This window comes from Leeuwenhoekiella nanhaiensis (assembly GCF_002744755.1).
Taxonomy (GTDB): domain Bacteria; phylum Bacteroidota; class Bacteroidia; order Flavobacteriales; family Flavobacteriaceae; genus Leeuwenhoekiella; species Leeuwenhoekiella nanhaiensis.
In genome coordinates this window covers 403,700-519,042 of record NZ_KZ319288.1, presented here as the reverse complement: position 1 = coordinate 519,042, position 115,343 = coordinate 403,700, and the positions used below count along the sequence as shown (strand labels likewise).

The following is a 115,343-nucleotide window of genomic DNA, read 5'->3' as shown; positions in this document are numbered from 1 at the left end:
CAATAAATTGATTGATAAGAATCTGGTAGCACTTGATCAGGAGATCTACGAAGCCTATAAACCGAAGCTTGTAAAATATGTGCGCCTGGCGGAAGCTTATAAAAGCGAAGAGAAAATGCACGAGGCTTTAGATGATTTAGACCGGGCCCCCAAACAGCGCGAAGTCCTGCTTACGTTTTTCTCATTACAGGCTGGCTCTAAAAAACCTGTAAAGACCAAAGAATTACAGGACCGGGCTCAGGCCTCAACTGCACAACTGAAGGCGCTTATTGATAAAGGTATTTTTGAGCTTTATGAAATCCGTCAGGATCGTATTTCTTATAAAGGAGCTGAAGACACGGAAGTTAAAAGTCTAAATGAAGCGCAGGCTGGTGCCCTAGAGGCTATTCAAGAGTCGTTTAATCATCACGATGTCTGTTTGCTTCACGGCGTTACAGCTTCGGGTAAGACAGAGGTTTATGTCAATCTCATAAAGCGGTATCTTGATCAGGGTAAACAGGTTTTATACTTACTTCCGGAAATTGCGCTTACAACCCAGCTTGTTTCGCGTTTGCAGGAATATTTTGGTAATAAATTATCTGTTTACCATTCAAAATACACAGTTCACGAGCGGGTAGAGGTCTGGAATAATGTCTTAAATCAGGCAGATAAAGCGCAACTGATTTTGGGGGCGCGTAGCGCTTTGTTTTTACCCTTCAGTAATCTTGGACTCGTCGTTGTAGATGAGGAGCACGAAAACAGCTACAAGCAATACGATCCGGCGCCACGCTATCAGGCCAGGGATGCCGCTATTGTTTTAGCCCACCAGCAAGGCGCAAAAGTGTTGCTGGGTTCGGCCACACCCTCACTGGAGACTTACTACAATGCCACAACCGGTAAATATGCGCTGGTTGAACTTAAAAAACGGTACGGCAATATTTTAATGCCCGAAAATACAATCGTAGATATTCAGGATCGTCATCGTAAGAAAAAGATGAACGGGCATTTTAGTGAAGATTTACTGGGTGCGATAAATGATGCTCTTGCAGAAGGCGAACAGGTAATTTTATTTCAAAACCGAAGGGGGTATTCTCCGGTTTTAGAATGTAAAACCTGCGGTCACGCTCCCCAATGTCCCAATTGCGACGTGAGTTTAACCTATCACAGACATCGTGAGCAGTTGCGCTGTCACTATTGTGGTTATCATATCGCAATGCTTCAAAAGTGTATGGCCTGCGGAAGCGCGGAGTTAGACACTAAAGGTTTTGGAACAGAACAGGTGGAAGCAGAATTAAAGGAGCTTTTTCCCGATCTCAATATCGGCAGGATGGACTCAGATACCACCCGTGGTAAATTTGGTTTTGAAAAAATCATAACGGCATTTGAGCAGGGAGAGATCGATATTCTAGTAGGAACACAGATGTTAACCAAAGGGCTTGATTTTAGAAATGTCACCCTTGTAGGAATTCTCAACGCAGATAATATGCTTAACATTCCTGATTTTAGGGCTCACGAGCGTAGTTTTCAATTGATTCAGCAGGTTTCCGGAAGGGCTGGCCGTACCCAAAAACGCGGTAAGGTTTTGATACAGAGTTATAATCCACATCACCAGATTTTGCAGCAGGTTTCAGTAAATGATTATGAAGGGATGTATCACGAGCAGCTCGAAGAACGGCATATTTACAAATACCCGCCGTTTTGCCGTCTTATTAAAATCACGCTTAAACATCGGGATTTTCAAAAAATAGAAGAGGCTTCAGCCTGGATGGGACAAGCCCTTAAAAATGTGTTTAACGACCAGATTCTGGGCCCTGAGCCGCCACCCATTTCGCGTATACGCAATGAGTACCACCGTAACATTTTGGTAAAGATTCCCCGAAAGCAAAGTCTTGAAAAAACGAAAAAAGCAATCCTGAAAGTGCGCACCACCTTTTCAAGCATAGCTCAATTCCGAAGTATAAAAATCGTACTAAACGTAGATAACTATTAGGTATAAAAAAATCCCGCGAGTAGCGGGATTTCTAATGTATTCGAGAAGTCTTTTAGTTAGAAAGAGCTTCCATGAGTTTGGTTTTCTTATGTCTGCTTAAAGGAATTTTATCTCCTTCAATCTCAATATTTCTACTGTTGTATTTTTCAACCTTGTCCAGATTGATGATGTACGATTTGTGGATGCGCATAAATCGCTCGGCAGGAAGCTGAGCTTCAAAAGCTTTCATCGTAGAAAGTACAATGATCGGTTCATTGTAGGTCACCAGCTTCACATAATCACCAAGAGCTTCAATAAACTTGAGGTCATTAAGAAAGACTTTTTTCTTTTTAAGATTGCTCTTTACAAAGATATAATCGTCATCCTCGACATTTCCTTCCGTCTTAAGACGGTGCAGATTGATAGCTTTATGCACAGCATTTAAAAAACGATCTTTAGTAAGAGGTTTTCTTAAATAGTCTATAGCATTGTAGTTAAATGCCTTATAGGCATATTTAGTCTTGCCGGTTACAAAAATAATTTGTGGTTTGTGAACCAAATCATCCAGGAGATCAAAGCCGGTAAGAATAGGCATTTCAATATCCAGAAAGATGAGGTCAACCTTGGTTTCCAGCAAACCGTTTTTGGTCTCTATGGCATTGTTGTATTGAGCAGCTAGTCTAAGGTTGGGATGATCTTTAATCATCTTAACAATAGCCAGACGTTGCAGGCTGGAATCATCAACAACAGCACAGTCAAGTATAAGTTCTTCCAAAATTATTTTTTAAAATAATGTTAATACAGACAAATCTAATTAGAATTACGATACAAACCAACTTTTTTGTGTAGTTCATCGATTATTTTATGGAATACGTTTTTTTATTATTGATCTAGCCTGTTTATTATCGAATTAAATGCGCTAACTTTTGTATTTTCTATAATTTAGACTACTTTTGCACTCCTTTTAAATAAACTATAAATATGAATCATTACGAAGCTGTTTTCATTTTGAATCCCGTTTTATCTGATGATCAGGTAAAGGAAACAGTAAAGAAGTTTGAAGATTTACTTGTTTCTAACGGTGCCAAGATGATTTCAAAAGAAGATTGGGGGCTAAAAAAGTTAGCCTACACGATCCAAAACAAGAAAAGTGGTTTCTACCATCTTTTCGAATTTCAGGTACCCGGTGAGGCTATCGCAACATTTGAATTAGAGCTAAGACGTGACGAGCGCATCATGCGTTTCTTAACCGTTAAGCTTGACAAGTATGCAGTAGAGTGGGCCGAAAAACGTAGAAAAAGAAACAAAGAAAAAGCATAGTTATGGCATCATCTATTGAGCAACAAGCAAAAGCTAAAAAAGATGGGGAAATCAGATATTTAACCCCATTAAATATTGAAACCTCTAAGGCAAAAAAATACTGTCGTTTTAAGCGTTCTGGTATTAAGTATGTTGATTATAAAGATGCAGACTGGTTGGCCTCATTTGTAAATGAGCAGGGTAAATTGTTACCTCGTCGTCTTACCGGGACTTCTTTAAAGTATCAGCGTAAAGTGAGTGTTGCTGTTAAACGCGCACGTCACCTGGCTCTTATGCCTTACGTAACTGACTTGTACAAATAAAAACTAGATAAGAGATGGAAGTTATACTTAAGAAAGACGTCGACAATCTAGGATTTGTTGATGATTTAGTAACTGTGAAAAACGGTTACGGACGTAATTACCTGATTCCTCAAGGTTTTGCTATTTTGGCAACTCCTTCAGCTAAGAAGGTTTTAGAAGAAAACTTAAAGCAACGTGCTTATAAAGAGAAGAAGTCTGTTGACGCTGCTAAAGCTCAGGCTGAAAAACTAAACGGTCTTGAAATTAAACTTACTGCTAAGGCAGGTGAGGCTGATAAACTTTTCGGTTCTGTAACTGATGCAGACCTTGCTGAAGCTTTGGCTAAAGAAGGTGTTCAGATTGACAGAAAATTCATCACTATCGCTGGTGGTAACATTAAGCGTTTAGGTCAATACGAGGCTAGCCTTCGTTTTCATCGTGATGTAATTGCAAATCTTACTTTTGACGTTGTAGCAGAAGCTTAAGACTTTTGAATTCTATAGAAAAGCTTCCGTAAACGCGGGAGCTTTTTTTTTGGCGCTGCCGAAAGGTTTTTAAACAGTTCTTATATTAAAGTTTGAATACCTTTCTTAATTTTTTGGACAGCTTAATCCTGTTTTGGTTTTTCGAATAAAATTTTAGTAATGAAATACATAAGACTTACAAAAGAACAACTTGATGAGATGCATCAGGAGTTTATTAATTTTTTAGCAACACAATCCATTACCGCTGAAGAATGGGAGTCTATTAAGCGTGATAAGCCTGATGTTGCAGAGCAGGAACTGGATGTCTTTAGCGATCTTATTTGGGAGGGTGTCTTAAGTAAGGTTGAGTATCTGGAGCATTTTTCGCCTCAACATATGTTCTTATTCAAGGTTGATTCGCTTAAAATCAGTATGATTTCAGTAGAGGTTGAAAATGAAAGTATTGATATCACTACTGCGCAAGGTTATAAATGGCTACAGGAGAACTTTATGAAAGACGAGGTCAATCTGTACAGCTCCAGTAAACTGCTGTCTGATGATCGTAATAATGATATTTTCGTTTTGATCAGACAAGGGGCAAACATTACCCAGGGCGATTTGTACAAATGGTTTGAGAAGTTTGTTGAAGTAGATTAACTACACGACTATTCTCTGTCTATTCATAGCGTAAGGATTCTACAGGGTCAAGTTTTGCTGCTTTTATAGCGGGTAACAGTCCGGCTACGATTGCAACCAGAAGCGTAACAGCTGTAGCAGAAAACATAGCCAGCCAGGGCGTGGTAAAATTAAAATTGGCGACTGTCGAAATCAAAATTCCAATAGAGATCCCTAAGATAATTCCCAGAATTCCTCCAAACTGGCCAATCATTATGGTTTCCATTAAAAACTGACCGGCAATGGTCGTTTTTTTGGCGCCCAGAGCCTTGCGTACCCCAATCTCACGCGTTCGCTCAGTAACAGATACCAGCATAATGTTCATAAGCGCAATAGAAGAGCCTAAGATGGTTATCAGGCTGATTACCCAGGCGGCGATAGAAAGATAGGTGCTTATTTCGCTTATTTGATTGATCAGGTCATCACTACGACCTATGCCGAAGTTATTCTCTTCAACAGGTGCGAGTTTTCTTATATTTCTGAAAGTAATAATAGCTTCATCCAGAGCACCTTCAAAGGCATCTTTATTATCTACCTTGACACTCACTGAATAATTGATATTGGGCTGTGTAAAGAGCGACCGGGCGACCTGAACGGGTATAATTACACGTAAATCCTGATTGTTTCCAAAGGTGGAGCCTTTTTCTTCAAGCACTCCTATGACTTTAAACCGGGAGCCGCGAATACTGATGGTTTTATTTAGCGGATTTACATTTTTGAGTAGTCCGTTTTTAAAATCGCTTCCCAAAATACAGACGCGACTATTATTCTGTACATCAAATTGGGTAAAATCACGTCCCATTGCGAGTTCAAGGCCTGAGTTTTCCAGGAAATTTTCATTAGCACCCACAACTGTTACTTCGGGATCGGTTTCTTCATTTTCAAACTTAACTTCTGCTGTGGTTGTGCCGGTAAAGGATACAGAAACCTGACTCGACGGAAAGAGATAATTCTCTTCAAAGTCTTTTACCTGCGTATAACGAATCACCGGATTGATTTTCTGCTCTTCACCACTTCCGCGTCTGCGTGTAGAAAACTCATACTGCTGAATGTTGAAGGTATTGGCACCCATTGAAGAGAAGTCGCTGCTAATCGTATTCTCCAAGGCTTTTACAAGACTTAATATGGCCACAAGTGCCGTAATGCCTATGGCAATGATTAATACGGTAAGTATGGTGCGCAGCAGTTGTGTACGTATAGAATCAAAGGCAATGCGCACATTTTCACGAAAGAGAGAAAACATAAGTACTAGTTTGTAGCCATAGGTCTGCTAAAGTGCTAAAAAGTTACCGTTTTATAAAATAAAGAAGCGCAAACCCTCAATTTTTAAGATATTTGCAGCCCCCTAAAGGGCGTTAAACAGAAAAATAAATCATTCGCATTTTCAAGATTACTAAAAATGGCTCAAAAACCCAGTATACCAAAAGGAACCCGTGATTTTTCACCGGAAGAAGTATTACGCCGCAATTACATCATCAACACCTTGCGTCATAACTTTGAGTTGTTTGGTTTTCAGCCTATTGAAACTCCGTCTTTTGAAAATAGCAGCACGCTGATGGGTAAATACGGCGATGAAGGCGACCGGTTGATCTTTAAGATTTTGAACAGTGGAGATTACCTGAGTAAAGTTTCGGAGGAAAACTATTCCGCAAAAGATAGCAATGCGCTGACTTCTGAGATCTCCGAAAAAGCCCTGCGTTACGACCTTACGGTGCCGTTTGCACGTTATGTAGTGCAGCATCAAAATGAGATTGAGTTTCCGTTTAAGCGTTATCAGATACAGCCGGTATGGCGTGCAGACCGTCCGCAGAAAGGTCGTTTCCGTGAGTTTTTCCAATGCGATGCAGATGCGGTAGGTTCACAATCCCTGCTTCAGGAAGTGACTTTTGTACAATTATATGATGCGGTTTTTACAGATTTAGGTTTGAAAGGCACCACGGTAAAAATGAATAACCGTAAAATTCTTTCCGGCCTTGCCGAAACCATCGGAGCTTCAGATAAACTGATCGATTTTACGGTAGCTCTTGATAAACTCGATAAAATAGGAGAGGAAGGCGTGATCAACGAAATGCTTTCAAAAGGCATTACTGCTGAAGCGATTGAACGCGTAAAACCCATTTTTAAGGTAAGCGGAAGCTTCTCCGATAAACTTTCCGTTTTAAATGAGTTGCTAGCTGATTCCGAAATAGGAAAACAGGGAATTGAAGAACTGCAATACATCAATGAGAAGATTGAAGCTTTGGGACTTAAGACCGTCACCCTTGACCTGGATGTCACATTAGCCCGCGGACTCAATTACTACACAGGAGCGATTTTTGAAGTCAGTGCACCTAAAGGCGTTCAAATGGGAAGTATAGGCGGTGGTGGTCGCTATGATGATCTTACCGGGATATTCGGTTTGAAAGATGTAAGTGGCGTAGGGATTTCCTTTGGTTTAGACCGCATTTACCTGGTGCTCGAAGAGTTGAATCTGTTTCCTGAGCAGGCGATTAAAGGCACGCGACTGTTGTTCCTGAATTTTGGTGAAAACGAAGCCTTGTATTGTTTAAAAGCCGTGCAAAGTTTACGCGAAGCAGGCATCACAGCAGAACTTTATCCTGATAGTGCCAAAATGAAAAAACAGATGTCTCACGCAGATAAGCGTAACATTAAATTTGTCGTTCTGGCCGGGACTCAGGAAATGGCAGAAGGTGTTTATACCTTAAAAGATATGAAAACAGGCGATCAAAAGCGTCTGGATTTACAGGGGCTTATTGAAGCATTAGCATAAAACAAAACCGGGTCATTGACCCGGTTTTGTTTTTAAGCTTCTTCTTGCTCTACCGCCGGCGGCGTGTAGTCAAACAATCGCTGATCTTTTATTTGCTGTGCGATACCGTTAGGGAGCATAGCTTCCCAACCCGGTTCGCCGTTTGAAATCATTTTGAGTACCTGTCTGGAGAATACATTCAAAATATCGGGGTTATAATCTTCAATATCCACCACACGACCGTTGTATTTAAAGAATTTGTACAGCTCTTTCATACGTGGATGCACCTTCAGGTTTTCGCTGGTAAAGAACTCTCCGGTTTCCGGATCGCGCATAGGATACAGATATACACGTAAATCTTTAAAGAAGAGTTTACCAAATGCTTCCAGGATTCCACCACTGAGGTGACGGTAGTACGACTCGTCAAAAATATCGATCAGGTTATTAACACCCATCGCAAGTCCCATACGTTCTTTGGTATAGCGCGAAAAGTATTCAACCAGTTTGTAATATTCCTGAAAGTTTGAAATCATTACCGTATGGCCCAGATTACAGAGCAGACGGGCACGATCCATAAAATCTTCTTCGTCAATTTCTCCTTCGGCACGTAGATTTGAAAGGGTGATTTCAAAAATAACTTCAGTATTGTCTTCGCTTACCCGATTTTCATTCAGGAAAATCTGAAGCGATTTGCGATACATATCGGTATTTACCTTGGTCACAGGTCTAAAACTTCCGCGCAGCGCAAGAATGTTTTTCTTGTACAGAATTTTAGCGGCCAGCACGTTGTTTCCATCCGGGCCAAACATTACCGCATCGGTAAATCCGTTTTTTACCAGCTGTAAACTCATGAGACGGTTATCAACCTTGGCAAACTCAGGACCGGCAAAATTGATCATATCAATCTCGATCTGATCTTTATCGATATGATCGTATAGGTAGCGCAATAATTTTTTAGGAGAGTCATATTTGTAATAAGCCCCGTAGATCAGGTTTACACCCAGCGTTCCCAGTGTAAGCTGTTGCAAACGTGCGTCCGTTTCGTGAAAACGCACGTGCAGGATAATTTCATTAAAATCACCGCCCGGCTTGGTTTGGTATTTTATACCTACCCAACCGTGGCCTTTGTATTTTTTTGCAAAATCTATAGTCGCAACGGTGTTGGCGTAGGTGAAATAGATTTTGTTAGGATGTTTTTCACGGGAAATTCGGTTTTCAAGCAGATTAGTCTCGTGAGCGAGCATCTTTTTGAGGCGGGATTCCGTTACATAGCGCTGGTCTTCTTCAACTCCATATACTGCATCACTAAAGTCTTTGTCGTAAGCAGACATCGCTTTGGCGATGGTACCGCTGGCCCCTCCCGCTCTAAAAAAATGCCTTACGGTTTCCTGACCTGCACCTATTTCGGCAAAAGTACCGTAGATGTTTTCGTTAAGATTAATTCGTAGGGCTTTATTGTTGATCGAAGGGATGTTTTCAAACTCTTTGTCACCTTGAATCGTGATAGGCATAGCGCTTAGTTTTTGGGTGAGTACTGGTCGTTTTATTGATGGGTTAAAGATACCAAAATGGTAGGGCTTAGAAAAAATAAAGTGTAGTTTTGTGTTAAATTTCACAGGTTTGAAAATCACGTTTCTCGGTACCGGAACATCTCAAGGAATCCCCATTATAGGCAGCACGCATCCCGTTTGTAAAAGTGATGATCCTCGTGATAGGCGTTTGCGTGTATCGGCACTTATTGAACACGATGGATTTAATTATGTAATTGATTGCGGGCCAGATTTTAGACAGCAAATGCTTCGCGAAGAGGTAACGCATCTGGATGCTTTACTTTTTACACACGAGCACGCAGATCATACTGCAGGTCTTGATGACATTCGGCCTTTTTTCTTCAGACAGGGCGATATTCCTATATATGCGCATCATCGGGTTGTAGGCGAACTCAAAAAACGCTTTGATTATATTTTTAAGACCGAAGACCGCTATCCCGGAGCTCCTGCTGTAGCGATTACTGAAGTGGTAAATAATGAATCATTTGACCTGAACGGTCTTAAAGTACAACCGGTAAATGTAATGCATGCTGATCTTCAGGTTTTTGGTTACCGTTTTGAAAATCTGGCTTATCTCACAGACGTCAAAACGATTGCTGAAGAAGAAAAAGCAAAGCTCAAGAACCTCGATGTTTTGGTAGTTAATGCACTCCGGGAAGAACCGCATTATTCGCATTTTAATCTTGAAGAAGCATTAGATTTTGTTGCCGAAATCAAACCGAAAAAAACCTATTTCACCCATATTAGTCACCTGCTTGGTTTTCACGCAGAAGTAGAACAGAAGCTTCCTGAAAATGTGCATTTGGCTTATGACGGGTTAACCTTAGAATTATAAGTAGTATGCGCCGTAGCATTTTTATGTACCTCTTTCTTTTCGCTGCTTTATGGATTGTCTTTCAGTATGTAAATGCCAGTAAATCGTATGATAATCAGCAAGATAAAATAGAACGTCTGGAGGCTAAGTTGGCAGAAGCAAACGATTCTCTTGCCTCAATTGATGTGAATGCCAGTCGTTATTTTAAACTAACCGGTAACGAGAATGCGTACGATTATTTTGATCGCTTTGGGGTAGATATTATTGATTTGGAAAGCCGAATCGAAACCGCGCTGGTTTCAAAAAATTCAACTTCAGGGAATGATTTAATTCCTTACGAAAATGCCACCGGGGTTTTTCAAATCAATAAGGTGGAAGTGCTCAATCACAAATGGGTAATTGCCGATTTTAGCGATGGTGCCCGTTGGGGTGAGCTGATCTTGCTTTATGATGTGGAAAAAGACGGAAGCATCCGTTTTGAAACCCTGCAGAGTGTGATTTATCCTTAATGCTTCAGTAACCAGTCGCGCAGATCGTAAAAATTTTGTGGAGCCACACCATGTCCTACGGGATATTCACGCAATTTGCCTTCAATTCCCAGTTTTTCAAGATACGCGGGTACTTTCCGCGCAGCGCTAACCGGAATAACCTGATCTACGCTCCCGTGTGAACTAAAAATTGAAAGATGTTTGTAAGCACTCAAATCCGATTTTGGCTCTGTAATAGCCTCATTGACATAGCCGCTAAGACCAATTAAATTCTTTACCTTTTTAGGATAGGTGAGTGCCACCGCATAGCTCAAAATACAACCCTGACTAAAGCCGAGCAGGGTCACGTTTTTAGCATCCAGCTCGTAAGCTTCTACCGCTTCATCTATAAATTTCACGAGCAGGTCACGTGCTGCCAAAGCCTCTTCGTCGTCAGACCATTTGCCGTCTGTCGCATCCCAATGAATGGTGTACCAGGCATTGCCATAGGGTTGCATAGCCAGTGGTGCTTTCGCAGAAATGATGAAATACTTTTCCGGCAACTCGGGAGCAAAAGAAAACAAGTCCTCTTCATTGCTTCCATACCCGTGTAGTAACAGAAGCAGAGGTGGTTTAGAATCGGTTTGTACTTTAGGTTTTTGTATAAGGTGTTCTAGAGATAAATTGCTCATATTATTCTATAAAGGTGAACCATTTTTGAAAATACGTTCCAAGAAGTGGTATCGGTATGATGTTGCCTTGAAATGCATTAGCGATTCCATAGCCCCAAAGTGTAATGATAAAAATGTAGAAAGCGATTGAAACTCCCCAACTGTCAAAAAACGGAACGATAAACGTAAGCGCAAAGAAGGTTACGAATATTCCAAAAGCCTGCCTGATGTGAAATCGTGCAAAGGGATTTTTTGTTTCGAGATTCATAAAAATCGCTATGATAGCACCAACAACGGTGATGTAGGCGATTATAGCTTTGGTTTTTCCGGATTTTACGTCTTCTGCTGTCATATTTTACGACGCTATAAATTGATTTTTGGCTATAATACCATAGACTTTTCCTTTCAGTTCTGAACCTAAAAACGCAGCATTCTTAGATTTGGAACGGATGTGTTCTTTGGTAAAGATCTGAGAACCCTCAGTCGTAAAGAGCGTTAAATTGACCGGCTCACCGGTTTTAATCTGAGCTTTATTACCGGTAAATCGTTCTCTTCCATTGGTAAGTGTTTTTACAGCTACTTCAGGGGAAACAAGTTGGAGCAGGGCTCCAAGCGTTGCTTCCTGAGCAATCGTGCCAAATCTGGCGTGATCAAATTCGAGCTTTTTCAACTCAATATCCAGCGGATTGTGGTCACTGGTCACCATATCAATGGTACCGTCTTCAAGACCGGCGATCAGCGCTTTTCGGTCCTCATTGGTACGAAGCGGAGGCAGTACTTTAAAGCGGGTGTCAAAATCGTTTAGGGCATCATCTGTAAAAAATAAATTGCTTATCGCAACGCTGCAGCTTACATCAAGCCCTTTTTCTTTTGCCGCTTTTATCAACGCTACGCTCTGCGCCGTTGAGATCGTAGGGATATGAAGTTTTCCGCCTGCGTATTCCAGTAAATACAAATCCCTTGCAATTTGCAAATGCTCTGCAAGAGCAGGTATACCTTTTAGACCCAGTTTAATCGCAGTTTCACCTTCATTAGCCATACCCTTGATGACCAAATCATCTTCCTGCGGAAAGGATAAAACAAGACCATCAAAACCCTGAGTGTACTGAAGCGCCAGCTTTAATAAATTGGGATTCTTTACGGCGTGCTGATAATCTCCAAAGGCCACCGCACCGGCCTGCTGCATGTCATACAATTCAGCCAGATCTATCCCGTCTCCATTTTGGGTAAGGGCGCCAATAGGGTAGAGGTCTACCGCGTGACCAGCCGATTTATTTTTTAGATAACTTATTACCGAACTATCGTCAGCTACCGGTTTGGTGTTGGGATTTACGGCAACTGCAGTAAATCCGCTTTTTGCAGCGACTTCAAGTCCGTTTTTGAGGGTCTCGCGTTCTTCATACCCGGGTTCACCCATACTCACACTAGAGTCAAACCAACCCGCAGAAACCATGAGGTTTTCAAACTCAAGAGTTTCTTCGCCACTTTTAGCAGAAAGCGTTGTTCCTATTTCAGTAAGCGTCCCGTTTTCTATGCGTAGATCCACTTTTTTACCGTGGAGCTCGTGATGTTCGTCAAGAAGTGTGGCCTGGACTATGCGTGCGTTCATTTAAAGAATTTTAAGATGAGCATTTCAGCGAGAAATGCAAACAGTGCAAAAATAACAAACCATTTGGAAAGAAGATTAAGATTTGAAGCTTCCTGAAGCTCATTTATAAGACCTGCAACTTCTTCTGAGGTTTGATCATTTGCGAAAGTTTGTTCGCTAAGTTTACTTTCTAAGCGGTTGTAATTATAGGCGACGAGCGCCAAAGTATCCTGCTTGTATTTTAATGCGTACACACCAGCTTTGTTAAGTCCGGGGGTTTCTGAAATTGTAATTTTTGAACCGCGTTTTTCCTGAAGCGGAATGATTTGAGCATCTTCACGCTCAAGAACTACTACCGCGTCCTCAGGTAGATCGGCTTCAATTTCGAAAGCAGAATCGGCACCAAAAGTATAATACAATCTTGGGGCCTTTAAAGCTTCGGAAGCAATCTTATCAAAAGTGGGTACGATAAGCTGACCGTTAATAAAATTGCTGTTTGCTGTGCTTAGCGCGCCTGTAAAAACGTAAAGTCCATTTCGCGCAGCGAGAAAAGCGGCTCCATTCTCCAGACCCAGAATGCTTTCGCTGCTGTTGAGCGGAAAATAAGACTGCAATACGTGAGACTGCAGGTTTGAGGTTCTTCCGCTAAAGACATCCTGATAAAGTGGGTGATCGTAATTTATAGTTGTAATGCGTTGTGCAGCTGTGTTTTTTTCGCCAAATGGCGCAAACCCATACGCGCCAAGTAAGGGGGTGTAGACTTCCTCTCGGGCATCAGCCGAAGGAATCAAAATCAAAGTTCCGCCCTGAGCGGTATGCGTCTGAAGCAGGTTGACCAGTGCCGAAGGAACGCTATTCAATTCATTTAAGATAATCAGGTTTTGATCTGCTAACATACTATAATCCAACTCTGTTGACTGAACCACGCTAAGATCATAGTCAGGAGCACGAAACAGACGGTTAATGAAATCAGAATCGGCATTGGCAATGGCTAAAACCTTTAATGGTTTTTGCGCGCCGGTGGCAAAATAAAACTGATTGTCATAGGTAAGATTTGGGTCTTCGATACTTAGTTTTCCTGCTATTGGACTCTGATTTTCAAGACTGAAGGAAACCGAAGCCGTATCTCTGTTTTTAAAGTTAGCTGTAGCCTTGGTAAGCAGTTGATTTCCATTGTAAACGGATACCGGAACCTGAGTCTCAAGTGGCACTGAAGAAGATAAGGCAACACTAAACTTTAGAGTCGTTGACTGCATTTCAGAACTCAGACTGTCAATAGCAATATTAGTGTATTCTACCGGCTTAAGTTGTACGTTATGAATCGTTAATCCCGTTGAGTCTTGATCTTTAAGAGGTTTTAAGCTCTGAAAGTCACTCAATACTATTAACTGCTTAGTGGTTGTGAGATCGTCTGAAAACAGGGACTGCAACTGCAGCATCAGATTCTCCTGAGATTTTGTTGCAGCAGCATATTCTAAATCCAATAATTCTGAACGGTCTTCGGCAGGATCAAAGTCTGTATATACTTCATCCCAGGTCGCAAGCGTAAGTGTTTTTCCCTTAGGTAAAGCAGCGATTAAATCCTGCTTAATTTCATTCAGAAGGCTTCCCTTTTGGCCTTTAGCCTGCATACTGAAGGAATTATCAATAAATAAGACCGTTTCCTGTTTTTTTAGGGCGGTCTCGGTCTCCGGAATAAAAGGTCGGGCAAAAGCAAAAACGACACCTGCAATAGCTAAAAGTCTGGTAAATAGAATGAGCCATTTTTTTAGCGTGTTACTCTTTCGGGTATTTTGTACCACATTTTCTAAAAAAACAACATTGGTAAAAGCTGTTTTTTTAAAGCGTCGCAGCTGAAATAAATGAATAAGAATAGGAATTAGCAGTAAAAAAAGGAAGTAGAGAATTTCGGGATTTTTAAACTGCATAGAGCGGGCAATTGACAGGCCTAAATTAGGAGTTTTTAATTTAGGAAGATACTTTTTTGATCGTAAAATCAAAGGTTGCGCCTTTTCCCTCTTCGCTGCTAACACTAATAATTCCGCCAAGGCTTTGAACCAGGTTTCTAACGGTTGAAAGCCCTATACCATTACCTTTTTTTCCTTTATTATCTGCTTCGGTAGCTGTACTGAATAAATCAAAAATGCTTTCCTGCTTATCTTTTGGTATTCCCTTCCCATTATCAGATACCTGAATGTAGTAATAGGCGTGATCCTGAGTACATTTTATGTTTATAATACCGGTTTCCTTGTCGTTATATTTGAGACTGTTGGTAATTAAATTCAGCAAAATCTGGTTGACGGCAGATTTGTTAGTTACCAGCTCGAAAGGGTTTTCGGGCAGGTTGATGATGTAATCTTCGTTTATATTTAGAAGGTCTATGAGCTCTTCTAAAAGATCCTGCAGTTCAAAAGCCTCAGCTTTTTCAATAGACTGCTCCTCACTCTCGTAATAAGAGAGCAGGTTGTCAATATAATCACTCAATGAAAATGAGGATTGTTTGAGGTACGATAAATAGTTATTACCCTGCGTATCGAATAGCGGAGCGTATTTGGCTCTTAAGATATCTGTAGTAACGATCATATTGGCCAGAGGCATTTTCATATCGTGAGAAACAGTGCCTGCAAACTTTCGCAATTGCTCATTCTTCTTCTGTAGTAAAAGCTCAATTTCAAGTAATTTGAGATTGTTTCTACGCAACTCAAAAAGGTTTTCTACCTGGCTTGCCAGGTCACGAAGTGACGCTATCTGCGAATCTGTAAGTGTTCTTGGTTTACTGTCTATTACGCAAAGCGTACCCAGAGGATTTCCTTTTTTGGTAAGCAAAGGTACCCCTACGTAAAAAATCACGGGAGTTTCCTCTTTCGTGAGCGGGTTGTTCATAAACCGCGGATCTTTACGCGCATCATTGACAATCGTAATTTCTCTTGGATTTAAAATTGCATGGGAGCAGAAGGAAATATCGCGGTCTGTATCGCAAATATCTGTACCTATTTTTGATTTAAAATACTGCTTTTCAGAATCTATAATTGTGATTAGCGCAATAGGTGCATTACATATGGAGGAAGCCAGACGGGTAATAACATCATAGTTAGCATCAGGCTCGTGAGAGAGCTGAAGTTCTTCCAGTTCAATAAGGCGTTCAGATTCAAAAGTAGGTAAAGCCGGTATTTGCATGGTATTGGTTGGTTTAAAAGCAGGTCACCTCTTTCTAAAATTATGCCACAGAATTTAATTAGAGCCATACTGACACATTTTTCTTTGAAATTTGTGTTTTAGGCCTAAAATAATTCCTTTTCAAAGGCACTTAGGCCGAATAGGGCAAAATCATATTTTACAGGGTCTTTTGGATCAAATTTTCTGAGATTCCTGTCAAGTTCAGCTAAAGCTGAGGCATCGTTTTGTTTCCGCTTTAATAATCCCAATTGTCGAGCTACTCTGCCTGAATGCACATCAAGCGGGCAGGAAAGCAGGGCAGGAGAGATGCTTTTCCAAATCCCGAAATCTACTCCGGCATCAGCAGGGCGTACCATCCATCTTAGAAACATATTGATGCGTTTTGCTGCTGATTTCTTTAAAGGATCGCTTACGTGTTTGCGCGTACGCGGAAGATGGTCAACTTCAAAAAACCGGTTTTTAAAATGATGTATGCTGGTCTGCAAATTTTTGTTTTCAATAGTGTTACTAAAAACGGATTCTAAGCCATCATATTTTAAATAAATATGTCTAAGAGCTGTTATAAAGGTCGAAAGATCTTCCCCATTAAAGGTTCGGTGTACAAAAGTTTGCAGCGGTTTTAGATCATCCTGAGAATGATTAATCACAAAATCGTGAGGATTGTTTTCGAGAAACTCAACCAGCTTATTGCTGTTTGTGATAATACTTTTACGATTACCCCAGGCGATTGTGGCTACCAGAAAACCAATGATTTCGATGTCCTCTTTCTTGCTGAACCGATGTGGAATCTGAATGGGATCTGTTCCTATAAATTTTGGATTCTCGTAATAGTTGGCCTTTTCGTCCAGAAATTCTTTAAGCTCACTTCTTTTGAGTTTAAGAGATGATTTTGCCATCTACCATAGTAAGTTTGCGATCTGCCATTGCAGCAAGATCTTCGTTATGCGTTACGATTACAAAGGTCTGATTGTACGTGTCGCGAAGTTTGAAAAATAATTGATGCAGATTTTCTGCAGACTCGCTGTCCAGGTTTCCGGAAGGTTCATCAGCCAGTATCAGTGCGGGTTCATTGATTAAAGACCGGGCTACAGCTACTCGTTGCTGTTCGCCGCCAGAGAGTTGTCCGGGTTTGTGGTTTATACGATGTGATAAGCCTAAGAAGCCTAGAAGCTCTTTGGCACGTTTTTCAGTCTCTGCTTTGCTCTTTCGGGCGATAAATGCCGGAATGCAGACATTTTCAAGTGCAGTAAACTCAGGTAAAAGCTGATGGAACTGAAAAATAAATCCAATATTCAGATTGCGGAATTTACTCAGTTCCTTCTGGCTTAGTGCCGGTATGTTTACATCATTAATGCGCAAATGGGTATCCTGATGACGGTCTGCGATATCAAGAGTACCGAGTATTTGCAATAGGGTTGTCTTACCCGCGCCGCTGGCACCTACTATAGACACAATCTCTCCTTCAGAAATTTGTAAATCTACTCCTTTGAGTATTTGTACATCTCCGTAGGATTTATATATATGTTCTGCTACAATCATCAGCTAGATGTTTATTAGGAAATCTGTCGTGCGATATCAGCTTAGTAAGTTCAGAAGATGCTAAACGACTTAACTTCGGCTATTCAAACCGCTTTTTATTTTGGTGCCAAAGATACTATTCGGCATAATAATTAAAGATGTATATGCGGTTTTTATACTATTTTGTTTAATCTTTTGAAGAAATGTATTAACAAAAGGTTAAACTCGTTTTAACCTGTTAATGAGATTTTATCTTTGTTTAGCTATGAAAAGAAATTTAGTTAAGGCTACGTTCGCCAGCGGTTGCTTCTGGTGTACGGAAGCTGTATTTCAACGATTTACCGGAGTCTATAATGTGCGTAGCGGTTATACCGGTGGTCAGATTAAAAACCCACCCTATCGCGAGGTTTGCCAGGGACGTACCGGTCACGCAGAAGGCATTGAGCTTGAGTATGACCCCAGCCTTATTTCCTATAAAGAATTGCTCCAGATATTTTTTACCACACACGATCCTACAACTTTAAACAGACAGGGTAATGATGTGGGTACGCAATACCGAAGCGCTATTTTTTATCATGATGAGAGTCAAAGAAAAGAGGCTGAAGGTTTTATAAAATATCTTGAAGAGGAGCAGATCTTTGATTCTAAAATAGTAACCGAGGTGACGGAAGCTAAACCTTTTTACTATGCGGAAGAAGAGCACCAGGAGTTTTATAATAATCACCCCTTACAGGGCTATTGCCAGTTTATAATAGATCCTAAAATCAATAAGATTAAAAAGCTGTATCAGCATAAATTATTGCCCGAATACCGTTAGGATCTCGCCTCAATAAAATTTAAAACCAAAAATTATGTCACCCTATCAAAAATTTGAAGAGTATAACATCGAAGTTCAGGAAGATGTTAAGGCCCGTTATAAATCTATAATCGCTGATTTGGGCGAAGACGTAGATCGGGAAGGAATAGTTAAAACTCCTGAGCGCGCTGCAAAGGCCATGATGTATCTAACCAGTGGTTACGATGTAGATGCTTCCGAAATTTTGAGAGGCGCCATGTTTAAGGAAGATTATAACGAAATGGTAATCGTTAAGAATATTGAGTTGTATTCGCTTTGCGAGCACCATTTATTACCTTTCTTTGGAAAGGCGCACATTGCCTATATTCCAAATGGTCATATAGTTGGTCTAAGTAAAATACCCCGTATTGTCGATGTATTTGCAAGGCGTCTTCAGGTTCAGGAGCGTCTTACACATAATATCTTAGAGTGCATTAATCAAACTTTAAAACCTCAGGGTGTTGCAGTGGTGATTGAAGCTTCACATATGTGCATGATGATGCGCGGTGTTCAAAAACAAAATTCAACAACTACCACTTCAGGATTTAGAGGGCAATTTGAAAATAATGAAACGCGTAATGAGTTTCTTAAATTAATATCAAACGATCTGTCTTAAACTTTGGCAGGTTTTTTGGTACTCATATTGTAAAAACTAAGACTATGAGAGTACTTAATTATAACTTACTATTTAAAGGAATTTTATTTGATCTAATAGGTGTGGCCACGATGTCAATACCTGTTGTAGGTCCTTTTTTAGATCTGGCCTGGGCTCCTTACGCTGCTAAAAAAATGGGCGAAATGTATCCCGGCAGAAACGGAAAAATAGCTTCGGTATTGGTTTTTATTGAGGAAATATTACCATTTACAGATATTATTCCATCATTTACATTGATGTGGGTGTATACCTTTCTCATCAAAACCGAAAAAGATGTACGAACAATACCCATTCGGGTGAAAAATTAACAGAGTAAAAAAGATGCTAATTAGCATCTTTTTTTTGGTTCGGCCAGAGGGTTATACTATGTTCAGGCTTCTTTTGAAATAAAGTCTTTGTGTTCGTTGAAAGCAAAGTGACTTTCTATCAAGATAGTTTAATTAGTCAGGCTTTATCTGTTGTGTCATCCACTTCATAGCTTCAGATTGTGTTTCAAAAATACCAAAAAGCTTTTTGTAGAATTGCCCCTCCAGTTCTGCATTTCCCTTGCCCACTTTAGAATAATACACAACGGCAAAAGCCTTCAGAGATTCAACTTTATTCAGTTCCAAATAAATCAACGGATCAATACTGTAGGAGAAGGTTCTAACAGAAATATAACCGAAGGGCTTTTCTTTAAAGTGTTCTAAACAGGCTTTTAAAAATAGTAAACGTTCCTTTTGACCAAAATTTACATCAGGGTTAACCAAACCAATTACAAAATGATCATAGAATTCTAAAATTCCAATTTCTAAATCCAAACGTGTAGTCATTCTACCTCATTGTTTTCTTATGATTTGGCTTTATGAAATTACATAAAAAAACCGCCTAAATGGCGGTTTTTAAATTTTTAAAAAAACGTCTGTTTACGATTGAGCTGAATTTTCAGTTTTCTCAATCCGAATACTGAGTTCTTCTTTTCCTTCTTCAATGTCCATATAAATGGTATCACCTTCCTGAAGGTTAGCAGTTATAATCTCTTCGGCTAGAGCATCTTCAATATATTTTTGAATAGCTCGCTTAAGAGGTCTCGCGCCATAATCCTTATCAAATCCTTTATCGCCTATAAAATCTTTAGCTTGATCTGAAAGCTGAAGATTGTATCCTAAAGCTTCAATACGCTTGTAAAGCTTTTTAAGCTCGATGTCGATGATTTTGTGAATCTCTTCACGCTCTAAGGCATTAAATACGATAACGTCATCTACTCGGTTAAGGAATTCTGGAGCAAATGCTTTTTTAAGTGCCTGCTGAATAATTCCTTTGGCATTTTCATCGGCCTGTTCTTTACGCGCCGCGGTGCCAAAACCAACTCCCTGACCAAAATCTTTGATCTTACGAGCTCCGATGTTTGAAGTCATAATGATTACCGTATTCCTGAAGTCGATTTTTCGACCTAAAGAGTCGGTGATATAGCCATCGTCTAAAACCTGAAGTAGCATATTAAATACGTCAGGGTGTGCTTTTTCTATCTCATCAAGCAATACTACAGAATAGGGTTTTCTGCGTACTTTTTCAGTAAGCTGACCACCTTCTTCGTAACCTACATATCCCGGAGGCGCACCAATAAGTCTGGAGATTGCAAATTTCTCCATATATTCACTCATATCGATACGAATCAATGAATCTTCATTGTCAAACAATTCGGTCGCCAAAATTTTAGCCAATTGAGTTTTACCCACACCAGTCTGACCTAAAAAGATGAAAGAACCAATAGGTTTTTGAGGATCTTTAAGTCCTGCACGGTTACGCTGTATAGCTTTCGCTACTTTGGCAACAGCTTCATCCTGACCTATTACTTTTGATTTTATAGACTGTGGCAATTCTGCAAGTTTATTGCTTTCAGTTTGAGCAATTCGGTTTACAGGAATACCGCTCATCATAGATACTACATCAGCAACATTGTCTTCAGTAACGGTCTCACGATGCTGTTTTGAGTCTTCTTCCCAGCTTTGCTGAGCTGATGCAAGTTCTTTTTCAAGATTCTTCTCATCGTCTCGCAGTTTAGCAGCTTCTTCATATTTCTGTTTTTTGACAACAGAATTCTTACGCTCACGCACTTCTTCTAACTGACGCTCCAGATCAAGAATTTTCTTTGGTACATCAATATTAATAATGTGTACTCGTGAACCGGCTTCATCCAGTGCATCAATAGCTTTATCCGGTAAAAACCGATCGGTCATATAACGACTGGTCAGCGTCACACAAGCCTTAATCGCTTCGGGCGTGTAAATTACATTGTGGTGATCTTCATACTTATCTTTAATGTTGTTAAGTATTTCAATCGTTTCTTCTTCATTAGTAGGTTCAACAATAACTTTTTGAAAACGACGCTCTAGAGCACCATCCTTTTCGATGTACTGTCTGTATTCATCTAATGTGGTTGCACCGATGCATTGAATTTCGCCACGCGCAAGAGCCGGCTTAAACATATTACTGGCATCTAAAGAGCCTGTAGCGCCTCCGGCACCTACTATAGTATGAATCTCGTCAATAAACAGAATGATGTCAGAGTTTTTCTCTAGTTCATTCATCACTGCTTTCATACGCTCTTCAAACTGACCTCGATACTTGGTACCTGCTACAAGACTGGCCAAATCAAGCGTTACAACACGCTTGTCAAAAAGAATACGGGAAACTTTTCGTTTTACAATGCGTAAAGCAAGACCTTCGGCAATGGCAGATTTACCAACACCGGGTTCACCTATTAGTAGCGGGTTATTCTTTTTACGTCTGCTCAAAATCTGAGAAACGCGCTCTATTTCTTTTTCACGGCCTACCACCGGATCTAATTTGTCCTCTTCGGCCAGCGCAGTTAGGTCCCTACCGAAGTTATCTAAAACCGGAGTTTTAGATTTTTTATTGGCTTTATTTCCCGGCGTATTAAAAGGATTCTCTTTTTGCGAGTCTGCGGTATTGTCATCGTCGCTAAAAGATTCTGCTTTTATAGGCTCTATATAGTCGTCATCACTAGTCATCATAAGCTTAAATTGATCTTTTACGTTATCATAATCTACTTTGAGCTTGTTTAGTAATTTAGTCGTAGGATCGTTTTCATTACGTAACACGCAAAGCAGAAGATGCGCCGTGTTTATAGAAGAACTTTGAAAAAGTTTAGCTTCTAAAAATGTTGTTTTTAGAGCACGCTCGGCCTGTCTGGTGAGGTGCAAATTTTTCTTTTCATTGCTGGCCATTCCGGTTCCCGGATTTGCGGGGCTCAGTATTTCTACCTTGCGACGCAAATGATTAAGGTCAACGTCAAGTGCCTGAAGTATTTCGATAGCCTTACCACTGCCATCACGCAAAAGCCCAAGCATTAAATGCTCGGTGCCTATAAAATCGTGACCCAGTCGCAAAGCTTCTTCTTTGCTGTAGGCGATTACATCTTTAACTCGGGGTGAAAAATTATCATCCATATTCGCTCCTGTCTTTTCTTAGGTTTTCAATAATTAAGTCAAAAACCGTTCCGTTTGCAATGCTGTTAGTAAATTGACAAAATTACTTTGAAAGCTACAATGGAAGTTAAGCATACTTATCAAAAACGAAAACTAATTTTTGTTAATAAAAACTGAGGTTGGCTGTTAGCATATAGCCCGAAAACACTGTCAAAATGCGTATATTGCCCCTTAGTGTTTAAACCAATATTTAAATAGAAATACATATGGCTGAAGGAGAGAAGTTAATTCCTATCAACATTGAAGATGAAATGAAATCAGCCTACATTGACTATTCAATGTCGGTCATCGTGTCACGTGCCTTACCAGACGTACGCGACGGTTTAAAGCCTGTACACAGGCGTGTTTTGTTTGGTATGCACGAGCTGGGAGTTCGCTCCAATTCGGCTCACAAGAAATCTGCGAGAATTGTAGGAGAGGTTTTGGGTAAATATCACCCTCACGGTGATACTTCGGTTTACGATACCATGGTACGTATGGCTCAGGAGTGGAGTTTGCGCTATATGCTAGTTGATGGTCAGGGGAACTTTGGTTCTGTTGACGGTGACAGCCCTGCTGCAATGCGATATACGGAGGCTCGGATGCGTAAAATCTCTGAGGAGATGCTTGCAGATATCGATAAAGATACAGTAGATCATACCCTCAATTTTGACGATACGTTAAAGGAACCCACCGTTCTTCCAACCCGTATTCCCGGGTTATTGGTTAATGGTGCTTCCGGTATTGCTGTAGGTATGGCGACCAATATGCCACCACACAACCTTACGGAAGTGGTTAATGGTATTGTCGCGTATATCGAAAACCACGATATCGAAATAGACGAGCTTATGCAGCACGTTACAGCTCCAGATTTCCCTACAGGTGGAACCATCTACGGGTACGAGGGTGTTCGTGAGGCATTTAAAACAGGTCGTGGTCGCGTTGTTTTGCGGGCTAAAGCCACTATCGAGGAAGTTAAAGGTCGCGAGTGTATTATTGTAAGCGAAATTCCATATCAGGTGAATAAGGCTGATATGATCAAGAAAACTGCAGACCTTGTTAACGAGAAAAAGATTGATGGTATCGCGTCTATACGCGATGAGTCTGACAGAAAAGGAATGCGCATCGTTTACGTTTTAAAACGGGATGCTATTCCAAACATCGTTCTCAATACCTTATATAAGTATACTGCGCTTCAATCTTCATTTAGCGTAAACAATATTGCGCTTGTTAATGGCAGACCCGAAATGCTGAATCTAAAAGATATGATTCATCATTTTGTGGAGCATCGCCATGAGGTTGTTGTACGTCGTACGGAGTTTGAGCTCAAAAAAGCGGAAGAGCGCGCACACATCTTAGAAGGTCTTATTATCGCTTCAGACAATATTGACGAAGTGATTGCACTCATACGTGCCAGTAGCAACGCTGATGAAGCCCGAAGTAAGTTGATAGAACGCTTTGAACTTTCTGAAATTCAAGCAAGAGCAATCGTAGAGATGCGTTTACGTCAGCTTACCGGTCTGGAGCAGGATAAATTGCGCGAAGAATACGAGGAGCTGTTAAAAACAATTGAAGATTTAAAAGATATTCTGGCTAAGAAAGAACGCAGAATGGAAATCATCAAAGAAGAGCTTATTGAAGTGCGTGATAAATACGGTGATGAGCGTCGTACCGATATAGACTATGCCGGAGGAGATGTTACCATTACCGATTTAATTCCTGATGAGAAAGTAGTTCTTACGATTTCTCACGCGGGGTATATCAAGCGTACTTCCTTACAGGAATACAAAACCCAAAATAGGGGAGGTGTTGGTCAAAAAGGGTCTACAACCCGTAATGAAGATTTCCTGGAGCACTTGTTTGTGGGAACCAACCACCAGTATTTGATCTTCTTCACCCAAAAAGGAAAATGTTTCTGGATGCGGGTTTTTGAAATTCCGGAAGGAAGTAAAACCTCAAAAGGTAGAGCAATTCAGAATCTGATAGCTATTGAACCAGACGATAAAGTCAAAGCCTTTATTTGCACCAATGACCTTAAAGATGAGGAATACATAAATTCCCGATATGTCATAATGGCAACTAAAAAAGGTCAGGTCAAGAAAACCTCACTCGAGCAGTATTCCCGTCCACGAACTAATGGTATCAACGCGATAACCATTAAAGATGGCGACGAATTATTGGCTGCAAAGCTTACCACAGGCGACAGTCAGGTAATGCTGGCTGTTAAATCAGGTAAGGCTATTCGCTTTGAGGAAGAGAAGACCAGACCAATGGGAAGAAACGCTTCCGGGGTTCGTGGCATAACTCTTGCAGATGATAATGATGAAGTTATAGGAATGGTAGCTGTTAATGATCCGGAGTCTAATGTACTGGTGGTTTCAGAGAACGGTTACGGTAAGCGTTCACTGGTTGAAGATTACCGGGTTACAAACCGGGGTGGTAAGGGTGTTAAAACCATTTCCATTACAGAAAAGACCGGGAGCTTGGTTTCTATTAACAATGTTACCGATGAGGATGATTTAATGATCATTAATAAATCGGGTATCGCTATCCGAATGGAAGTTTCTGAACTTCGGGTAATGGGTCGGGCCACACAGGGTGTCAGACTTATTAATCTGAAAAATGGAGATACCATTGCAGCAGTGACCAAAGTGAAGAAAGATGAAGACGATATTGAAGATGAAGATGGAATTGTTGCTGAAGGAGATGAAAAAGTAGAAAATCAAAATATTGAAAAGCCTTCTTCTGATGAAGAGGAATAAATAAAGTTGAATATAAATTAAATAGATAATGAAGACTAAATCAATAGTTTTTGCGGCGCTTTCCCTTACAGCCGTAACCTTTGCGCAGAAAAAGGAAATTAAGTCTGCAGAAAAAGCCGTTGAATCTGGAAGTTATGCCCAGGCACAAACCGAAATTGAAGCGGTTTCCGGGATGATGAGTCAGATGGACGAAAAAGAAAAGGAATATTATTACTTCGTTAAAGGTAGAGCATACCTTGGTGGAGAGGATAATAAAAATGCCGATCAGCTTTTAAAGGCTATGGAAGCATTTACAACCGTTTATGAATTCAATGACGGTGATAAATACGGAGAAGAAGCAAAGCAGTTTAAGCAACAAGCTATGAATGCTGTTATTTCTTCTGCTGTAGATGACCAAAATGCTGAAAAGTATGGCGAGGCTGCAAATAAGCTTTATACGTTATATACGCTTACACCTAAAGATACCTCTTATCTTTATTTTGCGGCATCTAACGCCGTAAACGGTCAGGATTATGCAACTGCACTTAACTATTACACGCAGTTAAAAGACATGGGGTATACGGGTATTGAAACACAATACACGGCAGTGAATAAGGAAGATGGTAAAGTTGAAACTTTCCCATCTAAGCAACAAAGAGATTTATTTGTAAAAGCAGGTTCTCACGAAGATCCTAAAGTTGTTGTTACCGAATCTCGTGCAGGTGAAATTGCAAAAAACATCGCTTTGATCTACGTACAGGAAGGTGAAAATGACAAAGCAGTAACTGCAATTCAAGATGCTCTTGCTGAAAATCCTGATGACGATGCACTATTGCGTTCTGCAGCTGATGTTTATCTAAAAATGGATATGACAGAAGAATATGAGGCTGCTATGGATAAAGTAATTGCTAAAGACCCTAATAATCCTGGATTGTATTTCAATCTTGGTGTAGGTGCGGCAAAAGCAGGAAATACTGAAAAAGCAATGGGTTATTATAACAAAGCTTTGGAAATTGATCCAAATTATGCTGCTGCGAACTTAAATATTGCTGCTTTGATGCTAGGAAAAGATAAAGAAATCATTGAGAAGATGAATTCTTTAGGGAATACCAAATCAGACAATGCTAAATATGAAGAGTTGAAGAAAGAGCGTCTTAAACTTTATGAGGATGCAGTTCCTTATTTAGAAAAAGCAATTGCAGGTGATGAGCCTAATATCGAAGCTGTGCGTACTTTGTACAACATCCACATTCAATTAGGTAATACTGCTGATGCTGATAAATACAAAGCTCAGTTAGATGCTATGGAAGGCAAATAATCAAAAGCCTTATAAAAAGTAAAAGTCCGGTTCATCACCGGACTTTTTTTATGCTTAAAACTAAAAGATTTAGAATTATTCGGTACGCTCGTATTTTTCCATATAACGCTTCCAGAGTTCGGTTTGATGACTTTCAAGACTTATTTCACGTCCTGAGATCATTGCTTTAGTAAGGTTGTTTCCTTTCATCTCTAAAGCATTTCCGGTACTAACAAATAATGTAGCGTCTTTTCCGGCTTCTAAAGTACCCAACTGATCTTCAACTCCTAAAATGACAGCAGCATTTTGGGTAATTAATTGAAGGGCCTGTTCAAAGCTTAAACCGTGAGCAGTAGTTTGACCTGCATAAAAGGGAACATTACGAGACTGCCAGTATTCACCGCTATTACCTAGAGCAACTGTTACTCCCGCATCCATAAGATCTTTCACCATTTTAAAGCTGATGTCGTAATCATCATCTTCAGAACCCGGAAGGCTGTGTACACGGGTTAAGATCACCGGAATTTGTGCTTTCGCAATTTCGTCGGCTACTTTATAGCCGCGATACGCACCTACCAGTACAACGTTCTCTACATTCATCTCTTTCTTAAACTTGATTACATCCAGAATTTCCTTTTCAGAATCTACGTGTACGTAAAGATTTTGACTACCATTTAAAACATCCTGCATTGCAGCATAGGGTAAATTCATCACGGCTTCCGAATCCCCTTCAAAAGCTCCAGCCTGCTTCATAAAATCTTTGACTTCAAGAATATCAGAAGCATAGTCTTTATTTGGGCTATAACCCGGGTCTTCACCCAGCCACCAGCGACCACGTCTAAAACTGTTGGGCCAGTTTAAATGAATACCGTCACCGCGTTTAACCACCGCATCTTCCCAGTTCCAGGCATCTAATTGAACCACTGATGACTCACCTGAAATGGTACCACCCTGAGGTACGGTTTGAGCCAGTAAAACCCCATTGGGACGCATACTTTCTACCACCTTAGACTCGGCATTGTAGGCAATAATAGCTTCGATATGTGGATTGTATTCGCCTATTTCATCCTGATCTTCTGTGGCGCGAACCGCCGCGATTTCAACAAGTCCAAGCGTAGTGTCAAGGGCTATAAATCCCGGATAAACGTGCTGCCCGTCAATTTTTATAATTTCTCCACGTAAAGGTCTTTTGGTGGTTAAGGCGTCGTAAACCCCGGTTATTTTTCCGTCTTTGATAAAAATAAGGCTGTTTTCGATAACCTCGCCATTGCCAATATGCGCAATACCGCCGGTAAGCGTTATTTCACCGCTAGCCGCAGGAGCGGGTGTTTGCTGTGCCTGCAGACTCACTGTTAGCAATAAAAACAGTATATAAAAGCTTTTAAGTGTTCTCATAATTAATTAAGTGTTTCTAAGGTGTCACAATCCAGACGCTGTTTCTCTTCTTTTTTAGCCGGCTGCGTCTTCAGACCTTTATTCTTATCTCTCAGCATCATCGTACTGAGTTTATTTTTCTTTTCCTGTATACTCTTGCGAAGCGCTTTATCTTTTTCAAGGTCAAAATAGACCGCACCTTCAATCAGTGTTTTTTCTGCAATTGCGCTTACAGACATGGGGTATGTAGACCAGAGTACCAGATCAGCGTCCTTGCCTTCTTTAATACTACCGGTACGATCATCTAAATGAAGCATCTTCGCTGGATTTAGCGTTACAAACTTCCAGGCTTCTTCTTCAGGAACTCCCCCATATTTCATGGTTTTAGCAGCCTCTTGATTCAATCTGCGGCTCATTTCAGCATCATCACTGTTAATTCCTGTAAGTACACCCTCGCTCCACATTATCGCGGCATTATAGGGTATTGCGTCATTTACTTCATATTTATACGCCCACCAGTCGCTAAAGGTTGAACCGGCCACGCCGTGCTCTGCCATTTTATCAGCTACTTTATACCCTTCAAGAATGTGTGTGAAGGTATTGATTCTGAAATCAAAATCTTCTGCCACTTTCATCAGCATATTGATCTCACTCTGTACATAAGAGTGTGACGAGATAAAACGATCTGCGTTTAGAATTTCAACTAGTGTTTCCATCTCGTAATCTTTGCGATAGGGTTCACCGCTATTCTTTGCTTTTTCGTATTCACGTGCCCGCTGAAAATAATCGGTATACATTTGTTGTACACCCATACGTGTTTGCGGGAAGCGGCTGTAGCTGCCCCAGTTGGACTGCTTTACGTTTTCGCCCAAAGCAAACTTGATGAATTTTGTATCATCTAAAACCATCTCATCAATACTTGATCCCCACTTGAGTTTCATCACAGCAGATTGCCCGCCAATTGGGTTAGCTGAACCGTGAAGTAACTGTATTGTGGTCACACCGCCTGCAAGATCGCGGTAGATGTCAATATCGTCAGGATTCACAACATCTTTCATACGTACTTCGGCAGAAGAGTTCTGGCCTCCTTCATTGATTGAGAAAGCTGCAATATGTGAATGTTCATCAATTATACCACTGGTAAGGTGTTTTCCGGTCGCGTCAATTACTTTGGCACCACCAGAACTCAAATTTTTGCCAATAGCTGCGATTTTACCGTTTTTGACCAATACATCGGTTTCTTCCAGGATTCCAACGTCTTCATTGGTCCATACTGTCGCATTTTTAAACAGAATAGTCTCCTGTTTAGGTTTTTCATCATAACCATAAGCGATATTCGGGTAGGTAAGGGGCATTACGAAAGGCTCATCTGCTTCTTTCTCATCGTCTTCCTTATCTTCTTCGTCTTCAGCTGTATCCGCTTCTTTTTTGGTCATAGTAAAAGAAGTTTCACTTCCGTTAGGCTGAATAGCTTTACCGCTCCACATTTGCGCATCTGAAACCTGAGTTACTACCCGGGTAAAGTCTTTGCTTTCTGCATCTTTGGCAGTAAACATCAGGTTTAACCAGCCGTTATCGTAATTAATTTTAGAACCTAATTTAGTATCACCACTCTTAACGGTTACTGAAGGTTTCTCCGTTGACTTGGAAATACTGACATCATAAGTAGAACCGCCCAGACTCAATGCGTAGGAACCATCAATATCCAAAACATTGGAATCTTTGATAACCTGCTGATTGCCCTGCACCCAATTCTCATAGAGTATGGTGTCCTCTTCAAACAATTCACCTGAAGTGACCAGAAAATTGGCCCAGGCATTTTCTTTAAGGGAGCCCAGCTCGTCACTTTTACCTAAAAGTTGAGCAGGAACTGTTGTCAATGCTTCGAGCGCTGTTTCTTTACTTAAACCATACTTAAATGCTTTTTTAAGCATGTCCATCATCTTTTCTGGAGATTTTAAGGAATGGGTTGTAAGAGCGAAGGTAAGTCCGGCCTCCTGCATTTTGGCAGGATTGGTGGGTTCCTGATTCCACTCAAGCATTTGACTTAAGCTTACATAATCTGCCTGGTAGGGATCTTCAACATCATAAGCGTCCTGAAAATTCACCGGAAGTATATATTGAGCACCGGTTGCCTTCACTTCGTCTATGCGCTTGTATTCATCCCCCCCTCCAACAATGATAAAGGGTACGCCGGTTTCTTTGGAAAGACTGGCGATGCGTAAATCGTCATAAAGACCTTCCCCGTAAAAAATCTGAGGTAGACTCATATTGGCATTAAGAGCTTCTAAAGCAAGATCGCGGGTTTCTACATTACCCTTTGCATACCAGTCTGCATCTTCAAAAAGTTGACGGATTAAGGCAGTAGCACCCATTTTAGAAGAGGGGTAAGCCTGCCCCGATAAGTTACTTTTGTCAAAAGAGAAAAATTGTGCTGATTTAGTATCTATAAGACGATCTGCTGTGTTGCCACCTGTATTAAGGGCTACAAGAATACCGTTTCCTCGCGCGATAGCATCGACCTTATGCGTGTTTACCGCACCAAAACCTGCCTCTACGAGTTCTTTAGCGGCCTTGCTATCGTAATCAAAATCAGCAAGCGCATCGGTTTCTGCACGTACGTGGTCGTTCCAATAATAACCGGAACGTGAAGCTTCATACTCACCACTTCGGCCACCACTTGAGCGTTCGGGCTTTTTAACCCCAAATGAAGAATACATTTCTATAAAAGAAGGATAAACATGCTTACCCTTTAAATCAATGACCACAGCATTTGCAGGTTCTTTTACTGATTTACCTACTGATACGATTTTACCATCTTTAATAAGCATACTGCCATTATTGATGGTTTTTCCGGGAGCCGGATGCAGCGTAGCATTCTTGAAAAGCGTGTAGTTAGAATTGACCGTTTTTACACCGTCATTTACCGGGAAGTATTCCTGTGCGGCGAGTGTAAAACACATCAGGAACAACCATCCGGCTAGGAATAGTTTTTTGTTCATAGTTAGCTAAATTTAGACTTTGCCTAAAAATAACTGTTATGACGTTTCTTTAAGAAAATTTAAGATTGTTTAAGAAATGTTTAACGAAAATCCTTATTTCCCATTATTCTGAGGAAGATTTTCATTAATAATTCGGATCAAGAGTTGTTGATTTCTATAAGGTTTATCAAGTGCCAAATTGAGATATTAGATTGTGTTTATTCATTAATGAAAATTGATTATAATGGATTAAATAAGTCTGAGAAAAAACCTTTCGTATAGAAATGCCGATTTTTTAGAATAGTTTTTTTAAAAAATACCCCAGGTTTCAGAGAGATATTTATAAAAAAAGGGGGGTATTTTCCCCCTTTTTTGCATTATTGCTGTTTTTCCTTCCAAGCTAATAATGATTTTTATCGATTTAAATCTCACTCACATCTTGATTTACGGACAAAACTTTCTGGTTAATAGTACAAATCGTCTTTTCTAGTTTCCTGAGTAAATTAGGCAATGATTTTTCATTCAGTTTTTATATTACCTTTAAATATCTGAAATGAAGTTAGTTGTGTTTTTAGTTTTAGTATTTTTTAAGATTTTAATTAAACTTCGATTAGCCAGCGATAACGATTGAGAACAATCAATCCATCCATATGTATTTATTAACCAATAATATATTAATTAAACTCTTTTATTATGAAAAAAATGATTTTAACCGTTGGAGCACTAATGTGCGGTGCAATGATTTTTGCCCAATCCAACACCAGTGATGTAAATCAATCAGGAACAGGACACAGTGCTGCTGTCAATCAGGTTGGTACGGTAAATAATTCTGACGTAGATCAGATGGGTACTTCAAACACTGCTGCTGTTGATCAGGCGGGTGCAACTAACAATGCTATAACGTATCAGGATGGTGGAAGTCAAAGTTCTGCAATTGATCAGTCAGGGGAGCGAAACACCTATCGTACAACCCAGTTTGGTACTGGTAACTCCTCAACAGCTTCTCAGGATGGTAATGATAACTATGCAGGACCACCAACAACTACTTGGGGAACTTATCAAAGTGGTATGGATAACTCATCTGAAACCAATGTTTTAGGTAATAATAATGGTACAGCAACTCTTCAGGTTGGAGATAATAACTCCGCTTCAATTTCACAGGTTGGAAATAATAACATTGCTATTGGACAAACTAGTTTATTTTGGGGTATTCAGCAGGAAGGTTCTGATAATGATGCTGCTATTTCTCAAACAGGAAATTTCAATGTAGCATCAATCGAACAGCAAGGTGATGCCAATGTTGGAGAGACCGATCAGGCTGGGGACAGCAACTTCTCTGATACCGATCAAACTGGAGATGGTAATTCCTCTGATACCGATCAGGTTGGTATGTCAAATAATTCAGATGTTGATCAAATCGGGGATATGAACGAAGCGATCACAGACCAGAATGGAGGTAACAATGACTCTGACATTACCTCTACTGGAAATGGCAATTTTGCCTGGACCAGACAAGGTTATTTTGGCGCAGGAGGTAATGATCACGTGAGTGATATTGATCAAATGGGTGATGATAATTCTGCTATAGTTGGACAGGATGGGACAGCTAACTTCAGCGATATTGATCAAATAGGCAATAACAATAGTGCTATTACGTATCAAATAGGATTAACCAATAATTCTGTTGTAGATCAAAATGGAGCTGGGAATAGTAGTTTTGTTGATCAACAGTTTCAGAATAACGGTATAAGTGATGTAGACCAGGATGGAACTAATAATAGCAGCACAGTGATTCAAAGAGTAGAGGGAAACAACTCTGCAGTAACTCAAATGGGTAATGGAAACACTTCAAATGTTACTCAGATTGGAACTTCTAATATGAGTACTGTTTTTCAAGATGGTATGATGAATATGAGCACTGTTAATCAGAGTGGTATGACTCACGTGAGTACCGTCACTCAAATTGGAAGCTCAAATACTTCAGTTGTAAGCCAAAGCAACTAAGTTTAAAGGAAAATATCAAGAATGGTTTTTTGATAGAGCGAGGATGCTGTAAAAGGCTTCCTCGCTTTTTTTAATTAGCTCTTTGTGCAGCTCCTAATAATGAGCGTGTAGCAGGGTTGTTTATAAATGGGAGAGAATTCTTTCATAATGGTCTAATCCAATATAAGGGACTAATTTTAAATAGAGGAAAACAAATAAATACAACTTGATATTTCTACGGCTGCAGCTCTTTAAAGCGAGTGATAACAAAATACATTTCAAGTTTTTAGGGTAAATAGCTAAGGGTATTTTTCCCCTTTTTTTATATAGTTTTTCCCTTCTTCATTTTGTCAGATTGAACTTCGACGAAAAAAAAGATATTTACATCATAATTACTTACATAATTTGATTGTGATTAGTACAAATGAACTTCTGAGTGGTCTTAAGGAGCTTGACAACTATTTTTTCGTTCATCTTATTTAGTATATTTAACTATCTGAAAAGAAGCTAGTTGTGTTTTAAGTTTTATTATTTTTTAAGATTTTAATTAAACTTGGATCAAGCAGCGAAAACGATTGAGAACTATCAATCTATTCATTTGTATTTATTAACCAATTATATATTAATTAAACACTTTTATTATGAAAAAAATGTTTTTAACCGTTGGAGCACTGATGTGCGGTGCAATGATTTTTGCCCAATCCAACACAAGTGATGTAAATCAATCAGGATCAGGACACAGTGCTGATGTTAGTCAGGCAGGTAATGCTAATGATTCAGATGTCGATCAGTTTGGCTCTTCAAATGATGCCGATGTTGATCAGGCAGGGGTAACTAATTTTGCGGTAACTTTTCAGGATGGTGGAAGTCAAACTTCATCTATCAACCAATCTGGAGAGAATAATACGTATAGAACAACTCAATATGGCACCGGTAACTCTTCAACAGCCTCTCAGGATGGTATTGGCAACTATGCCGGGCCACCAGCGACTACTTGGGGGACCTTGCAAGACGGACAGGATAATACCTCATCAACTACCGTAACAGGGAACAATAATGGAACAGCAACTTACCAGTTAGGAAATAATAACACGGCAATGATTACTCAGGTAGGTAATGATAACATTGCGACCCTTCAAACTACTTTAAATTGGGGTATTCTACAGTTTGGTGATGGTAATGCTGCCGACATAGGTCAATTTGGAAACGCCAACACTGCTTCTATCGAACAGCAGGGCAATGATAACGATTTTGAAATAGATCAGGCAGGAAACGATAACTATGCTAAATCCTATCAGGAAGGTGACCGTAACTTAGGAGGTGGAGCAAGTTTAAGATGGGGTATAAATCAAAGAGGAGATAACAACGATGCCACTAATGATGCTTTTGGTAATGATAACAACAGCGGTACCTATCAGAATGGTACAGGCAATACTTCAACTATTGAACAAATAGGTGATGGTAATATCGCTAATGGTCTTTCACCACTTCTCTACGGTACAGAACAAATAGGTGATGATAACAATTCTGATTTGCTTCAGATAGGAAATGGTAACAGCGGTTCAACGTATCAAAACGGAACTCAAAACCAGGCTGATACCTATCAATTGGGTGATGCTAACACTAGTTCTGTCTCTCAGCTAGGAACTCTAAATGAGTCTGATGTAGATCAACTAGGAGATGGTAATACAAGCAGCGTTAGTCAGGACGGTATGATGAATATGAGCACCGTTCTTCAAAACGGTATGATGAATATGAGTACTGTTTCTCAAACAGGAAGTACACACATGAGTATGGTTACTCAAGCTGGTAGCTCTAATACTTCAACTGTAACACAGAGCAACTAATTAAATAGAAAAATCAAGAATGGTTTTTTTGATAGAGCGGGGATGCCTTATATGGCTTCCTCGCTTTTTTCTTTTAAAATATTAGGGAATGCAAATGACATCACAAAAAAGCACCCTGCTTATTTTTTGATTACTGAACAGTAATCATAATGAGCTGATCGCAAACCGGTGAATGGAACTCTAGAGCAGTATTGGAAGGGTCAAAATATTATATTTGGTTTTTAAGACGTATTTGACTGATGGATGTACTCTTCGTGATACTTTTACAAATGTCATATGATAAATATTTTGGGGGTGTTTTCCCCCTTTTTAATCAAATTACATTCTTTATTTACAGTCAAAATTGCATTTAATCGATAAAATAAGGTTTACATCCTTAAATACATAGCCGCATTCGCGTTTAATAATACAAATAGCTAACGCTGCAATGTTTTAGGTGCTTTTGGCAAATATTTAAACTACCTTTAACTGTCTGATAAAAAGTAATTTGGATTCTTGATTTTGCAAAAAATTAAGATTTTTATTTTGCTCTTCAAAATCGTTTCTATCGATTTCGTGTAATCCATGTACTCTACTAAATATGTATTTATTAACCAATTATATATTATTAATTAAACACTATTATTATGAAAAAAATGATTTTTACTGTTGGGGCACTTATGTGCGGTGCAATGATTTTTGCACAGTCCAACGTAAGTGACGTCAATCAATCGGGGTCAGGAAACAGCGCTGATGTGAGTCAAGTAGGTACGCTTAACAATTCGGATGTAGATCAATTTGGAACCTCAAATGATGCTGCCGTAGATCAGGAAGGAGCAAATAATACAGCTACAACGTATCAGAACGGAACGAGTCAAAGTTCTGAAATTGACCAATCAGGAGAGCGCAATGCATATCGCACCACTCAACTGGGTTCAGGTAATACATCTACTGCTTCACAAACTGGTAATGACAATTGGGGTGGACCGCCTATAAATACCTGGGGAACACTTCAAAATGGACAAGATAATGAATCAACAACTACTGTAACTGGTAATAACAACGGTACTGCAACATACCAGTTAGGAAATGATAACTCGGCTAGTATTACACAGATAGGTAATGATAACATAGCTACACGTCTAACCTATTTGGATTGGGGTATTCTTCAATTTGGAAATAATAATAATGCAGATATAAATCAAAATGGCGACGCTAACAGAGGTTCAATAGAGCAGCAGGGTAACCAGAACACAGGTTTTTCACAACAATTAGGCAATACCAACTTCTCGGATACTGACCAATTTGGGGATGGGAATTTTTCTGATACTTTCCAGTGGGGTAATTCCAATAGCAGTTCGGTTTTACAAGATGGTAATTCCAATTTTTCTGACGTAGACCAATGGGGAAATAATAACTTGAGTACATCTGCTCAAACAGGGGATGATAATATTCAGTATACCCATCAGGGTGTTTTTGGGGATAGCAATACTTCCGCAACAATACAAACCGGTAACAATAATTTAGCTCACACCGACCAATATGGGAGATTTAGTGGTGGTGCCAGTAACAACAGTCAGTCTACTATTACTCAGGTAGGTGATTTGAACGATGCTTTTACCTTGCAACAAGGTGACTTTAATGGTTCTAATGTTTGGCAATATGGCACTAATAATGATAGCGACGTTCTTCAAACAGGTAATGGTAATTTTTCATATAATTATCAGGGAGCCCCATTTGATGCAATAACAGCATCTAGTGATAACAATACGAGTAGTGTTACACAAACAGGAAATAATAACTGGAATGGTACCGATCAATACACTCCTGTAGGTGACGGGTCTGACTTTAATTCCAGCGCAGTTGTACAGACCGGGGATAGAAACTACAGCTTTACGGCTCAGTTTGATGACAATCACGTATCTACAGTAGATCAAATAGGAGATGACAACAGAAGTGAAGTACGTCAGTCTGGAGATGCAAATAACTCAGATGTAGATCAGACGGGTGATGGTAATACAAGTATCGTTAGCCAAAATGGAATGACCAACGTGAGTACTGTGCTTCAGAATGGTATGATGAATATGAGTACTGTTTCTCAAACTGGAAGTACACATATGAGTATGGTTAATCAAGTTGGTAGCTCTAATACTTCAACTGTAACCCAAAGCAACTAATTCAAAGAGAAAATAAAGAATAGTTTTTTTGATATAGCGGGGATGCCTTTGTGGCGTCCCTGCTTTTTTATTTACGGTAAATCACTTTTACTTTTAAAATAATTGACCAAAAGAGCCACCACATAACTATAACTCTGCATACCTCCGGGCTGATTATTGGCTTTTAAATAACCTCCATAAAATTCAGCCAAAATGGGCTCTAATGGATTCTGATAGGCAAGCCAAAAATCATTCGACTGTCGATAGTTGGCGAGAATTCCAGGGCGTATTTGATTTTTTAAGAGCTCTCCTGCATCGGGATTACGCATATACACATCGCTTAAACAATAGCGCAAAGCGAAAATATACCCGGAGTATTTAAAGTAGGGATCCGGATGGTTTGTTGTGGCCATAACAGCGATAAAATTGGCTTCGTTTTCTTTGGCAAAACCCAATTGATGGGCTTCTTCATGACAACTTACAAGCGGCCAGCGGTGCGCCGGTTGCATACCGTTAACCTGAGCTTCCTGAGTAATAGGGTTGAGGTACCCGCCAAATCCCATATAGGTAAGTGGAAGCCTGAAAAGCGAGTTTTTAATGCTGGTAGGAGCGTAGTTCAGTTTCGGGAAGTTGTCTTCCACAATCGCATAACCTTCCGGGGACTTTTTAAAGATTTCGTGAAGTGAATACCTAAACTCCACCGGCAGGCTGTCAATTTCCTGCAATAGCGCGTGAAGTATATTCGATTCTTTAATCAATCGCTGGGTAAGGCTGATGAGTTCTTCAGTTGTATACTCTTTATCAATCTCAAGTGCCTCGTGTAAAGGCAATCGGTAATAATTCAACCCCCATAAAAGGTGAAAACTGAAATAAATTAGATTGGTAAAAAGCAGGGCTTTGGTCAGGAAATTCAAAAAGGTTCTAAATCGGTTTTTGATCAGCTTATAAACGGAAACAAAGGCGTAAACGATCACAATCGCATACATCACATCTCCAAAAGAAAAAGGAATCCAGCCTAAACTAAATCGGAAAAGCTTTGAGATGTACAGATAAATCCCATTGCTATACCAGGTTTCTACAACTTGTGGAAACCGGGCAATAACCCTTAAAACCAGTATCTGAAAAATCAGTAGAAGAACGTAAAGTACCGGTTTTTTAAATTTCATAAACTAAATTTTAAAATACCTGAGATTCTGCGAGCACCTCTTCATTAGTTATCGCTAGATGCTGCGGCAGTTTGTTGTCTTTGGGTAAAACCGCCAGATACCGGTCAAAGTTTGAAGTATACACCATCTTGTATTGGGGTTTGATATTCAGATTGATTTTGCGCACAATCTCCTGAATAAATTCCTGATGGTGAATAAGGTCATTACTACCCAGGTGAAAAATACCGCTCAGCTTCCGGTTGATTATATAGTGTATTTGTTGCCCCAGCTTTTTGTCTGTTGTAGTGTTCATAATTAAATGCGGAAAAACTTCAATCTGCGCGTGAAGCAACAATGCATTTTTGATTTCGCGAACACGTGGCGAATTGGCCCCAAAAACCATAGGAAGCCTGATAATGGCATATTGAGTTTCGGGCAGAAAGTTTAAAAAGTAATTTTCGCAACGAATTTTAAGCTTTCCGTATTTACTATCAGAAAGGGTTTTATCAAACTCATAGCTGGGATAATTGGTGAAGGCATCAAACACATTTGCCGAAGAAAGGTAAATTACGAAAATCCCGGTGCGTAAAGCAAAATCACACAAATCTTCGTGCGCTTCTACCTGACCCTCAAAATCACCCCGCAACGCGGAAATGACTACCGTGGGACGTACCTGGTTCAACACCTCATAAATACTGTTCTGAGTTACATCAAAGTGTATGAAATGCTGGTTATCTGAATAGATTTTACCGGTATGGTAGGTGCCATAGGTATCGTAGTACCGGTGTAATTCTTTATACAGGGTACCGCCCAGAAAGCCGCTGGCTCCCAGGATGAGGATTCTATGTGATTGCGCCTGTGCGATGTACTTTAAAGATTATCCTTTATAAAAAGGAAGTTTAACCACTTTAGCCGGTATGTTTTTGTTGCGCACTTTTATAAAAATGTCGCTATCCGGCTTGCTGTATGCAATTTTGACGTAACCCAAACCAATTCCTTTCGAAAGGGAAGGGGACATGGTTCCTGAAGTTACAATACCTATGTTGTTGCCTTCTGCATCTACAATTTCATAATCGTGACGGGGAATACCGCGTTCGGTAAGTTCAAAACCTACCAGTTTGCGCTCAGGTCCGTTTTCTTTTTCAGCTTTTAAAGCTTCAGAATTGATAAAATCTTTAGTGAATTTGGTAATCCAGCCCAGACCGGCTTCTATTGGCGAAGTTGTATCATTGATATCGTTTCCGTAAAGGCAATACCCCATTTCTAAACGTAACGTATCACGTGCGGCAAGACCTATGGGTTTAATGCCGAAATCTTTCCCGGCTTCAAATACCTTGTTCCAAAGCTGCTCTGCATACTCGTTATGGCAATAGATTTCAAAACCGCCGCTTCCGGTGTAACCGGTGGCGCTGATGATCACGTGATCGATGCCAGCAAACGGAGCGACTTCAAAATTGTAAAATTTAATGGCTGAAAGATCGGTGTCAGTAAGGGATTGCATCGCCTCAATGGCTTTTGGTCCCTGAATAGCCAGAAGAGAAAAGTTGTCTGAAATATTCTTCAGTTCTACCCCAAAGCTGTTGTGGCTGCTGATCCAACCCCAGTCTTTCTCAATATTGGAAGCATTTACAACCAGCAAATATTCGTTTTCGCGAATGCGATATACAATTAAATCGTCAACAATACCGCCTTCTGCATTAGGCATACAATTATACTGCGCACCACCTACCTGAATCTTAGAAATGTCGTTGCTGCATACTTTTTGAAGCAGATCGAGCGCCTTTTCGCCAATGGCTAAAAACTCACCCATATGTGACACGTCAAAAACCCCGACGCCTTTGCGCACGGTTTCGTGTTCGGCATTTACGCCTTCATAGGAAACCGGCATGTTGTACCCGGCGAACGGAACCATCTTAGCCCCAAGGCTTTCGTGAATTTTGGTAAGTGCAGTTGTCTTCATCTCTGTTTTTTAGGAGCACAAATGTATCAAAACTGCACAGAAAACCGAGTGTTCTAGCTTATTAAAAAGGCCTTAAATTCATCGTAGTTTTTAATTGCGATAGCCTGTTTCTCTTTGTGCATCACGGCTTCAATTTGCGGTGGAATGGCAATCTCCGCATCAATCACGGGGTTGACAACCGGTAGAAACTTAACCGGATGCGCAGTTTCTAAAAAGATTCCGTAAGCATCAGGATGGTCTTTGAGGTAGTTTTTGAGCCCCAAATAACCAACCGCTCCGTGCGGATCTGCGATATAGCCGGTCTCTTTATAAATGGCTTTCATGGCCTCTTTAGTTTCTTCGTCATCATACGAGTACGAAGATAACTTCTGCGAAAGGGCTTCGAGATCGTTGTTAAACAGTTTTTGAATACGGATAAAGTTGGAAGGATCACCCACATCCATCGCGTTGCTTATTGTAGCTACGGAAGGTTTTGGCTTGTACTCTCCGGTTTTCAGGTATTCGGGTACGATGTCGTTGCGGTTTACTGAAGCCACAAAATGCTTAACGGGCATCCCCAGTTTATGGGCTACCATCCCAGCGCAGATGTTTCCAAAATTCCCGCTGGGAACCGAAAATACAAGTTCTTTTCCTTTTGATTTCGCTTGTTTATACGCAAACAGGAAGTAAAACAATTGCGGTAACCAGCGCGCGATATTTATTGAGTTGGCAGAAGTAAGTTTGCGTTTTGAAGTGATTTCTTCATCCAGAAAAGCGGTTTTTACCATGGCCTGGCAATCGTCAAAGACGCCATCTACTTCCAGAGCGGTGATGTTTGCGCCCAGCGTGGTTAACTGCTTTTCCTGGATGTCGCTCACTTTTCCGGTAGGGTAGAGGATCACTACATCCACACCTTCCACATTCAGAAAACCACGGGCAACAGCGCCACCGGTATCGCCACTGGTCGCTACCAAAACGGTAACCGGTTCCTGAGTTTCTTTTTGCGCTGAGAAATACCCCAGACAGCGTGCCATAAAACGGGCACCTACGTCTTTAAATGCCATTGTAGGGCCATGAAACAATTCTAAGGTTGCTACATTTTCTTCCAGTTCTACAACCGGAAACTCAAAAGACAACACATCGGCGATGATGTCTTTCAGGGCTTCGTCAGGAATCGCACCAGCTACAAACTGTCTGATGGCTTCAAAGGCGATTTCGTTATTTGAAAGCTGCTCGATGTTTTCAAAAAAGGAAGCCGGCAAGGGCTTAATTTCTTCAGGAAAGTACAATCCCTTATCAGGGGCGATACCGCGAACCACGGCTTCTTCTAATCCTACATTTGGGGCTTTTCCGTTTAAACTGTAATAGTTCATGATGCTGTATTATTCAGGTTGTTTGGTTGTTGTTTATCGGTTTTCCTACAACTAGGAATTTTTCCGAATCAACAAAATAATGCGATTAGTTTTGTTCTAAAATTCGGTTTCCGTGTTTAGAAACCGGTGAAACATAACTATCGCTTTCCATATTTTTAGTTTTTAGAGCTTCTTTAAGTGCAAGTTCAACATTACCAGCATTTTCCTTTCCTTTGCTTAAGGTAAACATTGAAGGTCCTGAGCCGCTGATTCCAAAAGCTAAACCACCGTTTTTGAGGGCAGTTACCTTATAAAAATCAAAATCGGGAATCAGATTTTTACGGTAGGGTTCTACCAGAAAATCCTGCGTACTGTTCCCGATCAATTCGTAATCGGCTTCGTAAAGTCCGGCGATGAGTCCGGCCAGATTTCCGGTTTGTTTGATCGCATTTTGAAGCGAAACTTCTTTAGGCAAAATCGCCCGGGCTTCTTTGGTCTTGATCGTAATATGCGGGTGAATGATGGTTACATACAATTCTTCGGGCACCGGAAGCGAAACAATTTTAAGCGGTTCATAACCGGTTATCAAGGTAAAGCCACCATAGATACACGGAGCCACATTGTCTGCGTGCTCATTGCCGCTGGCAACCGCTTCGCCTTTCATCCCAAAAGCAGTCAGTTCAAGATTGGTAAGTGGTTTTTCTAAAAATTGATTGATCCCAAAAACAATTCCGGCGGCACTTGCGGCACTGCTGCCCACACCGCTTCCCAATCTGATGTTTTTGTAAATTTCGATTTCAAAACCAAAATCCAGATCTAAAGCTTCGATCATCGCAAGACCGGCGACACCCACAACATTTTCTTTAGCTTCGTAAGGCAAGTCTGCGCCTTCAATCCTAGTGATGGTGATTCCTTTTTGCGGAACTTTTCTTAAAACCATCTCGTCGCCCAGACCGTCCAGCGCAAAACCCAAAACATCAAAACCACAGTTTACATTGGCTACCGTTGCCGGTGAAAAAACACGTATTTCGTTCATTGTTAATTCAAGATTGAAAAATCAAAATTTAAAGTCCGTAGCAATGATTAAGTACTACTAGCAGGACTTCGTACTTCTGATTTTGTTTTTTCCGATTTTAATAAGTAGCTGTTCTGATGATGTCTGCAAACAAACCTGATGCGGTAACGTCGCCACCGGCACCTGCACCTTTGATCTGCATAGGTTGCTCGGGATAGCGGTCTGTAAAGAACAATACGATGTTGTCAGACCCTTTCAGATCGTAGAACGGATGTCCTTCAGGAACACTTTGTAAACCAACGCTGGCTTTGCCATTATCAAGCTGTGCCACATATTTCAGGCGGTGGTTTTTGGCTTCGGCATCGGCAACCAGTTTTTCAAAATGCGTGGCATCTTCCTTAAGCGTTTCAAAGAAATGCGGAACATCGGTACTGTTTAGGTTTTTTTCAGTTAAGAAAGGTTCGTTGGCAATATCTTCCAGATTTATTTTGAGTCCGCTCTCGCGTGCAAGGATCAAAATCTTTCGGGCAACGTCCACACCGCTCAGGTCGATACGCGGATCGGGTTCGGTATATCCTTCCGCTTTTGCAGCCTGAACCACATCGTGAAAGCTTTCGCCCGACTTAAAGTTGTTGAACACAAAATTCAAACTACCGGACAACACCGCCTGAATGCGATTGACGCGGTCACCCGAAGCGATCAGGTTATTTAGCGTGTCAATAATGGGTAAACCGGCACCCACGTTGGTTTCAAACAGCAGCGGAGCGTTATACGCCTTGCTCAGACGCTTGAGTTCGCTGTACTTGCTGAATTCAGACGAGGCAGCGATCTTGTTGCAGGCCACCACAGCGACACTTTGTTTCAGGTATTTGCCGTACATATCGGCCACATCTGCGTTTGCGGTGATGTCTACAAAAATACTGTTACGCTGATTCTGGTTAACCACAGCTTCGTGAAAACCATCTAAAGTCGCAGGTTCTCCCGCCTCCAGTAGGGCTTTCCAGTTGTCCAGGTCGATTCCGTTTTCATCAACAAGCATTTTTCGGGAGTTGCTAAGCCCCAGCACGCGCATATTGATGTTAAGGTGTTTCTTTAAATACTCCTGTTGCTGGTTGATCTGGTTGAGCAATTTTTCGCCCACATTACCCACACCGGTGATAAACAGGTTAAGCTGCTTGCGCTGTGCCTCAAAGAAACGCTCGTGAAGGCTGTTTAGAGCCTTTTTAACGTCTTTTTGCGCGATAACCGCAGAGATGTTCTTTTCACTTGCTCCCTGCGCGATAGCGCGTATGTTTACGTTGTTTTTGCCCAGGGTACTAAACATCTTCCCGCTGATGCCCTGATGACTTTTCATCTGGTCACCCACCAATGCGATGATGCTCAAACCGATTTCCAGGCTTAAAGGATCAATTTTATTGAGTGAAATCTCATACTGAAACTCCTCGTCAATGGCATTTTTGGCTTTCCCGGCGTCTTCTTCCATGACGCCCAGACAAATGCTGTGCTCGCTCGAGGCCTGTGTGATCAGGATGATGTTGATGCCCTGATTGCTCAAGGTTTCAAACAAACGCTTGCTGATTCCGGGTATGCCTACCATTCCGCCGCCTTCAAGCGTAAGCAAGGCGATGTTGTTGATATTGCTGAGCCCTTTTATGGGGTTGTCGCTGAAGCCTTCCTTGTTGTGGATTAAAGTTCCGGCATCTTCAGGAGCCATAGTATTTTTAATGCGAATGGGAATGTTTTTACTCATTACCGGCACAATAGTGGGCGGGTAGAGTACTTTGGCCCCAAAATGCGACAATTCCATCGCCTCGTGATACGAAATGCTTTCGATGGGTTTGGCCTGTTTTACCAGTTTTGGGTTTGCGGTGTACATGCCGCTAACGTCGGTGTAGATTTCTACCTGATCTACGTCAAGTGCAGCAGCAACAATGGCTGCAGTAAAGTCAGAACCTCCACGGCCTAGGGTAGTGGTCTCACCGCTGGCCGAACTTGCAATAAACCCCGGTAATACGGTGATTTGCTGTTTCGCTTTTGCGAAATAGTATTCCAGCTGACTGTTAGTCACTTTGTAGTTAACACCGGCTTTGGTGTGCTTGTCGTTTGTGGTGATCAAATCGCGGCTGTCTTTACGGGCAGCATCCAGACCCTGCGCATACATAGCGCGGGCAATGATCGATGATGAAAGAATTTCGCCGTAGGCTAAAAGTTTATCTACCGTTTTGGGAGATAATTCGTTTATCAGGTAAATCCCGTTCAATAAAGAGTTCAGGTCGTTGAGAAGTCCCTGTGTTTCTTCAACAGCTTCGGTGTCGTTGGGAACGAGTTCGCTTACAAACTGAAGATGTTTGGCTTCAAGTTCTTTAAAAACCGGATTATAATTTTCTTTTTTAGCTGCCTGCAGGCCGCATTGCATAAGCATATCGGTTACGCCGCCTACTGCAGACACAACCACACAGATGCGGTCGTTTTTAGCTTCCTCCGAAACGATTTTTATGACTTGATTGATGTTTGCGACGCTTCCTACAGAAGTACCGCCAAATTTTAAAACACGCATGGCTTTTGTGTTTGAAAGGTTTTAAAAATGAGTTTTTTTCGTGTAAACACGAGCAGTTGAGAAGGTTATATGTTATTACGATACCCCAAAGGGGTAATAATAATGAAAGCAATCGCAAGACCGGTGGCCGCGATGTTAGAAGTAAACGTTGTGTTAATTGCTTTCATAAGTGCTTAACTGTTGGTTTCAAAAGTATTATTTTTACGGGTAAGCACAAGCTTAAACTGTCATTTTTAGGGATTTTACAAGGATATCCATTTAAACCGAATAATCCGTAATTAAATGCAGACTTGCCGCTTATCCTTACGAAATTTTTAATCCGTCACACTTTTCTATAAATTCCGAATCAGGTGGTTAATAGATTAGCTGTTCCTAATAAAATCTTATAAATGAAAATACTGAGTAAAGATCAGGTTTATGAAGCCGATAAAGCAACTATAGAAGCCGAAGCAATCCCGTCAATTAACTTGATGGAACGCGCAGGTGGCTATGCTTTTGAATATTTGCACCAGCGTTTGCAGGGTCAGCCGGTTAACATCAAGATCTTTTGCGGAATAGGAAATAACGGGGGAGATGGTCTCGTCATTGCCCGTAACCTCATTGAACATAACTACAGCGTTACGACTTACGTGGTCAATTACAGCGACAAGCGCAGCAAAGATTTTTTGCAGGCGCTGGAAGCTTTAAAAGGAAAGACTAAAAACTGGCCGCAGGTTCTCAAATCTGCCGATGATTTCCCCGAAATCGCTCGTGAAGATCTGATTGTGGATTGTGTTTTTGGGATTGGTCTTAACCGTCCCGCAGACGACTGGGTGCAGGAGTTGTTTCAGAAAATAAATACCAGCGGTGCTTATGTGTTGTCTGTTGATGTGCCTTCCGGGATGGCAGTAGATCGGCAGTTTCCCGAAGATACAATGGTACATCCCACAGTGGTGCTCAGCTTTCAGACACCCAAGCTTGCGTTTTTTCTTCCGCAAAGCGGAAAATACATCAATAACTGGGATGTGCTCGATATTGGTTTAGACCGAAATTACCTCAATTCGGTAAAGACCAAAGCCCAATTGATCGATAAAACCGAAGCCCGCCAAATGTACCGACCGCGGCAGAAATTCAGCCATAAGGGGACTTACGGTCACGCACTCATCGTCGCCGGAAGCTATGGCAAAATGGGAGCAGCTGTCCTGAGCAGTAAAGCCTGCCTGCACGCCGGTGCCGGCCTCACCACGGCTTATACCACGCGCCAGGGCTTACCCATTTTACAAACTGCACTGCCTGAAGTGATGGTCGTTACCGATCGTCACGACGGCACTTATTTAGAAGAGCTGAAGTTTGATCTGGAGCCTGATGTGATTGGTATTGGTCCCGGTTTGGGAACTGAGAAAGCCACGCAAGAGGCGTTCAAAGCCTTTTTAAAGTCGAATAAAACGCCTCTGGTTGTTGATGCTGACGGCCTGAATATGCTGGCAAAAGATCGTGATTTGCTGAAGTTACTGCCAAAATATTCTGTTTTAACTCCGCATCCTAAAGAACTGGAGCGCCTGATTGGGGAGTGGAACGATGATTTTGAAAAACTGGAGAAGGCCGAAGCTTTTTCTGCGGAATACAATTGTGTTTTGGTGTGTAAAGACGCGCATACCATCGTGGTTTTTGAGGGTAACTATTACGTGAACAACACAGGCAATCCCGGGATGGCAACTGGTGGAAGTGGCGACGTACTTACCGGCGTAATCACCGGACTCATCGCTCAGGGATACGACCCGCTTACCGCGGCTATTTTTGGCACCTACTTACACGGTAAAGCAGGAGATCTTGCTGTAAATCATACTGCCTACGAAGCACTAACCGCTGGAACAATTGTTGAATTCCTTGGAGCAGCAGTGCTTGATTTGTTTGAGCAACCCGAGCAGGGGAAGAAGTGAGAAGTAAGAGATTTATTGTGAAATACAGTGGGCAGTAGCAGTGGGCAGGTTTGAAATACGAAGTACGAAATTAGAAATACAAAGCAAAATGTACTATAAGCTTAAAACGGTAAACAGAAAACCGCAAACCACAAACCGCAATCTGAAAATAGCAACACCAGAATAATAAATAAGAAATCTTCAATCACTTAAAAAGAAACCCAAGGCCCATACGGCTGAGCATTTTCTTTTCAAACTGGTAGAAGAATTTGTATTGCCCAAAAATCCACGCTACGATGAGCAGGAGTATTTGATAGAGCGGAAAAATCAATAAAATACGCAGAGGCCAGTAGAGCCAACCCGAAATAGCATCACTCCCCAATCCTAAGAACTGCATTACGGGGCTTGAAATGCGGCCTGCAGTGCTTCCGGTTATGGCAAATACCATGAAAACAGCTATAAACTGCCAGCGGTATTCTAAAATCCAGCGGTTTTTCAGTTTTCTAAAACAAAAAAGACTGATTACAATAAAGATATAGGTTAGGATCAAGGTAACAGCGGCCAGAAAAATGCCTTGCTGAACGGGTTTGCCAACCAAAAAGCCGTCAAAACGCGTGGCGATCAGTAAACCAAAGCCTAAAGCTAGCAAGATGCCCAGCGCAGGATAAATGAGTTGCCAGTTTTGGGTAATCTCCCAGTTTTCTTTGAATTTTTTCACGCGGCAAATATACTATTCTGTCTTTGAATAGCCTTGCCTAAATGCGTGTGGGAACTCCAAACCGCTGATTGTATTGCCGGCTGAAATACACAAAGTAATTGTAGAGTTTATAATTTACTTCATACCCATAGTCAATCTGGCTGTTGTAGTCAATTTGCTGCGGATAGAGGTTCGGGTCAAAGCGGAAAGGCTGCTGTACCCGCTGGTTATATTCTGTAACGAGGAACTGGTTTTTGTTCTCCAGATAGGATTGCGAATAATAGCCTTCCGGCCGTGCAATGGAGTTGAGAAAGGTGTTGAAACCGGGCTCTATAATAATGATTTCATACTCTAAACTGTCGTTGGCAATACGCACGGTATCGTTAGCAGTTGCCACAGGGTCTGAAGAGCCCATTTGTTTATCATTTTGGGTACTGGCACAGCCGTACACAAATGCTGCTACTACAAGGAAGTATATAAAGGTTCTCATTTCTTTTTCTTTTAAAAGTACAAAAATTGGATTTAAAGTCTAGGCATAAAAAAAGCCGCTACTGGAGCGGCTTCTGATAATTCAGATTTTTTATTTACCGAAAAGTCCGCCCAGCATACCGCCCAGGCCGCCTTTCTTTTTATTAGACCCCAATACCATATCGGCTACATCATCCTGTACACTGCCATCGCCGTCAGCATCTATGAGTTTTTCAATAAGGCTTTGGTTTTCGCGGGGCTGACCTCCCAGCATACTGCCCAGAATCCCAGTAAGACCGTCTGAGTCGTTTACATTATTCTGTTTGGTCTGTTTACCGATTATTCCCAGAAGCACCGGAGCTGCAATCTTCAAAATTTGAGCTACTGTGCCGGCATCTAATCCGGTTTTTTGACTTAGAGTATTTTCTACAACGGGTTGTTTTCCGCCTAAAACGTGACCTAAAATTCCGGCTCCGTCCTGCATCACCTCCCGGTCTACACTTCCGCCGCCTAAAATACTACCCAGATTGTCCAGAATACTGCCATCGTGTTTTTTACTGAGCGCACCCATAAGTCCGGAAGCGCCCTCCTGAGTAGAGGCATTTTTTTTCATGGCACCCAGTAATACAGGCAGGGCCATGCTTAGTACGTCTGCTGTTTTACTTTCGGAAGCGCCGGTTTCTGCGCTTGCTCCACTGATAAGCTTTTTACCCAGATCGCTGTTTAATAAATCTAATAATCCTGACATGTTTTCGATTGGTTTTAGTTTCTGTTTTAAAGATACTTATAATCGTTAAAAAATTAACAGATGCGCATAAAAAAAGCCGAATAAAACTATTCGGCTTTTTGTTTTTATATGTTGTGAACTAGTCTTTTAAGATCGAAGCGATCTGTTCAGCAAGCTCGGTACCAATGCGATCCTGAGCTTCGTTTGTCGCGGCACCAATGTGCGGAGATAACGAAATTTTAGGATGCATCAGAATTCTAATTTCAGGTTTGGGTTCGCTTTCAAATACATCTAAAGCAGCAAAGGCCAGTTTACCGCTGTCTAATGCATCGATGAGTGCAATCTCATCAACCACACCACCACGGGCTGCATTTACCAGACCGGCGCCGTCTTTCATCAGTTCCAATTCGGCTTTGCCAATCACATATTCCTTTTGTGCAGGAACGTGAAGGGTGATAAAGTCAGCTTCCTTAAGAACGTCTTCTTTCGATTTGCTCTCAAATTTAAAAGTCACTTCCTGTCCGTCGAAGAAATCAAGTTTTACTTCGGCTTTTTCCATATACGGGTCAGAATAAATCACCTTCATTCCGGCACCTAAGGCCACCTTGGCAGTCGCCTGACCAATTCGGCCAAAACCAATAACACCTAAAGTCTTTCCGCGAAGCTCAACACCGTTTGCATACGCTTTTTTAAGTTCACCAAACTTAGACTCACCCTCTAAAGGCATGTTGCGGTTAGAATCGTATAGGAAACGTACCCCACCGTACAAGTGAGCAAAAACAAGTTCGGCTACAGAAGCTGAAGAAGAGGCAGGCGTATTGATCACGCTCAATCCTTTGTCTTTAGCGTATTGTACGTCAATATTATCCATACCAACACCACCACGACCTATTAACTTCAGGCTTGGGCAGGCATCGATAAGATCTTTACGCACTTTGGTAGCGCTACGCACCAGCAGCGCGTCTACGTTATGCTCGTTGATATAGTTTTCCAGCTGCTCCTGAGCAACTTTTGTGGTGATCACTTCAAAACCGGCTGCTTCCAGAGCATCTACGCCAGATTGAGAAATCCCATCATTTGCTAAAACTTTCATGTTTTTATTTTGAAATTTAATAGTTGGTTTTTAGGCTTTGCGCTCTAATTCGCTCATCACATCTACCAGAACACCTACACTCTTAAGGGGAAGCGCGTTGTACATCGAAGCGCGGTAACCCCCTACACTACGGTGACCGTTAACACCACTAATGCCGGCTTCTTTTACCATCGCGTCAAAGGTTTCCTTCAGGTTGTCTTCAGAAAGATTAAAGGTTGCGTTCATTATAGAACGGTCCTCTTTAGCTGCAAAACCGGTAAACAACGGATTCAGATCAATTTCGGAATAGATAAGCGTTGCTTTTTTCTCGTTTTCTTCTTCGATAGCGCTGATACCACCTTTGCTCTTTAACCAACGCATAGTTAGTAAAGACGTGTAAACGGCAAAAACCGGAGGCGTGTTGTACATGCTTCCTTTAGAAACGTGCTGCGCATAATCAAGCATATTGGGGATCTGGCGGGTTACTTTACCCAAAAGATCTTCCTTGATCACAACTAATGTAGTACCTGCAGGCCCCATATTTTTCTGAGCCCCGGCGTAAATGATTCCGAATTTTGAAAAGTCGATGTTGCGTGAGAAAATATCACTACTCATATCGGCTATCAAAGGAACATCTGTCTGTGGAATTTCTTTCAGTTGGGTACCAAAAATGGTGTTGTTAGTCGTTACGTGCAGATAATCTAAATCTGAAGGAACGCTGTAGTTTTTAGGAATGTAGTTGAAGTTTTTGTCTTTTGAACTCGCTACTTCTACCACTTCGCCAAAAAGCTTAGCTTCTTTAATGGCTTTATCACTCCAGGTACCTGTGTTCAGGTAACCGGCTTTATTTTCCAGAAGATTGTAGGCAGCCATAACAAACTGCATACTTGCACCTCCCTGTAAGAAAAGCGCTTTATAACCTTTACCTTCAAGACCCATAAGCTCAAGAGCGAGTTCGCGGGCTTCTTCCATCACATCCACAAAGTCTTTGCTGCGGTGTGAGATTTCCAAAAGGGAAAGATTAAGGTTGTTAAAATTTAATACGGCGTCAGAGGCCTGCTTCAGAACTTCCTGTGGAAGTATACTTGGGCCGGCACTGAAATTATGTTTTTTCATGGGTTGAATATTTGGTCTGATCCAATTAGTTTTCAGGTCGAAAAATTACGGCTTTTCGCACACAATGCGTGAGAATTTCAAGGGAATCTCTGCAAACGCAACTGCGTTTTAAAAAGCCATGCAAAGATGTGGAAAAGCTTGTCAAAAGAGCTTAAGAAATCAATAAATTATGTAGGTAATTCAATTATATTTTTAATAAAAATGCAACGGTATCCACACCGTCTGCATAATCGTGAAGTTTGGGTTTTTGAGCCTGCCCAAAAGCAATTTCGCCGGCATCAAAACCGGAAGCCACAACGCACTGTATTTCTTCGGATTTGGCATTTAAATGTGCTCTGAGCGCATCTTCTGATTCGTAGTATCCATAAAAGATTACGGAGATGGGAGAAGAGAAATTTTCATCTTCCTTCAAAACCATAAACTCATTGTCCAGAATAGGGAAGAGGCTCATTAAATACACCGCTTTATTGTAATCGTAATTGTTGGCGTATTTGTGATGTTGTATTACTTCTCTATGCTCATACATCGCTTTAAAGAAGGCATCGAAGTTATACGCTTTTGGCACAAACAGTTTGGAAACACTGCGACATCCCATTCCAAAATACGTGAAAATGTCATTCCCCAAGGCTACCAGCTGCTCGTGAGTCTCATTACCGGTAAGCACGGCTACGGCGTTTCGGTTTTTGCGGATGATGTGGGGCTTGTCTTTAAAGTAATATTCAAAATAGCGAGCAGAGTTGTTACTTCCGGTGGCGATAACCGCGTCGTAATCGGTGAGTTTTTTATCGGTAAAGCGTATTGCTTCGGCAAAGCCCGGCTCAAGCTGAATTAAGACTTTCGCCAGAAATGGCATCAGCAGCTTATCGTCGCTTGAAAGTTTGGCTAAAATGTGATGTCCGCTCAGCAAGACGCTCACAAAATCATGAAAACCCACCAAGGGCAGATTACCGGCCATAATTACGGCAACAGTTTTGGGATTTTGGGTATTTATAGCATAAGGCTCGAGCCAGTTCTTCAGGTTTTTCTGCTTTAATGCATCTGCCCAGGAATGTAAGGCGAGATTTATATGCTCTGGCGTAAACCAGGAATTTGCGCGGTAAGCCGCATCAATTACCGCCTCCAATTCTTCGGTCAACAGGTTGTAATCTGCTAAGTTGAGCCCTGTTTTTTCGTCCTTTGACAGAAAACTAGTTAAAAATTGTCCGAGGTTTGCGAATGCGGTAATTCTTTGTTTTAAATCCATAAATGGTTTGGTAGAGTTCTACTCAGGTCTTAATTTTACACACCGAAAAAAGGCTAAAGCCTATTTATTAGGTAGGATTAAGAAAAATCCTTTTCAAGAGTGCCTTCAGGCGCCAAAATTACACATTAGAAAACGATTATACTATGGCAATTATAATAACAGACGAATGCATCAACTGCGGAGCTTGTGAGCCGGAATGCCCAAACACCGCTATTTATGAAGGAGCAGATGACTGGCGTTATGCAGATGGGACTGATCTGAAAGGCAAAGTTGTATTGCCTAACGGAAAAGAAGTCGATGCAGAAGAAGCTCAGGAGCCTATAAGTGATGAGGTGTACTATATCGCACCAGATAAGTGTACCGAATGTATGGGCTTCCACGAAGAGCCTCAGTGCGCGGCGGTTTGCCCGGTAGATTGCTGTGTGCCTGATGAAGATCATGTGGAGACCGAAGAAGAGTTGCTGGGCAAACAAGCTTTTATGCACCACAACTAGAAGGTATTCAAAAAATATATCGAAAACCCGGTTTTATCGGGTTTTTTTATGCCTGAAGGCACAGCAAAATCTAAAGGATTAAGCAGAGTTCGTATATGTAACACCAGGTATAGTATCTTCTGACTGAAAGGAAAGAGTTGAGAGCGATTTATAGGGATGTTTTAAACCATAACCTGAAATACCGAAATCTTCGAATAGCTTGCTCAAAATCCAACTCCAAACCTCTTAAAACACTTATTAATTAATAGGGCTGAGTTTTAACGAAGCTTCCTATATTTGCGCCTCAAAAATCGAGCGACATGAAAGCAGGTATCGTAGGATTGCCTAACGTAGGTAAATCAACACTTTTTAATTGTTTGTCTAATGCCAAAGCGCAGAGTGCAAACTTTCCGTTTTGTACCATTGAGCCTAACGTAGGGGTGGTAAATGTGCCTGATCCTCGTTTGTCTAAGCTTGAAGATCTGGTAAAACCCGAGCGTGTGGTTCCGGCCACGGTAGAGATCGTAGATATTGCCGGTCTTGTAAAAGGAGCGAGCAAGGGAGAAGGTCTGGGAAACCAGTTTTTGGCTAACATACGCGAGACCGATGCTATCCTGCACGTATTGCGTTGCTTTGATAACGACAATATTGTTCACGTGGATGGAAAGGTAAATCCCATTCGCGATAAAGAAACCATCGATATCGAGCTGCAGCTCAAAGACCTGGAAACCGTAGAGAAAAAGCTTGAAAAAGTTAAGAAAGCTTCCCGAACCGGAAATAAAGATGCCCAGAAAGAAGAAGCCGTTCTTACCCAAATTAAGCAGGGTCTGGAGCAGGGAAAATCCATTCGCGCGCTGGAGTTTTCAGATGATGATTACACAGATTTCGTAAAGCCCTTGCAGTTTATCACAGATAAGCCGGTGATGTACGTGTGTAATGTAGATGAAGGTTCGGCCGTAAGCGGAAACGCTTATGTAGAGCAGGTACGCGAAGCGGTTAAGGAAGAAAATGCTGAAGTTTTAGTACTTGCGGTGGGTACTGAAGCAGATATCAACGAATTAGATGATTTCGAAGAGCGCCAGATGTTTTTACAGGATATCGGTCTTGAGGAGCCGGGTTCGGCAAAGCTCATTCGTGCCGCTTATAAATTACTAAAGCAACAAACTTATTTCACCGCAGGTGTCAAAGAAGTGCGGGCCTGGACCATCAACATCGGTTCTACCGCGCCACAGGCAGCCGGAGTGATTCATACCGATTTTGAAAAGGGATTCATTCGTGCCGAAGTAATTGGCTATGAAGATTACGTAAAATACGGTAGCGAAGCCAAAGTAAAGGAAGCCGGTAAAATGGGCGTTGAAGGAAAGAATTACATTGTAAAGGACGGCGATGTAATGCACTTCCTGTTTAATGTATAATTCAGTTTGCAGACTGCAGTCGCAGTTGGCAGTATACTGAAATTGATAAAAATTGAAGAATCCCTTTGGTAGCAATGCCGGAGGGATTTTTTTATGTTTAATCGTTTAAAGGTTGAATCATGAATTTTTTTTCTACCTGTTCCCGATTATCGATTCTTATTTTGAGTAATAATTTTAAAGGGAAAATAAAAGTTATTTGAGATTACTTCATCATCTGGAGTACTAATTTCCGGAAAAGTCCTAGATTATAGGTAATAGAAAAATAAATAGCGAGATATGGAACCAAAGCAAAAATGGTACAACCGATATATTGTAGGATACTTATTAATATTAATTCCGCCGCTTGGACTTTATGGGGTCTATAAAAGTGAAACGATTCCGGTTAAATGGAAAAAAGTAACCTTCGGAGCTTTTGCACTTGCATTGTTTGGGGGGATTTTAATTCATTCGATATAACTATTTAGTGATTCAGTTTTTTGAGTAATGAATAACGCCCAACTTATCAAACGTTTTGATTCTGGTGAGAATCTCAAATTTCTCTTTTTCTGGAGACATCAGAAATCCGATTCGGTCACCAAATCATGTTTTAGTCAGTGGTATGAGGTTTCTTTCGAGATCGAGGATGTAACCTATCATAATGCAGAGCAGTTTATGATGGCGCAGAAGGCGTTATTGTTTAAGGACCACGACATCTATAACCAAATTATTTCCAGCTCTAAACCGGGTAAAGTAAAAGAACTAGGCCGGCAGGTGCGTAATTTTGACCAGCAGGCCTGGGAAGAGAATCGCCTTGATATAGTGGTAAAGGGTAATTACCATAAGTTTTCTCAAAACAAAGAGCTCTCAACTTTTTTGATAAATACGAAAGACCGCATTTTAGTAGAAGCCAGTCCGGTTGATACCATTTGGGGTATTGGTTTAGCTCAGGATGATGAACGGGCTTTGAACCCAAATCTTTGGAAAGGTCAAAATTTATTGGGTTATGCGTTGATGGAGGTACGGGATCAGCTTAAGTAAATCAATTGCACCGATACCCTATATTTTAGGCATTTTAGTAACAACTTTAAAGTTGCCAATTTTCATGTTTTTTAAGAAAAGGAGGTTTATCGCAAATGTTCGAGAATTGGAAAAATCGCTTGTAACCATTTTGGGTGAGCAGTTTCCACTTCTTTTAGAAAATCAAAAAAACGGGGAGCTTTCTGCAGCTTATTATTTCAATCATCAGGAAAAATTTATTCAGCTTTTGCGCAAAAAAGCTACTAGAAGTAGTCTTGACTTTGTTGAAAATAAGGCACTTCAAAATTTTAAAATTTCAGGCTTGCAGATTTATAATGTAAAAACTAATAGTCTTCTAAAAGTGAAACTTGTCGTTTTTAAAAACCTAATAAGCAAAATTTACCTGGATATTGATAACAACCCCTTAAAAGTGCTTGATTTAAAAAACATAAATGTTGATCATTTAAATGTGAAGTTTTTTGAGGGCGATAATAATCTAACAGAGAAAACGTTACGAAGAATTTTAAAAGATTTGAACAACAAAAAAATAGACTTATTAGACCTTGGTAACACTTTTGATATAGAATTTAAGGAGAAGATACTCTATGTTATTTTAGATATGCAAGACGGAAATTATATAACTATTGACGACAATCGTGCAGTTTACCGAATTATTCATGATCATACTGAGCCGGTGAAGCAAATATATCCTGACATCGGTTTGTTTCTCAATTCCTATTCGGGTAATAAAAATGACTTAAAAGGATACTTTGACTACTAGCGGTTGTACTTTCTTCAAAAGCTTATAGTTGAAAACCCCAAACCGCCTTACACCGCCAGCTCTCGTTCCAACAACTGAATATTACTCTGAATACGCTCCTTTACCAGATTCATCATACGTTTGTTAAGCGCAGAGGAGTTTTGAATATACCTGCGGTATTCCTCAACCGTGAACTGGCCAATCACCATTCCTTTTAAACTGTTTCTAAACTTGATGTCTTTCTGAATCGCATTTTCGATGTAATTCATACGGCGCTCAATGGTCAGGTTGTAAAACACATTTTTATGCTTGGCGATGTAGTTGCGAAAAGCTTCCAGAAGCAGGTCGTTTTGCAATTTAACCACCGGTCTGAGTGTACCGTTTTGAAATTGCTCGTCAGCGCTCATCGAGTCGTTTACCTGAGCCGATGGAATTGAAGGTCTTAAAGCAAGTAACTGGGTATCCCGGGTTTCCATAAAGTGAAGTTTTCTAAAATTACAATTATATCAAACGCTTCAAGTACGATGCCAAAAGAGTTGTAAACGACTTATAAACAAACTAACCTTCTTGACATTCAATCTCCTTCCCTTTGAAGTGTAGGCCGGGATGGGATGTTCCGTTAAAGTGCTCTTAATCCGCCCCCGGCTTTAGCCTGCGGTTGCTAACTTTAAGGAAAATATTCGCATAAACACTATGATTCAGTCTATAAATCCATACAATCATGAGGTTGTATTTGAAACCAAAGAATTCACCAAAAAACAAACCAGCGATGCTATCGATGCCGCCCACGAGCGGTTCTTATCCTGGCGGAAGACATCGTTTTCTGAGCGCAGTAAATTGATGCAGGCTGCGGCAGACGAACTCAAAAAGAACAAACAGGAATATGCTGAAACCATGACCCTCGAGATGGGAAAACCCATCAGCCAGTCAATCGCCGAGATTGAGAAATGCGCCTGGGTTTGTGAATACTATGCCGAGCACGCTGAAAGTCACCTGGCAGACAAGACCATTAAAACGGATGCTTCAGAAAGCTATGTAAGTTATGCGCCCATAGGTGTTGTGCTTGCCGTAATGCCCTGGAATTATCCATTTTGGCAGGTCTTCCGCTTTGCAGCTCCGGCTCTTATGGCAGGCAATATTGGGGTGCTGAAACACGCCAGTAATGTGATGCGCAGTGCAGATAATATTCAAAAGGTCTTTGAGCGGGCGGGCTTCCCCAAAGGTTGTTTTACGCATATGCCCTTAAGCAGTTCGAAGATTGAAGACGTGATCAAAAATCCCAAGATTAAAGCGATTACCCTTACCGGAAGTAAACCGGCCGGTAGCGCTGTTGCGGCAACTGCCGGAAGCGAAATTAAGAAGTCGGTTCTTGAGCTTGGCGGTAGTAATGCCCTGGTGGTTTTTGAGGATTGTGATCTGGACGAAACCCTGAAAACCACGGTACAGGCGCGTTTCCAGAATACGGGACAAAGCTGTATCGCCGGTAAGCGCTTGATTGTACACGAGAATATTGCCGAAGCATTTACCGAAAAATACGTCAAAGCCGTACGCGAACTCAAAAGCGGCGATCCAATGGCCGAAGATACCTTTATCGGGGTGATGGCGCGACCCGATCTCGCCGAAGAACTTGAAGAACAACTGCAGGCCAGCGTTAAAGCCGGAGCTAAAATACTCATTGGTGGGAAACGGGATAAAGCCTATTTTGAGCCTACCGTAGTTACCGATGTCACACCTGAAATGTCTTTGTTTAAAGAGGAAACCTTTGGTCCGGTTATAGGCATCACCACTTTTAAAACCGAAGAAGAAGCGGTAGACCTTGTCAATCAATCCGCTTTTGGTCTGGGTGTTTCCATTTTTACGGAAGATAAGAAACGCGCTAAAAAACTCGTTCCTCAGTTTGAAGACGGGGCCGTATTTGTAAACGAACTCGTGAAAAGTGATCCGCGTTTACCTTTTGGCGGCACCAAGATTTCCGGCTATGGCCGTGAACTCTCCGCAGACGGAATACAGGAGTTTGTCAATAAGAAAACGGTTTATTTTAAATAAAGAATAAAGAATAAAGAATAAAGAATAAAGAATAAAGAATAAAGAATAAAGAATAAAGAATAAGGAATAAGGAATAAGGAATAAGGAATAAGGAATAAGGAATAAGGAATAAGGAATAAGGAATTCATTTCTTACGATTCAACGATTCCACCTTTTAACTCTTCTCTAAAAAGTATATCTTTTAATCATTAAACACCCTAAACCTGAAAAGCATGCCCGATATCAACATTCGCCGCGTAAAAAAAAGTGACACCGATTTCATCCTGAATTTATTGCCAAGCCTGGCAGACCCTGAGCTGCCGCATTGGCGCGATCCCGATGTGATGCTTGATATTGATCAGCGTATTTTAAAATCGGAGATTCACGACGGGAGTGAAGACAATGCCATTTTTATTGCTGAAGATGTTGAAACCAAACAGCAACTCGGTTTTATCTTTCTGGAAATAGGCACCGACTATTACCATCGCGAGCCCCACGGTCATATCGCAGACATCATCGTTTCGCCTGACGCCCGTGGTCGTGGAATTGGTAAAATGCTAATGGCAAAAGCCGAAGAATGGACCAAAGACTGCGGTTACAAACTGCTTACGCTTAACGTCTTTGATGACAACAAAAAAGCCCGAAAACTCTACAAGTCTCTGGGCTTTTCTCCTGATTTAACCAAATATGGGAAAATCCTGGAGTAAAAAATCGGAAATACGAAATTAGAAATACGGAGTTGTTTTGAGAATTGAGAACAATAAACAATGCATTTATTTGTCCACCTTCCAACTATTCAAACTTCAGCTTTAAACCTAATAACAATAAAAATAGAAATAATAATATTTGAATTTACCACCTCTGATGCACATCAGCTTTGATATACTCTTTATAAATCGCATTCATCTTTTTGATTTGCACCTGAGTCAATTTTTTTCGGTCGAGAGCAGAAAGGTTAGACATCAAATGCGCTTCTTTGGAGGCACCGGGGATGATGGTGCTTACTTCCGGATATTGTAAAATCCATTGCAATGCGACAGGAGCGAGATTGTCAGTATCGGGAAAAAGTTGTTTCAATTCATTCACCGCTTCGATGCCTTTTTCATAGTCAACACCTGAAAAGGTTTCGCCTTTATCAAAAGCTTCGCCATCCCGGTTGAAATTACGGTGGTCTTCCGCATCAAAGGAAGTGTTTTTATCAAACTTTCCGGTAAGGAGACCGCTGGCGAGAGGCACCCGCACAATCACACCTACATTATTTTTTTCCGCCTCGCAAAAAAATAACTCAGCCGGACGCTGTCTAAACAGGTTAAAGATGATTTGTACGGTGGTGACGTTGTCGTATTGCATCGCTTTGATACCTTCTTCTACTTTCTCAACGCTAACGCCCAGGTTTGCAATTTTTCCCTCTTTTTTCAAATCGTCAAAAAGTCCGAAAATCTCCGGTCTGTAATAGGTGTCGGTAGGAGGGCAGTGCAGTTGTATGAGATCGAGACGTTCCAGCCCCGTATTTTTAAGGCTGTCTTCCACAAATTTGCGTAGCGCTTTTGGCGTATAGCCTGCATCCAAGTGCGGATTGATCTGCCGCCCGCACTTGGTTGCCACATAAACGTTTTCTTTTCTGCTGCGAACCACACGGCCTACAGCTGCTTCGCTCATTCCGTTTTCATATACATCTGCCGTGTCAATAAAATTCACTCCGCTATCGATTGCACTATGGATTATTTTTTCAGCGTGAGCGTCGTCAAAACCCGAGCCCCATTTGCCGCCAACCTGCCACGTACCCAATGATAGTTCAGAAATTTTAAGGTTGGTTTTGCCTAAAGTGCGATAGTTCATAAAAATGTGTTTTAAAATTTGCATTAAAATTACGAAACCACTTCAGTTCTGCTAACAGAATCCTCTTAAAGCGGTCTTAAAATAGTGGATTTTGAAAAATTGCCGCAATCCGGCTCTTTTTCAGCTTTTGCTAAGGCTAACCGCCAATTAATAAATAGTTTTACAGGGTATGAAAAAACAAGTGGTAATCATCCGTTCTATTCGTGTCATCAGGCAAGCTTGATGCGGAACGGTATACAATAACTCAAAACCTTCCGCTGGCCGGGAGGTTTTTTTTTGACCGCTTTTTTTCAAACCAAAACAAGCTTTTTTGCAGTATTGAACGTAGTAGTATTTTACATTCAAATATCTGCAAATCAGTATTTTATTTAGTTTTTGAGATTTTTTGGTATATCCAAAGGTTTTTAAGACTAAATCGGTAAACATGAATGAATAACTAATTTAGACTTAGAATTATACTAATGGAATTGAACAAATACAGTAAAACTGTCACTCAGGATCCCACATTGCCGGCAGCACAGGCAATGCTACACGCAATCGGTCTGACCGATGAAGATTTGAAGAAACCTTTTATAGGCATTGCAAGTACGGGTTACGAAGGTAACCCCTGTAATATGCACCTCAATGATTTGGCTACTTACGTCAAAAAAGGCGCTGAGCAGGCCGATATGGTGGGTTTAATTTTTAATACCATTGGCGTAAGCGACGGGATCTCTAACGGAACTCCGGGAATGCGTTTTTCGCTGCCTTCGCGCGACATCATTGCAGACTCTATTGAGACCGTGATGCAGGCGATGAGCTATGACGGTCTGGTGACTGTGGTGGGTTGCGACAAGAATATGCCGGGTGCCCTGATGGCGCAGTTGCGATTAAACCGTCCGTCGATATTGGTGTACGGTGGTACCATCGCTTCCGGTTGTCATAATGGGAAAAAACTCGATATCATTTCTGCTTTTGAAGCCTATGGTCAGAAAGTAGCCGGAACCATCGACGAGAACGAATATAAAGAAGTGGTACACAAAGCCTGCCCCGGTGCGGGTGCTTGTGGCGGGATGTACACGGCAAACACGATGGCTTCAGCGATTGAAGCTTTAGGTATGTCGCTTCCGTTTAACTCTTCAAACCCTGCGGTTACAGATAGTAATATTAAAGAGCAGGAATGTGTAAAAGCTGGTGAGGCGCTTAAACTGCTTTTAGAAAAAGATATTAAACCTTCAGATATCGTTACCCGTAAATCGCTTGAAAATGCGTTTAGACTGGTAACTGTTTTGGGAGGTTCTACAAACGCGGTGCTTCACTTTTTGGCAATAGCCAAAGCAGCACAGGTTGAATTTACGCTGAAAGATTTCCAGAAAATCAGCGATAACACCCCGCTTTTGGCTGACTTAAAGCCTAGCGGAAGATACTCGATGGAAGATTTACATGGAGTAGGCGGAATTCCCGGTGTATTGAAGTATATGCTGGACAATGATATGCTGCACGGCGACTGTCTTACCGTAACCGGAAAGACTTTGGCTGAAAACCTGAAAGATGTTCCCAATCTGATCGACGGTCAGGACATCGTACGCACTTTAGACAAGCCAATAAAAGATTGCGGTCACATCCGTATTCTTTTTGGTAACCTCGCTACTGAAGGTGCTGTTGCTAAAATCACTGGAAAAGAAGGTCTGGAGTTTAGAGGGACTGCCAATGTTTTTGACAGTGAAGCAGCGGTGAATGAAGGCATCAAAAACGGGAAGGTTAAAAAAGGTGATGTGGTGATCATTCGCTACGAAGGGCCAAAAGGCGGACCCGGTATGCCCGAAATGCTGAAGCCTACTTCTTCCATTATGGGAGCCGGTTTAGGTAAAGACGTGGCGTTGATTACCGATGGTCGTTTCTCCGGTGGTTCTCACGGTTTTGTGGTGGGGCACGTATCTCCCGAAGCTCAGGTAGGCGGTAACATCGCACTGGTTGAGAATGGTGATATTATTGCCATCGACGCAGTTAAGAATACAATCAATATTGAAATTTCTGACGAAGAGTTAGAAAAAAGAAGATCAAAATGGACAGCTCCAAAACTTAGATTTGAGCGCGGGGCACTTTATAAATATGCTAAAACGGTCTCGTCAGCTTCTAAAGGTTGTGTGACAGACGAAATGTAGAAGGCTTATGGATACACAAACAATTAAATTGCAGGACACAGCTGTAGAAGCTACACAGCGCATCACTGGTAAAGAGGCGATTATCAAGTGTCTGCTTGCAGAAGGCGTTGATACCCTTTACGGTTACCCGGGAGGGGCAATTATGCCGGTTTATGACGAGTTGTACAAATACCAGGATCAGTTGCATCACGTGCTTACCCGCCACGAGCAGGGAGCTACTCACGCAGCTCAGGGTTATGCACGCGTAAGCGGTAAAGTAGGGGTGGCGATCGCGACTTCAGGTCCCGGTGCGACCAACCTGATTACCGGTATTGCCGATGCACAAATAGACTCTACACCTATGGTATGTATTACCGGGCAGGTAGCTTCGCACTTGTTAGGAAGTGATGCCTTTCAGGAAACCGATATCATCGGTATTTCTACTCCGGTAACTAAATGGAATTACCAGATAACCAAAGCTTCTGAAATTCCTGAAGTGATGGCCAAGGCGTTTTACATCGCGCGTAGCGGTCGTCCCGGTCCGGTTCTTATTGACATCACCAAAGATGCACAGTTTGAGGAGTTTGATTTCGCTTATAAAAAATGTACTGCAGTACGCAGCTACAAACCGGTTCCCAAGTTGAATCCGGAGTCGGTACAGGCTGCCGCAGCTATGATTAACGCAGCAAAAAGACCTATGATCGTTTGGGGTCAGGGTGTGATTTTAGGCAAAGCCGAAGAAGAGTTTAAGGCAGTTGTTGAGAAATCAGGAATTCCTGCCGCATGGACCATCCTTGGTGTTTCTGCAATCCCAACCGAGCATCCGCTTAACGTGGGTATGGTGGGCATGCACGGAAACTATGGGCCTAATATGCTGACCAATGAATGCGATGTGTTGATCGCAATCGGGATGCGTTTTGATGACCGGGTGACCGGGAATCTCGCGACCTATGCGAAGCAGGCTAAAGTGATACACTTTGAGATCGACCCTGCTGAGGTAAATAAAAACGTAAATGCAGATATCGCTGTTCTTGGCGATAGTAAAGAAACCCTTGCTGCATTACTCCCTTTATTGGAGCAAAAAGAATATCCGGAGTGGCACAACCGCTTTAAGGAAATGTATAAGATTGAATACGATAAAATCATCAAAAACGATTTGAAACCAGAAAAAGAAGGTCTTACCATGGGTGAGGTGCTTGAGGGTATCAATACGGTTTCAAAAGGTGAGGCGGTTATCGTTTCAGACGTGGGTCAGCATCAAATGATCGCCTGTCGTTATGCCAAATTCAACAAGTCTAAAAGTAACGTGACCTCAGGAGGTTTGGGTACTATGGGCTTTGCGCTTCCGGCAGCTATAGGTGCAAAAATGGGAGCTCCAGAGCGTCCTGTGGTTGCAATCATAGGGGATGGCGGTTACCAGATGACCATTCAGGAATTGGGAACTATTTTCCAGACTAAAGTTCCGGTAAAAATTGTGGTGTTAAACAACGATTTCTTAGGGATGGTGCGCCAGTGGCAACAGTTGTTCTTTGATCGTCGTTATGCTTCCACAGAGTTGATCAACCCTGATTTTGTGGCTATTGCAAAAGGGTACTACATTGATGCCCAGCGCGTGACCAAACGTGAGGAACTTACCGGAGCTATTGAAGAGATGATAGCTGCAGAAGGGCCGTATTTCCTTGAGGTTAAAGTAGAAAAAGAAGATAACGTATTCCCGATGATCCCAACAGGAGCATCCGTTTCAGACATAAGATTAGAATAGCGATGAGCGAGATAAAAACCTATACCGTATCTATTTATACCGAAAACAATATCGGTTTGCTAAACCGTATTTCGGCCATATTTCAGCGTAGAAAAATCAATATCGAAAGCCTTAACACTTCGATCTCTGAGATTGAAGGGGTGTCGCGCTTTACCATTGTGATCAACCTGACTGAAGAGCGCATGAAAAAAATCATCGGCCAGCTTGAAAAGCAGGTGGAAGTGATCAAAGCGTTTTACCATACTGATGAAGAGACGATTTTTCTGGAAACATGTCTGTTTAAAATCAAGTCAGACTTGCTTTTTGAAGAACGTCAGATTCAGAATATCATAAAAGAAAGCAATGCGCGCATTGTTACTGTAAACAAAGAGTTTTTTGTTTTGGAAAAAGCCGGGCGTCGTAGTGAGATCGAATTGCTGTACCGCGAGCTCAGTGCTTTCGGCATCATGCAGTTTGTGCGTAGCGGCCGCATTGCCGTGACTAAAGACGAAATGAAAATCTCTACGCTCTTAAAAGAATTTGCAGAGTAAATCAATTCCCTATCCAACAGAAATTAACGAATCATAATCAATAAAAACAGAATCAAAATGTCAAATTACTTTAACACCTTGTCTCTTAGAGAGCAATTGGCTCAGCTGGCGAAATGCCGTTTTATGGAGTCTGATGAATTCTCAAACGGGATCGAAGCATTACGCGATAAAAAAGTAGTTATCGTGGGTTGCGGTGCACAAGGTTTGAACCAGGGTTTAAATATGCGCGACAGCGGCCTGGATATTTCGTACGCATTGCGTGAAGGTGCCATTAATGAAAAACGCGCTTCCTACAAGAACGCGGTAGATAACGGATTTAATGTAGGTACTTACGACGAACTCATCCCAACTGCAGACCTGGTATGTAACCTTACACCAGACAAGCAGCACACTTCGGTAATCAACGCGATTATGCCTTTGATGAAAGAAGGAGCGACTTTGGCCTACAGCCACGGTTTTAACATCGTTGAGGAAGGCATGCAAATCCGTAAAGACCTTACCGTAATTATGTGTGCGCCTAAATGTCCCGGTTCTGAGGTTCGTGAGGAATACAAGCGTGGGTTTGGTGTACCAACCCTCATCGCGGTTCACCCGGAAAACGATCCGCAAGGAAAAGGTCTTGAGGAAGCTAAGGCTTATGCTGTAGCAACCGGAGGTAACCGCGCGGGTGTTTTAGAGTCTTCATTTGTTGCCGAAGTGAAAAGTGACCTGATGGGTGAGCAAACCATTCTTTGCGGAATGTTGCAAACCGGTTCGATCCTGTGCTTCAACAAAATGATTGAAAAAGGAATTGACAAAGGCTATGCTTCAAAATTGATTCAGTACGGTTGGGAAACCATCACCGAAGCTTTAAAGCACGGTGGTATTACCAATATGATGGACCGTCTGAACAATCCGTCTAAAATCAAAGCTTTTGAACTGGCTGAAGAAATTAAAGACATCACCCGTCCGCTGTTCCACAAGCATATGGACGACATCATCTCCGGTCATTTCTCAAAAACAATGATGGAAGACTGGGCTAATGATGATGCCAACCTATTAAAATGGCGTGCCGAAACCGGAGAGACTGCTTTTGAAAAAACTCCTGCCGGAAGTATGGAAATCAGCGAGCAGGAATACTTCGATCACGGGGTACTTATGGTTGCAATGGTTAAAGCCGGGGTTGAGCTTGCTTTTGAAACCATGACCGAAGCCGGTATCATCGAGGAGTCTGCGTACTACGAATCCTTGCACGAAACTCCGCTTATCGCAAACACCATCGCACGTAAGAAATTGTTTGAGATGAACCGTGTGATTTCAGACACTGCTGAATACGGATGTTACCTGTTTGATCATGCCTGTAAGCCTATGCTTACCGACTTTATGAAGAAAATAGATACTAACGTAATCGGTAAAGCTTACGCTACCGATAATGGCGTAGACAACAAAACCTTAATCGCTGTTAATGACGCTATCCGCTCACACACTGTAGAAGAAGTGGGTGCCTGGTTGCGTGAGTCTATGACTGCGATGAAGGAGATTAAGACCGTAGCCGCTGAAGAGGTTACTGCCTAATCAACCCAGAACTGAGTTTAACTGCCGGGCTTTGGTGAAAACCCTGAAGCCCGTGCAGTCAATCAAAATAAATGCATTTTGAGCGACTTAAAAACCACCTATTTCCCCAGTTTAGAAGACGTTAAAAAGGCTGCACAAACCCTTAAGGGTGTTGCAGCCTTAACGCCTTTATTACCCAGCCTGAGTTATTCTAAAAAACTCGGGGCAAACATCCTGCTCAAGCGTGAAGATTTGCAGCAGGTGCGATCCTACAAAATACGGGGTGCTTTCAATAAGATTAGTTCGTTAAGCGAAGAAGACCGCGCCAAAGGAATCGTTTGTGCCAGCGCCGGGAATCACGCTCAGGGCGTAGCTTTCGCCTGTGCGAAACTTAAAATAAACGGGACTATTTTTATGCCTGCGCCTACACCTAAGCAAAAGATTGAGCAGGTTGAGATGTTTGGTGGTGATTATGCCAAGATCGTGCTTACCGGTGACACTTTTGATGATGCGTATAAAGCCTCAAAAATTGAGTGTGATGCGTTGGGTAAGGTCTTTGTACATCCTTTTGATGACGAAAAAATCATCGAAGGGCAGGCTACCGTGGGACTGGAGATTATTGAGCAGGCTGCCGAAGAGATTGATTATGTTTTTGTTCCTGTGGGCGGAGGCGGATTGGCTTCCGGCCTGAGTACGGTTTTTAGCTTGTTATCGCCTAATACTAAAGTAATCGGGGTAGAGCCCGAAGGTGCGCCTTCGATGAGTACTTCGATCTTCAATAAAGAAAATACTACACTTTCGTTAATCGAAAAATTTGTAGACGGCGCAGCTGTACAACGCGTAGGGGATCGCAACTTTGCAATTTGTAAAGAAAACCTTCATAAAATGGTAACGGTGCCCGAAGGTAAAGTGTGCCAGACCATCTTAGATTTATACAATAAAGACGCGATAGTGGTAGAACCCGCTGGGGCGTTGACCCTTTCGGTTTTAGATCAGTTTGCTGACGAAATTAAAGGTAAAAATGTGGTGTGTATCGTAAGCGGAAGCAACAACGATATCACCCGTACCGCAGAGATCAAGGAGCGTGCGCTCTTATACCGCGGCCTAAAACATTATTTTATTATTCGCTTCCCGCAGCGCGCGGGCGCCTTGCGGGAGTTTTTGAATGAGATTTTAGGGCCTGAGGATGATATTACCTTTTTTGAATACAAGAAAAAGACCTCACGCGAAGATGGTCCTGCCGTCGTAGGTATTGAGATCAAAGACCGTGCAGACCTCGATCCTTTGATCGCGCGCATGAAAAAGCGCAACTTTTTTGGGGAATACTTAAATGATAAACCCGACTTGTTTGAATTTTTAATCTGATAGTTCGTTTGATAACCAACCTAACCATGAAACCATTAACTACAGAAATACCTGCACAGTTTAGCGTGCAGCCCATAGAACAAAAAGCCTATCTCATCAACGGAAAGCTGCTCAACTGGGAAGGGGAGACAGCAGATGTGTTTTCAAGTATTCATACCGAAGTTGACGGCGAGCGTAAACCTACCCGTCTGGGATCCATCCCAAGTCTTGGGGAGGCAGAGGCTGTCGCCGCAGTAGATGCAGCGCATCAGGCGTATGAACGCGGGCAGGGGCTTTGGCCAACCATGAAAGTCGCAGACCGCATCAGTTGTATGCAGACTTTTGTTACCAAAATGAAAGAAAAGCGCGAGCTGATCGTAAAACTGCTGATGTGGGAAATAGGTAAAAACCATCCTGATTCTCAAAAGGAGTTTGACCGTACGGTAGAATACATTCTCGATACTATCGAAGACTATAAGGATATGGATCGCGACAGTGCCAAATTCCACAAGGAAGCCGGTATTCACGCGCACATTCGCCGCGGGCCCTTGGGCGTGGTGCTGTGTTTAGGGCCTTATAATTATCCGCTAAACGAAACCTTTTGTTTGCTAATTCCGGCCCTGATTATGGGAAATACGGCGGTATTTAAACCTGCAAAACACGGGGTTTTGTTGATCACGCCGCTACTCGAAGCCTTCCAGGAAAGTTTTCCTCCGGGCGTTGTAAATATTTTATTTGGAAGAGGCAGGGCAGTAGCTACCCCCATCATGAAAACCGGAAAAGTAAATGTACTGGCTTTAATTGGTCACAGTTCGTCTGCAAACGCGCTACAGGCATTGCATCCCAAACAAAACCGACTGCGTTTGGTTTTAGGTTTGGAAGCTAAAAACCCGGCGATTATTCTTCCCGATGCTGATTTGGACCTTGCAGTGGCAGAGTGTATCGCGGGAACGCTTTCCTTTAACGGACAACGTTGTACGGCGCTTAAAGTTATTTATGTACATGAAAATATCGCGGAAACCTTCAACCGTAAGTTTGCACAGGCAGTAGATGCGTTGAAATTTGGTTTACCCTGGGAGGAGAGAGTAAGTCTTACTCCGCTTCCGGAGCCTTCAAAACCGGCTTATATTCAGGGATTGATTGACGATGCAAAAGCTAAAGGCGCTTCCATCTTAAATGAAAAAGGCGGTACGCATTCCGAGAATTTTATCTGGCCTGCGGTTTTATTTCCGGTAACCAAGGATATGGAAGTGTATACTGAAGAGCAGTTTGGTCCGGTAATCCCTGTGCTTACCTTTAAGCATATTGATGAACCGCTTGATGATATGGCAGAGTCTAATTACGGGCAGCAGGTGAGTCTGTTTGGTAAAGAGGTCAAAGCACTTGCGCCGCTTATAGATACGCTGGTGAACCTGGTATGTCGCGTAAATCTCAACAGCTCCTGTCAGCGTGGTCCCGATGTATATCCGTTTACCGGAAGAAAGGATTCTGCAGTAGGAACCCTGAGCGTTCACGATGCCTTGCGTTCGTTTTCGATACGCACCTTTGTGGCTTCAAAAGACAACGCCTATAACAATGCCATTTTAAATGAACTTTTAGATACTAAAAAATCAAATTTTGTGAGTACCGATTACTTATTGTAATTCGGTATTCCGGGAAGATTGATTAATAAATTAGCAGTGATTATTGAAATTTGGACGAAATTCTGAAGAAATCATAAAAAAGTAGATTTATGTGATATTTACCTTTAAAAAGGGAGTGTCATTTAAATCTACTTTGTATTTTAGCACAACAAATGAAGGGAATAACAATACATATGGAAGAATTTAAACAAGCCGTAAGTGCCTTGTTCCATTCTTTATATCCTGTTGCTAGAGAGACCCACAATTCTTTAGTATTTATCCCCGTACGTCGCCATGAGCGTCGCCGCCCCTAGTGGGTGCAGTTTTATTGGGAACTTAGGTGAGTCCGGTTCCGTCTTCAAATCAAATTTCATTTTCACTTTTTTTCTAACTTCCAATTCTAAAGAATATGGAAATTACCATTGCTAACAAATCCCATGCGGGATATGCACAATACATTTGCGACACGATCGCAGAATCTGCTAAAGTACGCGGTACCGGTATCGCCAAGCGCACTCCAGAATATGTAATTACCAAAATGGAAAACGGTAATGCGGTTATCGCTTTAGACGGCGACAAGTTTGCCGGTTTTTGCTACATCGAGGCCTGGGGACACGGTAAATTTGTAGCCAATAGCGGTCTTATCGTACATCCTGATTACCGGGGCAGCGGTCTTGCCCGGCAGATTAAAGAAGCCATTTTTAAACATTCGCGCACAAAATATCCCGATGCCAAAGTTTTTGGGATCACTACCGGTCTTGCAGTGATGAAAATCAATTCAGAACTGGGTTACAAACCGGTTACGTTCTCAGAGCTTACCGATGACCCTACCTTCTGGAAAGGCTGTCAAACCTGTCGTAATTACGACATTTTACAGCGAACCGAGCAGAAGATGTGTCTTTGCACCGGGATGCTTTACGATCCGGCCAAGGAGGAAAAGAAGAAAGCAGAAAATCCGGAAGAGCTTAAAAAAAAAGACAAAAAACTAAATCCGAAGGCTTTTACACGTCTCAAAAGCATCAAGGAACATCTCTTTTTGAGAAAAGAAAAAAAGGAACACCATTAACCCGGTTTTTACGCAACACGTTAAAAACCTCAAATTAATACGTTTTGGATTCAACAACGCATTCACAAACTACAGATACAAAAATACCGGCGGCAAACCCTGCCGGAGCAAAACTCGTACTGGCCTACAGCGGTGGTCTTGATACCAGTTATTGCGCCAAATACCTTTCTGCCGATAAAGGCTACGAAGTACACGCCGTGAGCATCAATACTGGAGGCTTTTCGCAGGAAGAAATTAACGAAATCGAATCAAAGGCTCTAAAAATCGGAGCTAAGACCTATAAAAATATTCAGGCGGTTGACCGCTTTTACGATAAGGTAGTGAAGTATTTGATTTATGGAAACATCCTTAAAAACAATACCTATCCGCTTTCGGTAAGTGCTGAGCGTATCATTCAGGCAGTTGAGATTATCAATTATGCCAAATCAATCGGTGCCAAATATGTGGCACACGGCAGTACCGGCGCGGGTAACGATCAGGTGCGTTTTGATATGATCTTTCAAACTTTGGCCCCCAAAATAGAAATCATCACCCCAATACGGGATTTACAGCTTTCGCGCGAAGCGGAAATAGAATACTTAAAAAGTCACGGCGTAGAAATGGCCTGGGAGAAAGCCAAGTATTCGGTAAATCGCGGACTTTGGGGAACCAGCGTTGGCGGTAGTGAAACCCTGACTTCACACAAGGGTCTGCCGGAATCGGCTTATCCTTCACAAGTTCAAAAAAGTGAAGCTGAGCAGGTGACTCTGACTTTTGAAAAAGGCGAACTCAAAGCCGTAAATGGCAAGACCAGCACTCCGGTAGAAAATATTGAAGCCCTTCAAAAACTTGCTGCTCCTTATGGAATTGGCCGCGATATTCACGTAGGCGATACCATTATCGGGATCAAAGGTCGGGTAGGTTTTGAAGCTGCTGCGCCCCTGATCATCATCAAAGCGCATCATTTGTTGGAGAAGCACACGCTTACCAAATGGCAAATGCAGCATAAAGACTATTTATCTAATTTCTACGGAATGCACCTGCACGAAGGGCAGTATCTCGATCCTGCAATGCGCAATATGGAAGCCTTTTTGACCGATAGCCAGAAAAATGTATCCGGTGAGGTGTACGTAACCCTGCAGCCGTATCGCTTTACGCTGGAAGGTATTCAGTCTAAGCACGATTTGATGAACGCTTCTTTTGGAGCCTACGGCGAAATGAACAAAGGCTGGACCGCCGAAGATGCCAAAGGCTTTATCAAAATCACCGGTAACCAGAATAAGATTTACAACCACGTAAACGGAAACTCATGATCAAAGCCGGAATAGTTGGAGGAGCCGGATACACTGCAGGAGAACTGCTGCGTATTTTGTTAAACCATCAGTATGTTGAATTGAGCTTTGTCTACAGCACCTCAAATGCAGGAAATCTGTTGAGTGACGTGCATCAGGATTTACTGGGAAGTACGCACCTGCGTTTTTCGGGAACTATTGATTTTGACGTGGATGTTGTTTTTTTATGCCTGGGTCACGGAAATTCGAAAGCTTTTTTAGAAGAAAACCTGTTTACCGAAAGCACCATCATCATTGATTTAAGCAATGATTTTCGCCTCAAACCCGATGCGGAGTTTCAGGGACGCGAGTTCGTTTACGGTCTCACCGAATTAAACCGCGATGCCATAAAGCAGGCCGGTTCTATCGCAAATCCGGGTTGTTTTGCAACGGCTATTCAGTTGGCTTTGCTTCCTTTGGCCGATGCCAAAAAAATAAAGTCAAACGTGCACATCAATGCGGTAACCGGTGCCACCGGGGCAGGAACTTCGCTTTCGGCAACTACGCATTATACCTGGCGTGATAACAACTTTTCGTATTATAAGCCTTTTACGCATCAGCATATGGGCGAAATCAACCAGACGGTAAAGCAGTTACAGGGAGCGTTTGATAACGAAATTTTCTTTTTGCCGAATCGCGGTAATTTTTCACGTGGGATTTTCGCAACGGCATACACCCCTTTTGAGGGCGATCTGGCTGAAGCGAAAAAGATCTACGAGGATTTTTATGCTGAAGCACCATTCACCTTTATTTCAGATTCTGAAGTACATATGAAACAGGTGGTGAATACAAACAAGTGTCTGATTCACCTGCACAAGCACGGCAATCAGTTGCTCATCACGAGCTGCATTGATAACCTGCTTAAAGGAGCATCAGGACAGGCGGTAGAAAATATGAATTTGATTTTTGGCCTTCCGCAAACCGAAGGCCTTAATTTAAAAGGGAGTTATTTTTAGGTCCCCAAACCCCCAAAAGGGGATTTTAATGAGAAATTATTCAAACTCCCCTCTCCTTCGAATAGGAGTTAGGGGGGAGGACAAAAGATTTCCGTCTTCACGGAAATGAAAATAAAATTTTAAAAATAAATCCAACTCCCCTCTCTTTTGGAGAGGGGCTGGGGGTGAGGATTATGAAAATAGCAATTATAGGAACCGGTAACCTAGGTTTGGCAATAGCCAAAGGTTTAATTACCAATAACGCGATCACCACGCTGTATATGACCCGGCGTAATCCGTCGGCGATTGAGTCGTATGCCGAGTATAAGAATGTATTTGTGACTTCAGATAACGTAGAGGCGGTACAGAAGTCAGACATACTCATTTTTGCAGTGCAACCGGCACAATTGGCAAATATTCTTAATGATATTAAAGACGAACTTACCGATAAGCACGTGCTGATTTCGACCATTACCGGCTACGCGATTTCGCAGATTGAAGCCATAGTGGGGACCGATCAGTTTATTATCAGAGCAATGCCGAATACCGCGATTGCTGTTGGAGCCTCGATGACCTGCCTGGCCAGTAATGAAAAGGGAATGAAACGCATAAAAGTAGCTGAAGCGATTTTTAATCGTCTCGGAAACAGTCTGATCATTCCCGAAAATCAAATGCAGGCCGCGACTGTGGTTTGCGCAAGCGGAATTGCCTTCTGGATGCGCCTTATACGCGCAACGACCCAGGCTGCGATTCAATTAGGCTTTGATGCGCACGAAGCTCAGGAACTGGCGATGCACACCTGTAACGGTGCCTCAAAACTGTTAATCGAATCGGGTAACCACCCGGAAGAAGAGATAGACCGTGTAACCACTCCAAAAGGCTGTACGATAGAAGGACTTAACGAGATGGAACATAAAGGCCTCAGTTCATCACTCATTCAGGGAATGGTGGCCTCATTCAATAAAATTAACGTGATTAAAACCGACCAGAAATAATGAGTTTATTTGATGTTTATCCGTTATACGACGTGACGCCGGTTAAGGCTCAGGACGTTTGGGTTTATGATGCCACACCCACTAAGTATCTGGATTTATACGGGGGGCACGCGGTGATTTCGATTGGTCACGGGCATCCCAAATACATTGAGAATCTTACCAAACAACTGCACGATATTGGTTTTTACAGCAACGCGGTTCACAATCCGTTGCAGGAGGCTTTAGGCGAAAAACTACCCGCTCAGGCAAATACACCCGGCTATCAGTTGTTTATGTGCAGCAGTGGGGCAGAAGCGAACGAGAATGCCCTGAAAATGGCCTCTTTCGTTACCGGAAGAAAAAAAGTTGTCGCCTTTAACAACAGCTTTCACGGAAGAACGTCGGCAGCCGTCGCAGCCACCGATAATCCTAAAATTGTAGCGCCTATAAACGCGCAGCAGGAGGTCGAATTTCTACCCCTGGGAGATCTGGATGCTTTGGCAGCGGTTTTGGCTAAGGAAGATGTGTGTGCGGTGATTGTGGAGTTTATTCAGGGCGTAGGCGGTCTTGATATCAGCACGGCTGAATTCTATGAAGGTGTTGATGAATTGTGTAAACAAACCGGAACCTGCCTCATTGCAGATGAAGTACAGGCCGGTTTTGGCCGTACCGGGAAGTTCTTTGCTTTTCAGGAATACAACGTAAAGCCGGAGCTGATCTCAATGGCCAAAGGTATGGGTAATGGCTTTCCGGTAGGAGGGATTTTGATTCATCCTTCGATAAAGGCAGAATACGGAATGCTGGGTACCACTTTTGGCGGAAATCACCTGGCCTGTGCCGCAGCTTTGACTGTGCTTGAAGTATTGGAAGAAGAAAATCTGATGGCTAACGCCCTGAGTGTTTCCGATCATTTTAAGGCCAAAACCTTAGATATTCCGCAGATAAAAAACGTAAAAGGCCGCGGCCTGATGCTGGGTCTGGAATTTGATTTTGATACGGCTGCCATCCGCAAAAAACTGATTTACGATCAGCATATTTTTACCGGAAGCGCTAAAAACAAAAACCTGATTCGTATTCTACCGCCATTGACGATTCAAAACGAACAAATCGATCAGTTTTTTGAAGCATTAAAAATAGAATTGGATAAAATGTAAATAGAACGTCAGTCTGTCCCGAGGGATCGGGACAGTTTGACAAAAGAATAGAACATAGTACTACTCAAACCCCCTCTCTTTTGGAGAGGGCTGGGGAGAGGACAAAGCAGAGATTTCGGCTGCACATTATAAACCTGACAGGAATCAACAAATGAAAAAATACACCGGATTAGACGACATTACAGATCTAAAAGAATTAATCGCGGAAGCCCGCGAAATCAAGAAAAACCCCTATGCTTTTGAGCATTTAGGAAAACGCAAACGCTTAGTAATGTTGTTTTTCAATTCCAGTTTGCGCACGCGCCTCAGTACAGAGAAAGCCGCCTGCAATCTTGGGATGGATGTTACGGTGATGAACTTTAACAGCGATGCCTGGAAGCTCGAGTTTGAAGACGGTACCGTAATGAACGCAGACACCTCCGAGCACATCAAAGAAGCCGCACAGGTCATTTCCCAATACGGGGATGTGATCGCAGTGCGCGCCTTTCCAACCCTTACCGATAAGGCCAAGGACGAAAGCGAGTATGTGATTTCAAGTTTTGAAAAATATGCTTCGGTGCCTGTTGTCAATATGGAAAGTGCCACGGCTCACCCGCTTCAGGCGCTGGCCGATGCGATTACGATAACCGAACTTTCGCAGCAATCCAAACCTAAAGTGGTCCTCAGCTGGGCGCCACATCCCAAGGCCTTGCCGCACGCGGTGGCCAATTCCTTTATAGGGATGATGCAGAAGATGGACGTGGATTTTACCATCACACATCCCAAAGGTTATGAGTTGAGTGCTGATGTGGTTAAGAATTCTAAAGTGGTTTACGATCAGGATGAAGCTTTGAAAGATGCCGATTTCGTTTACGTAAAAAACTGGAGTAATTATAAAGAATACGGAAAAGTTATTGCCACCCCGGAAACCCATTCGGACTGGATGGTCACTTCCGAAAAATTGGGAACTGCGCAATTTATGCATTGCCTGCCGGTGCGTCGCAATGTTATTGTGGCTGATGAGGTTTTGGATGGCGACCAGTCGGTGGTTATTGAGCAGGCCAACAACCGTACGTTTTCGGCACAGGTGGTACTGAAGAGGATATTGGAAAATTTAGCTTCCAAATCCCAAAAGGAGAAGTTAGAAAGTAGTCGTTATGAGTACTAAACAGATTTCCCCTTCGGGGGATAGGGGGGCAGGGCTCCACGTCGTCAAAGTAGGCGGAAACATCATCGAGAAAGAAGAAGATTTACAGGCTTTTTTGGATGCGTTTTCGGCTTTGCCTGAACCTAAAATTTTGGTTCACGGCGGTGGAAAGTTAGCTACCCAACTGGCGGAGCGTCTCGAGATCCCGGTACAAATGATTAACGGGCGTCGCATTACCGATGCCGAGACGGTTGAGGTCATTACCATGGTTTACGGTGGTAAAGTCAATAAAAGCATCGTAGCCGGCCTGCAGGCGCGGGATTGCAATGCGATTGGATTTTCGGGCGCTGATGGAAATACGATTCTCTCGGTTAAGCGGCCGGTTAAAGAGGTAGATTTTGGCTTTGTGGGTGATGTGGTAGGCGTAAATGCCAAACTAATTCATGAGCTCACCCAAATAGGGATTACCCCCGTTTTCTGCGCCATAACGCACGATGGCAAAGGACAGCTGCTCAATACCAATGCCGATACCATTGCCTGTGAACTCGCAATCGGTCTGTCTGAATATTATGAGGTAACGCTCAATTATTGCTTCGAAAAAGCAGGTGTTTTACTGGATATTCAGGACGAAAACTCGGTTGTTAAAGAGATTGACACGAAGAAATATGCCGACTTGCTGAAAGACGGCATTATCGCAGACGGCATGCTGCCTAAACTGGAAAACTGCTTTTATGCACTGAAAGGCGGCGTTCACAAAGTGCAACTGGGCAAGCCGGAGATGTTAGGTAAAAAGGACGTAAACCATACAACCTTAACTCTGTAATAAACCAACTTTAAAATGACTGAAATTCACGTTGATACCGATTGCGGAAATTCACCGAAGCGTGAATTCATAAAGGCGTTCAACATTGCTTTTGCCAGGCAGGATTTTAAATTTATTCTGGATAGTATTACCGATGATGTTATCTGGAACATTGTAGGTGATAAAAAAATTGAGGGAAACGAGGCATTTAAAAAGGAATTAGAGCTTATGCAACAGCAGATAAGCAGTCTTCATTTACATCAAATTTTAAGTCACGGAAAAGAAGGTGCCGCTAATGGGATTATCAAAATGGAAAATGGTAAAAAATATGCCTTTGCAGATTTTTACATATTCAGTAGTGCAAAGGGGGCTAAAATCAAAGCTTTAACTTCATACATTATAGAAATAGCGTATTGATAAAAACGGACAGATTAAAACAGACTGGTCTATGACTATAGAAACACTTACGCAAGAGGCGATAGCATTATTAAAAAACCTGATTTCAACACAGTCTTTTTCTTCAGAAGAAGAAGGAACGGCTGCACTTATTGAAAACTGGTTTAAAGCGCACGACATACCCTTTAAGCGCCAGGCAAATAACATCTGGGCGACCAACAAGCATTTTACGGAAGGTAAAACAACACTTTTACTAAATAGCCATCACGATACCGTGCAACCAAATAACGGCTATACCCGCGATCCCTACAGTCCGGATGTAGAAGACGGCAAGTTGTATGGGCTAGGCAGCAATGATGCGGGAGGATGTTTGGTTTCGCTAATTGCAACGTTTACGTATTTCTACGCTGAGGAAAACCCAAAGTACAATCTGATTATCGTTGCCAGTGGCGAGGAAGAAAGCAGCGGACCTAATGGGCTCAACAGTATGCTTAATGTGATTCCTCCTGTTGATGTGGCAATTGTCGGCGAACCTACCTTGATGAATTTGGCTATCGCCGAAAAAGGTTTGGTGGTATTTGATGCGAAAGTGCTGGGTACTCCGTCACACGCCGCACATCCTAACGAAAACAATGCGATTTACAATTGCATCCCCGTGTTACAGTGGTTTAAAGAGTATACTTTTGAAAAAGTCTCCGAAGCCCTGGGAGCGGTAAAAATGACTGTGACGCAGATCAAAGCCGGAAAACAGCACAACGCGGTTCCGGCAGATGTGGAACTGGTTATTGATGTTCGGGTTAACGATCAATACAGCAATCAGGAAATAGCCGATTTGCTACAGGCCGAAGCGCCTTGCGATTCGATTGTACCGCGCAGTCTGCGGTTGAATTCCTCTTCAATACCAAAAGATCACGAACTCGTAAAAGCCGGCATCGCTTTGGGTAGAAGCACTTACGGTTCGCCAACTTTGAGCGATCAGGCGGTTTTGAGCTGTCCGTCACTCAAACTCGGGCCCGGCGACAGCACGCGCTCGCACAGCGCAAACGAATTTATTTACGTCGCAGAGATTGAAGAAGGCATTCAGATTTATATAGATTTGCTGAAAAGCATTCTGTGAGCCCCCTAGCCCCCGAAGGGGGAATGAATGGGGAAAGAAAATAATACTAACAACCTTAAAATCGCTAGCGATTTTAATTTCACTAAATAAAGGTTCCCCTCCTTGGGAGGGGTCAGGGGAGGACAATGAAACTTTGGGATAAAGGAGCAAACATAGACGATAAGATCATCCGTTTTACGGTAGGTAATGACCGGGAAATCGATACGCATATTGCGAAATACGATGTACAGGCATCACGTGCACACGTGAAAATGCTGAATAAAATTGGCATTCTGACTGATCAGGAGCTTAAAGATTTGTTGCCCCAGCTCGATATTCTGGAGGCACATACGCAAAACCCCGATTTCTTTATCGAACCGGAATACGAGGATATTCACTCGAAGCTGGAGGCCGAATTAACGCTTATTCTGGGCGAAACCGGGAAAAAAGTACATACGGCACGCTCACGTAACGATCAGGTGCTGGTGGCTCTGCAATTGTATTACAAAGAGCAGTTGCAGCAAATCAAGGCGCGTACGGTTTCGCTTTTTGAAACGCTGATGCATCTGGGCGAAAAGCACAAAGATCAATTGCTTCCGGGATATACGCATCTGCAGGTGGCGATGCCCAGCAGTTTCGGACTTTGGTTTAGCGCTTATGCCGAATTGCTTATCGACGATACCATCCTCATCAATGCCACGCAGGATATTGTAGATCAAAATCCTCTGGGTTCTGCGGCGGGATACGGAAGTTCGTTTCCCATAGACCGTGAGATGACCACCAAAGAATTGGGCTTTGCCACGATGAAATACAATGTGGTTGCCGCTCAAATGGCACGTGGTAAAAGCGAGCGTACGCTGGCTTCTACCTTAGGAAGTCTGGCCAACACGCTTTCGCGCTTTGCGATGGATGTATGCCTGTATATGAGCCAGAATTTTGGCTTTGTAAGCTTCCCCGAGCAGTTAACTACCGGCAGCAGCATTATGCCGCACAAGAAAAATCCCGATGTGTTTGAATTGATACGCGGTAAGTGCAATAAAATTCAGGCATTGAGTACCGAAATGATTTTGATTACAAACAACCTGCCCAGCGGTTACCATCGCGATTATCAGTTGCTAAAAGAAAACACCATCAATGCGGTGGAGTCTATGAAAGACATTCTCGAAATCTTTGATTATGCAATCAGTCAGGTGCAGGTTAAAGAGATTGACCTGAATGACGAGAAGTACAAATACCTGTTTACCGTAGACAGCATCAACGATCTGGTAGTTGAAGGCAAGTCGTTCCGAGAAGCCTATCAGGAAATAGGAGGGCAGGTACAGGCCGGTACGTATAAGCCAGAGCCGGGCAAAAAACATACGCACCTGGGGAGCATTCACAACCCCGGTTTCGATGAAATCAGGGCAAAAATGCGGAAGGTTTCAACCGCTTTGAATATCAAATAGGCGGAAGTCGCTGTCACAGATAATTCAATAAATTCTTTAACAGCCCTTTTTATTATCGAAAAGGCCTGTTTTATTTTGTGCTTTTGTCAATTTGAATCGGTGTATTTTGTTTCTTTAATAAAAATGCTACTCAGCCAACTAAATCGATAAACTTTTTTAGTCTATTCGTTGTGGGAGATTATTCCTTCCCATACTTTTGCTGCATCTTTTTCAAGATATTATGAAGGTAGCCCTTTCTATTTTCAGTTTACTTCTGGCCGGGATTTTAAATATTTCCGGATGGGCGCTTACACCTCAACAAGCATCAGATTCATCCTGTACATTTGAAGAGCAGCTTGCTATTCAACTTTATGATTCGGGATTTCAGTTAACCCCCAATCATAAAGAACATACTGAGTTTAAAGTTGCTGAGTTTGAGATCGAGGAAGATTCAGAGAAACTATCCCGATCCAGACAGGAACAATTAACGCAACCGGTTATTACCGGTGCTCAATTGGAAGGGGTTTGTAATTTTCATCTAAACCTTCCGTTTACTCCAACACAGGCCCGTGCAAACCTTGCCGGTGCCGTCAAGCCGTATATCCTTTTTCAGGTATTCAGACTTTGATTTAAAACTTAAGCTCGCACTCGCGGGCTAAACGCATTTCCTGTAGCTGGTTTACCTCACACTATAGCAGACCAGGCAGGGAATTCTGTGTCTTTTCCATCCCGGAAGAGCACCTCACATCAAATCATTTATCGTAAAATTCAAACACATGAAAAAAATTCTCATGATGCTAGGCCTGGGTGCGCTTTTGTTGCACATAAGCTGCAAAACTGAACACCACAAAGAAGAAGAAAAAACCACTTTTTTAGTCACCAACCCCATTAAATTAGATACGGTAATCACCAAAGATTACGTAGCGCAAATACAATCAAGCCGCCATATCGAACTGCGTGCTCAGGAGCGCGGTTACCTTCAGAAAATATTTGTAGATGAAGGTCAGGCTGTTAAAAAAGGGCAGTTGCTGTTTCAAATTATGCCCAAATTGTATGAAGCCGAAATGCAAAAAGCAAAAGCCGAAGCGCGTTTCGCAGAAATAGAATATGAAAACACCAAAAAGCTTGCAGACAGCAATATTGTTGCGCCAAACGAACTGGCAATGGCCAAAGCCAAACTGCAAAAGGCCAATGCCGAATTGTCCCTGTCTCAGGTGCACCTTGAGTTTACCCAAATCAGAGCACCTTTTGACGGTATCGTAGACCGGTTTCACGTAAGACTGGGAAGTCTGGTAGATGAAGGCGAATTGCTTACAAGTCTTTCTGACAATAATATTATGTGGGTCTATTATAATGTTCCCGAAGCCGAATATCTGGATTATCAGAGTAATTTAACCACTGCTGAAAAGCCCGAGGTTAAGCTTTTGATGGCTAACAATGCCTACTTTAAACACCCCGGAATCGTAGAAACCATTGAAGCGGATTTCAATAACGAAACCGGAAACATTCCGTTTAGGGCGACCTTCCCAAATCCTGAAGGTCTGCTAAGACATGGGGAAACCGGTAATGTGCACGTGACCATTCCTCTTAAAGATGCGCTATTAATTCCGCAGAAATCCACCTTTGAGGTACTCGATAAAAAATATGTTTTTGTGATAACCGATGAAGGCATCGTGAAATCACGGGAAGTGCAGATCGCTAACGAAATGCCGCATCTCTATGCAATTGCTTCCGGTCTTTCTCCCAAAGACAAAATCCTGCTGGAAGGCTTAAGACTGGTACGTGAAAATGAGCAGATAATATTTGAGGTAAAAGACCCTAAAGCGGTCATTTCCGATTTAGATCTATACGCCGAGTAATCTCACCCCAAAAACACAAAACATGTTTAGTAAATTCATAAAGCGACCTGTATTTGCGATCGTAATCTCGATTATGATCGTCTTTGTAGGTGCGTTATCAATAAAGCAACTGCCTATTTCGCAGTTTCCGCAGATTGCCCCTACCACCGTAAACATCTTTATCGCCTATCCCGGTGCGAGTGCAGATGTACTGGTAAAATCAACACTTATTACCCTCGAAAATGCGATCAACGGGGTGCAGGATATGCGCTATATGGCTACCGATGCGACCAGTGCCGGTGAAGCCACCCTCCGTATCATTTTTGAACCCGGCGTAGACCCCAACGATGCGGTGGTTCGCGTGAAAACCCGGGTTGATCAGGTTATGCCTTTGCTGCCCGAACTGGTGCAGCGCGAAGGGGTGATCATTACGCCCATTCAACCCAGTATGTTGATGTACGTAAACCTGTACTCTAAAGACAAGAGTATGGATGAAAAATTTCTCTACAACTATGCTGATGTGAAGATGATCCCGGAGATCAACCGTCTTAAAGGGATCGCGCGTTCACAGATTTTAGGTAGCCGTCGTTATGCGATGCGGGTTTGGTTAAACCCAGACCGTATGCGGGCTTATAATATTTCGGTGGAAGATGTAATGGAAGCCGTGCAAGAGCAAAGCGTGGTGGGGCGTCCCGGACGATTGGGGCAGAGTTCGGGTATTGATGCCCAGTCTTTAGAATATGTATTGACCTATAAAGGACGTTTCAACGAGCCCGAAGAATACGAGAATATCATTTTAAGAGCCAATGCCGAAGGAGAAAGTATTCGTTTAAAAGATGTAGGTACTGTAGCTCTGGGTAGCGAATTCTTCGATATTTATTCGAATCAGGACGGGCATCCTTCCGCAGCTATTGTATTGAAACAAAACTACGGCAGTAACGCGAGTGAAGTTATTGAAGAGGTAAAGGAAAAACTGAAGGAACTTGAAGCCGATTTCCCTCCCGGAATGGAATACAGCATCAGTTATGACGTATCCAAATTCCTTGATTCTTCGATAGAGCAGGTGGTAGATACCCTGCGTGACGCGTTTATTCTGGTTGCTTTGGTAGTATTTATATTTTTGGGTGATTGGCGTTCGACCTTGATTCCAATTATCGCCGTGCCCGTATCGCTTATCGGGGCCTTTTTTGTGATTCAGTTTTTTGGACTCTCCATAAACCTGGTGACCCTGTTTGCTTTGGTACTCGCTATTGGTATTGTGGTAGATGATGCGATTGTGGTGGTAGAGGCGGTGCACGCCAAGTTTGAGCAGTACCCAACAATTACGCCCTATCAGGCGGTGAAGCGGGTTTTGGGCGAAATCACCGGTGCGATTATCGCAATTACCGGGGTGATGGTTTCGGTATTCTTGCCCATTTCGTTTATGTCTGGCCCTGTGGGAACCTTTTACAGGCAGTTCTCAATCACGATGGCGAGTTCGATTGTTATTTCGGCATTGATTGCGTTGACGCTTACTCCGGTATTGTGTGCAATGTTGCTTAAAAACCACCATGCAAAGCCGCATAAACAGAATATACTCACCCGTTCGCTTGACAAGTTCAACCACGTGTTTGACAAACTTACCGGAAAGTATGTGGCTTTACTCCGCCGAATTGTAAGCCTGAGATGGCTCACTTTTGCGGTGCTTCTAATCTTTTGTGCGGGAATTTACTGGCAGAGTCAGGTATTGCCTTCCGGTTTTATACCAAGTGAAGATCAGGGTACAATCTATGCGATTATTCAAACCCCTCCCGGAGCGACTTTAGAGCGAACCAACAAGGTTTCTCAGGAGCTTCAGAAAATCTGCGAGGAGATTGAAGGCGTAGAGTCGGTATCATCCCTTGCAGGTTATGAGATTATGACCGAAGGTCGCGGTTCTAACGCCGGTACCTGTTTGATCAACCTCAAACCATGGCACGATCGCGAACACGACGTAAAAGAAATCATGGAAGAGCTCGAAGAAAAAACAAAAGGTCTGGGAGCGGTAATCGAGTTTTTTGAACCCCCCGCGATTCCCGGTTTTGGTTCATCGGGTGGTTTCTCACTTCGTCTTTTAGATAAAAACACTGAAACCGATTATCAGGACTTTGATAAGGTGAACCAGAAGTTCCTAGACGATTTAAAAGCCCGTCCTGAATTGACCGGTCTGTTTACCTTTTTCGCAGCAAACTATCCTCAATACGAACTCGAGGTAGACAACGACCTTGCTATGCAAAAAGGGGTGACCATTGGTAAGGCGATGGAGAATCTGGATATCATGATTGGTAGTACTTATGAGCAGGGTTTCATCAAGTTCAACCGCTTCTTTAAGGTATACGTGCAATCTGATCCTCAGTATCGAAGATTGCCCAGCGATGTACTCAATATGTATGTGAAAAATGATGAGGGCGAGATGGTTCCGTATTCGGCGTTTATGAAGCTGAAAAAGACTCAGGGACCTAACGAGGTTACCCGATACAATATGTACAATTCAGCCGCAATCAGAGGTTTGCCAGCCAAAGGCTATTCTACCGCAGATGCGATTGACGCGATCAAAGAAGTGGCGGCAACCAGCCTGCCCAGAGGTTATGACATCGCCTGGGAAGGTTTGTCGTACGATGAGGCCGGCCGCGGTAATGAGTCGGTGTTCATATTCCTCATCGTACTGGTGTTTGTGTACTTTGTACTGGCAGCACAATACGAGAGTTTTATCATCCCGATGGCGGTGGTGTTCTCGTTGCCTGTGGGAGTTTTTGGTTCGTTCTTATTGCTGAAATTGATGGGACTTGAAAATGACATTTATGCACAAATCGGTCTTATCATGCTGGTAGGTCTGCTGGGTAAAAACGCGGTGCTTATCGTGGAATTTGCAGTGCTGAAACGTTCGGAAGGTGCTTCGATACTGGAAGCAGCCATCGAAGGAGCCCGGGTGCGTTTCAGACCTATTTTGATGACTTCGTTTGCGTTTATCGCCGGGTTGATTCCGCTTATTTTGGCAAGTGGAGCCGGAGCGATAGGTAACCATACCATCGGGGCTTCAGCTTTGGGAGGGATGCTGTTTGGAACTATTTTCGGGGTCATTATCGTTCCCGGATTGTATTTCATTTTTGCCTCTCTTGCCGACGGGCGAAAACTCATCAGAGATGAAGAAGATCATTCGCTTACCGAAGGTTTCGTTCACGAAATAGACACATTCACAAAATCTGAAGATGATAATTATGATAAGTAATCGTTATAAATCCCTATACGTTCCCATCCTGCTTTTAATTTTAGCTTTTTCAAGCTGTAAAGCTCCGGGACTGATAGAAAAAGACGTTGATCTGAGCGCGCTTCCCAAACAATACGCCGGGAAAATGCAGCGGGATACGACCAATACTGCGCTTATAAACTGGAAGGATTATTTTACCGATCCGTATTTGGCGAAGCTGATTGATTCTGCTTTGGTACACAATCAGGAACTGAATATGATGCTTCAGGAAATCGCGATTTCGAAGTCTGAAATTCGGGCCAAAAAAGGAGAATACCTGCCTTTTGTAGGTTTTGGAGCAGCCGCCGAAACGGAAAAAGTAGGTCGCTATACCAGTCAGGGCGCTAATGACGCCAATACTGAGATCAAAGAAGGTGTGGAGTTTCCGGAGCCTTTGCCTAATTATAAATTTGGGCTTCAGGCGACCTGGGAATTGGATATCTGGGGTAAGTTGCGCAATGCGAAAAAAGCGGCGGTACTCAATTACCTGTCGAGTGTTGAAGGTCGAAACTTTATGGTTACCCAACTGGTAGGGGAGATCGCGCAGTCGTATTACGAGCTGCTGGCGTTGGATAATCAGTTGGCTATCGTAAACCGAAACATCGAGATTCAGGGCAATGCCTTTCGTATTGTAAAACTTCAGAAGGAAGCGGCAAAAGCGACCGGACTTGCCGTAAGTAAGTTTGAAGCTGAGGTGCTTTACACACGCAGTCTGCAGTATGAAATTCAGCAAAAAATTACCGAAACGGAAAACCGAATCAATTTTCTGGTAGGCCGTTTTCCACAACCTGTGGAGCGTACTGCGGTTTCATTTATGGACATCAGGCCGGCGATGCTAAACGCCGGGATTCCGGCTCAATTGCTCGAAAACCGAACCGATGTAAAACAGGCCGAACTCGCTTTACAAGCGGCTAAACTCGATGTTAAGGTTGCCAAGGCTCGGTTTTATCCTTCTTTGGGTATTTCGGCAGGTGTGGGCTTCGAAGCCTTTAAACCCAAGTTTTTGTTGAATTCGCCCGAGTCGCTGTTATACTCGATAGCAGGCGAACTCACCGCTCCGTTGATCAACCGGAACGAGATTAAGGCTGCCTATATAGGTGCCAATGCGAAGCAGGTTCAGGCGGTTTACGAGTATGAGCAAACCGTGTTGAATGCCTATATCGAGGTGGCCAATCAGCTTGCAAAAGTTTCCAATCTGGAAAAAAGCTATGATTTAAAGACGCAGCAGGTAGAAGCGCTTAACCGCTCGGTGGATATCGCGGGACAGCTTTTTGGATCTGCCCGGGCAGATTATATGGAAGTGCTGATGACCCAGCGCGATGCTTTAGAATCCAATTTTGATTTGGTCGAGACCAAAGTCGCCCAGCTTAATGCCTATGTACAGTTGTATCAGGCACTAGGTGGTGGCTGGAACTAGAATTTGATTAGTGTTGAGGAGGTTGTTGACTTTTCACCCCTAAAATTAGAAGTCAATAAACCTGAACCGCCCGGATGTGATGTCCCGGGCGGTTTTTTTTTAGCCTCATCCCCAACCCTTCTCCATCCCGATAGCTATCGGGAGAGAGGAGAGTTCAGAGCTCAACTGCTGTGATTGCTCCCTGCAATCGAAATGACTCGAGCATTCAAAATTCAAAGTTGAAAATTCAAGGTTAGTTTGTACTACAGATTTCGTATTTCCACTTTTGTATTTTCAGAATTTGGTTGATGTGATTGCTCCCTGCGGTCGAAATGACGACAACTAAATGAGAACAATCTCAAACTCCTGTCTTCCCGAGCGCAGTCGAGGGGTATTATTTAGACTATTTTTGTCTGGTAAACGTTAGCTTTAAAAATGCCTGTTATGTCAAATTTTGTAGCCAAAGATTCTATCGTGCGTAAAATCTGGGGAACCAGTGATACGGTCCTGCTCATTTTTGCAGGTGCCGCCGCCGAATTTGCGTTGAATAAAGCTGTAGACTGGTTGTATTTTACCGGGAAGCTTCCGACAGATCCTTTAGGGCGTTTGTTTTCGACCGTGACTTATGCGCGCAGAATTATTTTTGCAGAAGAGACCCGGGCGCATCAAACCATTGATTCCATTTATCACATTCATAAAGCAGTAGAGCAGGAGCGCTCGGCGCAAATTCCCGATTGGGCTTATCGCGATGTGCTGTTTATGCTTATTCATTATTCGATTGCCTCTTTTGAAGTTTTAGAACGAAAACTTACCGCTAACGAAAAGCAGGAGGTTTATGATGTATTTTACCGGTTTGGGAAGCGTATGCAACTCAAAGATTTGGCCACAGATTATAAAAACTGGTTGCCGCAGCGCGAGGCACATCTGAAAGAAAATCTCTATAAAAGTGATTATACGAAAGACTTATTCAAACAATACAGGAAGCATTTAGGACCAGTGCGTTATACGGTTTTGGTAGAAAGTCAAAAGCTTCTGGTCCCTGAACCTGTGCGGAATTTGCTGAAGTATTCCCGGTTTTCAGCGTTAGAGCCGCTGATTCCGGTTTATAAATTAAGCCGAAAATTGAATGCAGATGCCCTGATCAAAACACTGCTTCTTCCTAAAAACTACAAAGAGGAAATTGAGGCATTAAATGTGGTCGTCTAGAAATCGTATTTGAAATTAAAGTATATTAGATTGTTCATTTTCAATCTATTATTATGTGGTTTCTTTATATCCTTTTGGCTTTAGCAGTACTAATTCTTCTACTCGCTATCACTGCGAAAAAATCTTATCGGGTAAGTCGGAGTATCAACATTCAACGGCCGGCCGCGCAGGTTTTTGAGTATTTAAAATACCTGAAAAATCAGGATCAATGGTCTCCCTGGGACCGGAAAGATCCCAATATGAAAAAATCCTATCAGGGAACCGATGGAGAACCCGGTTTTGTCGCACATTGGGAAGGTAATAAGGAGGTAGGTACCGGAGAGCAGGAACTCAAAGCAATCATTCCCGGAAAGCGGGTAGAGAGTGAACTTCGCTTTTTAAAGCCCTTTAAAAGTACCAGTGATGCCTGGCTTGAAGTGAGTACTCCCAATCCCGGGATAACTACAGTAGAGTGGGGCTTTACAGGTAAGAATACATTTCCGTTTAGCGTAATGAGCCATTTTGTAAGTATGGATAAAATGATAGGCAAAGACTTTGAGGAGGGGCTCCGAAATTTAAAAGAACAACTGGAGGAAAAGGGATAGAATATCTGCTGCGATCAAAATGACCAAAAATAAAAAGAGCGATCTCAAACGAGTCGCTCTTTTTTCTATTCTCTTTTTTCTATTCTCTTTTTTCTAAATTCTCACATCTCACATCTAAATGATCGTGCTCTGTCCCATGTGGATGTTCTTAAAGTTGCGATTGGTATCATCGGGATGGGTTAAGAAATCTGCGATAAAATCGCCCACTTTTGAAGTAGAAAAAGGTTTCTCAGGGTTAATGTCGCCGGTGGTTATCCCTAATTCCAGAGATTTCTCAACTGCTTTTTCAATCGCGTCTGCTTCTTTATGCAGATCCAAATGGCGCAACATCATCGCTGCCGAAAGAATAGAAGCTAGCGGATTAGCAATGTTTTTACCGGTTGCCTGTGGAAAGGAGCCGTGAATAGGCTCAAACATCCCTACCGTGCTGCCCACCGAAGCAGAAGCCAGTAAACCTATAGAACCACCTATCACCGAAGCTTCGTCTGAAATGATATCACCAAACAGGTTTTCAGTTAAGATAACGTCAAACTGACTGGGGTTTAAGATCATTTGCATCGCCGCGTTGTCTACAAACAGGAAGTCGAGTTGAACATCGTCGTATTCTTTAGCGATTTCGGTAACGGTTTTTCTCCAAAGTCGTGAAGTTTCCAAAACGTTAGCCTTATCAACCAGCGTTAATTTTTTTCTTCGGTTTTGAGCTTCTTTAAAAGCCAAATGTGCGATACGCGTAATTTCTTCTACCGAATAGGAGCAGCCATCACTGGCTACCTGACCGTCTTCGCTGAGGTGTTTGTCCCCAAAGTAAATTCCGCCGGTCAATTCGCGATAGATCGAAATATCAGTTCCCTGAATGATTTCTTTTTTAAGCGGCGAACGATCAATCAACCGGTCAAAAGCCTTTACCGGTCTGATGTTGCAAAAAAGACCGAGTGACTTTCTAAGCTTTAATAAGCCTTGTTCAGGTCTAACTTTAGCTGAAGGGTCGTTGTCGTATTTAGGATGCCCGATAGCGCCAAACAGTACCGCATCACTGTTTTTACACAGCTCAATCGTCTCATCGGGTAGTGGATTTCCGGTCTGGTCAATCGCAATAGCTCCCACGGGAGCTTTGGTAAACTTAAACGTATGATCGTAAACGTCTGCAATGGCATCCAAAGCTTTAACCGCCTGGTCTGTGACCTCCGGACCAATTCCATCACCTGCTAAAAGAGCTATATTAAATTTCATAATCTTTATGTTATCAAACTCAGAAAATTTCCTGAGCGTGGTTTTATATTTTTCTTCTCGATACATTTGATTTCCGCTCAAGCCTCAATCAAACACTCGAAGTGACATTAGAAGCTGCGCTCGCGCTCAAAAGCTTCGATTTTATCTTTTTTACTGATTAAAAAGTCGATGTCGTCATAGCCGTTAATCATACACACCTTTTTATACGGGTCAATCTCAAATTCCAGTTCGCCTGCGGGAGAGCTGAGGATTTGATTTTCCAGATCTACAGTGAGTTTGGTTTCCGGTTTTTCCTTGATGGTTTGAAGTAAATCTTTTAAATATTCGGGAGTTACCTGAATAGGAAGAATTCCGTTGTTCAGCGCGTTTCCTTTAAAGATATCTGCGAAAAAGCTGCTGATCACCACTTTAAAACCATAGCCAGCAATAGCCCAGGCCGCGTGTTCCCGGCTTGACCCGCAACCAAAATTGTCCCCTGCAACGAGGATTGAACCGCTGTACGTAGGATCATTCAATACAAAGTCCGGGTTTTTATTGCCTTCGTGATCGTATCTCCAGTCTCTAAATACATTGTCTCCAAAGCCCTGCTTATCGGTTGACTTTAAGAAACGTGCGGGTATAATCTGATCGGTATCTATATTTTCAATAGGTAAGGGGACTGCGGTATCGGTAAGTTTTGTGAACTTTTCCATTTTAATTCAATTGTTTGGTAATGTCTGTGATTTTTCCGGCAACGGCGGTGGCTGCTGCCATAAGCGGACTCGCTAAAATGGTACGGGCGCCCTGTCCCTGTCTTCCTTCAAAATTTCGGTTTGAGGTTGAAACGCAATATTCACCTTCCGGGATTTTATCGTCGTTCATCGCTAAACAGGCCGAGCAACCGGGCTGTCTGAGTGCGAAACCGGCTTCGGTAAAAACTTTATCAAGACCTTCTTCTACCAACTGTTTGGCAACCTGCTGCGAGCCGGGAACCAGCCACGCATTTACGTTAGGCGCTTTCTGCTTGCCTTTCACGTAGTTTGCCGCAATGCGGAAATCTTCAATACGCGAATTGGTACAACTGCCTATAAACACATAATTAATGGGTTTATCGATCAGACTTTCGCCTTTTTTGAAATTCATATAAGCCAAAGCCTTCTCGAGGTTGACATCATCCTTATCCGGAATTCTTCCGGTTACTTTGATTCCCATTCCCGGATTGGTTCCGTAGGTTACCATAGGCTCGATGTCTGCCGCGTCAAAGGAGTATTCCTTATCAAAAACCGCATCTGCATCGGTGGGAAGGGTTTTCCAGTATTCCAATTTTTGTTCCCACTCAGCTCCTTCAGGTGCAAACTCGCGTCCTTGTACGTAGTCAAACGTAGTCTGGTCGGGAGCGATCATTCCTCCGCGGGCACCCATTTCGATACTCATATTGCAAACGGTCATACGGCCTTCCATAGACATTTCTTCAAAAACGTTTCCGGCGTACTCACAGAAATATCCGGTACCGGCGTTGGTTCCTATTTGCGAGATCACATAAAGAATCACGTCTTTAGGCAGTACATTCGGCTTTAATTTTCCGTTTACATTCACCCGAAGACTTTTCGGCTTTGTCAATAACAAGCACTGGCTTGCAAAAACCTGCGCCACCTGGCTGGTACCAATTCCAAAAGCAATCGTACCAAAAGCCCCGTGCGTAGAGGTGTGGCTGTCGCCACAAACCATCGTCATGCCGGGCTGGGTGATCCCAAGCTCGGGAGCCATAACGTGTACAATTCCGTTGTATTTGTGTCCTAAACCGTAAAGCGTAATGCCGTGTTTTTCGCAGTTTTCAGTAAGTTGTTTCAACTGATTTCTGGAAAGTACATCGCGCACCGGTAAGTGCTGATCTACTGTAGGGGTATTGTGGTCTGCTGTTGCCACAATCTGATCGGGACGTGCCACAGGGATACCGCGCTCTTCAAGCTCTGAAAAGGCCTGCGGACTCGTCACCTCGTGAATAAGGTGTTTGTCTATATACAATACCTGCGGACCGTTAGGCACCGTATCAACCACGTGCGCGTCCCATACTTTGTCAAATAATGTTTTTCCTGCCATTTTATTGCAATTGGTTCTTTACGAACTGTATGTATTCTAAAAAATAAGGATTCTAAACTAAGAATCCTTATTTAAACTATTAATTTATAATGTGTTAAGCTTCTACCTGAGCCTGAATGTTTGCGACTTTCATAATCTCATGAATGTCTTCATCATGAATTTCCTTTTGTTTGTCTGCAAAGCTAAGAAAGACCTCGTAAACCTCGTCTAATTGTAGCTTGGTTAACTCATAACCTACTTTTTTAGAGCGGTAAGCCAAAGCAGCGCGGCCACTGCGGGCGGTAAGAACAATTGCGCTTTCGGTCACACCCACTTCTTCAGGATCCATAATTTCGTAAGTCTCGCGGTTTTTGATCACACCATCCTGGTGAATACCCGAACTGTGCGCAAAAGCATTTGAACCTACCACAGCTTTGTTAGGCTGTACCGGCATTCCCATCTTGTCGCTTACCATCTTACTGGTATCCCACAACAAACGCGAATTGATGCCCGTATCCAAACCTAAATCGGGGTGCTGACGCAGGATCATCACAACCTCTTCAAGAGCTGTGTTACCGGCACGCTCGCCAATACCGTTGATGGTACATTCAATCTGGCGGGCACCATTAATCACCCCGGCGATGGAGTTTGCTGTGGCAAGCCCCAAATCGTTATGACAATGGCAGGAAAGAATGGCTTTCTCAATGCCTTTTACGTTCTCTTTAAGGTATTTCATTTTTGCCCCGTACTCTTCCGGAAGGCAATATCCTGTGGTATCAGGAATATTCAAAACCGTAGCACCGGCCTTAATAGCAGCCTCGCAAACACGAGCCAGATATTCATTATCGGTACGACCGGCATCTTCTGCGTAAAACTCTACATCCTCCACAAAAGTTTTGGCGTAGGCCACAGCATCATAAGCACGTTTTATAATCTCCTCGCGGTTGGATTTAAACTTATATTTAATGTGTGAATCACTGGTGCCAATACCGGTGTGAATACGCGGTTTTACGGCATATTTGAGTGCTTCTGCAGCTACTTCAATATCTTTTTTTACGGCGCGGGTAAGGCCGCAAACCGTTGCGTTTTTTACCAAACGGGCGATTTCTTCAACAGATTTAAAATCCCCGGGGCTTGAGATCGGGAAGCCGGCCTCAATAACATCAACTCCCAGCAGGTCGAGACGTTCTGCAATAATCAGCTTTTGCTGGGTGTCTAATTTGCAGCCGGGAACTTGTTCCCCATCTCGTAATGTGGTGTCAAAAATCTGGACTTTGTTGTCGCTCATAAGTGCTTTTTTTCTCAATTTAAGTGTGAATATAGATATAGGTAGTACTTTTGATGTAACCTGCGACAGAAAACCTACGATGTTTAATTAATTTTGTCGTTATTTAAATTGTTGATATTCAGTTTTTTATGCGTAAAATCATTACAACAGCAAATGATTCAAAAGATTCACTTTATGTTTTGATCAAGTCGTTGTCCAAGTCTGAAAAGCGTCAGTTCAAGCTTTACGTTGGGCGTCTTGATGGGAATGCAGATTCTAAGTATTTGCAGCTTTTCAACCTGCTTGACAAAATGAATACGTATGATGAAAACGAGATATTCAAAAACAACATCGTTAAGAAGCAACAGCTTTCTAACCTGAAGGCGCATCTCTATAAGCAGATTCTCATTTCGCTTCGCTTAAGCCCCGCGCACCAGAATATTCGGGTGCAAATACGGGAACAGCTTGATTTTGCTACGGTTTTGTATCAAAAAGGCCTGTATCAACAAAGCCTGAAACTCCTTGAGAAGGCTAAGCATATGGCAATTGAAAACGAAGAGAAAAACGTAGCCTATGAGATTGTCGAACTCGAAAAGGTAATCGAAACCCAATACATCACGCGCAGTATGAGTACGCGGGCTGAGGAATTAGCTCAGGAAGCGAAATCTTTAAGCCGGCAAAATCTGATGACCAGTAAATTGTCCAATCTGTCTTTACAGTTGTACGGATTGATGCTGAAAACCGGTTATGTGCGTAGTGATGCCGAAAAGCAGGAAATCACGACTTTTTTCAACAAGTCGATGCCCAAATACGATTTAAACGAACTCGGTTTTCGCGAAAAATTGTGGCTGAATAAGGCCTATTTGTGGTACAGTTTTTTGGTTCAGGACTTTTTATCCTGTTTTAAATACGCCACGCGCTATGTGGAACTTTTTGAGGAAAGTCCAGCGATGATTGCCCGTAATCCGGTTTTTTACCTGAAAGGGAATCATTATTTGCTTGAATCGCTGTTTTTTCTGAAACATCATACCAAATTTCAGGAAAGCCTGGAGCGTCTTGAAGTTCGTCTGGCTTCAGATGATTTCCCGAGCAGTGATAACCTGGATATTCTGGAGTTTCTTTACGTCTATTCCCACAAGCTGAATCTTAAATTTATGGTTGGGGATTTCAGTACCGATGATGGTTTGATTACCAAAATTGAGAAATACCTCAAGCAAAACGGTCAGCGTATGGATGAGCATCATATTATGGTGTTTTACTATAAGATCGCCAGTTTGTATTTTGGTAATGGGCAGTATAAAAAATGCATTGAGTATCTGGGGAAAATCATCAACAATAAATCGCTTAAGATGCGGGAAGATTTGATGTGTTTTGCGCGAATTCTCAATTTAGTCGCGCATTATGAAGCGGGTATGGATTATCATCTCGAAACCCTGCTAAAAAGTACTTACAAGTTCCTGATCAAGATGGATGATTTGCACGAGGTACAGAAAGAGATGATTAAATTTTTAAGGAATTTGGGCGAAATATTCCCCGGTGAACTTAAAGCCGAATTTAAAAAGCTGCGGAGCAGACTTGAGGTTTATGAGGAAGATCCTTATGAACGTCGCGCTTTTCTGTATCTTGATATTTTATCCTGGCTTGACAGTCGTATTGAAAACCGCCCGGTAGCTGAAATCATTCGGGAAAAAGCCTTGTTGTTGAACAGGTAGGATTTAGATGTGAGATTTTAGATTTTAGACCTGAGATAAAAGAATATAGAATAGAGAAAAAAGAGGTGAAAAGTGAAAAGTGAAAAGTGAAAAGTGAAAAGTGAAAAGTGATTTTTATACTTTACGATTCAACTTTTTTACAACTTTTGAAACCCGAAACCCGAAACCCGAAACCCGAAACCCCTTCCTTTTGCCAAACCAATCCAACTCTTTTGTAAAAAATCTGCTTCAACTCAATCTGGCCATGCTCCTGGTAAGTACCAGTGGTGTTCTGGGCAGGGCGGTGACTTTGGCTCCGGTGGTGACTATTGGTCTAAGAGCCTTACTGGCGTTGGGTTTTCTCGTGCTGTTTTTAAAGTGGAAAAGCATCTCGTTTAAAATTCAAAAGAAAGACCGGTTACAGGTAATTCTGGGTGGAATCTTAATGGGGATTCACTGGGTGGCGTATTTCAAAGCGCTGCAGCTGAGTAATGTCGCTATTGGCATGCTCACTATTTTTACCTATCCGGCGCTGACGAGTATTCTAGAGCCGCTGATTTTAAGACTTCCGTTTCAAAGAATACACCTGTTTCTCGGTCTTTTGGTTCTAGCCGGAATTGCGTTTTTAATCCCAGATCTGGATTTTGAAAACCAATATACACAGGCAGTTGTTTATGGATTGGGTTCAGCATTAGCCTATGCCTTGCGGAATATTTTGATGAAAAAACAGGTAGCCCGTTACCACGGCAGCCTGTTGATGATGTATCAGGCGTTGATTATTGGGGTAGCCCTGCTTCCGTTTAGCACTCAGGTTTCTACCGAAGCTTTACAGGAAAATCTTGTTTGGATTCTGGCTTTGGCTTTGCTTACTACAGCTTTAGGCCATACCTTGTTTTTACTAACCTTCCGGTATTTTTCAATTACGACAGCAAGCATCATCAGCAGCGTACAACCGGTTTACGGGATTATGCTGGGTATCTTATTCCTGGGAGAAATGCCACAAATAATGACCATTGTAGGTGGATTATTGATTATAAGTGCAGTGGTTGTAGAGAGTTTACGAACGGCGCGGAGTGGGAAGGAAGTTAAAAGTTAATTGAGGAACTTAGGGAGTAAGAGGTTAGAGGTATCAGGTAAAAGGTTTTCTGTTTTTTTGGTTATTGAGTTATTTTAAACCGCAACCCGCAACCCGCAACCCGCAACCCGCAACCCGCAACCCAAACTAATTCGATTCAATCACAGCACCTTCCTCCCGGTATAAATCTACTTCACCATCCAGTAACAGTGCGAGTACCGTCATATGTTCATCTAAAACATAATCAGGAACTTTGATGTACGTGATCCCGGGATATTGACTCCAATACACTTTACCTACAACCTGATGATCAAGCTTAGTACCTTCGCCTACGACGTAAATGCGATTAATTTTATTTTTCAGTCCGCGAACCACGACTTCTCCATTGGGATTTCCCTTTACAAAGAGATATAAAATATTCCGTTCTTTATTGAGGGTTGACGGGCCGTAAAAATGCTCTTTGGGGATCCCGGCGCGTGTACCATAAATAGCTTCGGCGTGTTTGTCTGTCCAGCGTTCCAAATCTTTCAGTATTGATTCCTGCTCTTCAGGAATGCTTCCGTCTGATTTTGGCCCTATATCGAGCAATAGATTGCCCCCGTTACCAATAACATCGGCAAAAATCCCAATCACCTGGTTGGTCGTTTTGTAATTAGTATCGTTGGGCTGATACCCCCAGGAGTTATTCAGCGTCATGCACAACTCCCAGTAGGTGTCTTTAGGTCTAACAATAGGCATTCCCTGCTCAGGCGTAGCGTAATCTCCCTGATTAGCCAGCCGTGAGTTGATTATCGTCTGAGGGTTGTCTTCAAGCAGCATCGCTTTTACTTTTGTAGCCTGCCATTCTTCAGCATTGTGTTCCCAGTCCCCATCAAACCACCATAAATCAGGTTTGTACTGTTTCGACAATTCACCTAACTGACCCTGATAGTGGTTCAAAAAAGTCTCCCAGCGCTGGGGTTCTTCTGTGATTTTATACCGAAGGGAATCACGGGTAAAATTGGTATAATCGGGATAAGACCAGTCGGGTAATGAATAATATATACCCACTTTAAGTTTATGTTCACGAAGCGCTTTAACAAATGGAGAAAGCACATCTTTTTTTGCAGCACTGTTTTCAATTGCGTTTAAATTGCCATATCTGGTGTTCCAAAGTGCAAAACCATCGTGATGTTTAGAGGTAATAACCGAGTATTTGGCGCCACTTTCAGCTATTAAATCAACCCAGGCTTCGGGATCATAGGCTTTGGCAGTAAAACCTGCGGTTTGCTTTAAATAATCCTCGTGCGAAATATAGCCGTTGTAAAACGACCAGGATTCGTCAATTCCATTCACAGCATACAATCCCCAGTGAATAAAGATTCCCAATTTTGCGTCTTTAAACCAGTTCATCTTTTGAGTCTGATTGAGCGTGTCTGCTTGCTGTGACCAAAGTGAAACGGTCAGGAGCAGCATAAGGAGCGTAGTGCATTTATTCATCGCAAGCGCGTTTAGAAATTTATTTTGGGCTAAGCCCAATGAAATTTACTAAATCACACCAACTTCTAAAACTCTAAATACAGGCTTTCCAGATCGCATCGCCTGTGGGAGGCGGGGCGATAAAGGTCATTTCTTCTTTTTGAACCGGGTGGGTGAGCACCAGTTTTCGGGAGTGCAGATGTATACTACCGTCGGGATTGCTTCGGTCGAAGCCGTATTTTAAATCGCCTTTTATGGGGCAACCAATCGCAGCCAGTTGCGAGCGAATCTGATGATGTCTGCCGGTATGTAAGTCTATTTCCAGCAGGTAATAATTATTCAGTTCCTGGATGACCTTATATTCTAAAATGCCCTTTTTACTGTCGGGCACCTCGTTAACATGGCTGTAGGATTTATTCTGCTTGGGATTGCGTTTTAAATAATGCACCAGGGTATCCTGAAGTTTTGGCGGGGCATTTTTCACCACAGCCCAATAGGTTTTTTTAGCCTCTTTTTTGGCAAATAGCTTATTAAGTCTGGGCAAGGCTTTTGAAGTCCGTGAGAAAATCACAATCCCACTGGTAGGGCGGTCCAGGCGATGTACAACACCTAGATAAACCGCTCCCGGTTTGTTGTATTTCTCGCCGATGTAACTTTTGACCACCTCGCTTAACGGCTTATCGCCGGTTTTGTCACCCTGCACAATATCTCCCGGGCGCTTATTGACCACGATGATGTGGTTGTCCTCATAAAGAACCTGCAGGTTGTCTTTATTACTGTGCATCTTCTGGAGTTAAGGGTTAAAAGTTAGAAGTTACTAGTGTAAAATGGAGATTAAATAATCTAAATAATAGACCTCCTTTTAAATTTGATCTTCTAGTTACTCAAGTCTTACATCTAATGTCTAATATCTCAAATCTTAATACTGCTCCTCCTCATTCGGGAAGTCCACCGCTTTAACATCTGTGATATATTGCTCGAAAGCGCCGGTCATCAGCGTATGTAAATCGAGATAACGTCTTAAGAAGCGCGGACTAAACTCCTTGCTCATTCCCAGCATATCGTGCATTACGAGTACCTGCCCATCAACCCCATTTCCTGCACCGATTCCAATTACCGGAATGGTAAGACTTTCGGCGACTTCTTTGGCCAGGGCGCTGGGCACTTTTTCAAGCACCAGTGCAAAACAACCCAGTTTTTCGAGTAACAAGGCATCTTGTTTTAGTTTTTCGGCTTCAGCCTCTTCCTTAGCGCGTACCGTATAGGTGCCAAATTTATAAATAGATTGCGGAGTAAGACCCAGATGTCCCATTACCGGAATACCCGCATTCAGAATACGTTTTACCGATTCTTTGATCTCCGAACCTCCTTCGAGTTTTAAAGCGTGACCTCCGCTTTCTTTCATAATGCGTATGGCTGAGCGCAAAGCTTCTTTAGGATCACTCTGATAACTCCCAAAAGGTAAATCTACCACCACCAGTGAGCGTTTTATAGCGCGTATTACCGATGAAGCATGGTAAATCATTTGGTCTAAAGTAATAGGAAGTGTGGTCTCGTGCCCGGCCATCACATTAGAAGCCGAATCACCCACCAAAATCACGTCTATACCGGCACGGTCTACAATTTTGGCCAAAGTGTAATCGTATGCGGTGAGCATCGCGATTTTTTCACCGTGGCTTTTCATTTCGGTAAGTGATTTTACCGTTATTCTTTTGTATTCTTTTTTTGCTGCAGACATATGCCAATTTTAAAATGCGGGTAAAAGTAGTAAATTACTCACGCATTCACCATAAAACTACAAACACAGATGCGTACCGGCTTTTTAACTTTAGCATTGCTTTTTTCACTTGTTCAGGCGCAGGCTCAGTTCTTTTCTGAACCTGAGGAAGTTGTCATCGCATTCTTCAACGCTTTTCACCAGCAGGACACCCTTGCTATGCGCGAATTAGTTCACAGCCGAATAAAAATGCAATCTCTTGGGGTAAAGAACGAAGAGGTGCGATTGAGCACGACAACATTTGATGATTTCCTAAAATCCATTGCTTCGATACCTGAAAATATGGTTTTTGAAGAGCGTATTCTGGATTATAAAACCCAGTCAGACGGTTTAATGGCTAACGTTTGGACGCCCTACGAGTTTTACATTAATGAAGAGCTGAGCCATTGTGGCGCTAATAGTTTTCAGATGCTCTATGAAGAAGACCGCTGGAAGATTTTTTACATTGTAGACACCCGCAGGGGTGAAGGTTGCGAATAAGTTTTTCCTTTTTAGAACTATTCCCTATCTTCAAACTCCCTTAGCGAATACCCCTAAATTAATAACGTTTTTAAACCAATTTAAAAGTGGGGCTGCGCCTGTATTTCTTTATTTTTCTGGCTGTTTTTTCTGCTTCAGGTGTGTTTTCGCAAGATGCGGAAGCTCAATTGCCGTTACAACCGGGTTTTACGGTTGATATTCGGTTTGCAGACGGCTTTGACCTGGGGCAGAATTCTGTTATTTCAGAGCGTGCAATATCGGTGTTTACGCAAAATAAAACCCAAAAGCTTTCTACTACGAAATTAAAAACTCAATCAGCTTCAAGTCTCAATTACTACCTGCTTCATACTGCACACGTGTTTGAGCAACAAATTCTTCAGGCTGATACTTCAGACCGGGCTTTTTCGGCACGTTTTACCAAAGCTTACAATACCAATGTTGATGCTGCGCAAAAAGACAAACTCATTTTTGTATATACCTTGCGGAAAGTACCGCTTTATGATTTACGTCTTTCAAACAATAGGCTTTCTGAAGCATTTATTGATGCAGTAAAGCGCCTGGGCAGGGATCTTTCGCCCGAAGGTTTTATTTCCTGGTTTGGTACGCATTACACCGATCACGTTACCTACGGCGGAATCTTTTTGACCCGAAACTTCGTGAGCAATGCAGATTTTATTAATTCGCCTTATACCGAAGACGAATTTAAAGAAGAACTTTTAAAAGAGGTTGGGCGGCAACAGCGTGGTGATTCGCTTACCAATCCGTATATCAAAATGGGGCCTCCGCAGCGATTTACCCGTGGTGGTGATGTCAATGAAATCTGGGATGAACGCTGGGCACAAAGCGTTACCAAAACTAATGCTGTGATTTTAGATGCTAATCTGGTAGAGCTTACTAATTTGCTTTCGACTAAAAATTTTCCCGATGTTCCAGATTTGGATCACCGGCGCTATCTGCTTCAGGCTGCGATAGATCGTGCTAAAAAACAATCTGTTTCCTGGCAGGCGCAGGAAGAAGCCTCAGACTTTTTTAAAAAATACAGTTTGCAGTTTCGGCAAAAGGTACATTCGATAGTAAAGGCCAGCGAAGGCAAGGCTGAAGAGCAGGAACGTACAGAATACATAGGTGATTTGTTCTACGGCAGTTTTAATGCTCATGGTGAACCTATGAATACTGCTGCTTTGATCGAATATCAGGGTATTGATCTAAACACGCTGCTTACTGACGAAGAAATCACTTTAAATAAAGTATTGGACTTTACGATTTCACCGGAAGAGTTAAAAGCGGCTTACGTAAGCGTTTGGGACGATACTAAAAAGTTGGAAAAAGGGCAGGGGCGTACGACGCTTTTTGTTTCCGGGCCACCCGAAGCCCATGCCTATTTTAAGGATGCCCTGGTTGGAGTGGTAGAGAAGGAAGTAGAAATTACAACCATTGACGGGGATGTGTTTAAAATCACCTACAGTCTTGAGCAGCAAAAAGCACAGCAACCTCTGGGCTCGCAACCCAGCTCCTACAATTATGCATTGAGTTCAGAAGTGGTGTCCGCAGCAGCTCGAGGAGATCTCGATTTGTTGCGTGATTTGTATTTTCAGGGCGTTTCTACGCGCACTGAGGCCGTGGTAAAAGCCGCTGTTCAAAATTTTGACGATGCGGAGGTGCTCAATACCATTTTTGATTTTGGGGTAAAACCTACCACCGAAGATCTTGATGTAGCTTTTGATCCTGAGGTATTCAGCAAAGTGAAAGCACTGACCTTGCTCGAACGTGGCGCCAAGCCCAAAAACAATATGATTTATAAGGCGGTTGCCTATCAGGAGCCCGAGGTGATTTACGCACTGTTGCGTGAAGGTGCGGAACCGCGAAATAATGATGTGGCCTTCGCTGTAGAACTCAACAATTATGAAGTGACTAAAGCCCTGATGAGTCTGGAGTATGCCGAATTTAAAGCAGATCGCGAAATGCTGGCTCTGGCAGTTATCAATGCAGATACTGCCCTTACCGAAAAATTTATCGACTATGGGGCAGTTGCCGATCCCCAGATTCTAAAGCTGGCTACCGGGACTAAAAATCAGGAAGTCATTGACCGCGTTAAAGCGGTGACGCCCACTTCTGCTGAGGCGCTTGAAGTGGTGGCAGATGCCAGCGATACGTCTTTATTCCGCTATTTTCTGGAAAAGGATAAAGTTCCTGTAACTGACGCGGTGTTAAGCAGTTCGATCTCAAAAGATAATCTGGAGCTTTTGGAACTGGCTCTTGACGCTGGCGGTTCAGCTGATTTCTCCTTATCGAAGTCCATATTAGAAAAGAATACACCTGCAGTAAGGCTCAGTCTTAGAAAGGGAGCGCAAGCCGATCCGGTTTTTGAGTATGCATTGAATTCAGTAGATTTCGAGCTGTTTCAGGACGCGCTCGATGATTTTTCCGGCGGTCCACAGCTGGCGTTGAGTACGGCGGTTGCAGCTAACAACCTTGATTTTTCGGCTTATGTGCTTAAAACGAAAAAGAACGCGGTTGATGCCGATACGCAAGTGGCTCTGGCAGCACGTAATGAAAACCTTGAGCTCGTCAAACTTTTGGTCACTAATGATGCGAAACCTCAGACTGCGATTGAAGAATCCGTAAGTATTGGAAGCGTACCGATTACTCAGTTTCTAATTGGGGAAGGGGCTTCGGTTAAAAATCCTGAGCTCATACGCCGTGCTGCACGAACACAGAATGTGAAACTGGCTTCGGTGCTTTTAGACACTAAAGAGATTGATCCCGATTCGATTATGGTTGACCTGATCGTGCTTAAGGATCAAAAACTCATCAATCAGAACCTGTCTTACGGGGCTCAACTCGATGAGCGTGCACTGCGTAGTGCTATTGATACCAAGGATGAAACCATTGCTCTGGAATTATTTGAAAAAGCACCTGATGATTTGGTTACTAAAAGTCAGCTGTTTTACGCGGTAACCAATGAGCTTAATGAGGTAACGCGTTATCTGATCAAGCGTTTAAAGAATCCGGATTATGCTTTACAGGCTGCTTTTGAAGTGAAAAATACCGAAGCCTTAAAACTGGCATTAGAGGCTGGTGCATTACCAAAGGATGAAGATTTAATTACAGCCGTAAAAGCTCATTTTAATCAGGCCATTCAACCGCTTATCGACGCAGGTCTTAATCCCGTAGTGACCGATAATGAGGATAACACACTCTTGCATTTTGTGGCCTATCGCTACGATACCGGTGATGAGGAGTTGATCAAGACCCTGGTCAAAGCCGGTGTTAATGTCAATGCCAAAAATAAAATAGGCGAAACACCGCTTCATTGGGCGGTAAAATCCGGAATGGATAATATGTCTTCCATTAAAGCGCTTTTAGGGCTGGGAGCACTTCCTGAGGCACGTACTATAAAGCGACAAAGCGTACTTGATTATGCCGAAGATCGCGAGATGCGTCAATTGCTGAAGACTACGTTTTTGCGCTAGCAATCACTCAAAGCTACATTGATCGCAAGACCGCCTTCACTGGTTTCCTTGTATTTGGAGTTCATATCTTTTGCGGTCTGCCACATCGTCTCAATCACTTTATCCAGCGGCACTTTCGCGTTACGCGCGTCGGTGTCCAGAGCCATTTCGCAGGCATTAATAGCTTTAATGGCACCCATCGCATTGCGCTCTATACAGGGTATTTGTACGAGTCCGCCAATAGGATCACAGGTAAGCCCCAAGTGATGTTCCATTGCGATTTCGCTGGCCATAAGCACCTGCTCGGGAGAACCACCCATCAATTCGGTTAGTGCACCGGCTGCCATTGCACTTGATACGCCAATTTCGGCCTGACAACCGCCCATAGCGGCTGAGATGGTTGCTCCCTTTTTAAACAGACTTCCAATCTCTCCGGCGACGAGCATAAACTGGCGGACATCCTCAAAATTGGCATCGTGATTTTCAATCACCATATAATACATCATCACAGCAGGAATCACCCCGGCACTACCGTTTGTAGGTGCCGTCACCACACGACCCAGCGATGCGTTAACCTCATTAACGGCGAGCGCAAAACAGGAAACCCATTTCAGGATCTGTCTGAACTTCACTTCGGTACCGCGAATAGCGGTAATCCATTCTTCTGCGTTAGAATAGGGCGAGTCGCCAATCAGCGTTTTATGCGTATCAAAGGCCCTGCGGCGCACGTTGAGACCACCCGGAAGCTTTCCTTCGGTATGGCAACCCGTATACATCGAATCGAGCATCACATTCCAGATGTCTTTCAGGCGTGAATTGATTTCTTCTTCACTGCGCAGGGATTTTTCGTTAGCCAAAACCAGCTCCGAAATTTTCAGATTGTGTTTCGCACAAAACGCTAAAAGTTCTTTTCCTGATTGCACGGGATAGGGAAACTCCTGCAGTTTTTGCTGCTGCTTCTTACTGTTTAAACGTTCTTTTTGAACTACAAAGCCGCCGCCGATGGAGTAGTAGGTCTCTGAAGTGCGTTTTCCGTTGGAAAGCTGCGCGCGAAAGGTGATTCCGTTAGGGTGAAACTCTTTAAATTTTTTATTGAAAACGATTTGCTCGGAAGGGTTGAATGCGATTTCCCGCTCCGAATTGAGCAGCAACAGGTTTTTAGTTTGAATGCGTTCGGTAATCTGCGGAATCTCTTCCACCGGAAACTCTTGCGGGTCTAAACCTTCAAGACCCAGCAATACCGCGATATCTGTGGCGTGGCCTTTACCGGTGAGCGAGAGGGAGCCATAAAGTTCCACCTGAATTTCGCTTACCTGATCAAAATAAGCTTTGGCTTTTAGCTTCTCAATCCAACGCAGTGCGGCCCGCCAGGGACCCAGTGTGTGTGAGCTTGAGGGACCAACGCCTATTTTCAACATATCAAAAACGCTGATGCTTTCAATCTTACGCATAACTTCAATTTGGGGCGCTAAGTTAGGTTTTTTTAAAGAGTGCTACACCGTTTTCGCCCGGCTGTTAATTAACAGGAAATATTCCATTTAAAAGGAATATTTCCATAATTTTGGAATATGGAATTTGATTATGTAGCACCTGTAAGAGTACCTGATGAGGTTCATCAGGCAGGAACCTCAGAGCAGACCGGTTTTCCGAGTCCGGCAACACATTACCTCGAAAGTCGCATCGACCTCAATCGCATACTCACGAAGAACCGGGATGCCACTTTTTTCATTCGGGTAAAGGGCGATGGATACCGCGAGCACCACATCCTGGATCGCGATGTGCTTATTGTGGACCGCTCGTTGCCCACATGCGTGGGTAAGTTGGCCGTTGTGGTTGAGGACGGTAACTTTAAAATTGAACGTCTGGCCTCAAACCCCAAAGACCGCGAGGAACTCACGCTTTGGGGAATGATTACGTTTATCATTCACGATGTCATATGATTGCTTTAGTAGATTGCAACAGTTTTTATGCTTCCTGTGAACAGGTTTTCAGACCTGATTTGTGGGGCAAGCCTGTGGTGGTGCTCAGCAATAACGACGGTTGTGTGATCGCGGCCAACAAAGAAGCCAAGGCCCTGACCGAAATACCTATGTTTGAACCGGTTTTTAAAATCAAAAAGCTGCTGATTGAAAACCGGGTTGAGTTTTTTTCGTCGAACTATACCCTGTATGGCGAAATGTCTCAGCGGGTGATGAATACCTTGAAATTTTTCTCGCCGAATGTAGAGATTTACAGTATTGACGAGTCTTTTGTAGATCTGTCGAATATGCGTTTTGTAGATCTGCGCCGGCACGGTTTAAACATCAAGGAAACTATTTTAAGGCATACGGGCTTACCGGTAGGCGTGGGGATTGCGCCCACCAAAGTTTTGGCGAAGCTGGCCAACAAAATGGCTAAAAAAATCAAGAAGTATGACCACGTCTGCGTTTTGGATACACAGGAGAAATGTATTCAGGCACTCCAGGCAGCCGAACTCAAAGATATCTGGGGAATCGGGAAAAAGCACCGGCAGCGTTTGCACAACAGGGGGATTTTTAAGGCCTATGATTTTGCTTACGGAGTTTCGGTAGACTGGGTGCGCAAACATATGACCGTGGTTGGCGAGCGTATTTGGAGGGAACTGCGGGGCGAATCCTGCCTTTCACTCGAGATGCTGCCCCGGGCTAAAAAGGCCATTGGTACCGCAAAATCCTTTGGCTCTAAACTGACCAGTCTTGATCTGATTGAAGAAGCCTGTGCCTATTATATCGCTGAGGTAAGCGAAGTGTTGCGCAAGCAGCATTCGTGTGCGCAGTACGTTCAGGTGTTTTTGCAAACCAATTACCACAGTGAGCGCGACAGGCAGTATTCTAAGAGTGTGACGGTTACCTTGCCTACTGCCTCGAACAATACCTATGTACTTACCCGGGAAGCCAAAAAGGCCCTGCATACCATCTACAAACCCGGTTACCGCTACAAAAAAGTGGGAGTGAACCTGTGCGGACTCATTCCTCAGGAATACGTGCAGACCAGTTTGTTTGATGCCGAAATTCCGGCCTGCCGGTCTGATCTGATGAAAACCATAGACAAGATTAACCAGAAGTTTGGGAAATCTACGGTGTCTTCAGCTTTAGTAGGTAACCGAATGAATCAGTGGGAATTGATTAAAAAAGATCGCAGTCCGCGATATACCACGCAGTGGAGTGAGCTGCTTACGATTGATTCGGATTAGATTTTAGATGGCAGATGTGATATTTTAGACGAAAGAGAAAAGACAAAATTAGAAATACTAAATACGAAGTCGGAAATACAAAATCAGAAATAACATTCCTTGAATTTTGAACTTTAAATTTTGAATTCTTAAGTCATTTCGAGCGGTAAGGAGAAATCGCATTAGCCGGTTTTATTATTTATTTTAATCATAAAGCTCATTAACGCATTTAATGCTGCTCAGATCAGTTATCGACTCAATCTTTCGGGTAACAGTATTTACTTGCCAAGCCGCATTAATGCGTTCAATTGAAATACTGTAAGTCTTGTCAACAATTGCGATTAGGTTTTCGTTTTGCTCATTTTCAAATTCACAATATCCAATTGTAATAAACTCGTTTTGTTTAAGGTTTTGAATAGCTAGCATGTCAAGAATTGTGTAGGTTCTATTTTGAAAAGAGTCCAAAGTAATTTTATTGAAAAGTATAAGATCTACATTTTCTTTTTGAAGATGGAGAATACCGAAACCAGGAAAATTAAGGTTACCGTACAGAACAGTATCGCTTACTTTATTATAATTTAATAAAGGTTCAATCTGATTAAAGTCTGTAAATTCTTTTGTGATAATAGATTCAGAAATATTTTTATCAGTGTTTTTGCAATTGAAGAAAATAGCGAGTAGTACAAGGAGGAAGTAGTTTTTCATAATATGCTTTGATGATTAATATGAAATTTCGAGGATCAATTATTAAGCCAAATAAAAACGACCGTTCGAATACTCCGGACGGTCGTTTTGTATCTTCTTGAAAATCTTCTTTAAGGAACCAAAACCACGCGGAAACGGGCTTTGTTGTTCATCATTTTACTGAAGGCTTCTTCTACATCGTCAAATTTGAAGGTTTCAATCATGGGTTTGGTGCCGGTGAGCGCGCTGAAATTGAGCGTGTCTTCGCTATCCATCGCGGTACCGCTTGGCCATCCGGAAACCGATTTGCGGGCCATAAGCAACTGCATAGGAGATACCTTTATCGGATCGCCGGTTGCACCAATACAAATGAGTTCGCCATCAATGCCCAGACCGTCAATTACTGAAGTAATGGCATCCGCATAAGGTGCGGTGGCTACAATAAGTTTGGCACCGCCCAGTTTTTGTAATTCTTCAACCGCATCCTGATCGTCTGTAGCGATAAAATGATGCGCGCCCAGATCGTGTGCTAGTTTCTTTTTGTCATCTGAAGTAGAAATCGCAACCGTGCGCATTCCCATTTTGTTAGCATATTGAACAGCCAGGTGACCCAAACCACCTATTCCCTGAATGGCAACCACGTCTCCGGCTCTGATGTTGCTATTACGCATCGCATTGTACACCGTGATACCGGCACAAAGCAAAGGAGCAGCTTCTTCCGACTTTAATTCTTCGGGGATAGCCGCGATGGCTTCCTGCGGAGCGGTCATATATTCGGCATAACCGCCATCGTAGGAGATACCCGCAATTTTGGCATTTTCGCAGTTAATAAACTTACCGCGGCGACAGGGTTCGCATTCAAAGCAATGCCCTCCATGCCAGCCTACGCCCACGCGCTGTCCTTTTTTCCATTGCTTAACGTTGTTGCCTACCGCATCAACAATACCTACAACCTCGTGGCCGGGCACCCGTGGATATTCGATACCCGGGAAGTGTCCTTCCTTGACCATATTGTCACTGTGGCAAATACCGCAGGCTTCCACTTTAATTAATACTTCATTTTCTTTTGGGGTTGGGATGTCAACGTCAATAATGTTGAAGTCTGCACCCGCTTTAGGGACTTGTATCGCCTTCATAAATATAATTTTTTGGTTTACCTACAAAGTACGAAACCCCAAACGTATTAATCGCCAAGGCTTTGTTAAAGCAGTATGGCGCAAAGCTTACGAATTCAATTGATAGAGCAGTACGAGGATAATGAAAGGAACGAGATTGTTAAGCGCATGTGCGGCAACAGACCACAGGATATGCCGGTTTTTAAGCTTGATATAGCCGAATATAAAACCGGAAGCAATCCGCGGCAGAATATTGAAAAACAAAGGAAGGTTTATGGTAAAAACGGCTACATAATTGGTGATGTGCATCAAGCCGAAGCTTACGGATGTGATCATCCAAATCCATTTGTAGTGCCGGGTAAGCCAAACCCTTAAATGACGCAATTTATAGGGATTTAAAAGCTGAACGCCAATGTACGTCAGGCAGCCCAGAAAGATGAACAAAAAGAGAACGCGTACCAGCCAGTTTACATCTTCAGGGATAAAGAGGTTGGTAGCGTAAACGATCCACGAGGAGCAGAAGAGCACGACATCCAGATGCGAGGGTTTCAGCAGGCTGCGGTGCATACACTCTTCAACCATAGGTGCGACCAGTAGTATCATCACGGCAGCTTTAAAGGGATTGTTGCGCAGCATTTCGGTTATTCCGCTTTGCGAATAACCGGATGTTTCCACTCCGGGGAACATAGTGGCAAGCAGTGTTTTGATCAGAGCGATGAGCAGATAGATACCAAAAAGCCACAACAGGCTGCGGTATAAAATCTTTTTTTTAGAAGAAGAATGTAGGTTTGCCGGCACAAGCAGGGGTTTAGAAGATCGGGATCACGGTTGATCGCTTTACTTCATTCAATACAAACGTACTTTTTATTTGAGAAACATTGGGTAGAGCTGCCAGCTTCCCGGAAGAAAAGGTATGATACGCCTGTAAATCTTTAACCACCACTTTTAGTAAAAAGTCGTTAGCGCCACCCATAAGATAGCATTCAACCACCTCAGGAATGTCTGCAACGGCTTTGTCAAAAGACTCAAGGGCGTCCAGTTTTTGGCTTTCCAAAGAAACGGAACAAAAGACGACCATAACCGTGTCTAGCTTAGACGGGTCGAGTACGCCAACATATTTGCTGATGATACCTTCCTGCTCATAACGTTTGATACGCTCATAAATAGGCGTTTTAGTCAGATTTAGGCGGGATGCGATGTCTTTTATTGGGGTTTTACTGTCTTCCTGTAGGATGGCAAGCAGTTTTTTATCGGTGTCGTCGAGTTTCATAAAGGGGAATTTTTCCGTTATATCGCTTATGGGGACGAAAGATTGATGGTTGTTTTCCTGTTTTATTTTTAAAAATAGGAAAAATTATGGATTTTATGAGGTATTCCAAATCTGAGTCTGGTTATTGGTAGTTTTACCAAACAATTAAAACTAGACTCCTATGAATCCCGAAAGCTTAATGATGACCCACGGTTACAAACCCGAACTTTCTGAAGGTGCGATCAAACCACCGGTATTTCAAACTTCTACTTTTGTCTTTAAAACTGCAGAAACCGGAAAGGCTTTTTTTGAAGTGGCTTACGGGCTGCGCGAAAAGGCAGACCAGGAAGAACTGGGGCTTATTTACAGTCGCATTAATAATCCCAATCTGGAGATTCTTGAAGACCGACTGTCGCTTTGGGATAAGGCAGAGCAGTGTGCGGTTTTTGAAAGCGGAATGTCTGCCATAAGCACGGTAATGCTCGAGTTTTTAAAGCCAGGTGATCTATTGCTGTACAGCCGACCCACCTATGGCGGAACGGATCATTTTATCAATCATTTTTTAAAGGAAATAGGAGTAGAGGCTATTGGTTTTAGACCCGATCAGGATGAGGCGGATATTGCAAAACTGCTTGACGAAAGCGGTAAAGCCCATAAGCTGAGCTTAATTTATATTGAAACGCCCGCTAACCCCACCAATGAGCTGATTGATATCGCGATGTGCAGAAGACTGGCAGACCGCTACAGCAGGAGTGACAAAAAGGTACACCTGGCGACTGACAATACCTATATGGGGCCGTTGTGGTGCAGTCCGCTAGAGCACGGTGCAGATATCGTGATTTATTCGGCTACCAAATATCTGGGCGGACACAGTGACTTGATTGCCGGGGCGGTGCTGGGTAATGCTGCGGTTATGCAACGCATCAAGGTATTGCGTACGTTTTTAGGGAATATGGCGAGTCCGCACACCTGCTGGTTGTTGTTGCGCAGTCTGGAGACTCTAAAAGTACGTATGGAACAACAGGCACGCACCGCAGAGCGGGTCGCCGCGTATCTTAAGAAGCATCCTAAAATCTTAAAAGTACATTATCTGGGCTGCCTGCCGGAAGTTTCGGAAGCTTATGCGCTGTATAAACGACAGTACACCTCTCCCGGAGCTATGATTGCCTTTGAAGTAAAAGGTAAAGAAGCCGAAGCTTTTAAATTTCTCAACAGTCTCAAACTGGTAAAACTGGCGGTGAGTCTGGGCAGCACCGAAAGTCTGGGGCAGCATCCCGCCACGATGACGCACGTGGGTCTTGATCCTGAAATGAAAGAATTCATGGGTATCAATGAGCGCCTCGTGAGGCTGTCTGTAGGTCTGGAACACGAGGAAGATCTTGTTGCCGATATTGAAAATGCACTGAGCCTGGTTTAGGGTTCTCCGTTTTTCGGTTTTGTTTTATAGCTGGCTGTTTACGCTATGGGGTTTGTTGTTTTCTATTCTCTTTGTTCTTTATTCTTCTCAGGTCTTAGGTCTCAGGTCTAAAATCTCAAGTCTGATATCTAAGATCTCCTGTCTCACTTCCGCAAGAGGGATAGCAGCGGAAATCCTTGCGGGGACTTTAGCCCCACAAGATTGCAGCGTATAGCCCGACAGCAAGCGCTCTTTGAAAGCGATTGCTGACTTGCCCAAAAAGAAATTCTGACAGCTTGTCAGTGATTTTGTGGTGGCACAAAGATTGACTTTAAGTGTGCGAACAAAAATTAATAACACTTAAAATTATATATAATGAGTAAAATCATAGGAATCGACTTAGGTACTACAAACTCGTGCGTTGCCGTAATGGAGGGTAACGAGCCTGTGGTAATACCTAACGGCGAAGGAAAAAGAACAACACCTTCGGTAATTGCATTTGTAGAAGGTGGCGAAATTAAAGTAGGGGACCCTGCAAAAAGACAAGCAGTAACTAACCCAACCAAAACGATCTCTTCGATCAAGCGTTTTATGGGGAATAAGTTTAGCGAGTCTTCAAAAGAAGTAGATAACTCTGCTTATAAAGTAGTAAAAGGAGACAACGATACGCCTCGTGTAGATGTGGATGGTCGTTTATATACTCCGCAGGAATTGTCTGCAATGATTCTTCAGAAAATGAAGAAAACAGCAGAAGATTATTTAGGTCAGGATGTGACTGGGGCGGTAATTACCGTACCTGCCTACTTTAATGACTCGCAGCGTCAGGCAACCAAAGAAGCCGGAGAGATTGCAGGTCTTAAAGTAGAGCGTATCATCAACGAGCCTACTGCTGCAGCTTTGGCTTACGGTCTAGATAAAAAAGACAGCGATCAGAAAATCGTAGTATTTGACTTTGGTGGTGGTACGCATGACGTGTCTATCCTGGAGTTGGGTGACGGTGTATTTGAAGTATTGGCTACAGACGGAGACACGCACTTAGGTGGTGATGACGTGGATAGCAAAATCATCAACTGGTTAGCTGAAGAATTTAAGGCAGAGGAAGATATGGACCTGCGTAAAGACCCAATGGCTTTACAACGTCTTAAAGAAGCTGCTGAAAAAGCGAAGATTGAATTATCATCTTCAAGCCAAACCGAAATCAACCTGCCTTATGTAACGGCTACTGCCAGCGGACCAAAACACCTGGTGCGTACGCTAACCCGTTCTAAGTTTGAGCAATTGATTGACGATCTGGTACGCAGAACGATTGAGCCTTGTGAGTCTGCACTTAAAGCTGCCGGACTTTCTAAGAGTGATATTGACGAGATCATCTTAGTAGGTGGTTCAACCCGTATTCCTGCAGTACAGGAAGCTGTTGAGAAGTTCTTTGGCAAAAAACCAAGTAAAGGAGTGAATCCTGATGAGGTAGTTGCTGTAGGTGCTGCGATTCAGGGTGGTGTTCTTACCGGTGACGTGAAAGATGTATTGTTACTCGATGTAACTCCGCTTTCATTAGGTATTGAGACTATGGGTGGTGTGATGACCAAGTTAATTGAGGCCAACACAACTATTCCTACGAAAAAATCTCAGGTATTCTCTACCGCAGCAGACAATCAGCCAAGTGTGGAAATTCACGTATTGCAGGGTGAACGTCCTATGGCAAATGACAACAAGACTATTGGTCGTTTCCATTTAGACGGTATTCCACCAGCACAACGCGGTACGCCACAAATCGAGGTTACTTTTGATATTGATGCTAATGGTATCATTAAAGTAAGTGCCGAAGATAAAGCGACTGGTAAGAAACAAGACATCCGTATTGAAGCTTCTTCAGGTCTTACCGAAGAAGAAATCAAAAAGATGAAAGCGGAAGCGGAAGCAAATGCGGAAGCTGATGCTAAGGCAAAAGAAAAAGTAGATAAATTGAACGAAGCCGATCAGATGGTATTCCAAACTGAAAAGCTTTTGAAAGAGTCTGGCGATAAGCTTTCTGCCGATAATAAATCGAAAATTGAAGGTGCTCTTGAAGAATTGAAGAAAGCACACGCTACCGGAGAAGTTGAGAAGGTGCAGCCTGCATTAGACAACTTAAATGAAATCTGGAAGTCTGCTTCTGAAGAGATTTATAAAGCACAGGCTGAAGGTGCTCAGGGTGGTGCACAACCGGGTCCTGACGCAGGACAAGCCGGAGGTAAAGCTGAAGGTAATGCAAGCAGCGATGTGGAAGATGTAGATTTTGAAGAGGTGAAGTAAGCAGAGAGCCGCATTCGCCTCTAGGTGAATGCGTGTGAATTGCTTATCCCAAACTTGTTTTGGGATCTTTACCACAGAAGTTTATAAGCTTAAAGAAGTGAAGCAAAAAGCACTGCTAAAGTGTAAACAGTAGCTTCTTTAATTAGAAAACCCGATGCGGATAGCATCGGGTTTTTTTATGAGTTAATTTTTGCTTTTATGAGGAGGTAAAGAATTCTTTAAGTTGATAATGCAAAGGCAACATTTAAATAATCATTACATAATGCCTGTGGTGCCAGATGGGCGGGCTTTTGAGGCATATTTGCACGATCAATCAAAAACTAAACTATCGTGCAAAGAGCTTTACTTTTTCTTTTTATTCTAAGTGTTCAATTTACAGTTGCCCAAACCGAAGAAGAGCAAATAAGTATCATCAAAGGAACTCAAAATCTAGAACTGGATTTTAGATACTCCGGCTCTGTAAATGAGGTTGGTAGTTATGGTGATATTATCGACCAGGGTAAGTCAAAACTCTTTGGGATTTCCAGTAGTTATGGTGTTGCAGTTGCCAAAAATTTTGTGGTAGGAGCAAACCTTCAGTTTAGGTATGAAGAAGAAATAAACGTAAATCAGGGGGATGATCAGATAGCACGTATTGAGCGCTTTTACGGCTTTGGACTGTATGGAAAAAAATACTGGAATATTACAAATCGTCTTTTACTGAACGGAAGGGCAGAGGCCAGTTACTCTATTTTACAAATAACAGATATGTATAAAAAAGGAAGTCTCTTTAGAGTCGGACTCAGACCTGGTCTAACCTATTTTTTAAGCAAACAGATTGCTTTGGAAGGCACGCTGGGTTTTATAGGCTATTCCAGTATCCGGCTAGAAGATCCTGAGGGATCTTACGACAGCTATTCTAAAATTCAAAGTTTTGACGCGCAATTTGACACTTCAGAGCTGAGTTTGGGGGTTTCATATTATTTTTAGGAGTGGGTATTAAGTAAGGCACGATACCAAAAATTGATTTTAGTTATTAAAATCAATTGTATAATCTAATGTTTCCCCGGCATTAATGAATAACGTATCATTGTCTCTAGTGATTATTCCATCTTTATTTCTGGTAATTTCTAATGCTAAAGCTTGATTTCCTGCAATTTCGATGAGTTGAGTGCTTTCATATTGATTATTCCATCCACGAACTAAACCATTAATTGATTGGGAATAGCCTTCAGGACTAATGTATCTAAAACTTGTCCAGAAATTATCACCCTCTTTGATGTCTTCCAGGTTTAATAAATTTAATTTAAGATATGCTTTTTTGGGGATGTTGTGATTTCTAAGAAAAATAGTATCTCTTACCGTTGGATAAATTGATATATTATTTAGATCTGCCCTAAGAAACACAGTTTCATTCAACTTATCATAGTACATTCTGTGGAGACCTTCTTCCAGCTCATCATCGCGTATATAAAATTTTAGATTAAAATTACCATCAGCGTCCGTTCTCGTAGTGGCCTTAGTTCTAACTACTCCTGATGTAAAATACGTATTATCCCAAATGACAGTGACTTTGCGGTTTGCTATTGGGGTATTAGCATTATCAGTCATTAACTTTCCGATTATTTCGGTACAATCTGTTTCGCAATCCTGGCTAATCAGATCGTCTTCTCTTTCAACACAACTGATACTAAAGAATAGAATTAAGAAAAAGGAGATTAGACGCATTTTCATTTTTTGCTTATTAACACGGAGAACTACATTCATTCGCTGCATCTCGGTTTTATCGGTCCTGTCACTTATATGTTTACGCTATTTAGGTGTATTTAAAAGTTATAGTAAGAATACCGAAAAAGTTTTTGCCTCTTAGATTTTATTATTTATAAAGGTTTAATTGTTTTAAAGATTCTAGTTAATTTGTTTCAAATTTTCATCATAGAGACCTACCAAAATACTATTACCGTCATTGTCAATTTTAATACCGCCAAACTGAGCTTCTTCATATCGCTTATCGGAGCCTTCTTCAAAAAAGAAAGATTCAGCACCTATATTGATATTCCAAAAATCTGTGATAGTATAGGCAATAAGAAACTCATTAGCATTCAGGGGAGTTTTGTCTGGTTGAAATCTGACTTTATTGGCCCGGTTTTTTTGATCAAGAACAATAACACAATAACCTCGTTTTGGCATCGCATCAAGATCTAAATCTTCAGAAAGAGAATAGCGTAATGCCATATAATCACCTTGCATTAACGATCGTGGATCAACAGGAGCAAGCTCTAATAAGGCAAGCTGTCCATCTTTTATTAACTCCTCTTTATCTACAACGGAATAGCCAAAATAGATTAGCAGGATTACGAGATTAAGTATAATTGCAATCTTTTTATAAGTCTTCATAACCAGACAAATTTTTACGGGTCAACACATAAAATAGAAGGAATAAAATTCCTGCGGAAAACATCAGGATCGACTTAGTAAGCAAGTTGAAGTTGAGGTCATAGTAGTATTGCCCTACAAAATAGATAAACGCTATTATGCCTATTACAAATCCTGTTTTATAGTTAACTAGATGACCCAAAAGCGTAATTAGCAAGGCTCCAGATATCGCTGGGGATAATGCGGTTGCAATTAGTAAAACCAGAACAATACTATAAATAAACCATTTGTGTTTTACTTGAGTCACATTTAAAATTCTCAAAATTTTTGAAACTAAATACATGATTGAGACCGTACTTACTAAAGAAGAAAGCCATATGTAATTTGGAGATAAACTCAATATTCCTTTTACGCCAAGTAAAAATAGTCCGATTAGAAGAGAAAATAAAAAGCCTATTCGCAGTGGATTGTATAGTTTAGAAAAACCTTTACAATATGTAATAATTTGTGCCTCTTTAAGAAAAAAATAAACATTTAAAAAAGTAAGAATAGATACGTATAGGTGTAATAAGTCAGTTAAATTATTTTGAAACAACAATGCTAGAAGACTACTATTCAGTAGCAGTATAGAAATGAAGGTTAGTATGTAATTTGGTTTAAGAGCTATACATGTTAGAGAACTAAAGATGAATATAAAATTAATAATATTATCTGGCAAACTGGTAGTATTAATGGCGATGCCAATTAAGACGTAACCAGATAAATAGACTGATGCACTCAGCGTATCATATAGAAACTTACCAGGTAATCGACTTATGTATATGGAAAGGCATATTCCTATTACACCAAATACGAACAACATAATTTCTATATCAAAGATTCCGGTAAGGACAAGAAATGCAAAAAATGCAAGGTTAGCCAATATACTTCCAAAGACTGAAAGAATTTTTACAGCTAAGGGTTGATTGTCTTCTTTTATATAGGCCGATTCAATTTCATTTTCATCAAAACTTATAGACTCGTTAGGGTTGCTTTTAAAATAGTCAATGACTAGTTTGATATCTTCTCTAGTTTTCATTTTTCCATTTTTTTTGAAGATCAATCATTTTTTTTATCGAAAAGGAAATACTCATTATAATAAATACGCTGACTAATATTAATACTTGTTCAGATTCTGTGACTTTAATCATAAACGCTGCAATAATGATTGTCAGACTTAAAGAAATCAGGGAAATATTATAAATGTTCTTTGTTTTCAAATCTCTCAAGACGCCTGCAGAATAAATTATGAGTATGAAAACTAAAATCAGAAAGAAAATTAAATGGTCATTCTCATATAAGCCAAAAATGAAACCAATAGTGGCATAACTTACCGCCATTAGTGCAAGGACATTATTAAACCAATCGGGTGACTTTATTTTTTTTGTTGAAGAACTTGTTATCAATACGATTGTATTAAAGATAAATAATAGTAAACAAATTAAGGTTTCAGACCAGTCGTTTGCTACTTGCTGATAATAAAGAATTGATGTTGTGTTTATCAGTATTATAAACAGTAACCACAATGGAGCAAAATTTGAAACGACAACCCATATTGATATAAATATTGTCCAGGCTAAAAAGAAATCGTATGCGTTTGCTCCTGTCTGATAGATTTGCCCATATACAGCGAATAAAACTCCAACTAAGACGGAAGCCCCAGTAATCGTAATCTTTCGTAAAAAAGTGTTTATTTGAGGCCAAAGTGCTAATAGTGATGTTCCTATTAAAAGACCTGAAATTAAACCAATTTTCACAAATTTGTGAAGATC

99 protein-coding genes (2 of these 99 running past the window's edge) are annotated in these 115,343 nt (G+C 42.2%); 55 read left to right on the top strand and 44 right to left on the bottom strand.

Annotated elements, in window-relative coordinates; translation table 11 throughout:
- Nucleotides 1-1,969: the 3' portion of a replication restart helicase PriA gene (gene priA, locus CJ305_RS06005; RefSeq protein WP_099645336.1), read on the top strand. 485 nt of this gene lie to the left of the window's left edge; the window shows 1,969 of its 2,454 coding nt (coding positions 486-2,454); its start codon lies off the left edge, out of view; its stop codon occupies nucleotides 1,967-1,969.
- 52 nt (nucleotides 1,970-2,021) lie between these two features.
- Here the strand turns inward: priA and CJ305_RS06000 are convergent, their stop codons facing one another.
- Entirely contained in the window at nucleotides 2,022-2,723 is a 702-nt protein-coding gene (locus CJ305_RS06000; protein ID WP_189319396.1) for a LytR/AlgR family response regulator transcription factor, read from the bottom strand.
- A gap of 206 nt (nucleotides 2,724-2,929) precedes the next feature.
- Between CJ305_RS06000 and rpsF the strand changes: the two genes are divergently transcribed.
- The 4 genes from rpsF to CJ305_RS05980 all read left to right on the top strand — a co-directional run bounded on the left by rpsF (nucleotide 2,930) and on the right by CJ305_RS05980 (nucleotide 4,670).
- Nucleotides 2,930-3,268 (top strand): 30S ribosomal protein S6, encoded by a 339-nt coding sequence (gene rpsF, locus CJ305_RS05995; protein WP_099645334.1) that lies wholly within the window; start codon nucleotides 2,930-2,932, stop codon nucleotides 3,266-3,268.
- 2 nt (nucleotides 3,269-3,270) lie between these two features.
- Nucleotides 3,271-3,570 (top strand): 30S ribosomal protein S18, encoded by a 300-nt coding sequence (gene rpsR / locus CJ305_RS05990; RefSeq protein ID WP_099645333.1) that lies wholly within the window; start codon nucleotides 3,271-3,273, stop codon nucleotides 3,568-3,570.
- 14 nt (nucleotides 3,571-3,584) lie between these two features.
- The gene (gene rplI, locus CJ305_RS05985; protein ID WP_099645332.1) at nucleotides 3,585-4,034 is read left to right on the top strand and encodes a 50S ribosomal protein L9; all 450 of its coding nucleotides are present in this window, start codon (nucleotides 3,585-3,587) and stop codon (nucleotides 4,032-4,034) included.
- Nucleotides 4,035-4,193: 159 nt separating this feature from the next.
- Entirely contained in the window at nucleotides 4,194-4,670 is a 477-nt protein-coding gene (locus tag CJ305_RS05980) for a DUF6495 family protein (RefSeq protein ID WP_099645331.1), read from the top strand.
- Between the two features lie 19 nt (nucleotides 4,671-4,689).
- Here CJ305_RS05980 and CJ305_RS05975 read toward each other — a convergent pair whose 3' ends face one another.
- Nucleotides 4,690-5,931: an ABC transporter permease gene (locus CJ305_RS05975; RefSeq protein WP_099645330.1), complete on the bottom strand. Its 1,242-nt coding sequence runs from the start codon at nucleotides 5,929-5,931 to the stop codon at nucleotides 4,690-4,692.
- 156 nt (nucleotides 5,932-6,087) lie between these two features.
- On the opposite strand from CJ305_RS05975, the gene hisS reads away from it, so the two are divergent.
- Nucleotides 6,088-7,458: a histidine--tRNA ligase gene (gene hisS, locus CJ305_RS05970; RefSeq protein WP_099645329.1), complete on the top strand. Its 1,371-nt coding sequence runs from the start codon at nucleotides 6,088-6,090 to the stop codon at nucleotides 7,456-7,458.
- Between the two features lie 32 nt (nucleotides 7,459-7,490).
- On the opposite strand, the gene CJ305_RS05965 is transcribed toward hisS, so the two are convergent.
- Nucleotides 7,491-8,948, bottom strand: a complete 1,458-nt coding sequence (locus CJ305_RS05965; RefSeq protein WP_099645328.1) for a nicotinate-nucleotide adenylyltransferase — start codon at nucleotides 8,946-8,948, stop codon at nucleotides 7,491-7,493.
- A gap of 109 nt (nucleotides 8,949-9,057) precedes the next feature.
- On the opposite strand from CJ305_RS05965, the gene CJ305_RS05960 reads away from it, so the two are divergent.
- Both CJ305_RS05960 and CJ305_RS05955 read left to right on the top strand, forming a co-directional pair.
- Complete coding sequence (locus tag CJ305_RS05960; RefSeq protein WP_099645327.1) at nucleotides 9,058-9,822, top strand: MBL fold metallo-hydrolase; 765 nt, start codon at nucleotides 9,058-9,060, stop codon at nucleotides 9,820-9,822.
- A 5-nt stretch (nucleotides 9,823-9,827) separates the two neighbouring features.
- Nucleotides 9,828-10,310, top strand: coding sequence for a hypothetical protein (locus CJ305_RS05955; protein WP_099645326.1), 483 nt, complete (start codon nucleotides 9,828-9,830; stop codon nucleotides 10,308-10,310).
- Here the strand turns inward: CJ305_RS05955 and CJ305_RS05950 are convergent.
- The 7 genes from CJ305_RS05950 to CJ305_RS05920 all read right to left on the bottom strand — a co-directional run bounded on the left by CJ305_RS05950 (nucleotide 10,307) and on the right by CJ305_RS05920 (nucleotide 17,243).
- Entirely contained in the window at nucleotides 10,307-10,960 is a 654-nt protein-coding gene (locus CJ305_RS05950; RefSeq protein WP_099645325.1) for an alpha/beta hydrolase, read from the bottom strand. The genes CJ305_RS05955 and CJ305_RS05950 overlap by 4 nt on opposite strands.
- Nucleotide 10,961: 1 nt before the next feature.
- Nucleotides 10,962-11,291 carry a hypothetical protein gene (locus CJ305_RS05945; protein ID WP_099645324.1) on the bottom strand — a complete coding sequence of 110 codons (330 nt, stop codon included), beginning with the start codon at nucleotides 11,289-11,291 and terminating at the stop codon, nucleotides 10,962-10,964.
- Nucleotides 11,292-11,294: 3 nt separating this feature from the next.
- The gene (locus tag CJ305_RS05940; protein WP_099645323.1) at nucleotides 11,295-12,548 is read right to left on the bottom strand and encodes a dihydroorotase; all 1,254 of its coding nucleotides are present in this window, start codon (nucleotides 12,546-12,548) and stop codon (nucleotides 11,295-11,297) included.
- Complete coding sequence (locus tag CJ305_RS05935; RefSeq protein WP_099645322.1) at nucleotides 12,545-14,455, bottom strand: BatA domain-containing protein; 1,911 nt, start codon at nucleotides 14,453-14,455, stop codon at nucleotides 12,545-12,547. The genes CJ305_RS05940 and CJ305_RS05935 overlap by 4 nt, the downstream gene beginning before the upstream one ends.
- 40 nt (nucleotides 14,456-14,495) lie before the next feature.
- On the bottom strand, nucleotides 14,496-15,704 hold the full coding sequence (locus CJ305_RS05930) for a GAF domain-containing sensor histidine kinase (protein ID WP_099645321.1): 1,209 nt from the start codon (nucleotides 15,702-15,704) through the stop codon (nucleotides 14,496-14,498).
- Nucleotides 15,705-15,808: 104 nt separating this feature from the next.
- On the bottom strand, nucleotides 15,809-16,600 hold the full coding sequence (locus tag CJ305_RS05925) for a TIGR02757 family protein (protein ID WP_099645320.1): 792 nt from the start codon (nucleotides 16,598-16,600) through the stop codon (nucleotides 15,809-15,811).
- On the bottom strand, nucleotides 16,581-17,243 hold the full coding sequence (locus tag CJ305_RS05920) for an ABC transporter ATP-binding protein (protein WP_099645319.1): 663 nt from the start codon (nucleotides 17,241-17,243) through the stop codon (nucleotides 16,581-16,583). Before CJ305_RS05920 ends, CJ305_RS05925 begins: the two co-directional genes overlap by 20 nt.
- A 244-nt stretch (nucleotides 17,244-17,487) precedes the next feature.
- Between CJ305_RS05920 and msrA the strand changes: the two genes are divergently transcribed.
- Genes msrA through CJ305_RS05905 form a run of 3 tightly spaced genes read left to right on the top strand, consistent with a single transcriptional unit; the run spans nucleotide 17,488 to nucleotide 19,020 of the window.
- Nucleotides 17,488-18,039 carry a peptide-methionine (S)-S-oxide reductase MsrA gene (gene msrA, locus CJ305_RS05915; protein ID WP_099645474.1) on the top strand — a complete coding sequence of 184 codons (552 nt, stop codon included), beginning with the start codon at nucleotides 17,488-17,490 and terminating at the stop codon, nucleotides 18,037-18,039.
- A gap of 34 nt (nucleotides 18,040-18,073) precedes the next feature.
- Nucleotides 18,074-18,673: a GTP cyclohydrolase I FolE gene (folE, locus tag CJ305_RS05910; RefSeq protein ID WP_099645318.1), complete on the top strand. Its 600-nt coding sequence runs from the start codon at nucleotides 18,074-18,076 to the stop codon at nucleotides 18,671-18,673.
- Between the two features lie 44 nt (nucleotides 18,674-18,717).
- On the top strand, nucleotides 18,718-19,020 hold the full coding sequence (locus CJ305_RS05905; RefSeq protein WP_099645317.1) for a hypothetical protein: 303 nt from the start codon (nucleotides 18,718-18,720) through the stop codon (nucleotides 19,018-19,020).
- Nucleotides 19,021-19,152: 132 nt separating this feature from the next.
- On the opposite strand, the gene CJ305_RS05900 is transcribed toward CJ305_RS05905, so the two are convergent.
- Both CJ305_RS05900 and CJ305_RS05895 read right to left on the bottom strand, forming a co-directional pair.
- Nucleotides 19,153-19,524 (bottom strand): hypothetical protein, encoded by a 372-nt coding sequence (locus tag CJ305_RS05900; protein ID WP_099645316.1) that lies wholly within the window; start codon nucleotides 19,522-19,524, stop codon nucleotides 19,153-19,155.
- 93 nt (nucleotides 19,525-19,617) lie between these two features.
- Nucleotides 19,618-22,164: an ATP-dependent Clp protease ATP-binding subunit gene (locus tag CJ305_RS05895; RefSeq protein ID WP_099645315.1), complete on the bottom strand. Its 2,547-nt coding sequence runs from the start codon at nucleotides 22,162-22,164 to the stop codon at nucleotides 19,618-19,620.
- A 245-nt stretch (nucleotides 22,165-22,409) separates the two neighbouring features.
- Here CJ305_RS05895 and gyrA point away from each other — a divergent pair, with 245 nt between their 5' ends.
- Together gyrA and CJ305_RS05885 are read left to right on the top strand one after the other, a co-directional pair.
- A complete protein-coding gene (gene gyrA / locus CJ305_RS05890) occupies nucleotides 22,410-24,944 on the top strand; it encodes a DNA gyrase subunit A (protein ID WP_099645314.1) in 2,535 nt (844 codons plus the stop codon).
- 28 nt (nucleotides 24,945-24,972) lie between these two features.
- Nucleotides 24,973-26,241 carry a tetratricopeptide repeat protein gene (locus CJ305_RS05885; RefSeq protein WP_099645313.1) on the top strand — a complete coding sequence of 423 codons (1,269 nt, stop codon included), beginning with the start codon at nucleotides 24,973-24,975 and terminating at the stop codon, nucleotides 26,239-26,241.
- Between the two features lie 75 nt (nucleotides 26,242-26,316).
- Here the strand turns inward: CJ305_RS05885 and CJ305_RS05880 are convergent, their stop codons facing one another.
- Nucleotides 26,317-27,615, bottom strand: a complete 1,299-nt coding sequence (locus CJ305_RS05880) for an amidohydrolase family protein (protein ID WP_099645312.1) — start codon at nucleotides 27,613-27,615, stop codon at nucleotides 26,317-26,319.
- A 2-nt stretch (nucleotides 27,616-27,617) separates the two neighbouring features.
- Nucleotides 27,618-30,596 (bottom strand): amidohydrolase family protein, encoded by a 2,979-nt coding sequence (locus CJ305_RS05875; protein ID WP_099645311.1) that lies wholly within the window; start codon nucleotides 30,594-30,596, stop codon nucleotides 27,618-27,620.
- A gap of 672 nt (nucleotides 30,597-31,268) precedes the next feature.
- Between CJ305_RS05875 and CJ305_RS05870 the strand changes: the two genes are divergently transcribed.
- The 3 genes from CJ305_RS05870 (at nucleotide 31,269) to CJ305_RS05860 (ending at nucleotide 36,561) form a co-directional block, all read left to right on the top strand.
- Nucleotides 31,269-32,579, top strand: coding sequence for a beta strand repeat-containing protein (locus CJ305_RS05870; protein WP_099645310.1), 1,311 nt, complete (start codon nucleotides 31,269-31,271; stop codon nucleotides 32,577-32,579).
- Between the two features lie 620 nt (nucleotides 32,580-33,199).
- Nucleotides 33,200-34,405 (top strand): hypothetical protein, encoded by a 1,206-nt coding sequence (locus CJ305_RS05865; RefSeq protein WP_099645309.1) that lies wholly within the window; start codon nucleotides 33,200-33,202, stop codon nucleotides 34,403-34,405.
- A 635-nt stretch (nucleotides 34,406-35,040) separates the two neighbouring features.
- On the top strand, nucleotides 35,041-36,561 hold the full coding sequence (locus CJ305_RS05860) for a hypothetical protein (RefSeq protein WP_189319395.1): 1,521 nt from the start codon (nucleotides 35,041-35,043) through the stop codon (nucleotides 36,559-36,561).
- A gap of 71 nt (nucleotides 36,562-36,632) precedes the next feature.
- Here CJ305_RS05860 and CJ305_RS05855 read toward each other — a convergent pair whose 3' ends face one another.
- From CJ305_RS05855 to thrA, 6 genes are all read right to left on the bottom strand, one after another.
- A complete protein-coding gene (locus CJ305_RS05855; protein WP_099645307.1) occupies nucleotides 36,633-37,706 on the bottom strand; it encodes a DUF3810 domain-containing protein in 1,074 nt (357 codons plus the stop codon).
- Nucleotides 37,707-37,716: 10 nt separating this feature from the next.
- Nucleotides 37,717-38,517, bottom strand: coding sequence for a sugar nucleotide-binding protein (locus CJ305_RS05850; RefSeq protein WP_317043997.1), 801 nt, complete (start codon nucleotides 38,515-38,517; stop codon nucleotides 37,717-37,719).
- Between the two features lie 45 nt (nucleotides 38,518-38,562).
- Nucleotides 38,563-39,645: a glycine cleavage system aminomethyltransferase GcvT gene (gcvT, locus tag CJ305_RS05845; protein ID WP_099645305.1), complete on the bottom strand. Its 1,083-nt coding sequence runs from the start codon at nucleotides 39,643-39,645 to the stop codon at nucleotides 38,563-38,565.
- A gap of 53 nt (nucleotides 39,646-39,698) precedes the next feature.
- The gene (gene thrC / locus CJ305_RS05840; RefSeq protein WP_099645304.1) at nucleotides 39,699-40,997 is read right to left on the bottom strand and encodes a threonine synthase; all 1,299 of its coding nucleotides are present in this window, start codon (nucleotides 40,995-40,997) and stop codon (nucleotides 39,699-39,701) included.
- An 85-nt stretch (nucleotides 40,998-41,082) separates the two neighbouring features.
- Nucleotides 41,083-42,012, bottom strand: a complete 930-nt coding sequence (locus CJ305_RS05835; RefSeq protein WP_099645303.1) for a homoserine kinase — start codon at nucleotides 42,010-42,012, stop codon at nucleotides 41,083-41,085.
- A 97-nt stretch (nucleotides 42,013-42,109) separates the two neighbouring features.
- A complete protein-coding gene (gene thrA / locus CJ305_RS05830; protein ID WP_099645302.1) occupies nucleotides 42,110-44,548 on the bottom strand; it encodes a bifunctional aspartate kinase/homoserine dehydrogenase I in 2,439 nt (812 codons plus the stop codon).
- Nucleotides 44,549-44,937: 389 nt separating this feature from the next.
- Here thrA and CJ305_RS05825 point away from each other — a divergent pair, with 389 nt between their 5' ends.
- A complete protein-coding gene (locus CJ305_RS05825) occupies nucleotides 44,938-46,467 on the top strand; it encodes an NAD(P)H-hydrate dehydratase (protein WP_099645301.1) in 1,530 nt (509 codons plus the stop codon).
- A gap of 184 nt (nucleotides 46,468-46,651) precedes the next feature.
- Here the strand turns inward: CJ305_RS05825 and CJ305_RS05820 are convergent, their stop codons facing one another.
- From CJ305_RS05820 to CJ305_RS05795, 6 genes are all read right to left on the bottom strand, one after another.
- Nucleotides 46,652-47,164 carry a DUF6787 family protein gene (locus CJ305_RS05820; protein WP_099645300.1) on the bottom strand — a complete coding sequence of 171 codons (513 nt, stop codon included), beginning with the start codon at nucleotides 47,162-47,164 and terminating at the stop codon, nucleotides 46,652-46,654.
- A gap of 37 nt (nucleotides 47,165-47,201) precedes the next feature.
- Entirely contained in the window at nucleotides 47,202-47,633 is a 432-nt protein-coding gene (locus tag CJ305_RS05815; protein ID WP_099645299.1) for a DUF6146 family protein, read from the bottom strand.
- 90 nt (nucleotides 47,634-47,723) lie between these two features.
- Nucleotides 47,724-48,359, bottom strand: a complete 636-nt coding sequence (locus CJ305_RS05810) for a DUF937 domain-containing protein (protein ID WP_099645298.1) — start codon at nucleotides 48,357-48,359, stop codon at nucleotides 47,724-47,726.
- Between the two features lie 118 nt (nucleotides 48,360-48,477).
- On the bottom strand, nucleotides 48,478-49,431 hold the full coding sequence (locus CJ305_RS05805; RefSeq protein ID WP_099645297.1) for a D-2-hydroxyacid dehydrogenase: 954 nt from the start codon (nucleotides 49,429-49,431) through the stop codon (nucleotides 48,478-48,480).
- Between the two features lie 30 nt (nucleotides 49,432-49,461).
- A complete protein-coding gene (gene serC, locus CJ305_RS05800; RefSeq protein ID WP_099645296.1) occupies nucleotides 49,462-50,526 on the bottom strand; it encodes a 3-phosphoserine/phosphohydroxythreonine transaminase in 1,065 nt (354 codons plus the stop codon).
- 184 nt (nucleotides 50,527-50,710) lie between these two features.
- Entirely contained in the window at nucleotides 50,711-51,769 is a 1,059-nt protein-coding gene (locus tag CJ305_RS05795) for an acyl-CoA reductase (protein ID WP_099645295.1), read from the bottom strand.
- 143 nt (nucleotides 51,770-51,912) lie between these two features.
- Between CJ305_RS05795 and CJ305_RS05790 the strand changes: the two genes are divergently transcribed.
- The 5 genes from CJ305_RS05790 to CJ305_RS05770 all read left to right on the top strand — a co-directional run bounded on the left by CJ305_RS05790 (nucleotide 51,913) and on the right by CJ305_RS05770 (nucleotide 55,434).
- The gene (locus CJ305_RS05790) at nucleotides 51,913-52,263 is read left to right on the top strand and encodes a 4Fe-4S dicluster domain-containing protein (RefSeq protein WP_099645294.1); all 351 of its coding nucleotides are present in this window, start codon (nucleotides 51,913-51,915) and stop codon (nucleotides 52,261-52,263) included.
- Between the two features lie 299 nt (nucleotides 52,264-52,562).
- The gene (ychF, locus tag CJ305_RS05785) at nucleotides 52,563-53,657 is read left to right on the top strand and encodes a redox-regulated ATPase YchF (RefSeq protein ID WP_099645293.1); all 1,095 of its coding nucleotides are present in this window, start codon (nucleotides 52,563-52,565) and stop codon (nucleotides 53,655-53,657) included.
- 276 nt (nucleotides 53,658-53,933) lie between these two features.
- Entirely contained in the window at nucleotides 53,934-54,113 is a 180-nt protein-coding gene (locus CJ305_RS05780) for a hypothetical protein (protein WP_099645292.1), read from the top strand.
- A gap of 27 nt (nucleotides 54,114-54,140) precedes the next feature.
- A complete protein-coding gene (locus tag CJ305_RS05775) occupies nucleotides 54,141-54,674 on the top strand; it encodes an NADAR family protein (RefSeq protein ID WP_099645291.1) in 534 nt (177 codons plus the stop codon).
- Nucleotides 54,675-54,780: 106 nt separating this feature from the next.
- Nucleotides 54,781-55,434 carry a hypothetical protein gene (locus CJ305_RS05770; RefSeq protein ID WP_143469352.1) on the top strand — a complete coding sequence of 218 codons (654 nt, stop codon included), beginning with the start codon at nucleotides 54,781-54,783 and terminating at the stop codon, nucleotides 55,432-55,434.
- Nucleotides 55,435-55,481: 47 nt separating this feature from the next.
- Here CJ305_RS05770 and CJ305_RS05765 read toward each other — a convergent pair whose 3' ends face one another.
- Nucleotides 55,482-55,889, bottom strand: coding sequence for a glyoxalase (locus CJ305_RS05765; RefSeq protein ID WP_099645289.1), 408 nt, complete (start codon nucleotides 55,887-55,889; stop codon nucleotides 55,482-55,484).
- Between the two features lie 217 nt (nucleotides 55,890-56,106).
- Here CJ305_RS05765 and CJ305_RS05760 point away from each other — a divergent pair, with 217 nt between their 5' ends.
- Both CJ305_RS05760 and CJ305_RS05750 read left to right on the top strand, forming a co-directional pair.
- Complete coding sequence (locus tag CJ305_RS05760; protein ID WP_099645288.1) at nucleotides 56,107-57,459, top strand: NAD-dependent succinate-semialdehyde dehydrogenase; 1,353 nt, start codon at nucleotides 56,107-56,109, stop codon at nucleotides 57,457-57,459.
- 212 nt (nucleotides 57,460-57,671) lie between these two features.
- On the top strand, nucleotides 57,672-58,145 hold the full coding sequence (locus tag CJ305_RS05750; RefSeq protein ID WP_099645287.1) for a GNAT family N-acetyltransferase: 474 nt from the start codon (nucleotides 57,672-57,674) through the stop codon (nucleotides 58,143-58,145).
- Nucleotides 58,146-58,290: 145 nt separating this feature from the next.
- On the opposite strand, the gene CJ305_RS05745 is transcribed toward CJ305_RS05750, so the two are convergent.
- On the bottom strand, nucleotides 58,291-59,277 hold the full coding sequence (locus tag CJ305_RS05745; RefSeq protein ID WP_099645286.1) for an aldo/keto reductase: 987 nt from the start codon (nucleotides 59,275-59,277) through the stop codon (nucleotides 58,291-58,293).
- 461 nt (nucleotides 59,278-59,738) lie between these two features.
- On the opposite strand from CJ305_RS05745, the gene ilvD reads away from it, so the two are divergent.
- The 22 genes from ilvD (at nucleotide 59,739) to CJ305_RS05630 (ending at nucleotide 86,763) form a co-directional block, all read left to right on the top strand.
- A complete protein-coding gene (gene ilvD, locus CJ305_RS05735) occupies nucleotides 59,739-61,421 on the top strand; it encodes a dihydroxy-acid dehydratase (RefSeq protein ID WP_099645284.1) in 1,683 nt (560 codons plus the stop codon).
- A 7-nt stretch (nucleotides 61,422-61,428) separates the two neighbouring features.
- Nucleotides 61,429-63,162 carry a biosynthetic-type acetolactate synthase large subunit gene (ilvB, locus tag CJ305_RS05730; protein ID WP_099645283.1) on the top strand — a complete coding sequence of 578 codons (1,734 nt, stop codon included), beginning with the start codon at nucleotides 61,429-61,431 and terminating at the stop codon, nucleotides 63,160-63,162.
- Between the two features lie 2 nt (nucleotides 63,163-63,164).
- Nucleotides 63,165-63,692 carry an acetolactate synthase small subunit gene (gene ilvN, locus CJ305_RS05725; protein WP_099645282.1) on the top strand — a complete coding sequence of 176 codons (528 nt, stop codon included), beginning with the start codon at nucleotides 63,165-63,167 and terminating at the stop codon, nucleotides 63,690-63,692.
- A gap of 57 nt (nucleotides 63,693-63,749) precedes the next feature.
- Entirely contained in the window at nucleotides 63,750-65,246 is a 1,497-nt protein-coding gene (ilvC, locus tag CJ305_RS05720) for a ketol-acid reductoisomerase (protein ID WP_099645281.1), read from the top strand.
- 78 nt (nucleotides 65,247-65,324) lie between these two features.
- A complete protein-coding gene (ilvA, locus tag CJ305_RS05715; RefSeq protein WP_099645280.1) occupies nucleotides 65,325-66,590 on the top strand; it encodes a threonine ammonia-lyase IlvA in 1,266 nt (421 codons plus the stop codon).
- Between the two features lie 26 nt (nucleotides 66,591-66,616).
- Nucleotides 66,617-68,212, top strand: a complete 1,596-nt coding sequence (locus CJ305_RS05710) for an NADP-dependent glyceraldehyde-3-phosphate dehydrogenase (RefSeq protein WP_099645279.1) — start codon at nucleotides 66,617-66,619, stop codon at nucleotides 68,210-68,212.
- A gap of 388 nt (nucleotides 68,213-68,600) precedes the next feature.
- On the top strand, nucleotides 68,601-69,257 hold the full coding sequence (locus CJ305_RS05705; protein WP_099645278.1) for a GNAT family N-acetyltransferase: 657 nt from the start codon (nucleotides 68,601-68,603) through the stop codon (nucleotides 69,255-69,257).
- A gap of 83 nt (nucleotides 69,258-69,340) precedes the next feature.
- Nucleotides 69,341-70,549: an argininosuccinate synthase gene (gene argG, locus CJ305_RS05700; RefSeq protein WP_099645472.1), complete on the top strand. Its 1,209-nt coding sequence runs from the start codon at nucleotides 69,341-69,343 to the stop codon at nucleotides 70,547-70,549.
- The gene (gene argC, locus CJ305_RS05695) at nucleotides 70,546-71,523 is read left to right on the top strand and encodes an N-acetyl-gamma-glutamyl-phosphate reductase (protein ID WP_099645277.1); all 978 of its coding nucleotides are present in this window, start codon (nucleotides 70,546-70,548) and stop codon (nucleotides 71,521-71,523) included. Before argG ends, argC begins: the two co-directional genes overlap by 4 nt.
- Before the next feature lie 173 nt (nucleotides 71,524-71,696).
- Complete coding sequence (gene proC, locus CJ305_RS05690) at nucleotides 71,697-72,497, top strand: pyrroline-5-carboxylate reductase (RefSeq protein WP_099645276.1); 801 nt, start codon at nucleotides 71,697-71,699, stop codon at nucleotides 72,495-72,497.
- The gene (locus tag CJ305_RS05685) at nucleotides 72,497-73,630 is read left to right on the top strand and encodes an aspartate aminotransferase family protein (RefSeq protein WP_099645275.1); all 1,134 of its coding nucleotides are present in this window, start codon (nucleotides 72,497-72,499) and stop codon (nucleotides 73,628-73,630) included. Before proC ends, CJ305_RS05685 begins: the two co-directional genes overlap by 1 nt.
- A gap of 151 nt (nucleotides 73,631-73,781) precedes the next feature.
- Nucleotides 73,782-74,777, top strand: coding sequence for an N-acetylornithine carbamoyltransferase (locus tag CJ305_RS05680; protein ID WP_099645274.1), 996 nt, complete (start codon nucleotides 73,782-73,784; stop codon nucleotides 74,775-74,777).
- Nucleotides 74,767-75,579 (top strand): acetylglutamate kinase, encoded by an 813-nt coding sequence (gene argB, locus CJ305_RS05675; RefSeq protein WP_099645273.1) that lies wholly within the window; start codon nucleotides 74,767-74,769, stop codon nucleotides 75,577-75,579. The genes CJ305_RS05680 and argB overlap by 11 nt, the downstream gene beginning before the upstream one ends.
- A gap of 15 nt (nucleotides 75,580-75,594) precedes the next feature.
- Nucleotides 75,595-75,975 (top strand): nuclear transport factor 2 family protein, encoded by a 381-nt coding sequence (locus CJ305_RS05670; protein WP_099645272.1) that lies wholly within the window; start codon nucleotides 75,595-75,597, stop codon nucleotides 75,973-75,975.
- 31 nt (nucleotides 75,976-76,006) lie between these two features.
- Nucleotides 76,007-77,071 (top strand): M20 family metallo-hydrolase, encoded by a 1,065-nt coding sequence (locus tag CJ305_RS05665; protein WP_099645271.1) that lies wholly within the window; start codon nucleotides 76,007-76,009, stop codon nucleotides 77,069-77,071.
- Nucleotides 77,072-77,196: 125 nt separating this feature from the next.
- A complete protein-coding gene (gene argH / locus CJ305_RS05660) occupies nucleotides 77,197-78,495 on the top strand; it encodes an argininosuccinate lyase (protein ID WP_099645270.1) in 1,299 nt (432 codons plus the stop codon).
- A gap of 220 nt (nucleotides 78,496-78,715) precedes the next feature.
- Nucleotides 78,716-79,102, top strand: a complete 387-nt coding sequence (locus tag CJ305_RS05655; protein WP_099645269.1) for a hypothetical protein — start codon at nucleotides 78,716-78,718, stop codon at nucleotides 79,100-79,102.
- Nucleotides 79,103-79,250: 148 nt separating this feature from the next.
- Nucleotides 79,251-80,333: an efflux RND transporter periplasmic adaptor subunit gene (locus CJ305_RS05650; RefSeq protein WP_099645268.1), complete on the top strand. Its 1,083-nt coding sequence runs from the start codon at nucleotides 79,251-79,253 to the stop codon at nucleotides 80,331-80,333.
- Between the two features lie 22 nt (nucleotides 80,334-80,355).
- A complete protein-coding gene (locus tag CJ305_RS05645; protein WP_099645267.1) occupies nucleotides 80,356-83,559 on the top strand; it encodes an efflux RND transporter permease subunit in 3,204 nt (1,067 codons plus the stop codon).
- Entirely contained in the window at nucleotides 83,549-84,994 is a 1,446-nt protein-coding gene (locus tag CJ305_RS05640) for a TolC family protein (protein ID WP_099645471.1), read from the top strand. The genes CJ305_RS05645 and CJ305_RS05640 overlap by 11 nt, the downstream gene beginning before the upstream one ends.
- A 423-nt stretch (nucleotides 84,995-85,417) precedes the next feature.
- The gene (locus CJ305_RS05635; protein ID WP_099645266.1) at nucleotides 85,418-86,179 is read left to right on the top strand and encodes an oxygenase MpaB family protein; all 762 of its coding nucleotides are present in this window, start codon (nucleotides 85,418-85,420) and stop codon (nucleotides 86,177-86,179) included.
- Between the two features lie 53 nt (nucleotides 86,180-86,232).
- Nucleotides 86,233-86,763: an SRPBCC family protein gene (locus tag CJ305_RS05630; RefSeq protein ID WP_099645265.1), complete on the top strand. Its 531-nt coding sequence runs from the start codon at nucleotides 86,233-86,235 to the stop codon at nucleotides 86,761-86,763.
- A gap of 114 nt (nucleotides 86,764-86,877) precedes the next feature.
- On the opposite strand, the gene leuB is transcribed toward CJ305_RS05630, so the two are convergent.
- From leuB to CJ305_RS05610, 4 genes are all read right to left on the bottom strand, one after another.
- Entirely contained in the window at nucleotides 86,878-87,993 is a 1,116-nt protein-coding gene (gene leuB / locus CJ305_RS05625; RefSeq protein ID WP_099645470.1) for a 3-isopropylmalate dehydrogenase, read from the bottom strand.
- A 107-nt stretch (nucleotides 87,994-88,100) separates the two neighbouring features.
- The gene (leuD, locus tag CJ305_RS05620; RefSeq protein WP_099645264.1) at nucleotides 88,101-88,685 is read right to left on the bottom strand and encodes a 3-isopropylmalate dehydratase small subunit; all 585 of its coding nucleotides are present in this window, start codon (nucleotides 88,683-88,685) and stop codon (nucleotides 88,101-88,103) included.
- Between the two features lies 1 nt (nucleotide 88,686).
- Nucleotides 88,687-90,072: a 3-isopropylmalate dehydratase large subunit gene (gene leuC / locus CJ305_RS05615; RefSeq protein ID WP_099645263.1), complete on the bottom strand. Its 1,386-nt coding sequence runs from the start codon at nucleotides 90,070-90,072 to the stop codon at nucleotides 88,687-88,689.
- A gap of 94 nt (nucleotides 90,073-90,166) precedes the next feature.
- A complete protein-coding gene (locus tag CJ305_RS05610; protein ID WP_099645469.1) occupies nucleotides 90,167-91,339 on the bottom strand; it encodes a 2-isopropylmalate synthase in 1,173 nt (390 codons plus the stop codon).
- 128 nt (nucleotides 91,340-91,467) lie between these two features.
- Between CJ305_RS05610 and CJ305_RS05605 the strand changes: the two genes are divergently transcribed.
- Together CJ305_RS05605 and CJ305_RS05600 are read left to right on the top strand one after the other, a co-directional pair.
- Nucleotides 91,468-93,030, top strand: a complete 1,563-nt coding sequence (locus tag CJ305_RS05605; RefSeq protein WP_099645262.1) for a hypothetical protein — start codon at nucleotides 91,468-91,470, stop codon at nucleotides 93,028-93,030.
- Nucleotides 93,031-93,130: 100 nt separating this feature from the next.
- Nucleotides 93,131-94,105, top strand: a complete 975-nt coding sequence (locus CJ305_RS05600) for a DMT family transporter (protein WP_317043993.1) — start codon at nucleotides 93,131-93,133, stop codon at nucleotides 94,103-94,105.
- A 126-nt stretch (nucleotides 94,106-94,231) separates the two neighbouring features.
- Here CJ305_RS05600 and CJ305_RS05595 read toward each other — a convergent pair whose 3' ends face one another.
- From CJ305_RS05595 to panB, 3 genes are all read right to left on the bottom strand, one after another.
- Complete coding sequence (locus CJ305_RS05595) at nucleotides 94,232-95,563, bottom strand: alpha-L-fucosidase (RefSeq protein WP_099645261.1); 1,332 nt, start codon at nucleotides 95,561-95,563, stop codon at nucleotides 94,232-94,234.
- Between the two features lie 73 nt (nucleotides 95,564-95,636).
- Nucleotides 95,637-96,326, bottom strand: coding sequence for an RluA family pseudouridine synthase (locus CJ305_RS05590; RefSeq protein WP_099645260.1), 690 nt, complete (start codon nucleotides 96,324-96,326; stop codon nucleotides 95,637-95,639).
- A gap of 135 nt (nucleotides 96,327-96,461) precedes the next feature.
- On the bottom strand, nucleotides 96,462-97,280 hold the full coding sequence (gene panB, locus CJ305_RS05585) for a 3-methyl-2-oxobutanoate hydroxymethyltransferase (protein ID WP_099645259.1): 819 nt from the start codon (nucleotides 97,278-97,280) through the stop codon (nucleotides 96,462-96,464).
- A gap of 69 nt (nucleotides 97,281-97,349) precedes the next feature.
- On the opposite strand from panB, the gene CJ305_RS05580 reads away from it, so the two are divergent.
- Nucleotides 97,350-97,799, top strand: coding sequence for a 3-methyl-2-oxobutanoate hydroxymethyltransferase (locus tag CJ305_RS05580; RefSeq protein WP_099645258.1), 450 nt, complete (start codon nucleotides 97,350-97,352; stop codon nucleotides 97,797-97,799).
- Nucleotides 97,800-97,885: 86 nt separating this feature from the next.
- A complete protein-coding gene (locus CJ305_RS05575) occupies nucleotides 97,886-101,272 on the top strand; it encodes an ankyrin repeat domain-containing protein (RefSeq protein ID WP_099645257.1) in 3,387 nt (1,128 codons plus the stop codon).
- Here CJ305_RS05575 and CJ305_RS05570 read toward each other — a convergent pair.
- Entirely contained in the window at nucleotides 101,269-102,702 is a 1,434-nt protein-coding gene (locus CJ305_RS05570; protein ID WP_099645256.1) for an L-serine ammonia-lyase, read from the bottom strand. The genes CJ305_RS05575 and CJ305_RS05570 overlap by 4 nt on opposite strands.
- Nucleotides 102,703-102,819: 117 nt before the next feature.
- Here CJ305_RS05570 and CJ305_RS05565 point away from each other — a divergent pair, with 117 nt between their 5' ends.
- Together CJ305_RS05565 and CJ305_RS05560 are read left to right on the top strand one after the other, a co-directional pair.
- Complete coding sequence (locus CJ305_RS05565; protein ID WP_099645255.1) at nucleotides 102,820-103,191, top strand: S24 family peptidase; 372 nt, start codon at nucleotides 102,820-102,822, stop codon at nucleotides 103,189-103,191.
- Nucleotides 103,188-104,462, top strand: coding sequence for a Y-family DNA polymerase (locus CJ305_RS05560; protein ID WP_099645254.1), 1,275 nt, complete (start codon nucleotides 103,188-103,190; stop codon nucleotides 104,460-104,462). The genes CJ305_RS05565 and CJ305_RS05560 overlap by 4 nt, the downstream gene beginning before the upstream one ends.
- 183 nt (nucleotides 104,463-104,645) lie before the next feature.
- Here the strand turns inward: CJ305_RS05560 and CJ305_RS05555 are convergent, their stop codons facing one another.
- From CJ305_RS05555 to CJ305_RS05540, 4 genes are all read right to left on the bottom strand, one after another.
- Entirely contained in the window at nucleotides 104,646-105,146 is a 501-nt protein-coding gene (locus CJ305_RS05555; protein WP_099645253.1) for a hypothetical protein, read from the bottom strand.
- A gap of 110 nt (nucleotides 105,147-105,256) precedes the next feature.
- Nucleotides 105,257-106,261: an alcohol dehydrogenase gene (locus CJ305_RS05550; protein ID WP_099645252.1), complete on the bottom strand. Its 1,005-nt coding sequence runs from the start codon at nucleotides 106,259-106,261 to the stop codon at nucleotides 105,257-105,259.
- Between the two features lie 87 nt (nucleotides 106,262-106,348).
- Nucleotides 106,349-107,038: a CPBP family intramembrane glutamic endopeptidase gene (locus CJ305_RS05545; RefSeq protein WP_099645251.1), complete on the bottom strand. Its 690-nt coding sequence runs from the start codon at nucleotides 107,036-107,038 to the stop codon at nucleotides 106,349-106,351.
- Nucleotides 107,039-107,048: 10 nt separating this feature from the next.
- Nucleotides 107,049-107,510 carry an Lrp/AsnC family transcriptional regulator gene (locus CJ305_RS05540; RefSeq protein ID WP_099645250.1) on the bottom strand — a complete coding sequence of 154 codons (462 nt, stop codon included), beginning with the start codon at nucleotides 107,508-107,510 and terminating at the stop codon, nucleotides 107,049-107,051.
- A gap of 160 nt (nucleotides 107,511-107,670) precedes the next feature.
- On the opposite strand from CJ305_RS05540, the gene CJ305_RS05535 reads away from it, so the two are divergent.
- From CJ305_RS05535 to CJ305_RS05525, 3 genes are all read left to right on the top strand, one after another.
- Nucleotides 107,671-108,906, top strand: coding sequence for a cystathionine gamma-synthase family protein (locus tag CJ305_RS05535; RefSeq protein ID WP_099645249.1), 1,236 nt, complete (start codon nucleotides 107,671-107,673; stop codon nucleotides 108,904-108,906).
- A 354-nt stretch (nucleotides 108,907-109,260) separates the two neighbouring features.
- Nucleotides 109,261-111,177 carry a molecular chaperone DnaK gene (gene dnaK / locus CJ305_RS05530; RefSeq protein ID WP_099645248.1) on the top strand — a complete coding sequence of 639 codons (1,917 nt, stop codon included), beginning with the start codon at nucleotides 109,261-109,263 and terminating at the stop codon, nucleotides 111,175-111,177.
- Between the two features lie 330 nt (nucleotides 111,178-111,507).
- Nucleotides 111,508-112,146, top strand: a complete 639-nt coding sequence (locus CJ305_RS05525) for a hypothetical protein (protein ID WP_099645247.1) — start codon at nucleotides 111,508-111,510, stop codon at nucleotides 112,144-112,146.
- Nucleotides 112,147-112,185: 39 nt separating this feature from the next.
- Here the strand turns inward: CJ305_RS05525 and CJ305_RS05520 are convergent, their stop codons facing one another.
- The 4 genes from CJ305_RS05520 to CJ305_RS05505 all read right to left on the bottom strand — a co-directional run.
- Complete coding sequence (locus CJ305_RS05520; RefSeq protein WP_099645246.1) at nucleotides 112,186-112,923, bottom strand: hypothetical protein; 738 nt, start codon at nucleotides 112,921-112,923, stop codon at nucleotides 112,186-112,188.
- Nucleotides 112,924-113,064: 141 nt separating this feature from the next.
- Nucleotides 113,065-113,553, bottom strand: a complete 489-nt coding sequence (locus CJ305_RS05515) for a GDYXXLXY domain-containing protein (protein WP_099645245.1) — start codon at nucleotides 113,551-113,553, stop codon at nucleotides 113,065-113,067.
- Nucleotides 113,540-114,610, bottom strand: a complete 1,071-nt coding sequence (locus CJ305_RS05510) for a DUF4401 domain-containing protein (protein ID WP_099645244.1) — start codon at nucleotides 114,608-114,610, stop codon at nucleotides 113,540-113,542. Before CJ305_RS05510 ends, CJ305_RS05515 begins: the two co-directional genes overlap by 14 nt.
- Nucleotides 114,600-115,343: the 3' portion of a DUF2157 domain-containing protein gene (locus CJ305_RS05505; RefSeq protein ID WP_223248806.1), read on the bottom strand. 192 nt of this gene lie beyond the right edge of the window; 744 of the gene's 936 nt are visible here — the last part of the coding sequence; the start codon falls outside the window, past its right edge; its stop codon occupies nucleotides 114,600-114,602. Before CJ305_RS05505 ends, CJ305_RS05510 begins: the two co-directional genes overlap by 11 nt.

Excerpts from the sequence above, each read along its gene's own strand:
- CJ305_RS05945 (WP_099645324.1), bottom strand. The coding sequence starts at position 11,291 with ATGACAGCAGAAGACGTAAAATCCGGAAAAACCAAAGCTATAATCGCC.
- CJ305_RS05555 (WP_099645253.1), bottom strand. The coding sequence starts at position 105,146 with ATGAAAAACTACTTCCTCCTTGTACTACTCGCTATTTTCTTCAATTGC.
- CJ305_RS05705 (WP_099645278.1), top strand. The coding sequence starts at position 68,601 with ATGGAAATTACCATTGCTAACAAATCCCATGCGGGATATGCACAATAC.
- CJ305_RS05510 (WP_099645244.1), bottom strand. The coding sequence starts at position 114,610 with ATGAAAACTAGAGAAGATATCAAACTAGTCATTGACTATTTTAAAAGC.
- CJ305_RS05635 (WP_099645266.1), top strand. The coding sequence starts at position 85,418 with ATGTCAAATTTTGTAGCCAAAGATTCTATCGTGCGTAAAATCTGGGGA.
- CJ305_RS05520 (WP_099645246.1), bottom strand. The coding sequence starts at position 112,923 with ATGAATGTAGTTCTCCGTGTTAATAAGCAAAAAATGAAAATGCGTCTA.
- CJ305_RS05710 (WP_099645279.1), top strand. The coding sequence starts at position 66,617 with ATGAAACCATTAACTACAGAAATACCTGCACAGTTTAGCGTGCAGCCC.
- CJ305_RS05535 (WP_099645249.1), top strand. The coding sequence starts at position 107,671 with ATGAATCCCGAAAGCTTAATGATGACCCACGGTTACAAACCCGAACTT.
- CJ305_RS05550 (WP_099645252.1), bottom strand. The coding sequence starts at position 106,261 with ATGAAGGCGATACAAGTCCCTAAAGCGGGTGCAGACTTCAACATTATT.
- CJ305_RS05665 (WP_099645271.1), top strand. The coding sequence starts at position 76,007 with ATGACTATAGAAACACTTACGCAAGAGGCGATAGCATTATTAAAAAAC.
- CJ305_RS05955 (WP_099645326.1), top strand. The coding sequence starts at position 9,828 with ATGCGCCGTAGCATTTTTATGTACCTCTTTCTTTTCGCTGCTTTATGG.
- CJ305_RS05745 (WP_099645286.1), bottom strand. The coding sequence starts at position 59,277 with ATGAACTATCGCACTTTAGGCAAAACCAACCTTAAAATTTCTGAACTA.
- CJ305_RS05860 (WP_189319395.1), top strand. The coding sequence starts at position 35,041 with ATGATTTTTACTGTTGGGGCACTTATGTGCGGTGCAATGATTTTTGCA.
- hisS (WP_099645329.1), top strand. The coding sequence starts at position 6,088 with ATGGCTCAAAAACCCAGTATACCAAAAGGAACCCGTGATTTTTCACCG.
- CJ305_RS05775 (WP_099645291.1), top strand. The coding sequence starts at position 54,141 with ATGAATAACGCCCAACTTATCAAACGTTTTGATTCTGGTGAGAATCTC.
- CJ305_RS05870 (WP_099645310.1), top strand. The coding sequence starts at position 31,269 with ATGAAAAAAATGATTTTAACCGTTGGAGCACTAATGTGCGGTGCAATG.
- CJ305_RS05605 (WP_099645262.1), top strand. The coding sequence starts at position 91,468 with ATGCGTAAAATCATTACAACAGCAAATGATTCAAAAGATTCACTTTAT.
- CJ305_RS05680 (WP_099645274.1), top strand. The coding sequence starts at position 73,782 with ATGAAAAAATACACCGGATTAGACGACATTACAGATCTAAAAGAATTA.
- CJ305_RS05930 (WP_099645321.1), bottom strand. The coding sequence starts at position 15,704 with ATGCAAATACCGGCTTTACCTACTTTTGAATCTGAACGCCTTATTGAA.
- serC (WP_099645296.1), bottom strand. The coding sequence starts at position 50,526 with ATGAAAAAACATAATTTCAGTGCCGGCCCAAGTATACTTCCACAGGAA.
- CJ305_RS05810 (WP_099645298.1), bottom strand. The coding sequence starts at position 48,359 with ATGTCAGGATTATTAGATTTATTAAACAGCGATCTGGGTAAAAAGCTT.
- argB (WP_099645273.1), top strand. The coding sequence starts at position 74,767 with ATGAGTACTAAACAGATTTCCCCTTCGGGGGATAGGGGGGCAGGGCTC.
- CJ305_RS05805 (WP_099645297.1), bottom strand. The coding sequence starts at position 49,431 with ATGAAAGTTTTAGCAAATGATGGGATTTCTCAATCTGGCGTAGATGCT.
- CJ305_RS05655 (WP_099645269.1), top strand. The coding sequence starts at position 78,716 with ATGAAGGTAGCCCTTTCTATTTTCAGTTTACTTCTGGCCGGGATTTTA.
- CJ305_RS05895 (WP_099645315.1), bottom strand. The coding sequence starts at position 22,164 with ATGGATGATAATTTTTCACCCCGAGTTAAAGATGTAATCGCCTACAGC.
- thrA (WP_099645302.1), bottom strand. The coding sequence starts at position 44,548 with ATGCGTGTTTTAAAATTTGGCGGTACTTCTGTAGGAAGCGTCGCAAAC.
- CJ305_RS05685 (WP_099645275.1), top strand. The coding sequence starts at position 72,497 with ATGAGTTTATTTGATGTTTATCCGTTATACGACGTGACGCCGGTTAAG.
- argC (WP_099645277.1), top strand. The coding sequence starts at position 70,546 with ATGATCAAAGCCGGAATAGTTGGAGGAGCCGGATACACTGCAGGAGAA.
- CJ305_RS05880 (WP_099645312.1), bottom strand. The coding sequence starts at position 27,615 with ATGAGAACACTTAAAAGCTTTTATATACTGTTTTTATTGCTAACAGTG.
- gcvT (WP_099645305.1), bottom strand. The coding sequence starts at position 39,645 with ATGAAGACAACTGCACTTACCAAAATTCACGAAAGCCTTGGGGCTAAG.
- dnaK (WP_099645248.1), top strand. The coding sequence starts at position 109,261 with ATGAGTAAAATCATAGGAATCGACTTAGGTACTACAAACTCGTGCGTT.
- CJ305_RS05825 (WP_099645301.1), top strand. The coding sequence starts at position 44,938 with ATGAAAATACTGAGTAAAGATCAGGTTTATGAAGCCGATAAAGCAACT.
- ilvD (WP_099645284.1), top strand. The coding sequence starts at position 59,739 with ATGGAATTGAACAAATACAGTAAAACTGTCACTCAGGATCCCACATTG.
- rpsF (WP_099645334.1), top strand. The coding sequence starts at position 2,930 with ATGAATCATTACGAAGCTGTTTTCATTTTGAATCCCGTTTTATCTGAT.
- rplI (WP_099645332.1), top strand. The coding sequence starts at position 3,585 with ATGGAAGTTATACTTAAGAAAGACGTCGACAATCTAGGATTTGTTGAT.
- CJ305_RS05865 (WP_099645309.1), top strand. The coding sequence starts at position 33,200 with ATGAAAAAAATGTTTTTAACCGTTGGAGCACTGATGTGCGGTGCAATG.
- CJ305_RS05950 (WP_099645325.1), bottom strand. The coding sequence starts at position 10,960 with ATGAGCAATTTATCTCTAGAACACCTTATACAAAAACCTAAAGTACAA.
- CJ305_RS05905 (WP_099645317.1), top strand. The coding sequence starts at position 18,718 with ATGAGAGTACTTAATTATAACTTACTATTTAAAGGAATTTTATTTGAT.
- CJ305_RS05815 (WP_099645299.1), bottom strand. The coding sequence starts at position 47,633 with ATGAGAACCTTTATATACTTCCTTGTAGTAGCAGCATTTGTGTACGGC.
- ychF (WP_099645293.1), top strand. The coding sequence starts at position 52,563 with ATGAAAGCAGGTATCGTAGGATTGCCTAACGTAGGTAAATCAACACTT.
- CJ305_RS05900 (WP_099645316.1), bottom strand. The coding sequence starts at position 19,524 with ATGACTACACGTTTGGATTTAGAAATTGGAATTTTAGAATTCTATGAT.
- gyrA (WP_099645314.1), top strand. The coding sequence starts at position 22,410 with ATGGCTGAAGGAGAGAAGTTAATTCCTATCAACATTGAAGATGAAATG.
- CJ305_RS05645 (WP_099645267.1), top strand. The coding sequence starts at position 80,356 with ATGTTTAGTAAATTCATAAAGCGACCTGTATTTGCGATCGTAATCTCG.
- CJ305_RS05515 (WP_099645245.1), bottom strand. The coding sequence starts at position 113,553 with ATGAAGACTTATAAAAAGATTGCAATTATACTTAATCTCGTAATCCTG.
- proC (WP_099645276.1), top strand. The coding sequence starts at position 71,697 with ATGAAAATAGCAATTATAGGAACCGGTAACCTAGGTTTGGCAATAGCC.
- ilvC (WP_099645281.1), top strand. The coding sequence starts at position 63,750 with ATGTCAAATTACTTTAACACCTTGTCTCTTAGAGAGCAATTGGCTCAG.
- CJ305_RS05750 (WP_099645287.1), top strand. The coding sequence starts at position 57,672 with ATGCCCGATATCAACATTCGCCGCGTAAAAAAAAGTGACACCGATTTC.
- CJ305_RS05855 (WP_099645307.1), bottom strand. The coding sequence starts at position 37,706 with ATGAAATTTAAAAAACCGGTACTTTACGTTCTTCTACTGATTTTTCAG.
- ilvN (WP_099645282.1), top strand. The coding sequence starts at position 63,165 with ATGAGCGAGATAAAAACCTATACCGTATCTATTTATACCGAAAACAAT.
- CJ305_RS05640 (WP_099645471.1), top strand. The coding sequence starts at position 83,549 with ATGATAAGTAATCGTTATAAATCCCTATACGTTCCCATCCTGCTTTTA.
- CJ305_RS05670 (WP_099645272.1), top strand. The coding sequence starts at position 75,595 with ATGACTGAAATTCACGTTGATACCGATTGCGGAAATTCACCGAAGCGT.
- CJ305_RS05565 (WP_099645255.1), top strand. The coding sequence starts at position 102,820 with ATGGAATTTGATTATGTAGCACCTGTAAGAGTACCTGATGAGGTTCAT.
- CJ305_RS05765 (WP_099645289.1), bottom strand. The coding sequence starts at position 55,889 with ATGGAAACCCGGGATACCCAGTTACTTGCTTTAAGACCTTCAATTCCA.
- panB (WP_099645259.1), bottom strand. The coding sequence starts at position 97,280 with ATGTCTGCAGCAAAAAAAGAATACAAAAGAATAACGGTAAAATCACTT.
- rpsR (WP_099645333.1), top strand. The coding sequence starts at position 3,271 with ATGGCATCATCTATTGAGCAACAAGCAAAAGCTAAAAAAGATGGGGAA.
- CJ305_RS05760 (WP_099645288.1), top strand. The coding sequence starts at position 56,107 with ATGATTCAGTCTATAAATCCATACAATCATGAGGTTGTATTTGAAACC.
- CJ305_RS05925 (WP_099645320.1), bottom strand. The coding sequence starts at position 16,600 with ATGGCAAAATCATCTCTTAAACTCAAAAGAAGTGAGCTTAAAGAATTT.
- leuD (WP_099645264.1), bottom strand. The coding sequence starts at position 88,685 with ATGGAAAAGTTCACAAAACTTACCGATACCGCAGTCCCCTTACCTATT.
- CJ305_RS05560 (WP_099645254.1), top strand. The coding sequence starts at position 103,188 with ATGATTGCTTTAGTAGATTGCAACAGTTTTTATGCTTCCTGTGAACAG.
- CJ305_RS05650 (WP_099645268.1), top strand. The coding sequence starts at position 79,251 with ATGAAAAAAATTCTCATGATGCTAGGCCTGGGTGCGCTTTTGTTGCAC.
- leuC (WP_099645263.1), bottom strand. The coding sequence starts at position 90,072 with ATGGCAGGAAAAACATTATTTGACAAAGTATGGGACGCGCACGTGGTT.
- CJ305_RS05630 (WP_099645265.1), top strand. The coding sequence starts at position 86,233 with ATGTGGTTTCTTTATATCCTTTTGGCTTTAGCAGTACTAATTCTTCTA.
- CJ305_RS05790 (WP_099645294.1), top strand. The coding sequence starts at position 51,913 with ATGGCAATTATAATAACAGACGAATGCATCAACTGCGGAGCTTGTGAG.
- CJ305_RS05940 (WP_099645323.1), bottom strand. The coding sequence starts at position 12,548 with ATGAACGCACGCATAGTCCAGGCCACACTTCTTGACGAACATCACGAG.
- leuB (WP_099645470.1), bottom strand. The coding sequence starts at position 87,993 with ATGAAATTTAATATAGCTCTTTTAGCAGGTGATGGAATTGGTCCGGAG.
- msrA (WP_099645474.1), top strand. The coding sequence starts at position 17,488 with ATGAAAAGAAATTTAGTTAAGGCTACGTTCGCCAGCGGTTGCTTCTGG.
- CJ305_RS05540 (WP_099645250.1), bottom strand. The coding sequence starts at position 107,510 with ATGAAACTCGACGACACCGATAAAAAACTGCTTGCCATCCTACAGGAA.
- ilvB (WP_099645283.1), top strand. The coding sequence starts at position 61,429 with ATGGATACACAAACAATTAAATTGCAGGACACAGCTGTAGAAGCTACA.
- CJ305_RS05980 (WP_099645331.1), top strand. The coding sequence starts at position 4,194 with ATGAAATACATAAGACTTACAAAAGAACAACTTGATGAGATGCATCAG.
- CJ305_RS05920 (WP_099645319.1), bottom strand. The coding sequence starts at position 17,243 with ATGATTGTAGCAGAACATATATATAAATCCTACGGAGATGTACAAATA.
- CJ305_RS05595 (WP_099645261.1), bottom strand. The coding sequence starts at position 95,563 with ATGAATAAATGCACTACGCTCCTTATGCTGCTCCTGACCGTTTCACTT.
- CJ305_RS05780 (WP_099645292.1), top strand. The coding sequence starts at position 53,934 with ATGGAACCAAAGCAAAAATGGTACAACCGATATATTGTAGGATACTTA.
- CJ305_RS05965 (WP_099645328.1), bottom strand. The coding sequence starts at position 8,948 with ATGCCTATCACGATTCAAGGTGACAAAGAGTTTGAAAACATCCCTTCG.
- CJ305_RS05570 (WP_099645256.1), bottom strand. The coding sequence starts at position 102,702 with ATGCGTAAGATTGAAAGCATCAGCGTTTTTGATATGTTGAAAATAGGC.
- CJ305_RS05610 (WP_099645469.1), bottom strand. The coding sequence starts at position 91,339 with ATGAGCGACAACAAAGTCCAGATTTTTGACACCACATTACGAGATGGG.
- folE (WP_099645318.1), top strand. The coding sequence starts at position 18,074 with ATGTCACCCTATCAAAAATTTGAAGAGTATAACATCGAAGTTCAGGAA.
- CJ305_RS05835 (WP_099645303.1), bottom strand. The coding sequence starts at position 42,012 with ATGAACGAAATACGTGTTTTTTCACCGGCAACGGTAGCCAATGTAAAC.
- argH (WP_099645270.1), top strand. The coding sequence starts at position 77,197 with ATGAAACTTTGGGATAAAGGAGCAAACATAGACGATAAGATCATCCGT.
- CJ305_RS05885 (WP_099645313.1), top strand. The coding sequence starts at position 24,973 with ATGAAGACTAAATCAATAGTTTTTGCGGCGCTTTCCCTTACAGCCGTA.
- CJ305_RS05795 (WP_099645295.1), bottom strand. The coding sequence starts at position 51,769 with ATGGATTTAAAACAAAGAATTACCGCATTCGCAAACCTCGGACAATTT.
- thrC (WP_099645304.1), bottom strand. The coding sequence starts at position 40,997 with ATGAACTATTACAGTTTAAACGGAAAAGCCCCAAATGTAGGATTAGAA.
- CJ305_RS05875 (WP_099645311.1), bottom strand. The coding sequence starts at position 30,596 with ATGAACAAAAAACTATTCCTAGCCGGATGGTTGTTCCTGATGTGTTTT.
- CJ305_RS05975 (WP_099645330.1), bottom strand. The coding sequence starts at position 5,931 with ATGTTTTCTCTCTTTCGTGAAAATGTGCGCATTGCCTTTGATTCTATA.
- CJ305_RS05935 (WP_099645322.1), bottom strand. The coding sequence starts at position 14,455 with ATGCAGTTTAAAAATCCCGAAATTCTCTACTTCCTTTTTTTACTGCTA.
- CJ305_RS05590 (WP_099645260.1), bottom strand. The coding sequence starts at position 96,326 with ATGCACAGTAATAAAGACAACCTGCAGGTTCTTTATGAGGACAACCAC.
- CJ305_RS05580 (WP_099645258.1), top strand. The coding sequence starts at position 97,350 with ATGCGTACCGGCTTTTTAACTTTAGCATTGCTTTTTTCACTTGTTCAG.